At 62.5% G+C, this 111332-nt stretch carries 107 protein-coding genes, 2 tRNA genes and 2 pseudogenes (2 of these 111 only partly in view); 59 read left to right on the top strand and 52 right to left on the bottom strand.

What is annotated here, in order from left to right; genetic code table 11:
- From AC07UR_RS04375 to AC07UR_RS04390, 4 genes are all read left to right on the top strand, one after another.
- Positions 1–531: the final stretch of an acyl-CoA dehydrogenase family protein gene (locus AC07UR_RS04375; RefSeq protein ID WP_209787252.1), read on the top strand. It extends 1248 nt beyond the left edge of the window; only the last 531 of its 1779 coding nucleotides appear in the window; the start codon falls outside the window, past its left edge; its stop codon occupies positions 529–531.
- 11 nt (positions 532–542) lie between these two features.
- Positions 543–1295 carry a crotonase/enoyl-CoA hydratase family protein gene (locus AC07UR_RS04380; RefSeq protein ID WP_209787250.1) on the top strand — a complete coding sequence of 251 codons (753 nt, stop codon included), beginning with the start codon at positions 543–545 and terminating at the stop codon, positions 1293–1295.
- Between the two features lie 339 nt (positions 1296–1634).
- Positions 1635–3734 (top strand): methyl-accepting chemotaxis protein McpU, encoded by a 2100-nt coding sequence (gene mcpU, locus AC07UR_RS04385; protein WP_209787248.1) that lies wholly within the window; start codon positions 1635–1637, stop codon positions 3732–3734.
- A 340-nt stretch (positions 3735–4074) separates the two neighbouring features.
- Positions 4075–6291, top strand: coding sequence for a methyl-accepting chemotaxis protein (locus AC07UR_RS04390; protein WP_327795803.1), 2217 nt, complete (start codon positions 4075–4077; stop codon positions 6289–6291).
- 54 nt (positions 6292–6345) lie between these two features.
- Here AC07UR_RS04390 and AC07UR_RS04395 read toward each other — a convergent pair whose 3' ends face one another.
- Together AC07UR_RS04395 and AC07UR_RS04400 are read right to left on the bottom strand one after the other, a co-directional pair.
- A complete protein-coding gene (locus AC07UR_RS04395) occupies positions 6346–7596 on the bottom strand; it encodes a class I SAM-dependent RNA methyltransferase (RefSeq protein ID WP_209787246.1) in 1251 nt (416 codons plus the stop codon).
- Positions 7593–8363, bottom strand: coding sequence for a TlyA family RNA methyltransferase (locus AC07UR_RS04400; RefSeq protein WP_173419201.1), 771 nt, complete (start codon positions 8361–8363; stop codon positions 7593–7595). Before AC07UR_RS04400 ends, AC07UR_RS04395 begins: the two co-directional genes overlap by 4 nt.
- 250 nt (positions 8364–8613) lie before the next feature.
- Here AC07UR_RS04400 and AC07UR_RS04405 point away from each other — a divergent pair, with 250 nt between their 5' ends.
- The gene (locus AC07UR_RS04405; protein WP_209787245.1) at positions 8614–10827 is read left to right on the top strand and encodes a methyl-accepting chemotaxis protein; all 2214 of its coding nucleotides are present in this window, start codon (positions 8614–8616) and stop codon (positions 10825–10827) included.
- A 108-nt stretch (positions 10828–10935) separates the two neighbouring features.
- On the opposite strand, the gene dxs is transcribed toward AC07UR_RS04405, so the two are convergent.
- From dxs to AC07UR_RS04430, 5 genes are all read right to left on the bottom strand, one after another.
- Positions 10936–12873 (bottom strand): 1-deoxy-D-xylulose-5-phosphate synthase, encoded by a 1938-nt coding sequence (dxs, locus tag AC07UR_RS04410; protein ID WP_209787244.1) that lies wholly within the window; start codon positions 12871–12873, stop codon positions 10936–10938.
- A 213-nt stretch (positions 12874–13086) separates the two neighbouring features.
- Positions 13087–14010, bottom strand: coding sequence for a pirin family protein (locus tag AC07UR_RS04415; protein ID WP_209787243.1), 924 nt, complete (start codon positions 14008–14010; stop codon positions 13087–13089).
- A gap of 115 nt (positions 14011–14125) precedes the next feature.
- Positions 14126–14377 (bottom strand): exodeoxyribonuclease VII small subunit, encoded by a 252-nt coding sequence (locus tag AC07UR_RS04420; protein ID WP_025426149.1) that lies wholly within the window; start codon positions 14375–14377, stop codon positions 14126–14128.
- 2 nt (positions 14378–14379) lie between these two features.
- Positions 14380–15309, bottom strand: coding sequence for a histone deacetylase family protein (locus AC07UR_RS04425; RefSeq protein ID WP_173419204.1), 930 nt, complete (start codon positions 15307–15309; stop codon positions 14380–14382).
- 63 nt (positions 15310–15372) lie between these two features.
- Positions 15373–16347: a zinc-dependent alcohol dehydrogenase family protein gene (locus AC07UR_RS04430; RefSeq protein WP_209787242.1), complete on the bottom strand. Its 975-nt coding sequence runs from the start codon at positions 16345–16347 to the stop codon at positions 15373–15375.
- A gap of 16 nt (positions 16348–16363) precedes the next feature.
- Between AC07UR_RS04430 and AC07UR_RS04435 the strand changes: the two genes are divergently transcribed.
- The gene (locus AC07UR_RS04435) at positions 16364–16765 is read left to right on the top strand and encodes an acyl-CoA thioesterase (RefSeq protein ID WP_209787241.1); all 402 of its coding nucleotides are present in this window, start codon (positions 16364–16366) and stop codon (positions 16763–16765) included.
- A 5-nt stretch (positions 16766–16770) separates the two neighbouring features.
- Here the strand turns inward: AC07UR_RS04435 and AC07UR_RS04440 are convergent, their stop codons facing one another.
- Genes AC07UR_RS04440 through AC07UR_RS04460 form a run of 5 tightly spaced genes read right to left on the bottom strand, consistent with a single transcriptional unit; the run spans position 16771 to position 21321 of the window.
- Positions 16771–17958 carry a thiolase family protein gene (locus tag AC07UR_RS04440; RefSeq protein ID WP_209788474.1) on the bottom strand — a complete coding sequence of 396 codons (1188 nt, stop codon included), beginning with the start codon at positions 17956–17958 and terminating at the stop codon, positions 16771–16773.
- Complete coding sequence (locus tag AC07UR_RS04445; RefSeq protein WP_209787240.1) at positions 17942–19438, bottom strand: class I adenylate-forming enzyme family protein; 1497 nt, start codon at positions 19436–19438, stop codon at positions 17942–17944. The genes AC07UR_RS04440 and AC07UR_RS04445 overlap by 17 nt, the downstream gene beginning before the upstream one ends.
- 3 nt (positions 19439–19441) lie before the next feature.
- The gene (locus AC07UR_RS04450; protein WP_173419209.1) at positions 19442–20005 is read right to left on the bottom strand and encodes a biotin transporter BioY; all 564 of its coding nucleotides are present in this window, start codon (positions 20003–20005) and stop codon (positions 19442–19444) included.
- Positions 20006–20041: 36 nt separating this feature from the next.
- On the bottom strand, positions 20042–20647 hold the full coding sequence (locus tag AC07UR_RS04455; RefSeq protein ID WP_209787239.1) for an energy-coupling factor transporter transmembrane component T family protein: 606 nt from the start codon (positions 20645–20647) through the stop codon (positions 20042–20044).
- Positions 20641–21321, bottom strand: a complete 681-nt coding sequence (locus tag AC07UR_RS04460; RefSeq protein ID WP_209787238.1) for an energy-coupling factor ABC transporter ATP-binding protein — start codon at positions 21319–21321, stop codon at positions 20641–20643. Before AC07UR_RS04460 ends, AC07UR_RS04455 begins: the two co-directional genes overlap by 7 nt.
- Positions 21322–21436: 115 nt before the next feature.
- Here AC07UR_RS04460 and AC07UR_RS04465 point away from each other — a divergent pair, with 115 nt between their 5' ends.
- The 3 genes from AC07UR_RS04465 (at position 21437) to AC07UR_RS04475 (ending at position 24788) form a co-directional block, all read left to right on the top strand.
- A complete protein-coding gene (locus AC07UR_RS04465) occupies positions 21437–22636 on the top strand; it encodes a winged helix-turn-helix domain-containing protein (protein WP_173419212.1) in 1200 nt (399 codons plus the stop codon).
- Between the two features lie 78 nt (positions 22637–22714).
- A complete protein-coding gene (gene tldD / locus AC07UR_RS04470; protein ID WP_173419213.1) occupies positions 22715–24130 on the top strand; it encodes a metalloprotease TldD in 1416 nt (471 codons plus the stop codon).
- 148 nt (positions 24131–24278) lie between these two features.
- Positions 24279–24788 (top strand): GNAT family N-acetyltransferase, encoded by a 510-nt coding sequence (locus AC07UR_RS04475; protein ID WP_173419214.1) that lies wholly within the window; start codon positions 24279–24281, stop codon positions 24786–24788.
- 23 nt (positions 24789–24811) lie between these two features.
- Here AC07UR_RS04475 and AC07UR_RS04480 read toward each other — a convergent pair whose 3' ends face one another.
- A complete protein-coding gene (locus AC07UR_RS04480; RefSeq protein WP_209788470.1) occupies positions 24812–26077 on the bottom strand; it encodes a serine hydrolase in 1266 nt (421 codons plus the stop codon).
- Between the two features lie 326 nt (positions 26078–26403).
- Here AC07UR_RS04480 and AC07UR_RS04485 point away from each other — a divergent pair, with 326 nt between their 5' ends.
- The gene (locus AC07UR_RS04485) at positions 26404–27453 is read left to right on the top strand and encodes a polysaccharide deacetylase family protein (protein WP_209787236.1); all 1050 of its coding nucleotides are present in this window, start codon (positions 26404–26406) and stop codon (positions 27451–27453) included.
- Between the two features lie 17 nt (positions 27454–27470).
- On the opposite strand, the gene pdxH is transcribed toward AC07UR_RS04485, so the two are convergent.
- On the bottom strand, positions 27471–28091 hold the full coding sequence (gene pdxH / locus AC07UR_RS04490; protein ID WP_209787233.1) for a pyridoxamine 5'-phosphate oxidase: 621 nt from the start codon (positions 28089–28091) through the stop codon (positions 27471–27473).
- Positions 28092–28231: 140 nt separating this feature from the next.
- Here pdxH and AC07UR_RS04495 point away from each other — a divergent pair, with 140 nt between their 5' ends.
- The 4 genes from AC07UR_RS04495 (at position 28232) to AC07UR_RS04510 (ending at position 31616) form a co-directional block, all read left to right on the top strand.
- Positions 28232–28684, top strand: coding sequence for an RT0821/Lpp0805 family surface protein (locus tag AC07UR_RS04495; RefSeq protein ID WP_077498068.1), 453 nt, complete (start codon positions 28232–28234; stop codon positions 28682–28684).
- Positions 28685–28899: 215 nt separating this feature from the next.
- Positions 28900–29958, top strand: coding sequence for a DnaJ C-terminal domain-containing protein (locus tag AC07UR_RS04500; RefSeq protein ID WP_209787231.1), 1059 nt, complete (start codon positions 28900–28902; stop codon positions 29956–29958).
- A gap of 205 nt (positions 29959–30163) precedes the next feature.
- The gene (gene fabI / locus AC07UR_RS04505; protein WP_209787229.1) at positions 30164–30982 is read left to right on the top strand and encodes an enoyl-ACP reductase FabI; all 819 of its coding nucleotides are present in this window, start codon (positions 30164–30166) and stop codon (positions 30980–30982) included.
- A 49-nt stretch (positions 30983–31031) separates the two neighbouring features.
- Positions 31032–31616: a histidine phosphatase family protein gene (locus AC07UR_RS04510; protein WP_173419217.1), complete on the top strand. Its 585-nt coding sequence runs from the start codon at positions 31032–31034 to the stop codon at positions 31614–31616.
- A 136-nt stretch (positions 31617–31752) separates the two neighbouring features.
- Here the strand turns inward: AC07UR_RS04510 and AC07UR_RS04515 are convergent, their stop codons facing one another.
- Complete coding sequence (locus tag AC07UR_RS04515; protein ID WP_053250645.1) at positions 31753–32013, bottom strand: DUF1344 domain-containing protein; 261 nt, start codon at positions 32011–32013, stop codon at positions 31753–31755.
- A gap of 298 nt (positions 32014–32311) precedes the next feature.
- Between AC07UR_RS04515 and AC07UR_RS04520 the strand changes: the two genes are divergently transcribed.
- From AC07UR_RS04520 to ribB, 3 genes are all read left to right on the top strand, one after another.
- On the top strand, positions 32312–35491 hold the full coding sequence (locus AC07UR_RS04520) for a bifunctional diguanylate cyclase/phosphodiesterase (RefSeq protein ID WP_327795802.1): 3180 nt from the start codon (positions 32312–32314) through the stop codon (positions 35489–35491).
- Between the two features lie 121 nt (positions 35492–35612).
- A complete protein-coding gene (aroC, locus tag AC07UR_RS04525) occupies positions 35613–36710 on the top strand; it encodes a chorismate synthase (RefSeq protein WP_209787225.1) in 1098 nt (365 codons plus the stop codon).
- 15 nt (positions 36711–36725) lie between these two features.
- Positions 36726–37826 (top strand): 3,4-dihydroxy-2-butanone-4-phosphate synthase, encoded by a 1101-nt coding sequence (ribB, locus tag AC07UR_RS04530; protein WP_209787223.1) that lies wholly within the window; start codon positions 36726–36728, stop codon positions 37824–37826.
- Between the two features lie 138 nt (positions 37827–37964).
- On the opposite strand, the gene AC07UR_RS04535 is transcribed toward ribB, so the two are convergent.
- A complete protein-coding gene (locus tag AC07UR_RS04535) occupies positions 37965–38495 on the bottom strand; it encodes an invasion associated locus B family protein (protein WP_173420964.1) in 531 nt (176 codons plus the stop codon).
- Between the two features lie 355 nt (positions 38496–38850).
- Here AC07UR_RS04535 and coxB point away from each other — a divergent pair, with 355 nt between their 5' ends.
- From coxB to rnhA, 13 genes are all read left to right on the top strand, one after another.
- On the top strand, positions 38851–39735 hold the full coding sequence (gene coxB, locus AC07UR_RS04540) for a cytochrome c oxidase subunit II (protein ID WP_173419221.1): 885 nt from the start codon (positions 38851–38853) through the stop codon (positions 39733–39735).
- A 21-nt stretch (positions 39736–39756) separates the two neighbouring features.
- Entirely contained in the window at positions 39757–41445 is a 1689-nt protein-coding gene (ctaD, locus tag AC07UR_RS04545) for a cytochrome c oxidase subunit I (RefSeq protein WP_173419222.1), read from the top strand.
- A 98-nt stretch (positions 41446–41543) separates the two neighbouring features.
- The gene (locus AC07UR_RS04550) at positions 41544–42500 is read left to right on the top strand and encodes a heme o synthase (RefSeq protein ID WP_173419223.1); all 957 of its coding nucleotides are present in this window, start codon (positions 41544–41546) and stop codon (positions 42498–42500) included.
- On the top strand, positions 42500–42640 hold the full coding sequence (locus AC07UR_RS04555) for a cytochrome c oxidase system small membrane protein (RefSeq protein WP_053250651.1): 141 nt from the start codon (positions 42500–42502) through the stop codon (positions 42638–42640). The genes AC07UR_RS04550 and AC07UR_RS04555 overlap by 1 nt, the downstream gene beginning before the upstream one ends.
- A gap of 11 nt (positions 42641–42651) precedes the next feature.
- Positions 42652–43251 carry a cytochrome c oxidase assembly protein gene (locus AC07UR_RS04560; RefSeq protein WP_209787221.1) on the top strand — a complete coding sequence of 200 codons (600 nt, stop codon included), beginning with the start codon at positions 42652–42654 and terminating at the stop codon, positions 43249–43251.
- Positions 43252–43315: 64 nt separating this feature from the next.
- Entirely contained in the window at positions 43316–44194 is an 879-nt protein-coding gene (locus tag AC07UR_RS04565) for a cytochrome c oxidase subunit 3 (RefSeq protein WP_209787219.1), read from the top strand.
- Between the two features lie 98 nt (positions 44195–44292).
- A complete protein-coding gene (locus AC07UR_RS04570; RefSeq protein WP_412728312.1) occupies positions 44293–44793 on the top strand; it encodes a L,D-transpeptidase family protein in 501 nt (166 codons plus the stop codon).
- A complete protein-coding gene (locus tag AC07UR_RS04575; protein ID WP_209787217.1) occupies positions 44790–45173 on the top strand; it encodes a DUF983 domain-containing protein in 384 nt (127 codons plus the stop codon). The genes AC07UR_RS04570 and AC07UR_RS04575 overlap by 4 nt, the downstream gene beginning before the upstream one ends.
- Positions 45166–45909, top strand: coding sequence for an SURF1 family protein (locus AC07UR_RS04580; protein WP_209787215.1), 744 nt, complete (start codon positions 45166–45168; stop codon positions 45907–45909). The genes AC07UR_RS04575 and AC07UR_RS04580 overlap by 8 nt, the downstream gene beginning before the upstream one ends.
- A 54-nt stretch (positions 45910–45963) precedes the next feature.
- Positions 45964–46329, top strand: coding sequence for a DUF1304 domain-containing protein (locus AC07UR_RS04585; protein WP_209787212.1), 366 nt, complete (start codon positions 45964–45966; stop codon positions 46327–46329).
- 3 nt (positions 46330–46332) lie between these two features.
- On the top strand, positions 46333–47340 hold the full coding sequence (gene ispH / locus AC07UR_RS04590) for a 4-hydroxy-3-methylbut-2-enyl diphosphate reductase (RefSeq protein ID WP_173419229.1): 1008 nt from the start codon (positions 46333–46335) through the stop codon (positions 47338–47340).
- 53 nt (positions 47341–47393) lie between these two features.
- A complete protein-coding gene (locus AC07UR_RS04595) occupies positions 47394–48374 on the top strand; it encodes a homoserine kinase (protein WP_209787210.1) in 981 nt (326 codons plus the stop codon).
- On the top strand, positions 48371–48838 hold the full coding sequence (rnhA, locus tag AC07UR_RS04600) for a ribonuclease HI (protein ID WP_173419231.1): 468 nt from the start codon (positions 48371–48373) through the stop codon (positions 48836–48838). The genes AC07UR_RS04595 and rnhA overlap by 4 nt, the downstream gene beginning before the upstream one ends.
- A gap of 45 nt (positions 48839–48883) precedes the next feature.
- Here rnhA and AC07UR_RS04605 read toward each other — a convergent pair whose 3' ends face one another.
- On the bottom strand, positions 48884–49369 hold the full coding sequence (locus tag AC07UR_RS04605; protein WP_112808529.1) for a peroxiredoxin: 486 nt from the start codon (positions 49367–49369) through the stop codon (positions 48884–48886).
- Between the two features lie 142 nt (positions 49370–49511).
- Complete coding sequence (locus AC07UR_RS04610; protein WP_209787208.1) at positions 49512–50360, bottom strand: protein-disulfide reductase DsbD domain-containing protein; 849 nt, start codon at positions 50358–50360, stop codon at positions 49512–49514.
- A gap of 181 nt (positions 50361–50541) precedes the next feature.
- Here AC07UR_RS04610 and AC07UR_RS04615 point away from each other — a divergent pair, with 181 nt between their 5' ends.
- Positions 50542–51135 (top strand): YqgE/AlgH family protein, encoded by a 594-nt coding sequence (locus tag AC07UR_RS04615; RefSeq protein ID WP_412728311.1) that lies wholly within the window; start codon positions 50542–50544, stop codon positions 51133–51135.
- A 118-nt stretch (positions 51136–51253) separates the two neighbouring features.
- Here AC07UR_RS04615 and AC07UR_RS04620 read toward each other — a convergent pair whose 3' ends face one another.
- The 4 genes from AC07UR_RS04620 to thrC form a co-directional block, all read right to left on the bottom strand.
- Positions 51254–54163, bottom strand: coding sequence for an EAL domain-containing protein (locus AC07UR_RS04620; RefSeq protein ID WP_209787206.1), 2910 nt, complete (start codon positions 54161–54163; stop codon positions 51254–51256).
- Positions 54163–54774, bottom strand: coding sequence for a GNAT family N-acetyltransferase (locus tag AC07UR_RS04625; RefSeq protein ID WP_209788464.1), 612 nt, complete (start codon positions 54772–54774; stop codon positions 54163–54165). The genes AC07UR_RS04620 and AC07UR_RS04625 overlap by 1 nt, the downstream gene beginning before the upstream one ends.
- Positions 54775–54964: 190 nt before the next feature.
- Positions 54965–56266 (bottom strand): M16 family metallopeptidase, encoded by a 1302-nt coding sequence (locus tag AC07UR_RS04630; protein WP_173419234.1) that lies wholly within the window; start codon positions 56264–56266, stop codon positions 54965–54967.
- Between the two features lie 16 nt (positions 56267–56282).
- Complete coding sequence (thrC, locus tag AC07UR_RS04635) at positions 56283–57683, bottom strand: threonine synthase (RefSeq protein ID WP_173419235.1); 1401 nt, start codon at positions 57681–57683, stop codon at positions 56283–56285.
- Positions 57684–57963: 280 nt separating this feature from the next.
- Between thrC and AC07UR_RS04640 the strand changes: the two genes are divergently transcribed.
- Positions 57964–58512: a hypothetical protein gene (locus AC07UR_RS04640; RefSeq protein ID WP_492359728.1), complete on the top strand. Its 549-nt coding sequence runs from the start codon at positions 57964–57966 to the stop codon at positions 58510–58512.
- 74 nt (positions 58513–58586) lie between these two features.
- Here AC07UR_RS04640 and AC07UR_RS04645 read toward each other — a convergent pair whose 3' ends face one another.
- Both AC07UR_RS04645 and AC07UR_RS04650 read right to left on the bottom strand, forming a co-directional pair.
- A complete protein-coding gene (locus AC07UR_RS04645) occupies positions 58587–59693 on the bottom strand; it encodes an ABC transporter substrate-binding protein (protein ID WP_209787200.1) in 1107 nt (368 codons plus the stop codon).
- A 231-nt stretch (positions 59694–59924) separates the two neighbouring features.
- Positions 59925–60620 carry an HAD family hydrolase gene (locus AC07UR_RS04650; protein WP_173419238.1) on the bottom strand — a complete coding sequence of 232 codons (696 nt, stop codon included), beginning with the start codon at positions 60618–60620 and terminating at the stop codon, positions 59925–59927.
- 179 nt (positions 60621–60799) lie between these two features.
- Here AC07UR_RS04650 and AC07UR_RS04655 point away from each other — a divergent pair, with 179 nt between their 5' ends.
- The 3 genes from AC07UR_RS04655 (at position 60800) to AC07UR_RS04665 (ending at position 62740) form a co-directional block, all read left to right on the top strand.
- Complete coding sequence (locus AC07UR_RS04655) at positions 60800–61468, top strand: GntR family transcriptional regulator (protein WP_209787199.1); 669 nt, start codon at positions 60800–60802, stop codon at positions 61466–61468.
- 226 nt (positions 61469–61694) lie between these two features.
- A complete protein-coding gene (locus AC07UR_RS04660) occupies positions 61695–62288 on the top strand; it encodes a biotin transporter BioY (RefSeq protein WP_209787198.1) in 594 nt (197 codons plus the stop codon).
- Positions 62285–62740, top strand: a complete 456-nt coding sequence (locus tag AC07UR_RS04665) for a DUF1284 domain-containing protein (RefSeq protein WP_209787197.1) — start codon at positions 62285–62287, stop codon at positions 62738–62740. The genes AC07UR_RS04660 and AC07UR_RS04665 overlap by 4 nt, the downstream gene beginning before the upstream one ends.
- Here AC07UR_RS04665 and AC07UR_RS04670 read toward each other — a convergent pair.
- On the bottom strand, positions 62720–63400 hold the full coding sequence (locus AC07UR_RS04670) for an ArsR/SmtB family transcription factor (protein ID WP_209787195.1): 681 nt from the start codon (positions 63398–63400) through the stop codon (positions 62720–62722). The two genes, AC07UR_RS04665 and AC07UR_RS04670, sit on opposite strands and share 21 nt — an antisense overlap.
- 79 nt (positions 63401–63479) lie before the next feature.
- On the opposite strand from AC07UR_RS04670, the gene AC07UR_RS04675 reads away from it, so the two are divergent.
- From AC07UR_RS04675 to AC07UR_RS04685, 3 genes are all read left to right on the top strand, one after another.
- Complete coding sequence (locus AC07UR_RS04675; RefSeq protein WP_209787193.1) at positions 63480–63800, top strand: NIPSNAP family protein; 321 nt, start codon at positions 63480–63482, stop codon at positions 63798–63800.
- Between the two features lie 4 nt (positions 63801–63804).
- Positions 63805–64152 (top strand): antibiotic biosynthesis monooxygenase family protein, encoded by a 348-nt coding sequence (locus AC07UR_RS04680; protein WP_209787190.1) that lies wholly within the window; start codon positions 63805–63807, stop codon positions 64150–64152.
- 137 nt (positions 64153–64289) lie between these two features.
- Positions 64290–65420, top strand: coding sequence for a site-specific DNA-methyltransferase (locus AC07UR_RS04685; protein ID WP_112808508.1), 1131 nt, complete (start codon positions 64290–64292; stop codon positions 65418–65420).
- Between the two features lie 124 nt (positions 65421–65544).
- Here AC07UR_RS04685 and AC07UR_RS04690 read toward each other — a convergent pair whose 3' ends face one another.
- The 3 genes from AC07UR_RS04690 to mutY are packed head-to-tail and all read right to left on the bottom strand — an operon-like array spanning position 65545 to position 67648.
- On the bottom strand, positions 65545–65904 hold the full coding sequence (locus AC07UR_RS04690; RefSeq protein WP_209787188.1) for a nuclear transport factor 2 family protein: 360 nt from the start codon (positions 65902–65904) through the stop codon (positions 65545–65547).
- 15 nt (positions 65905–65919) lie between these two features.
- On the bottom strand, positions 65920–66537 hold the full coding sequence (locus tag AC07UR_RS04695) for an HAD family hydrolase (protein ID WP_209787186.1): 618 nt from the start codon (positions 66535–66537) through the stop codon (positions 65920–65922).
- A 22-nt stretch (positions 66538–66559) separates the two neighbouring features.
- Entirely contained in the window at positions 66560–67648 is a 1089-nt protein-coding gene (mutY, locus tag AC07UR_RS04700) for an A/G-specific adenine glycosylase (protein ID WP_209787184.1), read from the bottom strand.
- A 93-nt stretch (positions 67649–67741) separates the two neighbouring features.
- Here mutY and AC07UR_RS04705 point away from each other — a divergent pair, with 93 nt between their 5' ends.
- From AC07UR_RS04705 to smc, 3 genes are all read left to right on the top strand, one after another.
- Complete coding sequence (locus AC07UR_RS04705) at positions 67742–68248, top strand: DUF721 domain-containing protein (protein ID WP_112808504.1); 507 nt, start codon at positions 67742–67744, stop codon at positions 68246–68248.
- Positions 68249–68468: 220 nt separating this feature from the next.
- Positions 68469–69302, top strand: coding sequence for a DsbA family protein (locus AC07UR_RS04710; RefSeq protein WP_209787182.1), 834 nt, complete (start codon positions 68469–68471; stop codon positions 69300–69302).
- A 102-nt stretch (positions 69303–69404) separates the two neighbouring features.
- A complete protein-coding gene (gene smc / locus AC07UR_RS04715; RefSeq protein ID WP_209787180.1) occupies positions 69405–72866 on the top strand; it encodes a chromosome segregation protein SMC in 3462 nt (1153 codons plus the stop codon).
- Between the two features lie 146 nt (positions 72867–73012).
- Here the strand turns inward: smc and AC07UR_RS04720 are convergent, their stop codons facing one another.
- Positions 73013–74062: a helix-turn-helix domain-containing protein gene (locus AC07UR_RS04720; protein ID WP_209787178.1), complete on the bottom strand. Its 1050-nt coding sequence runs from the start codon at positions 74060–74062 to the stop codon at positions 73013–73015.
- 159 nt (positions 74063–74221) lie between these two features.
- Between AC07UR_RS04720 and AC07UR_RS04725 the strand changes: the two genes are divergently transcribed.
- The 4 genes from AC07UR_RS04725 to prfH all read left to right on the top strand — a co-directional run bounded on the left by AC07UR_RS04725 (position 74222) and on the right by prfH (position 79871).
- On the top strand, positions 74222–74932 hold the full coding sequence (locus tag AC07UR_RS04725; protein WP_209787175.1) for a hypothetical protein: 711 nt from the start codon (positions 74222–74224) through the stop codon (positions 74930–74932).
- Between the two features lie 137 nt (positions 74933–75069).
- The gene (gene ppdK, locus AC07UR_RS04730; RefSeq protein WP_209787174.1) at positions 75070–77736 is read left to right on the top strand and encodes a pyruvate, phosphate dikinase; all 2667 of its coding nucleotides are present in this window, start codon (positions 75070–75072) and stop codon (positions 77734–77736) included.
- 316 nt (positions 77737–78052) lie between these two features.
- Positions 78053–79261, top strand: coding sequence for an RNA ligase RtcB family protein (locus AC07UR_RS04735; RefSeq protein ID WP_209787173.1), 1209 nt, complete (start codon positions 78053–78055; stop codon positions 79259–79261).
- Positions 79254–79871: a peptide chain release factor H gene (gene prfH / locus AC07UR_RS04740; protein ID WP_209787172.1), complete on the top strand. Its 618-nt coding sequence runs from the start codon at positions 79254–79256 to the stop codon at positions 79869–79871. Before AC07UR_RS04735 ends, prfH begins: the two co-directional genes overlap by 8 nt.
- A gap of 75 nt (positions 79872–79946) precedes the next feature.
- Here the strand turns inward: prfH and AC07UR_RS04745 are convergent, their stop codons facing one another.
- Complete coding sequence (locus tag AC07UR_RS04745) at positions 79947–80228, bottom strand: hypothetical protein (protein ID WP_173419256.1); 282 nt, start codon at positions 80226–80228, stop codon at positions 79947–79949.
- 358 nt (positions 80229–80586) lie between these two features.
- Positions 80587–80976: a hypothetical protein gene (locus AC07UR_RS04750; protein WP_173419257.1), complete on the bottom strand. Its 390-nt coding sequence runs from the start codon at positions 80974–80976 to the stop codon at positions 80587–80589.
- Positions 80977–81236: 260 nt separating this feature from the next.
- On the opposite strand from AC07UR_RS04750, the gene AC07UR_RS04755 reads away from it, so the two are divergent.
- Positions 81237–82145 (top strand): DUF1499 domain-containing protein, encoded by a 909-nt coding sequence (locus AC07UR_RS04755; protein ID WP_209787171.1) that lies wholly within the window; start codon positions 81237–81239, stop codon positions 82143–82145.
- 25 nt (positions 82146–82170) lie between these two features.
- Here AC07UR_RS04755 and AC07UR_RS04760 read toward each other — a convergent pair whose 3' ends face one another.
- The 4 genes from AC07UR_RS04760 to AC07UR_RS04775 are packed head-to-tail and all read right to left on the bottom strand — an operon-like array spanning position 82171 to position 84504.
- A complete protein-coding gene (locus AC07UR_RS04760) occupies positions 82171–82815 on the bottom strand; it encodes a DUF4166 domain-containing protein (RefSeq protein WP_209787170.1) in 645 nt (214 codons plus the stop codon).
- Complete coding sequence (locus AC07UR_RS04765; RefSeq protein WP_209787168.1) at positions 82812–83264, bottom strand: thiol-disulfide oxidoreductase DCC family protein; 453 nt, start codon at positions 83262–83264, stop codon at positions 82812–82814. The genes AC07UR_RS04760 and AC07UR_RS04765 overlap by 4 nt, the downstream gene beginning before the upstream one ends.
- A 2-nt stretch (positions 83265–83266) precedes the next feature.
- Positions 83267–84190: an MBL fold metallo-hydrolase gene (locus tag AC07UR_RS04770; protein ID WP_209787166.1), complete on the bottom strand. Its 924-nt coding sequence runs from the start codon at positions 84188–84190 to the stop codon at positions 83267–83269.
- Positions 84191–84207: 17 nt separating this feature from the next.
- Positions 84208–84504 carry a cupin domain-containing protein gene (locus AC07UR_RS04775; protein WP_209787164.1) on the bottom strand — a complete coding sequence of 99 codons (297 nt, stop codon included), beginning with the start codon at positions 84502–84504 and terminating at the stop codon, positions 84208–84210.
- Positions 84505–84718: 214 nt separating this feature from the next.
- Between AC07UR_RS04775 and AC07UR_RS04780 the strand changes: the two genes are divergently transcribed.
- Positions 84719–84793 (top strand) — tRNA-Gln (locus AC07UR_RS04780).
- A gap of 257 nt (positions 84794–85050) precedes the next feature.
- Here the strand turns inward: AC07UR_RS04780 and AC07UR_RS04785 are convergent.
- Both AC07UR_RS04785 and AC07UR_RS04790 read right to left on the bottom strand, forming a co-directional pair.
- Positions 85051–85488, bottom strand: coding sequence for a hypothetical protein (locus tag AC07UR_RS04785; RefSeq protein WP_209787162.1), 438 nt, complete (start codon positions 85486–85488; stop codon positions 85051–85053).
- 388 nt (positions 85489–85876) lie between these two features.
- Positions 85877–86350, bottom strand: coding sequence for a hypothetical protein (locus AC07UR_RS04790; protein ID WP_173419264.1), 474 nt, complete (start codon positions 86348–86350; stop codon positions 85877–85879).
- Positions 86351–86624: 274 nt separating this feature from the next.
- Here AC07UR_RS04790 and AC07UR_RS04795 point away from each other — a divergent pair.
- Positions 86625–86701, top strand: a tRNA-Pro gene (locus tag AC07UR_RS04795).
- A gap of 659 nt (positions 86702–87360) precedes the next feature.
- On the opposite strand, the gene AC07UR_RS04800 is transcribed toward AC07UR_RS04795, so the two are convergent.
- Positions 87361–87540 carry a hypothetical protein gene (locus tag AC07UR_RS04800; protein WP_173419266.1) on the bottom strand — a complete coding sequence of 60 codons (180 nt, stop codon included), beginning with the start codon at positions 87538–87540 and terminating at the stop codon, positions 87361–87363.
- An 826-nt stretch (positions 87541–88366) separates the two neighbouring features.
- Between AC07UR_RS04800 and AC07UR_RS04805 the strand changes: the two genes are divergently transcribed.
- Positions 88367–88510 carry a hypothetical protein gene (locus AC07UR_RS04805; RefSeq protein WP_173419267.1) on the top strand — a complete coding sequence of 48 codons (144 nt, stop codon included), beginning with the start codon at positions 88367–88369 and terminating at the stop codon, positions 88508–88510.
- 81 nt (positions 88511–88591) lie between these two features.
- On the opposite strand, the gene AC07UR_RS04810 is transcribed toward AC07UR_RS04805, so the two are convergent.
- From AC07UR_RS04810 to AC07UR_RS04835, 6 genes and pseudogenes are all read right to left on the bottom strand, one after another.
- Positions 88592–88786 (bottom strand): hypothetical protein, encoded by a 195-nt coding sequence (locus AC07UR_RS04810; RefSeq protein ID WP_234941600.1) that lies wholly within the window; start codon positions 88784–88786, stop codon positions 88592–88594.
- A gap of 146 nt (positions 88787–88932) precedes the next feature.
- Entirely contained in the window at positions 88933–90438 is a 1506-nt protein-coding gene (gene cysN / locus AC07UR_RS04815) for a sulfate adenylyltransferase subunit CysN (protein ID WP_173419269.1), read from the bottom strand.
- The gene (cysD, locus tag AC07UR_RS04820; protein WP_209787159.1) at positions 90438–91391 is read right to left on the bottom strand and encodes a sulfate adenylyltransferase subunit CysD; all 954 of its coding nucleotides are present in this window, start codon (positions 91389–91391) and stop codon (positions 90438–90440) included. Before cysD ends, cysN begins: the two co-directional genes overlap by 1 nt.
- Before the next feature lie 45 nt (positions 91392–91436).
- Positions 91437–92192, bottom strand: a complete 756-nt coding sequence (locus tag AC07UR_RS04825; protein ID WP_209787157.1) for a phosphoadenylyl-sulfate reductase — start codon at positions 92190–92192, stop codon at positions 91437–91439.
- Positions 92193–92439: 247 nt separating this feature from the next.
- Positions 92440–93774, bottom strand: a pseudogene (locus AC07UR_RS04830) (methyl-accepting chemotaxis protein); the annotation flags it as partial.
- A gap of 78 nt (positions 93775–93852) precedes the next feature.
- Positions 93853–94506: pseudogene (locus AC07UR_RS04835) on the bottom strand (MCP four helix bundle domain-containing protein); the annotation flags it as partial.
- Positions 94507–94747: 241 nt separating this feature from the next.
- Here AC07UR_RS04835 and AC07UR_RS04840 point away from each other — a divergent pair.
- On the top strand, positions 94748–95137 hold the full coding sequence (locus AC07UR_RS04840; protein ID WP_173419273.1) for a DUF6152 family protein: 390 nt from the start codon (positions 94748–94750) through the stop codon (positions 95135–95137).
- Positions 95134–95613, top strand: coding sequence for a DUF2214 domain-containing protein (locus AC07UR_RS04845; RefSeq protein WP_209787153.1), 480 nt, complete (start codon positions 95134–95136; stop codon positions 95611–95613). The genes AC07UR_RS04840 and AC07UR_RS04845 overlap by 4 nt, the downstream gene beginning before the upstream one ends.
- A 115-nt stretch (positions 95614–95728) precedes the next feature.
- Here AC07UR_RS04845 and betA read toward each other — a convergent pair whose 3' ends face one another.
- From betA to betI (AC07UR_RS04865), 4 genes are all read right to left on the bottom strand, one after another.
- The gene (gene betA, locus AC07UR_RS04850; protein ID WP_209787150.1) at positions 95729–97378 is read right to left on the bottom strand and encodes a choline dehydrogenase; all 1650 of its coding nucleotides are present in this window, start codon (positions 97376–97378) and stop codon (positions 95729–95731) included.
- A gap of 206 nt (positions 97379–97584) precedes the next feature.
- Positions 97585–99048, bottom strand: coding sequence for a betaine-aldehyde dehydrogenase (gene betB / locus AC07UR_RS04855; protein ID WP_173419276.1), 1464 nt, complete (start codon positions 99046–99048; stop codon positions 97585–97587).
- Between the two features lies 1 nt (position 99049).
- Entirely contained in the window at positions 99050–100585 is a 1536-nt protein-coding gene (gene betC, locus AC07UR_RS04860) for a choline-sulfatase (protein WP_173419277.1), read from the bottom strand.
- Positions 100582–101184: a transcriptional regulator BetI gene (gene betI / locus AC07UR_RS04865; protein WP_173419278.1), complete on the bottom strand. Its 603-nt coding sequence runs from the start codon at positions 101182–101184 to the stop codon at positions 100582–100584. Before betI (AC07UR_RS04865) ends, betC begins: the two co-directional genes overlap by 4 nt.
- A 145-nt stretch (positions 101185–101329) precedes the next feature.
- On the opposite strand from betI (AC07UR_RS04865), the gene AC07UR_RS04870 reads away from it, so the two are divergent.
- Positions 101330–101878 carry an HdeD family acid-resistance protein gene (locus tag AC07UR_RS04870; protein WP_173419279.1) on the top strand — a complete coding sequence of 183 codons (549 nt, stop codon included), beginning with the start codon at positions 101330–101332 and terminating at the stop codon, positions 101876–101878.
- On the opposite strand, the gene AC07UR_RS04875 is transcribed toward AC07UR_RS04870, so the two are convergent.
- Complete coding sequence (locus AC07UR_RS04875) at positions 101875–102456, bottom strand: TetR/AcrR family transcriptional regulator (RefSeq protein ID WP_173419280.1); 582 nt, start codon at positions 102454–102456, stop codon at positions 101875–101877. The genes AC07UR_RS04870 and AC07UR_RS04875 overlap by 4 nt on opposite strands.
- Positions 102457–102541: 85 nt before the next feature.
- Here AC07UR_RS04875 and AC07UR_RS04880 point away from each other — a divergent pair, with 85 nt between their 5' ends.
- The 3 genes from AC07UR_RS04880 to AC07UR_RS04890 all read left to right on the top strand — a co-directional run bounded on the left by AC07UR_RS04880 (position 102542) and on the right by AC07UR_RS04890 (position 105412).
- On the top strand, positions 102542–102943 hold the full coding sequence (locus AC07UR_RS04880) for a hypothetical protein (protein WP_209787148.1): 402 nt from the start codon (positions 102542–102544) through the stop codon (positions 102941–102943).
- A 79-nt stretch (positions 102944–103022) separates the two neighbouring features.
- Positions 103023–103415 carry a DUF3995 domain-containing protein gene (locus tag AC07UR_RS04885; RefSeq protein ID WP_494724399.1) on the top strand — a complete coding sequence of 131 codons (393 nt, stop codon included), beginning with the start codon at positions 103023–103025 and terminating at the stop codon, positions 103413–103415.
- A 200-nt stretch (positions 103416–103615) separates the two neighbouring features.
- Positions 103616–105412, top strand: coding sequence for a GGDEF domain-containing protein (locus AC07UR_RS04890; protein ID WP_209787145.1), 1797 nt, complete (start codon positions 103616–103618; stop codon positions 105410–105412).
- A 52-nt stretch (positions 105413–105464) separates the two neighbouring features.
- On the opposite strand, the gene betI (AC07UR_RS04895) is transcribed toward AC07UR_RS04890, so the two are convergent.
- Positions 105465–106052, bottom strand: a complete 588-nt coding sequence (gene betI / locus AC07UR_RS04895; protein WP_209787144.1) for a choline-binding transcriptional repressor BetI — start codon at positions 106050–106052, stop codon at positions 105465–105467.
- Between the two features lie 103 nt (positions 106053–106155).
- Here betI (AC07UR_RS04895) and choX point away from each other — a divergent pair, with 103 nt between their 5' ends.
- Genes choX through AC07UR_RS04910 form a run of 3 tightly spaced genes read left to right on the top strand, consistent with a single transcriptional unit; the run spans position 106156 to position 108981 of the window.
- Positions 106156–107091 carry a choline ABC transporter substrate-binding protein gene (gene choX / locus AC07UR_RS04900; RefSeq protein WP_209787143.1) on the top strand — a complete coding sequence of 312 codons (936 nt, stop codon included), beginning with the start codon at positions 106156–106158 and terminating at the stop codon, positions 107089–107091.
- Between the two features lie 2 nt (positions 107092–107093).
- The gene (locus AC07UR_RS04905; protein WP_494699956.1) at positions 107094–107948 is read left to right on the top strand and encodes an alpha/beta fold hydrolase; all 855 of its coding nucleotides are present in this window, start codon (positions 107094–107096) and stop codon (positions 107946–107948) included.
- Positions 107949–107979: 31 nt separating this feature from the next.
- Positions 107980–108981 (top strand): NAD(P)H-quinone oxidoreductase, encoded by a 1002-nt coding sequence (locus tag AC07UR_RS04910; RefSeq protein WP_209787141.1) that lies wholly within the window; start codon positions 107980–107982, stop codon positions 108979–108981.
- Positions 108982–109328: 347 nt separating this feature from the next.
- Here the strand turns inward: AC07UR_RS04910 and AC07UR_RS04915 are convergent, their stop codons facing one another.
- Complete coding sequence (locus AC07UR_RS04915; protein WP_234941599.1) at positions 109329–109571, bottom strand: NUDIX domain-containing protein; 243 nt, start codon at positions 109569–109571, stop codon at positions 109329–109331.
- Positions 109572–109670: 99 nt separating this feature from the next.
- Positions 109671–110408: a DUF3750 domain-containing protein gene (locus AC07UR_RS04920; RefSeq protein WP_209787140.1), complete on the bottom strand. Its 738-nt coding sequence runs from the start codon at positions 110406–110408 to the stop codon at positions 109671–109673.
- Positions 110409–110480: 72 nt separating this feature from the next.
- On the opposite strand from AC07UR_RS04920, the gene AC07UR_RS04925 reads away from it, so the two are divergent.
- Positions 110481–111332: the 5' portion of an asparaginase gene (locus AC07UR_RS04925; RefSeq protein ID WP_209787139.1), read on the top strand. The gene runs 156 nt beyond the window's last position; only the first 852 of its 1008 coding nucleotides appear in the window; its start codon is at positions 110481–110483; its stop codon lies beyond the right edge, outside the window.

Below are 111332 nucleotides of genomic sequence, written 5' to 3' on the forward strand. Positions count from 1 at the left end.
GGTGGTATGGGCTTCATCGAAGAGACGGGGGCCGCCCGTTACCTGCGCGATGCACGTATCGCCCCGATCTACGAGGGCACCAACGGCATCCAGGCGATCGATCTCGTCACCCGCAAACTGCCGCTTTCGGGCGGCGAGCATGTCCGCGGCTTCGTCGCCGAGCTGCGCGAGATCGCTTCTGCGGTCAGCGCCTCCAATCGCGAAGGTTTCGGCGCGACGGCCGCGCGGCTCGATGCAGCGCTTGACGATCTCTCCGATGCGACGGAATGGCTGCTCGCGGCCGTGTCAGCCGGCAAGCTCTCCGAGGCATTGGCAGGCGCCACTGCCTATCAGCGCCTGTTCGGCCTCGCTTTGACCGGCGCCTACCTTGCCAAGGGTGGTCTTGCCGAAGCGTCTGACGGCAAGGACGAGCAGCGCATCGCGCTCAGCCGGTTCGCCGCCGAAAACATGCTGGCGGAAACCTCCGCCTTGAAGGATCGTGTCGTTACCGGTGCCGACAGCCTCGCTGCCGCACGTGCTGTCTTGGGTTGAGAGGAAATATCATGACCGACCACGTCCTCGTCGAGCGTCCGGACGCCTATCCCGGTGTTCAGGTCATCCGCCTCAACCGGCCGGAAAAGAAGAATGCCATCACGCGCGACATGTACGCGAAGATGACCAATGCCTTGACCGTCGCCGGTAGCGATCCGGCCGTTCGCGTCACCGCGTTTCTCGGCACGGACGGCTGCTTTTCCGCCGGCAACGACATGGCCGACTTCCTGGCATTTGCCATGGGCGGCTCGATGGGTACGGAGGTCATCGATTTTCTGAAGGCTCTCGCGAGCGCGGCCAAGCCGGTCGTCTCCGGTGTCGACGGGCTGGCGATCGGCATCGGCACGACGATCCACCTGCATTGCGATCTGACGATCTCTTCTGCCCGTTCGGTCTTCAAGACGCCCTTCGTCGATCTGGCCCTGGTGCCGGAAGCGGCTTCGAGCCTGATCGCACCGCGCATCATGGGCCACCAGCGGGCCTTCGCTCTGCTTGCCGCCGGCGAGCCGTTGGAGGCGCGCGATGCGCTCGAGGCCGGCCTGATCTGGAAGATCGTCGGCCAGGATGCGGTCGAAGACGAGACCCTGTCGCTCGCCGCCCGCCTTGCCAAGAAGCCGCCGGAGGCCCTGCGTATTGCCCGCGATCTCGTGCGCGGCGACCGCAGCGACGTGTTGGCGCGCATCGACGAAGAGGCGAAGCACTTCGCAGCACAGCTGAAAAGCGCCGAGGCGAGGGCGGCCTTTGAAGCCTTCATGCGCCGCTAAATCTCTGCCAGACGTGTTTTCGGCGCCTGAAATGCAAAGGTGGGGGCGGCCTTCTAGCCGTCCCATCGTGAAGATCGCGTTGCTGTCGGCATCCCGAACTCGCATATGTCAATTTTAATCGCTTCTTAAATAGCAAACGCTAGCGTGCGGCGCGATAGGCCTATCCTCACGAGGGTGGCCCCGGCCGCATGAAGCATGGCCGCTTCCGCCTTTTGGCATGTTCAACGTTTTCCCGAGGCTTGCCCCAACCGCCATTCCGGCGGCTGAGCGATGCTGCGCGTGAAAATCATCGAGAGCTCATGTCCGGCGAAGCACGCCGGCCCCTGTTAGGAGCCCATCTTGTCCAAGCGATCGAACCTCATGACGCGCATTCTGGTTGCCGCGTCCGGTGTCGTTGTCACCGCCTTCGCCGGCTTTTCCGTTTACATCGACAGCCTCCAGTACGACACCACGACGAAGGCCGTCGAAGAAAACATTTCGTCCTCCGGCGATCAGGCGGCACAGAGCGTTGCCAAGTGGCTGAACGGTCGCGTCACCTTGACGGCGATGGTGGCCGATGCCGCCGGCCGTGCGGCTGACGACGCCGGCGTCCAGCCGATCCTCAAGAACGACGTCCTGACCAGCGAGTTCATGTCGACCTATGTCGGCAACGAGGCGGGCAAGTTCATCACCTGGCCTGACAATCCGATGCCCGCCGGCTACGACCCGCGCCAGCGTCCGTGGTACCAGCAGGCGGTCAAGGCCGACGCGCGCGTCCTCACCGAGCCCTATGTCGACGCCTCGACCGGTGAACTCATCATCAGCGCGGCCATCCCGGTCAAGCGTGACGGCAAGCTATACGGCGTCGCCGGCAGCGACTTCTCGCTGGAAACACTGGTCTCGATGGTCAAGGGCATCGACGTCGGCGGTGAAGGTTTTGCCTTCCTCGCCAGCAAGGACGGTCAGATCCTCGTCCACCCGGATTCCAAGCTCGTCACCAAGACGCTTGCCGATGCCTTCCCGATCGACACACCGACGATCAGCTCCGGCATCATGAACACCGAACTCGACGGCAAGCCGATGATCGTCAGCTTCGTGCCCGTTCAGGGCCTGCCTTCCGTCGAATGGTATGTCGGCTTCGTGATCGATGCCGATGTCGCCTATTCCGCGATCGATCAGTTCCGCATTGCCGCCACCGTCGCGACCATTCTTGCGGTCGGCGTCATGCTCGTCTTCCTTGCAACCTTCCTCAACCGTTTGGTCATCCGCCCCGTCACCGACATGACCGGCGCGATGGAAAAGCTCGCTTCGGGCAACCACAACGTCGAAATTCCCGGTGAAGAGCGTACCGACCAGATCGGCTCGATGGCTGCTGCCGTCGCCGTCTTCAAGGCCAATGCGGTCGAACGTGCTCGTCTCGAAGACGAAGCGGATGCGAACCGTTCTGTGTCGGAGCGTGAGCGTCTGGAACGCCAGGCGCGGGATGCGCGTGAGGCAGCCGAAGTGCAGCAGGCCGTCGATGGTCTGGCAACCGGTCTCGGTCGTCTTGCCGACGGCGATCTCGCCTACCGCATCGACAATCCCTTCGCCGATCGTCTCGACCGCCTGCGCGCCGACTTCAACAACTCGGTCGCCAAGCTGCACGACACGCTCTGCGCCGTCGGGGCGAACGCCCGCGGCATCGATGCCGGCGCGACGGAAATCCGCTCGGCGGCCGACGATCTCGCCCGCCGCACCGAGCAACAGGCAGCCTCCGTCGAAGAGACGGCAGCGGCGCTCGAAGAGATCACCACCACGGTCAAGGACTCCGCCCGCCGCGCCGAGGAAGTCGGCGCGCTGGTCGCCCGCACCCGCGCCGGTGCGGAAAAGTCCGGCGAGGTCGTCGCCAACGCCGTCGTGGCGATGCATGCGATCGAGAAGTCCTCTGGCGAAATCTCCAACATCATCGGCGTCATCGACGACATCGCCTTCCAGACCAACCTCCTGGCGCTGAATGCCGGCGTCGAAGCGGCGCGCGCCGGGGAAGCGGGCAAGGGCTTTGCCGTCGTTGCCCAGGAAGTGCGTGAGCTGGCGCAGCGTTCGGCCAATGCCGCCAAGGAGATCAAGGCGTTGATCACCACCTCGGGCAACCAGGTGCGCAGCGGCGTGACGCTGGTCGGCGATACCGGCAAGGCACTGGAAACGATCGTTGCCGAAGTCCAGGAGATCAACAAGCATGTGAGCGCGATCGTCACTGCGACGCGCGAACAGTCGACGGGTCTTCAGGAGATCAACACGGCGGTCAACACCATGGACCAGGGCACGCAGCAGAACGCCGCGATGGTGGAAGAGCAGACGGCGGCAAGCCATGGTCTGGCGTCCGAAGCTGCCTCGCTCAACGCGCTTCTCGCCCAGTTCAACCTCGGCAACACCCAGAGCGCCTACGCGCCGACAGCAGCACCGCGCCGTCGCGCCGCATAATAAAACATCCTGGATGCGAAATGAGACCCGGGGCACAACCCCGGGTCTTTGCGTTTTGACGCCGCTTCTCGAAAATCCAGCGCGGAAACCGTAATTCGTTGTTCGAACTCTGCTTTTTTACGTTTTGATAAAGTGTCGGGGCCTACCGTCCGATTGCCGCGAAATGACTTCGCACCGCACATCCGCCGATCGGGTCCATCTCCTGAAAAGGTCGCCTCAGGACCGCCGCGCTGTGTTCCAGACACCTGCCTCACGCTGCGCGTGTTTTGGCTTTTCCATCACGCGTTCGAAGTTTGCTCGTGATCCGCTTTTCAAGCGATCGCGCGAAGGGAGACGAACGGTGATTCTTAAGACTGCGACCGCACGCAACATGTTTGCCATCGTAATGACTGGCCTTTTGACCTGTATGGTCACGGCTGCCATCGTGTTCTGGCTATCCTACCAGCAGCTAAAAGAGCGCAGCATCGCGGAGATGACCAACGCCGCCTATGCAAGTGCTGCCAATGTCGAAGCGAGGTTCGCAGAGACGAAGACGCTCGCCAGCAACATGCGCTCCGCCCTCTACGCCATGAAGGACAGTGGCACCGCATCTCGCGAAGGCACGGTCGCACTGCTGAAGACGCTGATCGGCGACAACCCTCTGGCCGTCGGCCTCAGCACCGCCTGGGAGCCAAACGCCTTCGACGGCAAGGATGCGGAATACGTCGGCAAGCCGGGCCATGACGCCAGCGGTCGCTTTATCCCCTACATCGCGCGCTCCGGCGACCAGATCGTCCACGAGGCGCTGATCGACTACGACAAGCCGGGCGCGGGTGACTACTATCAGGTTCCCAAGAAGACCGGCCTTGACATGATCACCGAGCCCTACTTCTACAAGATCAACGGCCAGGACGTGCTGATGACGTCGATCATGGTGCCGCTGAAGCTCGACAATGCCTTCATCGGCGTCGATGGCGTCGACATGGCGCTTGGCCAGCTCTCCAAGGAGCTTGGCAAGCTGGCGCCGTTCGGTACCGGTTTCGTTTCGCTGGTCAGCCAGGGCGGCAGTATCATCAGCCACCCTGACGAGAAATTCCTCGGTAAATCGCTGAAGGACACCGGGCTCGATGCCGGCGGCTGGGGCCAGCTTCTGGGCAAGACCGAGCATGCGCTCGAACTCACCCATACGGATGGCTCGGTGCATATCGCCGTTGCCGTGCCAGTCAAGCTTCTGCCGGATACGACCTGGTACGTCGTGGTATCGGTGCCGCAGGCGACCGTGTTTGCCGGTCTCTCGCAGCTTGCAATGATCTCCGTCGCGGTTATCGCCGTCGCAGCGCTGATCATGATCCTGGTCGGCTGGACGCTCGCTACCCGCTTCCGCAAACGCGTTGCAGCGGTCATCGGCGTCACCGGTGAAATCGCGGCCGGCAAGACCGATGTCGATCTGTCGGAAGCAGAACGCAAGGACGAGATCGGTGATCTCGCCCGTTCGCTGCAGGTCTTGCGTGATGCGACCATCGCCAAGCTCAAGCTCGAAGACGAAGCGGATGCGAACCGTTCGCTGTCGGAGCGTGAACGTCTGGAACGCCAGGCGCGGGATGCGCGTGAGGCAGCCGAAGTGCAGCAGGCCGTCGATGGTCTGGCAACCGGTCTCGGTCGTCTTGCCGACGGCGATCTCGCCTACCGCATCGACAATCCCTTCGCCGATCGTCTCGACCGCCTGCGCGCCGACTTCAACAACTCGGTCGCCAAGCTGCACGACACGCTCTGCGCCGTCGGCGCGAACGCCCGCGGCATCGATGCCGGCGCGACGGAAATCCGCTCGGCGGCCGACGATCTCGCCCGCCGTACCGAGCAGCAGGCAGCCTCCGTCGAAGAGACGGCAGCGGCGCTCGAAGAGATCACCACCACGGTCAAGGACTCCGCCCGTCGCGCCGAGGAAGTTGGCGCGCTGGTCGCCCGCACCCGGGCTGGTGCCGAAAAGTCCGGCGAGGTCGTTGCCAACGCCGTCGTGGCGATGCACGCCATCGAGAAGTCCTCTGGCGAAATCTCCAACATCATCGGCGTCATCGACGAGATCGCCTTCCAGACCAACCTTTTGGCACTGAATGCCGGCGTCGAGGCGGCGCGGGCAGGCGATGCGGGCCGCGGCTTTGCTGTCGTCGCGCAGGAAGTACGCGAACTTGCTCAGCGCTCGGCCAATGCCGCCAAGGAGATCAAGGCGCTGATCACCACCTCGGGCAACCAGGTGCGCAGCGGCGTGACGCTGGTCGGCGATACCGGCAAGGCGCTGCAGACGATCGTTGCCGAGGTCCAGGAGATCAACAAGCATGTGAGCGCGATCGTGACCGCGACGCGAGAGCAATCGACCGGTCTTCAAGAGATCAACACGGCGGTCAACACTATGGACCAGGGCACGCAGCAGAACGCGGCGATGGTGGAAGAGCAGACGGCGGCAAGCCATGGCCTTGCCTCCGAAGCAGCTTCGCTCAACGCGCTTCTCGCCCAGTTCAATCTGGGCAACACCCAGAGCGCCTACGCGCCGGCACCAACGTCCCGTCGCCGGGCGGCATAAAGCTACGATATCAACACGAATGATGAGAAAAGGCCCGGAAATCCGGGCCTTTTTCTATTTCTCCAGCGTGGCGACGGCCTCGACATGGGCCGACCAGAGGAACTGGTCGATCGGCGTTACCGAGGTGATGCGGTAGCCGGCGGCAACAAGGATCGCGAGATCGCGCGCAAGCGTGATCGGGTTGCAGGAGACGGCGACGACCTTCTTGACGCCGGAGCGGGCAATCTCCTGACACTGCACGTCGGCACCGGCGCGCGGGGGGTCGAAGACGATGGCGTCGTAGACCTTCAGCTCCTGCGCCATCAGCGGCCGGCGGAAGAGATCGCGCTTTTCGATCGTAACCGGCTTCAGCCCTTGCGTGTTGCGGGCGGCAAAGTCGAGCGCCTTCAGCGCCTTGTCTTCGCCTTCGACCGCATGCACGCGCGCCTTGCGGGCCATGCGCAGCGCAAACGTGCCGCTGCCGGCAAAGAGGTCGGCAACGCGTTTTGCCTTGCCGATATGATCGAGCACCAGCGCCGCCATTGCCTCTTCCGCAGCAAGTGTTGCCTGGGTGAAGCCGCCAGGAGGCGGTGAAACGGCGACACCTCCGAATTCGATGATGGGCTTGGTCGGCTCGACGATGATCTCGCCATTGAGGCTGACGCGAGCAATGCCGCGTTCGCCAAGAACCGTCTCGACCGTGCGCCGGCGTTCGCGGTCGCCAAATCCCTTGATGCCATCGACCGAGAGGTCGAGGCCCGAAAGCGTCTCGAGAACGGTGATGCGGAACGGCTCGGCGTTGACCGCCATGGCCGCACCGATCTTGCTGATGGTGGCGAGCCGCGAGACAATACCCGGGCTCGCGACGGGACATTCCGAAATCGCGACGATGTGGTGGCTTTCCGCCTGGTTGAAGCCGAGAAGCAGGTCCTTTTCGGTCTTGCGGGCGGTGAAGACGGCGCGGCGGCGTTCGCCCGGATGGGCTGTGATCAGCGGCGCGACGTCCGGCTTCAAGCCCTTAGACTTCAGGGCGTTGATCACCAGGTCGCGCTTGAACGTCTGATAGAGGGGATCGCCGGCATGCTGCAGCGTGCAGCCGCCGCAGGTGCCGTTCTCGCCATCCGGGCCGAAGTGCCGACAGTGCGGCTCGACCCTATCCGGCGATGCTTCGCGCAGCGAGATCAGCGTGCCGTGGGACTTGTTGACCGCAAGGGCAGCACTTTCGCCCGGCAGAGTAAAGGGTGCGTAGACCGGACCGTCTTCGGTCTCGGCGATGCCGTCGCCCTGCGCGCCGAGGCGGGCGATCGTCAGGGTCTGCGTGCTCATGGCTTTTTCCCGGCCAGCAGGAATTCGACGTTGCCGTCACCGCCTGCAATTGGGGAGGGGATGAGGCCAAGGCTTTGCCAGCCCATGTCTTCGACCAGCCAGCGCTCAAGTTCGGCGGCAACAGCGGGTGCGCTGTCGGGATCCTTCAAGAGGCCCGCCTTGCTGATCGCATCGCGGCCGGCCTCGAACTGCGGTTTGACAAGCAGGATGCAGTGCGCGCCGGACAGCGCCATTTCGAGTGCCGGCGGCAAGGCGAGCTTCAAGGAAATGAAGGACACATCGGAAACGATGAAGGTGACGTCGCGGTTGTCGATGTCGTCCTCGGTCATCGCCCGGGCGTTGAGGCCCTCGATGCTGGTCACGCGCGGATCGCTCTCGATGCGCGGATGGATCTGGCCATGGCCGACATCGATCGCAACCACATGCTCGGCGCCGCGCTTCAACAGCACCTCGGTGAAGCCGCCGGTCGAGGCGCCGATATCGACGCAGCTATCGCCTGAGGGATCAAGCCCGAAATGATCGAGCGCTGCGGCAAGCTTCAGCGCGGCGCGCGAAACATAATCCTGTGCCGGATCGTCGATGGTGATGGTCACGCTTTCGGCAAAAGCGAGGGATGGCTTGGTGACCGTGCGGCCGTCTACCTTGACGGTGCCGCGCTGGATCGCGTCGCGCGCACGGGCGCGGCTGGCGACCAGTCCCGTGTTGAGCAGCAACTGGTCCAGGCGGACCCTGTTCTTGTGTTCTTCATTCTGACGATCTTCTGACATGTGCCTCTCATGGCGGCTTGCTGGCCTTATGGCAAGCCCCTTCGCTGTCAAGCGAGCTTTGCGGCGGGAAAGACGCAGCAATAAAGACCCCCAAGAAAACCGGCTAATATTCACGCCTCCTTAAATGATGCGTGGCAATTTCGCCAAATGTCGCAACCTGCATGAAGCAGGATCTCCGTCCCTTAATCGGACCTCCCGACACATCTGATCATCCCTCGACCTGACGCCGTCTGGCGCAAGGAGTTTCCGCATGCCCCGCTTTCATCTCAGGCTTTCGCACCGTATCGGCCTGCTGGTGCCGATCGCCGTCGCCGGCATTCTCGCCATCGTCGGCATCTTCATCGTCGAGCGGGATATCGAGGAGGGGTATCGTGAGCAGGTCCAAGTGCATCGCGACGCGGACAGGGCGCTCCTGGTTCTGGAAAGCCAGTTCCTGCAGAATCGTCGCGCCGAAAAGGACTTTCTGCTGCGGCGGGAGGAGAAGTATGCCGCTTCGCATCAGGACGTCGCCGCCAAGGCGAACGAGACGATCACCGCGCTCGGCAACCTGCTCGACAGCCAGTCGACGCAGGCGCAACTCAAGCTGATTTCCGAAGGGTACAAACGCTACCTCGGTGAATTCGTGGCCGTTGCCGATGCCAATCGCACACTCGGTCTTGAACCGTCGGCCGGCAAGGAAGGCGCGATGCGGGCCGCGGTCCACGCGATCGAGGAGGCGCTGAAGTCCGTTTCGGACAAAGGGCTGCAGGCGAGCATGTTGACGATGCGGCGCCACGAGAAAGACTTCATCATGCGGCGCGATCACAAATACGTCGAGAAACATGCCGAGGAGGTGAAGACCTTCGCCGGTTTCCCGGCCGAATTGTTCGGTGGCAAGGAAAACCAAGCCAAGATCTTGGCAGCATTGAAAAATTATGGGGCTGCCTTTGTGGACTACGCCGCGCTGGCTGAGAACGAGACTGCGTTGCGCAGGCGGATGTCCGAGACTTTCTCCAACGTCGAGCCAATCTTCGAGCAGATGGCGACCGCGATTGAGGCTGAGAAGGCTGAAGCCGAGACGGAGAGCGCTTCAATGCAGGCTTTCGTGGAGAAGATCGCGCTGGGCGCCATTTTCGCCGCGATCGCGATCATCGCCGCCACCGTCTTCCTCGTCGGTCGGACAATTTCCAAACCGATCGTCGCCACCACCCGTTCGATGACGCGTCTCGCCGAGGGCGACACTGCATCCGCTATTCCCTATGCCGGCCGGAAGGACGAAATCGGCGAGATGGCCGGCGCTGTCGAAATCTTCCGGCAGGCGGCGATCGCCAATCAGAGGCTGGAGGCGGAAGCTGCGGAAAACCGCGCCCGTGCCGATGCGGAGCGCGTGCGCCTGCAGGAGGAGGCCGAAGCTGCCGCCCAGGCACGCCTTCGCCAGGCGACCTCAGGTCTTGCCGGGGGCCTTCAGCGGCTGGCGGCTGGCGATCTCGCCTTCCAATTGTCCGAGCCATTTGCGCCGGACTTCGAACAACTGCGTCATGATCTGAATTCGGCTGTTTCCCGGCTTGGCGATGCGCTGGCAGCGGTGGCCGATTCCAGCGGCTCGATCGACGGTGGCTCGCGCGAAATCAGCGAAAGTGCGGACGACCTGTCCCGGCGCACGGAGCAGCAGGCCGCCTCGCTGGAGCAGACGGCGGCGGCCCTCGACGAGATCACCGCCAATGTTACAAGCTCGACCCGGCGTGCCGAAGAAGCACGCGCCGTGGCCGGCGAGGCAAATTCAAGCGCTGCCAAATCCGGTGTCGTGGTCGCAAGCGCCGTGGAGGCGATGCGCCGGATCGAAAGCTCCTCAGGCCAGATCTCCAACATCATCGGCGTCATCGATGAAATCGCCTTCCAGACCAATCTCCTGGCGCTCAATGCCGGCGTCGAGGCGGCGCGGGCAGGCGATGCCGGAAAGGGGTTTGCCGTCGTTGCTCAGGAAGTGCGCGAACTTGCCCAGCGCTCGGCCAAGGCCGCCAAGGAGATCAAGGAGCTTATCCGCAATTCCAGCGTCGAGGTCGAAGGTGGGGTCAAGCTGGTGCGTGATACCGGCGAGGCGCTGAAGGCGATCGGTGGCCACGTCGCCACGATCAACCAGCACATGGACGCGATCGCCATTTCGGCACGCGAACAGTCGGTGGGCCTCAGCGAAGTCAACACCGCCGTCAACCAGATGGACCAGGTGACGCAGAAGAATGCGGCCATGGTCGAAGAGGCCAACGCCGCCAGCGCTCAGCTTGCCAGCGAAGCCGGACGCCTGCGCGAGCTTATTGCCCGCTTCACCCTGCCGGGTCGAACGAATGGTGCGACTGCGGCAAGCGACCTGCGCGCCATGGCGCGCACGATGGCGGCGCCCGCGGCACCAGTGCGCGCGGCGAGTGCCGCACGTCCGATATCACACGGCAATGCGGCCGTGGCGCAGGACGACTGGCAGGAATTCTGATCGTTGCCTTGAAAAGCAAAAGACCCCGGTTCAGCGCCGGAGTCTCTCTCTCTTTCGGACTGCCTGCTTTCGCGGCGGTCGTCTGTTTCTCTCTCGGGTCTCTAGCTTTTAGCCGGCCGCGCCAAGGCCGATATCCTGCTTCTGGCCGAGCGCCTTGAAGACGGTCGAAACGATGCCGGCACGGTCGAGGCCGGCGGCGGCATACATAGCTTCCGGCTTGGCCTGTTCCATCCAGATATCGGGCATCACCATCGGGCGAACCTTCAGGCCGCCGTCGAGCAGGCCGTCTTCAGCGAGGAACTGCAGCACGTGGCTGGCGAAGCCGCCGACAGCGCCTTCCTCGATGGTAACAAGCACTTCGTGATGGCGCGCAAGCTGACGGATGAGGTCATGGTCGAGCGGCTTGGCAAAGCGTGCGTCCGCAACGGTCGTCGAGAGGCCCGCCGCATCGAGATCTTCGGCGGCCATCAAACAGTCGGCAAGACGGGTGCCGAAGGAAAGCAGCGCCACCTTCGAGCCCTGCTTGACCACACGGCCCTTGCCGATTTCGAGGATATGGCCGCGCTCGGGCATCTCGACGCCGACGCCTTCGCCACGCGGATAGCGGAACGAGATCGGGCCGGCATCATAGGCTGCAGCCGTGCGCACCATATGCTTGAGCTCGGCCTCGTCTGCCGCCGCCATGACGACGAAGCCGGGCAGGGTGGCGAGATAGGTGGTGTCGAAGGAACCGGCATGGGTCGGTCCGTCGGCGCCGACAAAGCCGGCGCGGTCGATCGGGAAACGCACCGGCAGGCCCTGGATCGCCACGTCGTGGACCACCTGGTCGTAGCCGCGCTGCAGGAAGGTGGAGTAAAGCGCTGCAAACGGCTTGTAGCCTTCGGAGGCAAGACCGGCCGCAAAGGTCACGGCGTGCTGTTCGGCAATGCCGACGTCGAAGCAGCGCTTGGGGTGGGCAAGCGCAAACTTGTCGAGCCCGGTGCCGGACGGCATGGCTGCCGTGACTGCGACGATCTTGTCGTCGAACCCGGCTTCTTGCGTCAGAGCTTCGGCAAAGACCGACGTGTAGGCAGGGGCATTGGGCTTTGCCTTGGCCTGCGCACCCGTGATGACGTCGAATTTGTTGACGCCGTGATACTTGTCGGCAGCAGCTTCGGCGGGAGGATAGCCCTTGCCCTTCTGTGTCACCACATGGATCAGCACCGGGCCCTTGGCGTTGTCGCGCACGTTGCGCAGCACGGGCAGCAGGTGCTCGAAGGAGTGACCGTCGATCGGGCCGATATGATAGAAACCCATCTCCTCGAACAGCGTGCCGCCGGTAACGTAGCCGCGGGCGTGTTCGACGGCGCGGGTGATCGCCCGGTCGACCGTCTTGCCGAGATAGGCCGTCAGCTTCTTGCCGACTTCGCGAATGCCCATATAGGTGCGGCCGGAGGCGAGGCGCGCCAGGTAAGCACTCATCGCGCCGGTCGGCGGGGCGATCGACATGTCGTTGTCGTTGAGGATGACGATCAGGCGGGCGTCGAGCGCGCCGGCATTGTTCAGCGCCTCGTAGGCCATGCCCGCCGAAAGCGCACCGTCGCCGATGATGGCGATGACATTGCGGTTCTTGCCGTCGAGGTCGGCAGCAACGGCCATGCCGAGGCCGGCGGAAATCGACGTCGAAGAGTGGGCCGCGCCGAAGGGGTCGTATTCGCTTTCGGCGCGACGGGTAAAGCCTGAGAGACCGCCTTCCTGGCGCAGGGTCCGGATGCGGTCGCGACGGCCGGTCAGGATCTTGTGCGGGTAGCACTGATGGCCGACGTCGAAGATCAAGCGGTCATGCGGCGTGTTGAATATCTTGTGGATGGCGATCGTCAATTCGACCACACCCAGGCCGGCACCAAGGTGGCCGCCGGTGCGCGAGACCGCGTCGATCATCTCTGCACGAACTTCGCCGGCAAGCTGCGGCAGATCCTTGTCGTCGATCTTCTTCAGATCGTCGGGAAAGGTCACCTTGTCGAGCAAGGGCGTTGCCGGCATCGGGGTGGTTGGCAGTTGTGTCACGCTGCATGCCTCATGCGCACCGCACGGATCGGGTGCGCGAATAGTTGGTGGTATAGTTAAAGCGGCTCTTTAGACGCAATTGTTGCTGAATGCAAAAGTAGGCTTTCCTGCGTCGTCATCCAAGACACTACCGCATGATTCCCTGAATCGAAATCGATTTAAGGAAACATGCGGCAACTGGAAGCGGCAACTCACCGCTGTTGTCTCTTACGCTCAACCGGTCGGCAAAGGCACGAATTCCTCCTCGTCGCCGGGCACGATATCGAAGCGGCCGGTGCGCCACTCCTCCTTGGCCATTTCGATACGCTCCTTCGACGACGACACGAAATTCCACCAGATGTGGCGGGCCGAGCCGAGTGCGGCGCCACCGAACAGCATGACGTGACAGCCGAGCGGACCGGCGGTGACGGTGATGTTGTCGCCCGGACGGAAGACCAGCAACTGATTGTCGGCAAAGTGGTCGCCGGCAATGATCGCTTCGCCTGAGAGGATATAGAGCGCGCGCTCTTCCCAGTTCGCCGCAAATGGCGCGCTTTTGCCGGGTGCGATGTTCAAGTCGACATAGATCGTGTCGGTAAAGACCGAGACCGGCGATTTCTGGCCCTCGAAGCTGCCGATGACCACCCGGGCATCGATGCCGCCGTCTTTGAGCTGCGGCAGCATGTGCCGTTCCGTGTGGTCGAAGATCGGGTCGATCTCTTCCTTGTGGTCGGGCAGCGCCAGCCAGGTCTGCAAGCCAGAAATCGAACGTTCATGCCCGCGCTGGTTTTCCGGCGAGCGCTCTGAGTGAACGATGCCGCGGCCGGCCGTCATCAGGTTCACGTCGCCGGGGCGGATGACCATTTCGGTGCCGAGACTGTCGCGATGCTTGATCTCGCCGTCGAACAGATAGGTGACGGTCGAAAGGCCGATATGGGGATGCGGCCGCACGTCGATGGCTTCGCCGGCGCGCAGGAGCGCCGGGCCCATGCGATCGAAAAAGATAAACGGCCCGACGAGCCGACGCTTGGCGGTCGGCAAGGCCCGGCGAACCTGAAGTCCGCCGATGTCGCTGGTGCGCGGAATGATCAGATGTTCGATGGCGTCGCAGGCGGGCTTGTCGCCCGCGAGCGGGTCGGGGCCAGGAAAGAAGGACATGGTGCACGCTCCCGTTGTTCGTATCGTCTTGAGCGAGCCTAGCGCCTGACGCGGATTGCCGGTAGGCACAAGGCAAAGACGCAGCGTTTCCGGACGTTGACCAATCCCGGGCCGATTACTCCGCGTCGAGCGGTTCCACGCCCTGCGGCTTGCCGGCGCGGTCGAGCCTGATCTTCTCGATCCGGTCCTCTGCCGCCTTCAACAACGCCTCGCAGTGTTTCTTCAGCGCTTCGCCGCGCTCATAGATCTCGATCGACTTGTCGAGCGCGACGTCGCCGCGCTCCAGCGCCGAGACTATGCGCTCCAGTTCTTCGACGGCTTGCTCGAAGGAGAGGGCCGAAACGTCCGGTTGCGTGGTGGTGGTCATGGTTACCCTCTCATCAATCTCAAAATATGCATGCCGGCCGACTCGGCGAGCCCCTGCAGGTCATAGCCGCCCTCGAGCAGGCTGACCATTCGGTTGCCGGCGCTGCGGTCGGCGATCTCGTGCAGGCGACCGGTCGCCCAGTCGAAATCCTCGGCGACGAGGTTGATCTGCGCGAGCGGATCACGGTGGTGGGCGTCGAAACCGGCCGAGATCAGGATGAAGTCCGGCCGGAAATTGGTCAGCGCCGACAAGACGCGCGACCGGAAAGCCTCGCGAAAATGCTCGCTGCCGGTGTTGGCCGAGAGCGGCGCGTTGACGATGTTGCCCTTCACGCCGGTCTCGTCCTTCGCACCGGTTCCGGGATAAAGCGGCATCTGGTGGGTGGAGCAGAAAAGCACCGAGGGGTCATCCCAGAAGATATCCTGCGTGCCGTTGCCGTGGTGCACGTCCCAATCGACGATCGCGACGCGCTCGGCGCCATGGGCCACCTGCGCGTGGCGGGCGGCAATCGCAACCGTGTTGAAGAAACAGAAGCCCATCGCCTTGTTCTTCTCGGCGTGGTGGCCGGGTGGACGGGCGGCGACGAAGGCGTTGTCGGCCTTGCCTGTGAAAACCGCATCCACCGCTTCGACGGCGCCGCCGATGCCGGTCAGTGCCGCCTCGAGGCTCAAGGGGCTGGCATAGGTATCGGCTTCGAGATCGTTGATGCCTTCGTCGGGGATGGCGCGCTTGACGGTGCGCAGATGCTCCTCCGGATGCACCAGAAGCACCAGGTCTTCGCTCGCCTTCGCTGCTTTTATGCGCTTGAGGTCGGCGAAATTCGGGTGTTCGAGTGCAAGGTTCAGCGCCTTCAGCCGGTCCGGCCGTTCGGGATGACCTTCCGGAACCTCGTGTTCCAGGAAGACCGGATTTTCATAGAGCAGCGTGGTCATGCGCCGAAACTAGTGCTGCAACCGGCCAAGGTCCATGGCACGCTCAAGGGAAAGTCCTGATTTTCAACAGCGCGTATCGAGGAGCAGCTTGCCGTCGCGTTTGGGGTCCTCCTGATGCGTCAAGGCTTCATCAAGGCGGCTGAGCGGATAGGTTCGCGCAATCCGGGTTGAGAAGAGGCCGGTTCGAAGCCCGGCAAAGCTCTCAGCGAAAGCCTCCTCGATGGCTGGCCGCCCGGCCGCGTGCACCCAGGTTCTGAGCCACAGGAAGGAAAAGCGCACGTCCGGCCGCGCCTGGATCGCCTGGATCGGCACGGGCACGCCGCTGAGGGCGCCATACTGGATGAATGCAGCGCCGGGCTGCAGCGTCTGGCCTATAAGGTCTCCGGCAAAAGGGCCGCCGACCGCATCGAGGATGGCGTCGAAAGCGAGAGGCGAAGGGATAATGTCCTGATCGGCCACGACAACTTCGCCGGGTGCGCCGGAAGCCAGTCGTTCGGCGCTGCGCTGGCTGCGCACGATCCCAACCGGGCGTGCACCTTCGCCTGCGATGAGCTGCATCAGCATGCCGCCGATGGCCGAGCCTGCGGCGGTCACACCGATCCAGCGGCCGGCGATCGACCCGAAATGCGCCTTCAGCGCTTCGATCAGCCGAATTGCCGTCAGCGGGTTGACGTAGCTGGTGGCCGCCTGGCGGTCGTCGATATCGTCGGGCACGGAAAAGCACCATGCGGCGGGTCGCACCAGATATTCCTGCCAGAGGCCGCTTGCGCCGATCGGGATCACACGATCGCCGGGCTTCAACGTCGTAACGCCGGCGCCGACGCGGGCAATTCTCCCGATGCCCTCGAAGCCGGGCACGAAGGGCAAGGTGGTCCGGGCGCTGTAGGCACCTGTCACGGGAATAAGGTCGGAGGGATTGATGGCCGCCAGGGAGAGCAGGACCTCGACCTCGCCAGGCCCCGGCGCGACACGCTCGGCATCGACGAGTGCAATCACTTGTCGCGGATCGCCGAACTGGCTAACGAGGGTGGAGCGCATTTTAAGAGGGCCTCGCATGGACGGCAGGGAGAGGGACAACGTCACGGAAATCCGCATTCCGTTTCGCGATATAGACATGCATGGCCACATGCACAATGCCGCCTACTATGCCCACGCCGAAGCGGCCCTTTCTCATCTCTGGCGGCATCGGCCTTCGGTCGTTCACGAGCCGGCCTATCTCGTTCGCCGCTCGGCCTGCGTCTTCCATCGGGGACTGCGTTATGACGAGCCGGCGCGCTTCATCATCACCGTCGCCAAGATCGGCGGCAGCTCGGTGAGCTTTGCCGTGCGGGTCGAGGCGGCCGGCCAGCTTGCGGCCGAGCTCGAGGTCGTCTGGGTCGCCGTCGATCGCGAGCGGCACACGCCGCTGCCGGTGCCGGCCGCAACCCGCGAATGGCTCGGCAGCTACATTCTCTGACAATGCTAACCGATAGGCCGCAGGCTGCGGAACAGCGCAACGGTGCCCATGCCGCCGCCGATGCCCATCATCGCCAGTGCCCGCGTTTCCTGTAGGACCGCCCGCATCTGCGTGAAAAGCCGGACCACGAGGATCGCTCCGGACGCGCCGTAAGGGTGGCCAAGCGCAATAGCGCCGCCGTCGATGTTGACCTTATCCGGTGAAATGCCCAGCTGGTCGAGGCTGCCGAGCACCTGCGAAGCGAAGGCTTCGTTGAATTCGATGAAGTCGACCGCGTCGGCATCGAGCCCGGGATTTCGCGCTTTCAGCTTGTCCATCGCCGGCACCGGACCGAGCCCGAGCAGGTCAGGATGCACGCCGGCGGTTGCCGCGTCGACGAATTCGAGCGCAAAGGGAAGGCCGCGGCGCTGCGCTTCGGCAAGGCTGGTCACAAGAACCATCGCCGCACCGTCGTTGATCGGGCAGGCATTGCCCGCCGTCACCGTGCCGTCCTTGACGAAGACGGGTTTCAGCCGCTGCAGGGTTTCGAGCGACGCGTTGGCGCGCGGGCATTCGTCCGTGTCGACGGCCCCGGCTGTCGTTTCGATCGGTACGATTTCGCTCGAAAACCGGCCTGCGACCTGTGCGGCGACAGCACGTCGCTGGCTTTCGAGCGCGAAAGCATCCTGTCGTTCGCGGGAAATGCCGCAGGCGGTGGCGACGTTTTCCGCCGCAACGCCCATATCGGGGTCGCCGATCTCGTCCGGAGCCATGCGCGAGCGTTTGATCGGTTGAGGTTCTTCGCCCGGCGCTGTTGGCGGCCTCAGGCGAATATGGGCGCGGCTGGCGCTTTCGGTGCCGCCGGCGAGATAGAAGCGTCCGGCGCCCGCCTGAATGAGGCGTGCGGCGAGCATGATGGCTTCCAGACCGGCGCCGCATTGCCTGTCGATGGTCAGGCCCGACGTCGATACCGGAAGCCCGGCTTCGAGTGCTGCAAGCCGCCCGAGATTGCCGGCGCAATTGGCGGCATTGCCGAGGATAACGTCGTCAACCACATCGGTAGCCAGGCCGACGTCGCTCAGGATGCGGTTGATCAGGGGCGCGGCGAGGCGTGCCGGCTCGACCTCTGCGAGCACGCCGCGCACGCGTCCAACAGGCGTGCGCAGGGCCGCCACGATCACCGGGATGCGCTCTGGGTCAGACGAAGGGCTCAAGGGCGTCATGTCCATCCACAATCCATTGCTTGAGGGTGCCGGCCGCCACCTTACCAGATTGTGTCATGGGCAAGGCACGGCAAAGCCAGATTCGCCGCGGATGTTTATAGCGCGGCAGATGGATATCGAGATGACGGGCGAGGGCTGCCCGGTCGATTGCACCAGCGTTGGGCTCGATGACCGCGACCAGCTCGCTGCCGAGGTCGGGATGGTCGAGGCCGAGAACGAAGGCCGCATGCACATCGACATGCCCGGCAAGCGTCGCCTCGACTTCCTGCGGATAGATGTTGTTGCCGCCGGAAAGCACCATGCCGCCGGAGCGACCGACGAGATGCAGCGTGCCGTCGGCATTCAGGAAGCCGAGATCGCCAACGGTTGCGAGTTTGCCGACGCGCCGGAGGCCCGCGCCGTCGCCGGCGCCGATATAGCCGCTCGCAATCAGGTCGCTGTCGACGAAGATCGTGCCGGTCTCGCCTGCTGGCAACGGCCTCTCACTCTCGTCGAGTACGATGAGGCCGACACCGGGAAAGGCACGTCCGACGGCGGTTGCCGATGCGGTATCGCCGGGGCCGGCAACGCTGATGAACCCGAGCTCGGAGGCGCCATAATACTCGACGATGTCGGCCAGCGGAAAAGTTGCCGCCGCGGCGGCGCGGTCTGCCGGTGTCAGCTTGGCGCCGGCAACGGTGATCTTCTGGACGGAGGTCAAAACTGAGGACGATGCACAGAGCCGCCGGAGCATCGTCGGCACCAGCACGAGCCGTCTGACTTCCAGCGACGTGATGATTTCGGAGGCGCGCGTCGCATCGAAATGCGCCATGCCGATGAATTCGGCGCCGGCGACAAGGGTTTCGGCGAGGGCATAAAGCGTCAGCCCATGGGCCAGCGGGCCGGGCGCGAAGGTGCGGGTATCGCTGCCGATGCCGAAAAAATCCTGCCCCGTCTTCAGGCTGCGCCGCCAGGAACCGCGATCGCGCACGATCGCTTTCGGCATGCCTGTTGTGCCGGAGGTGAAGACGACGAGAAACGGTTCTTCGTCGGCGCCGATGACAAGCGGCGACGTGTTGTCGCCGGAACCGGCGATGAAGGCCTTGTCGTTGCCGGCAAGGGGTGCGTCCAGCAGCAGCCCGTCGCCGTCGGCGCGAACGACGATGTCGGGGCGCAATTGCTCCCGCATCGCGGCGCGCGTCGCCTCCGGCAGATGCGGATCGATCAATGCAACGCAATAGCCGCCTGATGTTGCGGCGAGGAAGGCTGCCGTGAAAAGGGGATGGTTGCCGATCTCGAGGGCGATCAGCCTCGTGGTGCCGGGCAGTGCGTTTTCACTCCGTGCGTCTACCGTCAGTTTCCCGAACGCTGAAACGAGCTGGCCGGCGCAAAGCGCAAGCTCCCGGAATGTGAAAACCCGGCCTTCCATATGGAAGGCCGGGGCATGCGGATTTTGGTCCGTGTGGCGCGCAAGCGCGGCGGCAAAAGGCATTGCTCAGGCGCGAACGTGCAGCAGCGGATAGCCGGCAAAAACTGCCCGTGCCGCAAGCGTCGCGATGGCGGCCTTCAAGATGTCGCCGGGCAGGAAGGCGAGCGAACCGGTCGCAACCGTGATGAACGGCGTGCCAGTGACGGCCGATACCCAGGGCATGCCGATGGCATAGAGCACGACGATACCGCCGATAATCGAGGCGAGGAAAAAGCCGACGAACTGGCGGACTTCCGGCTGGCCCTCACGGACGAAGCGCTGCGCGATCAGGCCGGTGACGAACGTGGCAACGACCCAGCCGAGGATGAAGCCGCCGGACGGGCCGGCAAAAACGGCAAGACCGCCGCGACCGCCTGAGAGGACCGGCAGGCCGATCGCGACGAGCAGCAGGAAGAGCAGGAAAGCCAGCGCGCCGCGCTTGGCGCCGAGGATGCAGCCGGCGAGCATCACGCCCATGGACTGCGCGGTGATCGGCACGGGAATGAAGCCGAGCGTGATCGGCGGAATGAGGCCGAGCACGACGACGATCGCGGCAAAGAGGGCGATAAGGACGAGGTCTCTGGTGTTCATGCTGTTCCTGTTCCTTGTTTATTAGGGTGCGCGAATTTATTGGCGACGAAAACCGCGGGCGTCAATCGCCGCAGCGATCGTATCCGCATCTTTGAGTGTCAGGATGATCAGTGGACCGATGATCGTCAACGGCCGCACCGGCAGCCCACGCGCCCGGTGTGCTTCGCGGATGGCCTGGTAGCGCGCGAAAATATCGGGCACGAAACGCAGGACGAGCCCGAGCGCCAGGCTGACATCGGCGGCACGAACCCAGCCCAGTCGTTCGAGCGGTGTCAGCAGCACCGTGATCTCGTCCATGAAGGCGCCGATCGTCGTTGTTGCGGTGACGGCCGCGGCAAACAGCACGAGCGCCATCAGCCGCAGGGTCAGCACGGAGACTTCGCTCAAGGGCAGAAGAAAGAGGTTCACGGCCGCGAGAAAGAAGATGGTGAAGAAGACGAAGCCGACGCGCTTCAGCGCTTCGCGCCAGGAAAGGCCAACCGAGAGATAGAGCCCACCCGAGATCACGAACGCAGTCAGTTGCACAGGCAGCGAGCCGCTGAGGAAAAGCAGAATGCTCAGCGCCACCAAAGTCAAAAGCTTAGCGCGCACCGGAAGGCGATGCAGCCAGCTGTTGCCCTCGATGTGCAGGCTCGTCAGCATCCGGCGATCTCGTGGTAGCGGCGGATCGTTTCGTGTGGGCTGCCGTCGGCCGCCAGCCGGCCCTCGTGGAAAAGCAGCAGGCGCTCGACATTTTCGACCAGCGGCAGGTCGTGGGTGATGACCAGCGTATCTTCGTCCAGTGTCGCGATCGTGTCGGCAACCCGCCGGCGGTTGCGCAGGTCGAGCTGGTTGGTCGGTTCGTCGAGGATCAGGATCTTGGGGTCGGTAACGACAACGCTCGCCATGGCGATCAACTGGGTCTCGCCGCCTGAGAGTTCGTGGACGCGGCGGCGCGCCAGGTGTTCGACGCCGAAGCGCGACAGGACGGCCTGCGTTCGCCGATCGATTTCCTCACTCTTGAGGCCGCGGTTCTTCAGCCCGAAACCTATATCGTCGGCAACGACGGGCATGATCAGCTGGTGCTGCGGGTTCTGGAAGATGAAGCCGGCTTCGGAGAGCACCGCGCGCTCGTCCTTGACCGTATCGAGGCCATTGACGGTGACCTGGCCGGCGGAAGGCTTCACCAAGCCGTTGATCAGCCGCGCGAAGGTGGTCTTGCCGGAGCCGTTGAGGCCGATAATGCCGACACGCCTTTCGGTGATTTCCAGCGTCAGCGGCTGCAACGCCACCCGTTCGCCGAAGCGGACCGAGCAATCGGTAAAGCGGATGTCCATCCCGTCCCTCGCGGTTTGCGGTCTGCTCTATAGGCCAAGACGGCGCAGAAGGGCAATGCGCTTCGGGTCAAGCTTCCCATTTGAAATATGGGAATAAAAGCCTATTCTTTCTCTCATGACGATTCGGCTCTCCAATAGCGATGCCCGGCGCATCTTCCTCGCAAAGCAGGGTCTTTCCGGCGCGCCGCACCGCGCGCTCGGCAAGGACGGGCTCTTGAAGCTGATCCATGACATCGGCTTCGTGCAGGTCGACAGCATCGCGACCGTGGAGCGCGCCCATCATCAGATCCTGTTTTCGCGCAACCAGACCTACCGCCGCGAGCACCTGACATCGCTGCTCGAAGACGACGGCGAATTGTTCGAGCACTGGACCCATGATGCATCGATCATCCCCAGCAGCTTCTACCGCTACTGGAAGCACCGCTTCAAATGGGAAGGCGAAACGATCGTCGAGCGCTGGAGCAAGTGGCGCGGCGAGGGTTTTGAGAAAAGTTGTGACGACACCTATGAGCGCATCGCCCAGGGCGGCCCGGTGCTTGCCCGCGAGCTCAAGGAGGCCGAACACACGTCGGGCGGCTGGTGGAATTGGCACCCCTCGAAGACCGCGCTCGAAATCCTGTGGCGCACCGGCAAGCTGGCGATTGCGCGACGCGAGAATTTCCAGAAGGTCTACGACCTGACCGAGCGGGTGATCCCGCCCCACCATCACGATGCCGAGGTGGAGCATCACGAGTTCATCGACTGGGCCTGCCGCAGCGCGCTCGAACGCCTGGGCTTTGCCACCCATGGTGAGATCGCCGCCTTCTGGGATCTGGTTTCGCCGGATGAGGCGAAGAGCTGGGTCGCGGAACATCGCGACGAACTGATCGACGTGGCGATCGAACCGCTTGACGGTGGCAAGCCGCGATCGTCCTATGCGCTTTCCGGCTTTCCCGACACGCTTGGCGACATTCCCGAGCCGCCCGGCCGTGTTCGTGTCCTGAGCCCCTTCGATCCCTTGCTGCGCGACCGCAATCGCACCGAGCGGCTGTTCGGCTTCTTCTATCGCATCGAGATCTTCGTGCCCGAGCCGAAGCGGGAATATGGCTACTATGTCTTCCCGCTGATCGAGGGCGACCGGCTGATCGGCCGCATCGACATGAAGGCCGACCGCAAGCGCGGTAGCCTTGACGTGCGGCGGCTCTGGCTTGAGCGCGGCGTCAAGGCGTCTTCCGGCCGCATGGAGCGTATCGATGCGGAACTGGAACGCGTTGCCCGCTTCACCGGCGTCGAGCGCATCGAACGCCTCGACGGCTGGAACGCGTCGCTCTCCTGATCGATATTTTCCTTGGCTTGAACCGCTGGCCTTCCTAAATGAAGGCCATCGAATTTTATGACGCGGGAGCGCACGACCATGAACACCGATCTGATGAGCCTCTTCGATGCCGATGAGGCAGCGATACGCAAGGTTCTGTCGGAGACGCTTGCCGGCGCCGACGATGGCGAGCTGTTTCTCGAACATGCTCAGGCCGAAGTGCTCTCCTTCGACAACGGCCGGCTGAAGGGCGGCAGCTTCAACACCGACCAGGGCTTTGGCCTGCGGGCGGTGGCCGGCGAATCGGTCGGTTATGCCCATGCCGGCGAGCTGTCGCTGGCAGCGCTTGGCCGCGCCGCCGATGCGGTCGGCCAGGTAACGCGCGGTTATGCCGGCTCCTATGCGGCGGCTCCGCAGCGCACCAACAAGAAGCTCTATGGCGATGAAAACCCGATCGGTGAACCGAGCTTTGAAGCGAAGGTCGCACTGCTGCAGGAAATCGATGCCTATCTGCGCTCAAAGGACCCCAAGGTCCGACAGGTAACAGCCTCGATCGCCGCGAGCTGGCAGCTCGTCGACATCCTGCGCGCCGACGGCCACCGCGTTCAGGACATCCGGCCGATGACGCGTATCAACATCTCGGTGGTTGCCGGTGATGGCGATCGTCAGGAAAGCGGCTCCTATGGTATCGGCGGGCGGCGCGGTTTCGGCGATTTCATCACTGCGGAAAACTGGAAGAAGGGTGCGGACGAGGCGCTGCGCCAGGCGCTCGTCAATCTCGACGCGATCGATGCGCCTGCCGGCACGATGGACGTGGTGCTGGCCTCTGGCTGGCCGGGCGTCATGCTGCACGAAGCCGTCGGCCACGGCCTTGAGGGTGACTTCAACCGCAAGAAGACCTCCGCCTTTGCCGGCCTGCTCGGCGAGCAGGTGGCAGCCAGGGGCGTCACCGTCGTCGACGATGGCACGATCGAGGCGCGTCGCGGCTCGATCTCGATCGACGACGAAGGAACGCCATCGGGCTACAATGTGCTGATCGAGGACGGCAAGCTCGTTGGTTACATGCAGGACCGCCAGAACGCCCGCCTCATGGGCATGCAGCCGACCGGCAACGGCCGGCGCCAGGGCTATGCCCATGTGCCGATGCCGCGCATGACCAACACCTACATGCTGTCAGGCGACAGGACGCCCGACGAGATCATCGCCTCCGTGAAGAGGGGCATCTATGCCGTTTCCTTCGGCGGCGGCCAGGTGGACATCACCTCCGGCAAGTTCGTCTTCGGCTGCACGGAGGCCTACATGATCGAGAACGGCAAGATCGGGGCACCCGTAAAGGGCGCGATGCTGATCGGCAATGGCCCCGACGCGATGAAGCGCGTGACCATGGTCGGCAACGACACCAAGCTCGACACTGGTATCGGCAACTGCGGCAAGGCCGGGCAATGGGTGCCGGTCGGCGTCGGCCAGCCGCATCTGCGCATGGACCAGATCACCGTCGGCGGCACGCAGGCCTAAGGCCTCTTCGTCAAGTCCAGACGAAGTCTCCACCGAACGTCGACGCCTTGCCACTTTGGACTTGCTGCACAGTCTTATCCCGAGATCGATGTCGATCTCGGGGTGGGTGAAACACGGATGGTTGGCGCAGAGGACGTGGGTGAGTTGCATGAGTGAATGGCCGGCAATGGGGTTGAGTGTGAGGCCGTTTGCTGCAGTGGACGAGCAGGCCGTCATAAACGTCATAGTGCCGATCCAGAGTGTCGAATTCGGTATCGCGATTACGGCAGATGACCAGCCGGATCTGCGGGAAATCCCGGACTTCTATCAGTCGGGCAAGGGCGGCTTCTGGGTGGCGACCGCCGGCGACGATATCGTCGGCACATTGGGCCTGAAGGATATCGGCAATGGTAATGCGGCGCTTCGCAAGATGTTTGTTGCTGCCGACTATCGCGGGCGCGAACATGGCGCCGCCTTGCGCCTGCTCGAGGCGCTGTTTGCCCATGCGAGCGCAGCCGGGATCCGTGCGGTCTATCTCGGGACCACCGACAAATTCGTGGCTGCCCATCGCTTCTATGAGAAGAATGGCTTCGTCGAGATCGGCCGGTACGATTTGCCTGCAGCCTTTCCCCTCATGGCGATCGATTCAAAATTCTACGTTCGCCGCGTTTCCGCCTGAGCGTTTCGAGGGACAAGCACTGATCAGCCTCTCGATGGCAGCAGCACGCAGTCGTAGGAGCGCTTCTTTAATGCGTTGCAGGCGGATGCTGCCGCATCGCGGCTCGTGAAGCCGACGAAGCGGGCGCGGTAAACGGTGCCTGCACCCTTGCCGACCGCTTCCGTATAGGGAGACGCATGCGCCAGCATGTCGCCGCCGGCCGCCTGCGCCTGTGCCAAGAGGGCACGGGCCGCGTCAGCAGAAGGGGCTGCCGAGATCTGGATCTGCCAGCCTCCGGCAGCAGGAGTGGCGGCGGTATTTTCGGCTTCGAACATTGCTGTCGGCCGTTCTGCCGGAACGACTGAAGTCGACGATTGAGCGATCAGTGCCGCAACGCTATCGCCCTTGGCGCGATGCGGTGCCGTGTAGGGCATGGGCACGTCCGACATCGTTGCGGCTGACGCGACCTCGACCTCCGCGGGGGCGGCGTTGCGCGTCTTGGCGGGGGCCACCAACTGGCGGCCAGTGGATGCCTTACCGAGATGGCGGTTCAGCAATGCCGCCATCTTATCGTCGCGGCTGCGGGCGGTGCGTCCGCCCATGACAACGCCGATGATCCGCCGGTTGCCATCCCTGACGGCGCTGACGAGGTTGAAGCCGGAGGCATTGGTGTAGCCGGTCTTGATGCCGTCCATGCCGTCATAGCGGTACATCAGATTGTTGTGACCGCGGATCTTGCGGCCACGAAACGTGAAGCTTGGGGTGGCGAACAGCCGGTATTCCCGGGGATAATCGCGCATCAGCGCCACGGCGAGCGTCGACATGTCACGTGCCGTCGTCACCTGCTGGCTTGCTGGCAGGCCGGAGGCGTTGATGAAGACGGTGCGGCTCATGCCCAGCTGGCGCGCCTTCGCCGTCATCCTCTTCGCAAAATTCTGCTCCGAGCCGCCGAGCCTTTCGCTCATCGCGGCGGCTGCGTCATTGGCCGAGCGAACGATCATGCCGTAGACCGCCTCGCGCACCGTGATCGTGCTGCCCGGCTTCAGGCCGAGCTTCATCGGCGGCTTGGCGGCGGCGGCCTTCGACACTTTGATCTTGCTGTCCCAGCTGATATCGCCGCGCCGGAGCGCTTCGAAGGTGAGGTAGAGCGTCATCATCTTGGTAAGAGACGCCGGATGGTTCAGCGTATCGGCATTTTCCGCCGACAGAACCTTGCCCGTGCGCGCATCGAGCACCAGGGAAGCGCTGCCGGCAAAAGCCGTTGCAGACCCCAAGGCGAGAGCGCACATCGCCAGCAGCAGGCGGCGGATAGTTTTCATGTCGGTCCCCATCGAAAAGCGCCGTCGGGCAGGCGCGCAGCTGTGTCGTTTTGCGACAAGGCCGTGTCTTTGCTGCAACTTTGAGGCAGAATGCGATTTTTTCCTGCGACTTTCGTCGGGGTGGTAAACCAGAAATGAACGCCACCGTCCTTCAGCAAGGTTTAACGCTCGCGCCGTTAACCTCCATGGTGGTGCGTCTGGCAGGACGCGTGAAGCACACACCAGCGCTTGAAGCCTCCACACGATCTCCTCGATAAATCGATCGAGGTCCAAGGCGTTCTTCAGTGATTGTCGAAGGCTGATTTGGACGGACTGATATGGCGGGCGGCATCACGGCAGGGATAAAGACGAAAGTGCGACGCGCCGCGATTTCCGGCGGGCTTGAACTGGCAAGCGGTCTAGGCCGAGCCGGCCTGATGCCGGATGCGCGCGGACGCGGCGCCATCTTCACCCTGCATCACGTCCGCCCGAGGGCCGTCAGGGACTTCGATCCGAACGCCCATCTGGAAATCACCCCGGAGTTTCTGGATACAGCCATCGTGCAGTTGAAGCGGGACGGCTATCGCTTCATCGCGCTGGACGATTTGCCAAAGGCGCTTGCCGACAGGGACCGCGGGCCCTTCGCCTGCTTCACCCTCGACGACGGTTACCGCAACAATCTTGATCACGCCCTGCCGGTTTTTGCGCGGCATGAGGTGCCGTTCACCGTTTTTGTTGCCGGCGGCTTCGTCGATTGCACCCATACGCTGTGGTGGGAAACGCTCGCCGATCTGCTATCGGCAACTAGCCGTTTCCGGTTCGATTTCGGCGGCGGAATGGAAACGCTGGACACTGAAAGTGCCGCGGAAAAGCAGGCGATATTTGGCAGAATGGCCGACTACATCCATCGTCGCGATGAAAGTGCCGCGGTTGCCGCGTTAAATGCAGCGGCGCTGGAGCACGGGATCGATGCGTTGGCCATCACAGAAGCGCTGACGCTTGACGAAGCCGGCCTACGCCGCCTTATCGGAAGTCCACTCGCCAGCCTCGGAGCGCACACGATCAGCCATCGTGCGGTCGCGCGGCTCGGCGACGAACAGGCAGCCCGGGAGATCGAGGCATCCGCCGCCCGCGTCGAAGCGATCACGGGCAAAAGACCGCGCAGCTTCGCCTATCCCTATGGGGACCGCCCGGCTGTCTCGCCACGCGATCACCGTCTTGTCGCCGATCTGGGATTTACGGTCGCCGTCACCACCATGCCGGGCACGCTAGCGGCGGCAGCGCCGCCACAGGCCTTGCCGCGCATTTCGCTCAACGGTCATTTCCAGCGCGCCCGCTACGTTTCGGCCCTTGCCTCAGGCATTCCGTTCCGGCTTGCCCGCAGTTAGCCGCCGGAACGCGTCCGTCAGGGGTACATTCGCACTTTCTCCCAGCCGCCTTCCGGTGTCTCGCGACGAAACTCCAGGCGGTCGTGCAGGCGGAACGGCCGGTCGTGCCAGAACTCGATGGAGGTCGGGCGGATGCGAAAGCCGGACCAGTATTCCGGACGGGGAATTTCGCCGAGCGCATGGCGGGCCGTGTATTCGGCAACTGCCTTTTCCAGCGCGAACCGGCTTTCGAGCGGGCGGGACTGCTTCGACGCCCAGGCGCCGATGCGGCTGCCGCGCGGCCGCGACTTGAAATATTCGTCCGCCTCGGCATCCGAGACGATCTCGACAGGCCCGCGCACCCGCACCTGGCGCCGGAGCGACTTCCAGTGAAAACACATGGCGGCCTTGCGCGCGCTCAGAACCTCGCGGCCCTTCTGGCTCTCGAAATTGGTATAGAAGACGAAGCCACGCTCATCGAAATCCTTGAGCAGAACCATGCGCACATTCGGCAGTCCGTCGGGGTCGACAGTTGCCAGCGCGACGGCGTTGGGGTCGTTGATCTCGCTGCCTTCCGCGTCCTTCAGCCATGTGCCGAAAAGGGAAAAGGGCTCATTTGCTTGTGTGAAGTCACCGCTTGTTAACTCATTCACCGCCATATTGCCTTCTAACGCCGTGATGTCTGGCGCGGAAACGCTTCGGGATGAGCCCGAGCGGTGTTTCCGCATCGAAAATGTCAGAGCCTGCTTGTTGACTTCCTCGGGAAACGTGCGGCTCTTGCGAGTCTGACAGGATTGCCGTGCAAGACATAGCAAAGTGGATCGATGGCAAGAAGGGGTATTCCTTCGCGGTGATGCGCGGCGCGGCAATTTGCCTGCCGGTGCTCATCCTGTCTGGTTGCATGGGAGCCGGTCTCGACCTGTTCGGCAGCAGTGTCGATCGCACCGTCTCAACCGGTACCGTTCCCGTTGCCAAAACCTCCGATGGTCTTTCCGATGCGGTCCTGGTGCGCAATGCCGTCACCTCAGCCGAACTCGGGCAGGGGTCGCTCAACCCCATTCCCTGGGCGAATTCGTCGTCGGGCAGCGCCGGCGTCATCAGCAGCATTCAGGAAGACAATGCCAGCGGCATGCTGTGCCGCCGCTTCACCACGACCCGCCATTCCTATGAAGGCATCGCCAAGTTCGACGGCAGCACCTGCAAGCTTGGCGATGGCGAGTGGTACCTCACCAGCTTTGGCCCGCGTGCCTGAAATCCTGTGTTAACCACATTTCGGCAAACCGCTGACGGAACGTCTCGATCGCGGTCCTGGCCTGCTTCATCGTCGCCGCGGCTAACCGATCTTTAGCAAGTTCTGCCCATCCTCGGCGTCGAACGGGACATGCCACCACTGCGCGTGATCCCCGGTTTGAGGCATAAGGCGGGCATCCGGGAGAAGCCGCCGATCAGAGAAGATGGTAGCAAACCATGCGTGATCCCTATGCAGTCCTCGGCGTCCGGCGCACTGCCGGTCAGGATGAAATCAAGGCGGCGTGGCGTTCGGTCGCCAAGGCTATCCATCCCGATCACAATCAGGACGATCCGACCGCTGCCGAGCGCTTTGCCGAGGCCGGCAAGGCCTATGAGCTGCTTCGCGACCCGAAGCTGAGAAGCCGCTACGACTATGCCCGTCGCGAAGCCGAACTGCGTCGCATGGAGGCGATGAAGGCAAAGATGCGCGGCCCCGAACCGGAAGAGCAGCCGGTCGACGCCGAAACCGCCGAGGAGGCGGTCTCGCAGATTTTTGGTGCGGACACGCGGGCAAGAACCACAAGGCCTGCCGCCAAGCCGGCAGCGGCACGGGCCCCGGAGAGACCCGCCGCGCCCCCCGAACCGAAGCCAGAGCCGGTCAGCGAGCCGAAGCAGGAGGCGGTTGCCAAGACGGAGCCGCCGCTGATGCAGCGCGCCGCCGCACCCGCCGCCGAGCTTGTGGCCGCTATTGTCCGGCGCATTCGCGGCCGGGCGGCCAAGACCGCCGACAAGGTCCCCGATCTTGCTGTCGATCTGACGGTCACCATCCAGGATCTGATCGATCGTCAACGCCTGTCGCTTGAGCTGCCCGATGGCGAAACCATCAAGGTTCAGATACCGCCGGGCGCCGTTGACGGGCAGACGGTCCGGTTGGCAGAGCAGGGGTATCGCGTCACCGGCATGACACGCGGCGATGTCGTCGTGACCTTGCGCGTCGACCAGAGCGGTGCATTCAGAACCAATGGACTGGACCTGCTGACGACATTGCCTGTCGACCTTCAGAGCGCGGTGCTTGGCTGCGAGCATGTCATTTCCACCCCGATCGGCGAGGTGACCCTCGTCGTTCCTGCCTGGTCCGGGTCGGACAAGGTCATCCTCGTCGAAGGTTTCGGGCTGCCAGGTGCCTATGGCGCGCGGGGGAATCTGCTGGTCGAACTGCGGCTCGTCTTGCGTGATACGCCTGATGACAAGGTTACAGACCTGATGAAATCGCTGCGCGATGGCCTCTATTTGTGACGGTTTGCTGACACATTGACCCAATATTACGGGGACTAACAGTTCCTGATCTCGGCCGCGCTTGAACCACCGGAGCGGCTATGCCATAGGCAATTCTCGACAATTTGCCGCACGTGCGCCGATAGCGCCGGCTTGGCGTATTTGAATTTTGTTAAGTCTGGCGTCGGCCGTCATCGATGCCGGCAGATAGTATTGGGGACAATGCATGGCTCAGGCATCGGGTTTGATGAAGGGCAAGCGTGGCGTCATCATGGGCGTCGCGAACAACCGTTCGATCGCGTGGGGGATCGCCAAGGCGATCCATGCCCAGGGTGGCGAAGTTGCGCTGACCTATCAGGGCGATGCACTGAAGAAGCGCGTCGAGCCGCTTTTGGCTGAAATCGACGGTTTCATGGCCGGCCACTGTGACGTCAGCGACGAGGCGTCCATCGACGAGGTTTTCTCCTCGCTTGAAAAGCACTGGGGCAAGATCGACTTCGTCGTGCATGCGATTGGCTTCTCCGACAAGGACGAGTTGACCGGCCGTTATGTCGACACGTCGCCGGAAAACTTCGCCAAGACGATGCAGATCTCGGTCTATTCGTTCACGTCGGTGGCCCGTCGCGCTGAAAAGCTGATGACGGATGGCGGCTCGATGCTGACGCTGACCTATTACGGCGCCGAAAAGGTTATGCCGAACTACAACGTTATGGGTGTCGCCAAGGCTGCCCTCGAAGCGAGCGTCAAGTATCTGGCCGTCGACCTCGGTCCGAAGAACATCCGCGTCAACGCGATCTCCGCCGGCCCGATCAAGACACTGGCCGCTTCCGGCATCGGCGATTTCCGCTACATCCTCAAGTGGAACGAGTACAACGCACCGCTGCGTCGCACCGTCACCATCGAGGAAGTAGGCGATGTCGGCCTCTACATGCTGTCCGACCTGTCGCGCTCGGTTACGGGTGAAGTCCACCATGCCGACAGCGGCTATCATGTCGTCGGCATGAAGGCCGTCGACGCCCCGGATATCTCCGTCATCAAGGATTGATCGGCGCCGCCGACCGGCCCGAACAGCCTCCTGCCCGGAGCGAAATGTTGTGCTGATCTATGTGATCCGTCACGGACAAACCGACTGGAACGCGGAAAGCCGCCTCCAGGGGCAGAAGGACATCCCTCTCAACGATACCGGCCGCCAGCAGGCGACCGGAAACGGGATGGCGCTCGCAGCCATCCTCGGTGGCGACGCAGCGCAGTTCGACTTCGTCGCAAGCCCGCTCGGCCGCACCCGTGAAACCATGGAGCGCCTGCGCCGTGCCATGGGGCTTGACCCCACCCTCTACCGCACCGACGACCGGTTGAAGGAAGTCTCCTTCGGCGATTGGGAAGGCTTCACGCTTCCGGAGCTGAAGCGCTCCGTGCCAGAGCGTATCGCCGAGCGACGCAAGGTGAAATGGGATTTCATCCCGCCCGGTGATGATGCCGAAAGCTACGAGATCCTGTCCTGGCGGATTGCGGCTTGGCTCAAGGACGTCAACAGGCCGACGGTCTGTGTCAGCCATGGCGGCGTCATCCGCGCGCTGTTCAAGCTTTTTGGCGAGATGGACGAAGATGAGGCGGCTTCCGCCGCCATCCCTCAGGATCGTTTGTTGCGGATTGCCGGCAATACCATCGGCTGGATCTGAGGTTTTGGCGCATCGCGCCTGAGCGAAGCCGTGGAAACGGCTCTCTCATTGTCTTCACGCATTTCCTGGAAATGCTTCGGCAACGCCGGATCAGGGCACCCGCCCCCCATGGGGCGGGACGTGGCTCTCAAAAGTCTTACTGGACGATTTCCAGGTCGTTGATCACACGCTTGCCATCGACCTCTGTATAGAACACGAGAACTTTCACGCCGGCGGTGAGGCCTTCGAAGTTGAACTCTTCAGGTGCCTGATAGCTCTTGCCGTCGTCGAGTTGGAGGCTGAGGCGATCGGTATCGACGCCGGTGATGACAGCCTCTACGTCGGCACTTTCGGCAAGGGCCGACAGAGGCGAAAGCAAGCCTGCGGTGGCCATGAGCGCGGCAATGACAAAACGCATCTTTCTTGCCCTCTTCAGTGTATCTGCGATTCTTCTTGTCATCACCATTTGATCCCCGATTGTGGCAAAAATTGCCTTGTACCGTCGCTTTTGACAGGCATTTTCCCTCGTTTGGGGATTGCCCGGCCGGTTGGAGGAGACTGAACGCCAAACGTGCAGTTTTCAAGCGTTCGGCCGGTGGGATCGGCGACGCTTCCGCATTGTATCCCCATGAATTATGGGGTTTTCCAAAGAAATGTCACGAAAGCCAATCTTAAGACTCGCTCGCTACCTTCGGTTGGGGATCGAGGGGAATAGAGTGAAGATTGTTGACGTTCTGCGCCAGCGCATTCGGGCCGCAGCCAGATTTGCGAAACCGTCGCTGATACCGGCTGCGATCGCCGGCATCGTTGTGTTCAGCGGCGGCCACATCTATGAGCGCCAGAACCTTGAAAACTTCCGAAGCGATCTGAGGATCGACGTCGAGAATGAGCTGAACCTCATCGCCAATCGCCTCCAGTCGGAGGTCAATACCAATATTGCCGCCCTCAACGGGTTCGCCAACAGCATCGGCGTTCATCCCGAGATGACCGCGGACGATTTCACGGTCATGTCGACCAAGTTGCTGCTGCAGAACCCGCAGATGGTGCGGGCGTCGGCCGCTCCCGGCGGCGTGGTGCGCATCTCTTTTCCCCGCGAAAGCCAGCAATGGTTCGTCGGCACCGATTTCAACAAGTTCGGTGCGACGCGGCGTGCCGTGGAGCGGGCTTCGTCCACCGTCAAGCCCGTGATGATCGGCCCCATTCGCCTGCCGAGCGGGCGCAACGGTTTTGAGCTTTTCCTGCCTGTCTTCGCCAAGATCCAGGGGCGTATGGAGCGCTGGGGTTATGTCGAGGCGATCCTTGACGAAAAGGCTCTCTATCGCTCCGCCCGCCTGCTTGAGGACGGTGTTGAAACACCGGAATCGACGGGTGATCATCGCCACGTCGACGTGCATCTCGCGATCCGAGACGTGTCGGAACCGGAACGCATCCAGGATGCCTTCTTCGGTAGCGACGGCGTTTTTCGGGCGGCTCCGGCCATGCGCCAACTCGTCCTGCCCGGCGGCGTGTGGGAGCTCGCGGCGACACCGATCGGTGGCTGGGACCAACTGCCGGAAAACAGCACCGACCTGCGTCTGGCCATTGCCGCGGCGGTCGCGGTTGTCGTCATTCCCATTCTTTTGACCGGCGGTCTGGTCAATGAGCGCCAGCGCAACATCGCCAAGCTCAGGGCGCGCGAAGGTGAGGTGATGACGCTTTCGCATCGTCTCAATCTGGCGCTCGAGGCCTCCAAGATCGGCATATGGGAAATCGATCAGGCAACGCAGGAGCGGTCCTGGGACGACCGCATGTTCCACCTGCATGGGTTGACGGTCCATGACGACGAGCCGACCTACGAGGAATGGCGATCGACCGTCCACCCTGATGATGCCGGCATTGCCGCCAACACTCTGTTTCGCAGCCTCGACGAGGGGCTGGAGTACCGTTCTCAATATCGCGTCGTCCTCTCCGACGGCAGCATACGGCACATCCGCAATGTCGGTTCCGGCCATCAGGGTGTCGACGGTCGCTCGAAGATCACCGGCATCAGCTGGGATGTGACCGATGACGTGTTGAAGAACGAACGTCTTGGCGCCGCCAAGGCTCAGGTCGATCAGCAGAACCTGGAACTCGAGCGGGCCTTGAAGGGGCTTTACGAGCGCGAGCAGGAACTCGAGAAGCTGTCGCGCCGGCTCGACCTCGCGCTCGACAGTTATCGTTGCGGCATGTGGGAGGCGGATCTCGACAACAACGTCGCCTATTGGGACGAGCGCATGCACCAGCTCTACGGGCTGCGCTATACCGACGGCGCTACCAACGAGGAAATCTGGCTCGGTGCCCTTCATCCTGAAGATCGTGGCTCTGCACTTCTGGCCGTCAACACGGCGATCGGCGCGCGCGAAACCTATGTCCACCAGGCACGCGTGGTTCTGGCCGAGGGCGCCGTCCGACACATTCGCTCAGTCGGCAAGCTGCATGTGTCGCCAGAGGGGCGCAGGAAGCTGGTCGGCATCGCGCTCGACGTGACCGACGACGTCGTGATGACCGAACAATTGCGCGCGGCCAAGGCAATGACCGATGCCAAGAACGCCGAGTTGGAGCAGGCGCGGATCCGCATCGAGCACAATTCGCTGCACGATCCGCTGACGGGGCTCGGCAATCGCCGGATGCTCGACAAGGCGCTGGAGCGCCTGACCGGTGCGGGGGCTGACAAGCCGCAAAACATTGCCATCCTTCATATCGACCTCGATCGTTTCAAGCAGATCAACGATACGCTCGGCCATGCGGCCGGCGACGCGATGCTGGTCCATGCGTCGGAGATCCTGCGCTCCAACATTGGGCCGGATGACCTCGTGGCGCGCATCGGCGGCGACGAGTTTGTCGTCGTCGTAACCGGAGCGCCGGGCGATGTCGCGCTTGCGGCGCTGTGCGACCGTATCATCGCGGAGATGCGCCAGCCCGTCGATTACAACGGATTTCCCTGCCGCTTCGGCGTCAGCATCGGGGTCGCCGTGGCGCGCCAGGCGCATGGTGACGCGCGCAAGCTGCTCGTCAATGCCGACATGGCTCTCTACCGGGCGAAGGAGAATGGCCGAAACCGCTATCAGTTCTTCACGCAGATCCTCCAGGCCGAAGTCGTCACCGCCAAACGCGTCGCCGACGAGATCCTCGAGGGCATCGAGCGCGACGAGTTCGTTCCCTGGTACCAGCCGCAATTTGACGCCTCGACATTGGCGCTTTCCGGTGTGGAGGCGCTCATACGCTGGCGCCATCCGCGCCACGGCATTCTGACGCCGGACAGGTTCCTGGCGATCGCCGATGACCTGAACGTCACCGCGGCGCTCGACCGGCTCGTGCTTGAAAAATCGCTGGCCGACCAGATGCGCTGGGCAGCGGCCGGCCTGAGAGTCCCGAAGATCTCCGTCAACGTGTCGGCCAAGCGCCTGCAGGACGAACGGCTGCTCGCCTCGCTCGAGGGCCTGAGCATCGCGCCGGGGCAGCTTTCCTTCGAACTGGTGGAATCGATCTTCCTCGACGAAAGCGACGATATCGTCACGGCCAATATCGAGGGCATTAAAAGGCTCGGTATCGACATCGAAATCGACGATTTCGGCACGGGTCATACCTCGATCGTCAGCCTGTTGAAGATCAAGCCGAAGCGGCTGAAGATCGACCGGCAGCTCGTGATTCCGGTTCTCAGCGCCCGCACGGAGCAGGCGCTGATCCGGTCGATCATCGATATCGCCCGCTCGCTCGGCATCGAGACGGTGGCAGAAGGCGTGGAGACCATGGCACACGCCGAAATGCTCGGCATTCTCGGCTGCGATCTGCTGCAGGGTTACGCCTTCTCGAAGCCGCTGAGCGCGGAGAACTTCCTGGCATTCGCGACGGAGCGCGGATTGAGGCTCGCCTCCTGAGGCGATTGCAAATCCCGCCTGCCCATCGGAAACACTTTCCCCTTTCCCGGCTTTCCACTAAGAGAGTGGCGCCCGTACATGAAACATGTACGTCCGTTGCTTCTCAGAGTTCGGTTGCCTCATGTCGCACAATACCTTCGGTCATCTTTTCCGCGTCACCACCTGGGGCGAAAGCCATGGGCCAGCACTTGGCTGCGTGGTGGATGGGTGCCCACCCGGCATTCGTTTCACGCTCGCCGAATTGCAAGCCTGGCTCGACAAGCGCAAGCCCGGTCAGTCGCGTTTCGTCACGCAGCGCCGTGAGGACGATCTCGTCAAGGTTCTCTCCGGCGTGATGCTGGATGAGGACGGCGAGACGATGATCTCGACCGGCACGCCGATTTCGATGCTGATCGAAAACACCGACCAGCGCTCGAAGGATTATTCGGAAATCTCCAAGCGTTATCGCCCGGGGCACGCCGACTACACCTATGACGTCAAATACGGCATTCGCGACTACCGCGGTGGTGGCCGTTCGTCGGCGCGCGAAACGGCAGCACGCGTTGCCGCCGGTGGTATCGCCCGCAAGGTTGTCCCGGGGCTGGTCGTGCGCGCAGCGCTCGTGCAGATCGGCAAGCACAAGATCGACCGGGCCAACTGGGATTGGGCCGAGGTCAACAACAACCCGTTCTTCGCGCCAGATCCGGCGATCGTGCCCGTCTGGGAGGAATACCTGGACGGCATCCGCAAATCGGGTTCGTCCATCGGCGCCGTGGTCGAAGTGGTGGCGGAAGGCGTGCCGGCCGGCATCGGTGCGCCTGTTTATGCCAAACTCGACCAGGATATCGCTTCGAACCTGATGTCGATCAACGCCGTCAAGGGCGTGGAGATCGGCAACGGCTTTGGTGCAGCCGAAATCACCGGCGAGGAAAATGCCGACGAGATGCGTATCGGCGCTGACGGTCAGCCCGTCTTCCTCTCCAACAACGCCGGCGGCATTCTTGGCGGCATTTCGACCGGCCAGCCGGTCATCGCCCGCTTTGCGATCAAGCCGACCTCTTCTATCCTGACCGAGCGTCGTTCGATCGACAGCGACGGCAACGAAGTGGATGTGCGCACCAAGGGGCGTCATGATCCTTGTGTCGGCATCCGCGCCGTGCCGATCGGCGAAGCGATGGTTGCCTGCACCATTGCAGATCACTACCTGCGTGACCGCGGCCAGACCGGCCGGCTCAAATAGTTCGGGAAGAACAAGATGTCCTATGACCAGAAGCGTGTCGTTGATGCCATCCGTGCCTTCGAAGCGGGCGAGATCGTCGTCGTCACCGACGACGACGGCCGCGAGAACGAAGGCGACCTGATCGTCGCCGCCGTGCATTGCACGCCGGAGAAGATGGCCTTCATCGTGCGCCATACTTCGGGCATCGTCTGTACGCCGATGCCGCGCGAAGAGGCAAAGCGCCTCAATCTCAATGCCATGGTGGCGGAAAACGATTCGGCGCACACCACGGCCTTTACCGTCTCGGTCGATTTCAAGCACGGAACCACCACTGGCATCTCGGCTGACGATCGCACACTGACGGTGCGCAACCTCGCCAACCCCAATGTCGGGCCGACCGATTTCGTGCGGCCCGGCCATATCTTCCCCCTAGTCGCCCGCGAAGGCGGCGTCCTGATGCGTTCCGGCCATACGGAAGCTGCCGTCGATCTCTGCAAGCTCGCAAGCCTGCCTTCGATCGGCGTCATCTGCGAGCTGGTCAACGATGACGGCACCGTCACACGCGGCCCGCAGGTCAGCGCCTTTGCTGAAAAGCACGGTTTGAAGCAGGTCTCCGTCGCCGACCTGATCGCCTATCGTCAGCGCAAGGAAACGTTGATCGAGCAGGGCGGCTCCTTCGACATCGAGACGCCCTACGGCAAGGCCAAGGGGCATTCCTATTCCTTGCCCTGGGATCCGATGCAGCATCTTGCCGTCGTCTTCGGCGACATCCGTGACGGCGTTGACATCCCGGTTCGCCTGCACCTCGAAAATGTCGGAGCCGACGTCTTCGGCAAGGACTGCCAAATCGACCGGATCATGAAGCGTATCGCCGAAGAGGGCAGGGGCGTCATCGTCTATCTGCGTGAAGGCTCGGTCGGCGTTGGCGTGTCGCACACGGCGCGCAAGGGCAAGCATGATCGCGAAGCGCATGACGAGGCGCAGGCCCGCGAAAGCGAATGGCTGGAGATCGGCCTCGGCGCGCAGATCCTCAAGGATCTCGGCATCAGTTCGATCCGGCTGCTCGCCTCGCGCGAACGCCACTATGTCGGTCTCGAAGGCTTCGGCATCAAGATCGCCGCGACTGACATTATCTGACGCTGAACCGCGAGAACGCCTTCGAAGCTTGGAAGCCCGGACGAACATCCGGGCTTTTTGCTGCCTGCCGCTTGATGGTTGAAACGAAAAAGCCGCGCACGAGGCGCGGCTTTGGGAAAAACGCGGTGGCAAGTGCCATCAGGGCAGGGCGTCGTAGCCTTCGCCGAAACCCTTGAGATCAACAGGAATGCCGATGCCTTCTTCCGGCGACTGGAAGACGATGAAGGTCGCCGTCGCGCCAGAGCGGAAGGTCTTCAACAGCTCGTCCTCGAGCACGACCTCGGCATAGCAGCCGTCCGAGAAGCAGCGCACGAAATAGGCGCGGCCGATATCCTTGCCGTCGACATTGAGACCGAGGCCGTTCGGCAAAAGCACGCCGAGCGGCGCCAGAACGCGCAGAATCTTCGCCTTGCGGTCGGCGGTCTTCAGCACGACCACGGAGAGGCCGACTTCCGGTCGGTCTTCGGCGATGACGTTCTGCATCAGGGCGCACTGGTCGGTCGATGCACCTGCCGGCTGATCGCAGACGATCGACCAGGCGCCGTGGTTGGACTTGACCGTTCCGGGCGCGCCAGCAGGTTGTTGGGCAGCGCTCGCCACAGGAAGGGCGAGAACGGCAAGTCCGAGAGCGGCAAGAGCCGACAGTCGGGAGAAGAGGGGCAGGCCCATGTAAACCTCAAAACGTCGAATCATCAGGGCTATTCTTGAAGCGCGCGGGGAGAAATGAAAAGCCCTGCGGGGTACATTCCAGCGCCATATGGCGGAAATTGGGCTTGCGGAACACCATTGTCGCGCTGACGTGGCGTGAGAGCGCCAACAGTGGCGCAGATCGAGGCATATAAGTCGATTCGTTGAGGCTTCCGAGGGGTGCCTGTGAGAAAAGTCGCATTTGTGCAAAAATGCCGCATGGGGTTGATTGCACAGATGTTGCGGCGTTGGGCAAACTGTGGTTTGAAGCGCAGCAGTATCGCAGGGATTCTGCGTTTCGGTTTGATCCTGATCAAGCGCATTGGGGAGACATATTGTGAAAAACAAGGCCTATGCAGTTATGGCAGCGCTTGCCTGTCTGCTTTTTGCTTCGAGCGCCTACGCTGACAAGCCTGTCGATTGGCAGACGAACTTTCAGGCAGCGGCGACGGGCATTATGGAAGAAATCACGTGGTTTGAACACTACACCCTGTGGTTCATCATTCCGATCACTCTCTTTGTCCTCCTGCTGCTGATTGTCGTGGTGGTCAAATTCCGTGAGAGCGTCAATCCGGTGCCCTCCAAGACCAGCCACAACACCGCTATCGAGGTTGTCTGGACCGTCGGTCCGGTCATCATCCTGCTGTTCCTGGCCATTCCGTCTTTCCAGCTTTTGACCGCGCAGCTGACGCCGCCGGCCAATCCGGATTTGACGGTCAAGGCGACGGGCAACCAGTGGTACTGGTCCTATGAATATGAAGTCGGTGAAAGCCCGCTCTCCTTCGACAGCCTGCTGATGAAGGAAGAAGATCGTGCGAGCCTCGGCAAGGAAGACAAGGTCGAATATCCGCGCCTTCTCGCTGTCGACAACGAAGTCGTCGTTCCGGTCGGCAAGACCGTTCGTCTGCTCGTTACGGCTGCCGACGTCATTCACGCTTTCGCGATGCCCGCCTTCGGCGTTAAGATCGATGCCGTTCCCGGCCGCCTGAACGAAACCTGGTTCAAGGCTGACCGTGAAGGCCTCTACTATGGCCAGTGTTCCGAGCTCTGCGGCAAGGACCACGCCTATATGCCGATCGCCGTCCGCGTTGTTTCGCAGGAAAAATACGACGCCTGGCTCGCTGCCGCCGCAACCAATATCGGCGATGCGAACAAGGCGCTCATGGCGTCCATCGACGGCGCGGCGAAGGCCGTTGACGTCGCTGCCAACGCCGCACAGTAATCGGTAAGGGGAGCTCGACCCATGGCTGGAACAGCCGCTCATCACGACCAACGCCATGATCATTCCGATCATGGTCACGCAGATCACGCGCACAAGCCTTTGAGCTTTTTTCAGCGCTGGTTTCTGTCGACCAACCACAAGGACATCGGCACGCTCTACCTGATCTTCGCGATCTTCGCGGGCATCATCGGCGGCACGCTGTCGATCTTCATGCGCGCCGAGCTGCAGGAACCGGGCATTCAGATCTTCCACGGTCTGGCGCAGATGGTTTACGGCTTCGAGGGCGACGCTGCCATCGACGGCGGCAAGCACATGTTCAACGTATTCACGACCGCGCACGCGCTCATCATGATCTTCTTCATGGTCATGCCGGCGCTGATCGGCGGCTTCGCCAACTGGATGGTTCCGATCATGATCGGCGCGCCGGACATGGCGTTCCCGCGCATGAACAACATCTCGTTCTGGTTGATCATTCCGGCCTTCCTGCTGGTGCTGCTTTCGATGTTCGTCGAAGGTCCGGCTGGCGCCTATGGTGCAGGGGGCGGGTGGACGATCTATCCACCATTCTCGACGTCGGGCATGCCCGGGCCGGCGATGGATCTCGTGATCCTCGGCCTGCACATTGCCGGTGCTTCGTCGATCCTCGGTGCGATCAACTTCATCACCACGATCCTGAACATGCGCGCTCCAGGCATGACGCTGCACAAGATGCCGCTGTTTGCCTGGTCGGTTCTGATCACCGCCTTCCTGCTGCTGCTCTCGCTGCCGGTTCTGGCAGGTGGCATCACCATGCTGCTGACGGACCGCAACTTCGGCACGGCCTTCTTCGCGCCTGAAGGCGGCGGCGACCCGATCCTGTTCCAGCACCTGTTCTGGTTCTTCGGTCACCCGGAAGTGTACATCCTGATCCTGCCGGGCTTCGGCATCGTCAGCCACATTGTTTCCACCTTCTCGCGCAAGCCGATCTTCGGCTACCTCGGCATGGCCTACGCCATGGTCGCGATCGGCGCCGTCGGCTTCATCGTGTGGGCACACCACATGTACACCGTCGGCATGTCGCTCGACACGCAGCGCTACTTCGTCTTCGCGACGATGGTTATTGCGGTTCCGACCGGCGTGAAGATTTTCTCGTGGATCGCGACGATGTGGGGTGGTTCGATCCGCTTCACGACCCCGATGGTCTGGGCGATCGGCTTCATCTTCTTGTTCACCGTCGGTGGCGTCACGGGCGTTCAGCTCGCCAACGCCGGCCTCGACCGTTCGCTGCACGACACCTACTACGTGGTTGCTCACTTCCACTACGTTCTGTCGCTCGGCGCCGTGTTCGCGATCTTCGCTGCCTGGTACTACTGGTTCCCGAAGATGACCGGCTACATGTACTCCGAGTTCCTCGGCAAGCTGCACTTCTGGGTCATGTTCATTGGTGTGAACCTGATCTTCTTCCCGCAGCACTTCCTGGGTCTCGCTGGCATGCCGCGCCGCTACATCGACTATCCGGATGCCTATGCCGGCTGGAACATGGTGTCGTCCTACGGCTCGTACATCGCAGCCGTCGGCGTACTGATCTTCCTCTTCTGTGTCGCCGAAGCCTTCGCCAAGAAGCGCGTCGCTGGCGACAATCCGTGGGGCGAGGGTGCAAACACGCTCGAATGGCAGCTGTCTTCGCCGCCGCCGTTCCACCAGTGGGAACAGCTCCCGCGCATCAAGTGATGGGAAAGAAACAGAAGCCGCCGGTTCCGGCGGCTTCACCCCGCCGGAGAACCGGCAAAAGACGGCCCCTATGGGCAAAAGACGATCAAGGACGAGACATGACGGTCATCGACAATCACGAAGCAATGGGCATGGATGGCGCGCCGCGCCTGTCCGAGGCCTCTGCGCGCGATTATTTCGAGCTTCTGAAGCCCCGCGTCATGTCGCTCGTCGTGTTCACCGCGCTTGCGGGCCTCGTGCTTGCGCCCGGACACATCAATCCCTTCATCGGTTTCATCGCCATCCTGTGCATCGCCGTCGGTGCTGGCGCCTCCGGCGCGCTCAACATGTGGTATGACGCCGACATCGACGCGGTCATGACCCGCACGGCCAAGCGCCCGATCCCGGCAGGCAAGATCCTGCCCGAGGAAGCGCTCGCCTTCGGCCTGACACTGTCAGCCTTTTCCGTGATCATCCTTGGGCTCGCCGTCAATTGGCTCGCAGCCGGGTTGCTCGCCTTCACCATCTTCTTCTACGCCGTCATCTATACGATGTGGCTCAAGCGCTCGACGCCGCAGAACATCGTCATCGGCGGTGCTGCCGGTGCCTTCCCGCCGATGATCGGCTGGGCCTGTGTGACCGGCGGCGTGTCGGTGGAGAGCATCGTGCTTTTCCTCATCACCTTCCTGTGGACGCCTGCGCATTTCTGGGCGCTCGCACTGTTCAAGATGGGTGACTATGGCGCCGTCGGCGTGCCGATGCTGCCCAACGTCTGCGGCCAGGCGACCACCAAGAAACAGATCGTCATCTATGCGGTTCTGACGGCGCTGATCGGCATCTGTCCCACCTTGCTCGGTTTTGCGAGCATCGGTTACGGCGCGGTCGCAGCGGCACTTGGTCTTGGCTTCGTCTGGTATTCGATCGGCGTGCTGCGCATGCCCGAAACCGACGAGCGCATGCTGCCCGCCAAGAAGCTTTTCGCCTTCTCGATCATGTATCTGTTCGTGATCTTCTCCGCCCTGATGGCGGATCACCTGATCGTCAATATCTGGCTGAATGCCGGGAGTGTTGCCTGATGGAAACCGTCAAGCTCAACGAAGCCCAGAAGAAGTCCCGCCGCGGCCGCAACATCGCGCTCGGTGTCGTCCTGGCTGGTCTGGTCGTCCTCTTCTACGTCGTCACGCTGATCAAGTTCGGCAACGGCATGGTCAACTGAGGAGCCGCGGCATGACGACTTCTCAGAACTCAGAGCAGAAGCAGCGCTCCAACGGCGTGATCGTTGGCACCTGCGTCGCCTTCGTCGTCGGCATGACCGGCATGGCCTATGCGGCCGTGCCGCTCTACGACATGTTCTGCCGCGTCACCGGCTATAACGGCACGACACAGCGCGTCGAGCAGGCATCGGACGTCATCCTCGACGAAAAGGTCAAGGTTACCTTCGACGCCAACACCTCGGGCGGCCTGCCCTGGGAATTCAAGCCGGTGCAGCGCGACATCGACGTCCGTATCGGCGAGACCGTGCAGGTCATGTACCGCGCCAAGAACCTTTCGTCGAAGCCGACGACGGGCCAGGCGACGTTCAACGTCACGCCGATGCAGGCCGGTGCCTACTTCAACAAGGTCCAATGCTTCTGCTTTACCGAGACGACCCTGCAGCCGGGAGAGGAGATGGAGATGCCGGTGGTATTCTTCGTCGATCCGGACATGGTCAACGCGGTCGAGACCAAGGACATCAAGACACTGACGCTTTCCTACACCTTCTACCCGCGCGAGCCGTCAAAGCCGGTCGCACGGGTGAAGACGGGCGAAACTGAGAACAAACTTTGACTGGAGGCCCGTTTCGGCTAAGCCGGAAGGGCGACAAGAGAAAGACCTATCGGGGATTACTGACATGGCCGATGCGCATCAGAAGAATCACGACTACCACATCATCGACCCGAGCCCCTGGCCGTTGCTTGCCTCGATCGGCGCATTCGTCATGGCGTTCGGCGGTGTCGGCTACATGCGCTATCTCTCGGGCGGCTCCTTCAAGCTGTTCGGCGCAGAGCTCGCCAATCCGTGGGTCTTCTTCATCGGCCTCGCCGTCGTTCTCTACACCATGTACGGCTGGTGGTCGGACACGGTGAAGGAAGCCCACGAGGGTCACCACACCCGCGTCGTCTCGCTGCACCTGCGCTACGGCATGATCATGTTCATCGCTTCGGAAGTGATGTTCTTCGTTGCTTGGTTCTGGGCCTATTTCGACGCCAGCCTGTTCCCGGGCGAAGCCATCCAGGCAACCCGCACCGCCTTTACCGGTGGTGTCTGGCCGCCGAAGGGTATCGAGGTTCTCGACCCCTGGCACCTGCCGCTCTACAACACCGTCATCCTGCTGCTTTCCGGCACGACGGTCACCTGGGCGCACCACGCACTGCTCCACAATGACCGCAAGGGCCTGGTCTACGGCCTGTCGCTGACGGTCGTCCTCGGCGTGCTGTTCTCCTACGTTCAGGCTTACGAATACGCTCACGCTCCGTTCGCCTTCAAGGACTCGATCTACGGCGCGACCTTCTTCATGGCGACCGGTTTCCACGGCTTCCACGTTCTCGTCGGCACGATCTTCCTGCTCGTCTGCCTGCTGCGCGCGCTGCGTGGCGACTTTACGCCGAAGCAGCACTTCGGCTTCGAAGCGGCCGCCTGGTACTGGCACTTCGTTGACGTCGTCTGGCTCTTCCTCTTCTTCTCCATCTATATCTGGGGTGGCTGGGGTGCGCCGATCGCGCACATGTAAGAAGAACAGAGCGCACGCTCTTTTCAATAGGGCGGCTGCAGCCATGCAGCCGCCTTATTTTTTATGTGTCTTGTGGTTGTAGCGGGAGGGCGGTGGATATGAAAATGCGCATGGTTGCCGTGGCAATGGCAATGGCATGGCTCCTGGCGGGGTGTTTTTCTGCGCTGGCCGGCGACGTTGCCAATCGCGTCGTGGTGCACAAGGAAAAACGCATCCTGCAGCTCTACCGTGGGGATGAGATGCTGCGTGAGTATTCGATCGCGCTTGGCGGCAATCCCATCGGCCATAAGGAGCGCGAAGGCGACCGGCGAACGCCCGAGGGCCTCTATGTTCTCGACTGGCGCAACGACAAGAGCGGCTATCACCTGTCGATACATGTCTCCTATCCCAGACCCGAAGACATCGCGGCAGCGGCAGCCAAGAACGTCGATCCCGGCGGCATGATCATGATCCACGGCCAGCGCAATTATTTCGGCTGGCTGGCGTTTATGACGCAGATGTTCGATTGGACGGATGGCTGCATTGCGGTTACCAATGCCGAAATGGACGAAATCTGGGACATGGTTCCCAACAACACCCCGATCGAGATCAATCCGTGAGTGACGACAAAGCCCTCTATCCGCCGGTCGAGCCGATCATGGCAGGCATCAAGGGCCTGTGTCCACGCTGCGGCCAGGGAAAGCTGTTCGATGGCTTTCTGACGGTCAAGCCGGCCTGCACGAGCTGCGAACTTGATTATCGTTTCGCCGATTCCGGTGATGGTCCTGTTGTCTTCGTCATTCTGATTGTCGGCTTCATCGTCGTCGGCGCCGCGCTCTGGACGGAGGTCAATCTCAGTCCTCCGCTGTGGCTGCATTTCCTGCTCTGGATACCGCTGGCAATCGCCTTCAGCCTCGGCCTGACGCGCATGCTGAAGGGTATCCTCATCAACCTGCAATATCGCAACAACGCGCGGCCTGGCGAGATCGATCGTGGCTGAAGTCTTGACCAAAAAGAAGGGCAGCCTTGTCGGGCGAGTCGGCGCATTCGTCCTGCTTGCGACAACCTTCGCGATCCTCATCTCGCTCGGCACCTGGCAGATGCAGCGGCTGCATTGGAAAGAGGGCCTGCTCGCCGCGATCGCCGAGCGCCGGTCGGCGCCGCCGGTGACAATTGCCGACATCGAAAAGATTTTGGCTGAAGGCGGGGATATCGATTACCGCACGGTTTCGGTCCCCGGCGGATTCGACCACAGCCGCGAGCGGCATTTCTTCGCGACCTATAACGGCCGCACTGGCTATTACATCTTCACGCCATTGAGGCTCGATGACGGTCGTTTTCTGTTCGTCAATCGCGGGTTCGTCCCGTTCGAGCAGAAGGAGTCTTCGACCCGGCTCGCCGGGGAGCTCCCGGCCTCCGTTGCCATCAACGGCCTCGCCCGGCCGAAGCTCAGCGAAAAGCCGTCATCGATCGTTCCGGACAATGATCTCGCCAAGAACATCTTCTACTGGAAGGACCTCGACGCGATGGCGTCGTCGGTCGGGCTTCCCGCGGACAAGGTCCTGCCGTTCTTCGTGGACGCCGATGCGTCGCCCAATCCGGGCGGTCTGCCGATCGGCGGCGTCACGCAGTTCGATCTGCCCAACAGCCATCTGCAATATGCTCTGACCTGGTATGGCCTTGCCGCAGCGCTGGTGGTTGTCAGCGGTGTCTTCGTCTTCAGGCGCAAGCCATAGGCGGTCCGTCGACGCCATGTTATCCCTGACCGACGCAGTTGGGGGATATGGGGAATGGCTTTGATTTCAACGATCCTGATCGTGCTGACAGCGCTGTTGCATCTCGGCTTTCTCCTGCTGGAAATGTTTCTCTGGACAAAGCCGCAGGGGCGTTCCGTCTTCCGCATGACCGCGGAGCAGGCGGAGGCGACCCGGGTGCTCGCCGCGAACCAGGGGCTTTACAACGGCTTCCTCGCAGCTGGACTTTTGTGGTCTCTCATACAGCCGGATGCGGCATTTGCCTTCGAGTTGAAGGTGTTCTTCCTTGTGTGCGTGATCGTTGCCGCTATATATGGCGCTTGGTCGGTCAAGCCGCGCATCCTGCTGATCCAGGGCGGTCCGGCCATTGCAGCCCTTGTTTTCGTTCTACTGGCATCCTGACCCATGGCATCATCCGCGGCAAAATCTCCGATCACCATTCGCCTCTGCGGGCCGCGCGGTTTCTGCGCCGGTGTCGACCGGGCGATCCAGATCGTCGTCCTGGCGTTGAAGGAATTCGGCGCGCCGGTCTATGTTCGCCACGAGATCGTGCACAACCGTTATGTTGTCGAGGGGCTTGAGGCCAAGGGCGCGATCTTCGTCGAGGAACTTGACGAAATCCCGCCGGAACATCGCAAGCAGCCGGTGGTGTTTTCCGCCCATGGCGTGCCGAAATCGGTGCCCGCGGATGCCGACACACGCAATCTCTTCTATCTCGACGCCACATGTCCGCTGGTCTCGAAAGTCCACAAGCAGGCCATGCGTCATAATCGGCTCGGCCGCCACGTGGTGCTGATCGGCCATGCCGGCCATCCCGAAGTGATCGGCACGATGGGCCAGCTGCCGGAAGGTGCCGTCTCCCTGGTCGAGACCATCGAGGATGCCGACGTCTACATGCCGCCCGACCCCGACAATCTCGGTTTCGTCACCCAGACGACGCTTTCCGTCGACGACACGGCAGGCGTCATCAAGCGGCTACACGAACGCTTCCCCAACCTGACAGCGCCCGCTGCGGATTCGATCTGCTACGCTACCACCAACCGCCAGGAGGCGGTCAAGCAGGCGGCACCCGGCTGCGATCTGTTTCTGGTGGTCGGCGCGCCGAACTCGTCGAACTCCAAGCGCCTGGTCGAAGTGGCGCTGAAGGCCGGCGCGAAGAAGTCGGTCCTCGTTCAGCGGGCGGCCGAAATCGATTGGGAGACGATCGGCGACATCTCGACCGTCGGCCTTTCCGCCGGAGCATCGGCACCTGAGGTGATCGTCAACGAGATCATCGAAGCGTTCCGCGAGCGCTACGATGCCGTCGTCGAGCTTGCCGACACGGTCGAGGAAAACGAGAACTTCCTCGTCAACCGCGAAATCCGCCATGTGCCGCTGACCGCGGCGGATATGGCCTTCGTCAACGGCGAATAATCCACCTATCTTGCCAGCCTATCTTGCCCGCCCATCTTTGAAAGTGAACAACCGTGGCAGTGTATACCGATATCACGGAAGACGACCTGAGCGCCTTTCTGGAGGCCTATGACGTCGGTCAGCTGACGTCCTACAAGGGCATTGCCGAGGGCGTCGAAAACTCCAACTTCCTGCTGCACACGACTAAGGGCGCCTACATCCTGACGCTCTACGAAAAGCGCGTGAATGCCGGTGATCTGCCGTTCTTCCTCGGGCTGATGCATCACCTGGCCGATCGTGGACTTTCCTGCCCGCTGCCCTTGCCGCGCGCCGATGGCGAGCTTCTGGGCGAATTGTCCGGTCGTCCGGCCGCCGTGATCTCGTTCCTTGAAGGCATGTGGCTGCGCAAGCCCGAGGCCAAGCATTGCCGCGAGGTCGGCAAGGCACTGGCCGAGATGCATCTGGCAGGCCAAGGTTTTGACCTGAAGCGCCCCAACGCGCTCTCGGTCAGTGGCTGGCGGCCGCTCTGGCTCAATTCAGAGGCGCGCGCCGATGAGGTGCAGGTTGGTCTGAAGGACGAGATTTCCGCCGAACTCGCGCATCTCGAAAACCACTGGCCGAAGAGCTTGCCGGACGGTGTCATTCACGCCGATCTGTTTCCCGACAATGTCTTCTTCCTCGGCGACCAGTTGTCCGGCCTGATCGACTTCTATTTCGCCTGCAACGACCACCTCGCTTACGACGTTGCTGTCTGCCTTAACTCGTGGTGCTTCGAGAAGAACGGTTCCTACAATATCACCAAGGGCATGGCGCTGCTTTCGGGCTACGAGAGCGTGCGCAAGCTGACGGCCGAGGAGGTTGAAGCCCTGCCGCTGCTTTGCCGCGGTTCGGCGCTGCGCTTCTTCCTGACGCGCCTGTACGACTGGCTGATGACGCCGGCCGGCGCGCTGGTCGTCAAGAAGGATCCGCTCGAATACCTGACGAAGATCCGTTTTCACCGCGCGATCGTTTCCAGCGCCGAATATGGTCTGCGGATCGAAGAGGCCTCCACATGAAACACGTGGATATCTTCACCGACGGTGCCTGCTCGGGCAATCCGGGGCCGGGCGGCTGGGGCGCGGTGCTGCGCTATGGCGATGTGGAAAAGGATCTGTGCGGCGGCGAGGCGGAAACCACCAACAACCGCATGGAGCTTCTGGCAGCTATCTCGGCGCTCGACGCGCTGAAGAGCGAGTGCGAGGTCGATCTGCACACCGACAGCAAATATGTGATGGATGGCATCTCCAAGTGGATCCACGGCTGGAAGAAGAACGGCTGGAAGACGGCAGACAAGAAGCCGGTGAAGAACGGCGAACTCTGGCAGGCGCTGGACGCCGCCAACCGTCGTCACAAGGTGACCTGGCACTGGGTCAAGGGCCATGCCGGCCATCCTGAAAACGAACGTGCCGACGAACTCGCGCGCAAGGGCATGGAGCCCTTCAAGAAGGGGCGTCGTTCGGATTCTCTTCTCGTAAAATAAAAAAACGGGCCGTCAGGGCCCGTTTCCATTTGCTGGTATCTGCTCTCAGAGCTGTTCCAGGATCGCCGCAGCCCCCGATACGGTCGCCTGGCCCGGGCTTTCTTCGAGGTTGAGCTTCGTGACCACGCCATCTTCGACCAGCATGGAGTAACGCTTCGAGCGGATGCCGAGCGTGCCGGCCGAGAGGTCGATGTCCATGCCCAGCGCCTTGGTGAAGGCAGCATTCCAGTCCGAGAGGAAGTGGATCTTGCCCATGCCGCCCGACGTCGTCGCCCAGGCGCCCATGACATGAAGATCGTTGACGGCGACCACGGCGATATCGTCGATACCGCGTGCGAGGATCGCGTCGCGGTTTTCCAGATAGCCGGGGAGATGGTTGAGTGAGCAGGTGGGCGTGAACGCGCCCGGAACGGCAAAGAGCACGACGCGTTTGCCCTTGAAGAGCTGTTCGGTCGTCACTTCCACCGGACCATCGGCGGTCTTTTCCTTGAAGGTTGCGGTGGGCAGCTTGTCTCCGACGGCAATGGTCACGGCATTCTCCTTGCGTTGCGCGTACGGCCAGACCTTCATTGCGGAAAGGCGTTGTCGCGGCTTCGAGTTGTCTTGCATCCGGCTGTCTCCGGCGGTCGTCGTTAGACGCAACCACCTGAAACGCCTGGACTATAGAGCTGCATCAATCAAAGGCAAGGGTCGTTTCCATGCTGCGCTCACCGGCGCGAACCGTGAGGATGACCGGCTTTCCCTTGAGTGTCTTGTCCTTGGCCGAGAGCCGCACGGGGATCTCGGCGCGAAGCTCGGCGCCACTCGTCTGGGTGACGACGGGCTTGCCGAAGGCGACGCCGGAAGGGCCAGCCAGAAACAGCTCGCGATGATCGCTGCCCCTATCCGGTGGCAGTTGCAACGTCAGCTCCACCGCTGCCTTCTGCTCGTCATAGACGGCTGTTGTCACCTTGAATTCCTCGGACGGGGCCTCGGGCAGGGCAGCGACCGCGCCATCGATGCGGGCGGCATCGAGCGGATTGTCGAAGTCGCCCTGCTTGAGTGTCAGCTCCAGTTTGCCTTGCACCGGAATGCAGATGTCCTCGCAAATCCCAAGAAACACCGAGGCGCGGATGTTCACGTCCCCGTCACCGTGCACGCGCTTCAGCGTCAGCGGAAAGGCAACGGATTTGTCATAGCCGACATAGTGCACGACACCATCGTCGAATGTCTTGGGAACGGGAAAGCCGATCTTGTCGAGGACGACGCCCTCGGTTGGATCAAGGGTGATCTGCGGAGGAATACCGCTGGCGCCGGGCTCGCGCCAATAGGTCTTCCAGCCGGGGTTCAGCTTGACCTCGAGCGTTGCCGGGATCGTGCCATCCTGTTGCGGCGGGGCGGCGACGAGACGGACCATGCCGCCTGTCGATGTCATCCATTCGCTTGTCGCAGCCTGGGCGCCGACGGGCAGAAAAAATGCAACAAGAAGGCTTGCCCTGCCGATGCGCTGGACCATGTTCTCATATGTGGGGCGTTTGATCATGGCCAAAGCAATATCGCTTTTACCGGCAGCGCTCCAGACGCCCCTTTGGGCGCGGAGATCATAAATGTTTGATCAGGCAGGGCACGGTAAACGCGCTACGTGCATTATTTGGCGGTCGCGACGTTGAAGCGCTTTTCATTTCGCGGCGAATTGGTAGGCTATCTGCATTATGGCAATAACCATGGCACAGAAGAAACGGGAACGCGGTTTCCTTGACGGTCAGTTCCTGATCGCCATGCCTGGGATGTTTGACACGAATTTTGCCCGCACCGTCATTTTCATCTGCGCCCATTCGGACGACGGCGCCATGGGCTTCATCCTCAATCGGCCGCAGCAACTGACCTTCCCGGATGTGCTGATGCACCTCGACATCCTTGACGAGGATGAGGCTATCCGCCTGCCGGCGATGACGCGTGACTTCCAGATCCAGGCCGGTGGGCCGGTCGAGACCGGACGTGGTTTCGTCCTGCACTCCGACGACTATTTGAGCGATTCAAGCATCCCTGTCAGCGACGATATCTGCCTGACCGCCACACTCGACATCGTCCGCGCAATCTCGCGCGGAGAGGGGCCGCATCGCGCCACGATGATGCTGGGCTATGCGGGCTGGGGGCCGGGCCAGCTCGAAGCGGAAATCACCCAGAACGGTTGGCTGACTTGCCCCGCGCGCGACGAGTTGATCTTCGACAAGGCGCTTGGCGATAAATACGATCGCGCTCTCGCTTTGATGGGCGTCAGCCCGGCGATGCTGTCGATCGAAGCCGGCCACGCCTGAAGCCAGGCGCTGAGAATACCGACAATCAATGTAGGTGTTGCACGTCAACCAGATTGGCCCGTGTGGCCATCGGGCTGCGTCCTATCCGCAGCCCGCGGTTGCTTCGCCCTTTGCGGGCCTAAGCCCGCTTCATCAGAGGAAACCGCTCTTTCAACAATCGTTGGATCGACTCCGAGCCGATCGGCGGGCCAAACAGGAAGCTCTGGCCATAGTCGCAACCCATCTGCGCGAGCTGGATCGCGTCCTCCTCTGACTCGATGCCTTCGGCCACTACCTGCATTTCAAGTTCGCGCGCCATTGTGATCACCGAGCGCAACAAAATGCCGCGTTTGTCGCTCGGGTCTCGCACCAGCGCCTTGTCGATCTTGATCGTGTCGAAGGGGAATCGGGTGAGATAGGAGAGCGACGAGTGGCCCGTGCCGAAGTCGTCGAGCGCCAGCTTCAGCCCGGCCTCCTTCAACTTCTCGAGCACCAGCCGCGCCTGTTCCGGGTTCTCCATCACGAGAGATTCCGTCAGTTCCATCTTCACCTTGGTCGGGTCGCAACGGTTCTTGTTGAGAACGGCTCGAATGTCGTCATAGAGCTCGTTGTTGAGCAGCTGCGCGCTGGAAAGGTTGATCGACACGAAGATCGGCAGGTCGCCGGTTTGGATCTGCCATTCCGTGAGGTCGCTGGTTGCTTTGTCGAAGGCGAACATTCCGAGCTGGTTGATCAGGTCGGAATTCTCGGCGATCGGGATGAACTCGGTCGGCGAGACGTTGCCGCGCTTGGGGTGGTCCCAGCGCATCAGCGCCTCGAAGCCGGCGATCTCGGCGTCGCTGAGCCGCACGATCGGCTGATAGACCAGCGACAGTTCCTTACGTTCGATCGCGCGCTTGAGATCAGCCTCAAGCTGCATGCGATCCGAGCCGGAAGTCCTGAAGGCCGGGCGGAAGGGCTCGACGCGGTTGCCGCCTTCCTTCTTGGCGCGGAACATCGCCAGCTCCGCATCGTCGATCAGGCCGGCAGCGCTCTGTTCCTGGTCGAGCCACGAGACGAGGCCGATCGAGGCGGTGAGATTGATTTCCCGGTTGCCGTAGTTGAGCGGCACCATGATCGCCTTGCTGACTGCGTCGGCGAAATCGGCAACCTTGGCAGGATCCCGTTCCGACATCAGGATCAGCCCGAACTGGTCGCCGCCGAGGCGCGCGAGCGTATCCTGCGGACGCAGCAACCGGCGCAACCGGCGCGTCAGTGCGATCAGGATGTTGTCGCCGGCGGCAATGCCGAGCAGGTCGTTGACCTGCTTGTAGCGGTCGATGTCGATGGCAAGCACGGTCGGACGTGCCGTCGTCGTGCTGTCGGCCATCAAGAGGATCGATTGCAGGCGGTCGAGGAAGACCTGCCGATTGGGAAGGCCGGTCAGATTGTCATGCAATGCGTTGTGCAGCAGGCGTTCGACCGAATTGCGCTGCTCGGTGATGTCGATGATCGTGCCGACGCAGCGGATGATCTCGCCATTGGCGCCCAGCACCGGGCGGGCGCGGATCGACAGCCAGTGGTAATGGCCGTCCTCCGCACGCACGCGGAATTCGTGGTTGAGCTTGCCGCGGCGATGTTCAAGCAGGACATCGAGGGTGGCGCGGAAGCGATCGCGATCGTCAGGGTGCAGCCGCGGCAGCCAGTTGCGAAGCGGCCCGTGCATCGAACCCATTGAGAGGCCGAGCTGCAGCGAGATGTCGGGAATGGTGACCACCCGGTCGCGTGCCACGTCCCAGTCCCAGACCGTGTCGCCGGAGCCTGTAAGCGCCAGCGACTGGCGCTCGAGATCGGAAAACAGGCCCTGTTGATAGGCGCCGCCGGCAAAGGCGTGCTGCATGACGGTAAAGCCGATCAGGAGCACGATGAGAACCAGGCCGCCGCCAAGCGCCGGCTGAACGATGTCGTTCGCCAGCTGGCCGGTGACAGTCAGCCAGGCGCCGAACAGCCAGACAAGAATGAGCAGCCAGGCGGGTACCAGCAGGATGGCGCGGTCGTAGCGGTTGAAGCCGAGATAGGCGATCAGCACGATGCCGACGGTTGCCGTCAATGCAAAGGAGAGGCGGGCGATGCCCGATGCAATGGCCGGATCATAGACGGCAACGCCGAAGAGCAGGCCGAGGCCGAGGATCCACGCGAGCGTCGCGTAGCCCAGATGCTGGTGCCAGCGATTGAGGTTGAGATAGGTAAACAGGAAGATCACGAGGCCCGCCGCCAGGAAGACTTCGGTGCCCGCGCGCCATATTCGCTCGTCGCCGGCCGTCACGCTGATGAGCTTGGAGAGGAACCCGAAGTCGACGCAGATATAGGCAAGCACTGCCCAGGCAAGTGCTGCCGTTGCCGGCAGCATTGACGTTCCCTTAACCACAAACAGGATTGTCAGGAACACGGCGAGGAGGCCGGCGATGCCAAGCACGATGCCGCGATAAAGCGTAAACGCGTTGACCGTGTCCTTGTAGGCGTCCGGCTGCCAGAGATAGATCTGCGGCAGTTCCGGCGTCGCCAGTTCCGCGACGAAGGTGATGACGGCGCCCGGGTTGAGGGTGATCTGGAACACGTCCGAATCGTCGCTCGGCAGCCGTTCGAGTGCGAAGCCCTCGCTCGGCGTGATCGACAGGATGCGCTGCGACCCGAGGTCAGGCCAGAAGAGTTTGGAATTCACCAGCCGGAAATGCGGCGCGACGATCACCCGGTCGAGCTGCTCGCCGGAAACATTGGCGAGCGCGAACACGGCCCAGTCGCCCTGGTGGTTCTCGGTGCTGGAGCGCACCTCGATGCGACGGACAATGCCGTCGGCACCCGGCGCCGTCGAAACCTGGAAGGCTTCGCTGCGACCGCTATAGATCTCGGTCGTCGCGGTCAGGTCGAGTGCGGTGTCTTCGCGCGAAATCTTGACGGGCTCAAGTGCATGGGCAACGCCGCCCAAGGCGCCGAAAAGTGTCGTGAGAGCGATCAGAAACGCTGCCAGCTTCGAGGCTGACCATGCGAAGGGCGAGCGGGTTAGAGGCATCAAAGGGGCAATTTCCTGTTCGGTACGGCATCATCGGACAGGAGGGAGAAAAGCACATGGTCACGCCATTGCCCGTTTATCCTCAAGTACTGTCTTAAGTAGCCTTCACGCTCAAAACCGGCCTTTTCAAGGAGCCGGATGCTTCTTGAGTTCTCCGGAATACAGGCTGCTTCAATACGGTGCAACTCAAGGCTCGAAAAGATGTAGGGAATTGCAAGCTTGAGGGCGGCAAACATATGACCGTGGCCGGCGTGGCGCTCGCCCATCCAGTAGCCGATCATGCAGTTTTGCCCGGCGCCGCGGCGGATGTGGCCGATGGTGAGCCCGCCGAGCAGGGTTTCGGCAGGCTTGTGGAAAAGAAAGAGCGGCACGGCCTGACCGGAGGCGAATTCCTGCTCGTTGCGGATGACGCGGCTGCGAAAGGCGCTTTCCGTCATCTCATCGGCGCGCCAGCTCGGTTCCCACGGCTCGAGAAAGCTGCGGCTCTCGCTTCTCAGCTGGTACCATTGGCGATAGTCGGCGTAACGGGGGAGGCGGAGCAGATAATCCTGATTGGCGATCTCGACCGTCTCGGGCTGCCGCGACAGGAACCGAAAAACCGATCGTGTCATATGTGCCTCCGAGGCCTTCCAGTTGAACGCGCGGAGTTTCCTGACCGCCCGGCGCACAGTGCCCCTCGCGCTGTCGCAAATCCAAGCGTTGCACAACTTTGCGCACAAATCGAATCCGATTTTACGAAAAGTCGCAAACACTTCGCCGACCGGGCGCTATCGTTCGCCCGGTCGAAACCCGGTGGCCGGTTCAGCTTGCGACGGCGTGTGCGACCGCGGGCTTTCCTGTCAGTGACGACAGGATATCGTTGATCGGCGCCAGCTGTTCGAGCGGCCCGATCGCCGACAGCGTCGGGGTGGTGTCGAAGAACAATCGACCTGCCAGATCGGTCAGGCGTTCGATGGTGATGCCGGAGAGGCGTTCCATCAGCTCGTCGTTCGGGATCGGACGGCCGTAGAGCATCATCTGGCGGGCGATCTGGCCTGCGCGTGCGGCCGGGCTTTCCTGGCCCATCAGCAGCTGAGCGCGGATCTGGGCGCGGGCGCGCTCGATTTCCTGCTGCTCGATGTTCATCGACGACTTGCGCAGCTCGTCGACGATGACAGGCATCAGTTCCGGCAGGTTTTCGCCGCCGGTCGCCGCATGCACACCGAAGATGCCGGTATCGGAGAAGCCCCAGTGGAAGGCATAGACCGAATAGCAGAGGCCGCGGTGCTCGCGCACTTCCTGGAACAGGCGCGAAGACATGCCGCCGCCCAGAATGTTGGCGAGAATCTGCGAACAGTAGAAGTCACGGGCGTGGTAGGCCTTGCCTTCGAAGCCGAGCAGGATCTGCGCGTCCATCAGGTCGCGGGTTTCGCGGCTTTCGCCGCCGGTATAGATCGCCGTCTCGAGAACCGGCGTTGCCAGCGGTGTGCGCGGCAGGGTCGAAAAGCGTTCCTCGACCTGGCGCACGAAAGCCTCGTGCTCGACGGCCCCGGCGGCAACGACGAACATCCGGTCGGTGGTGTAGTTGCGGCCGAGATACTGGCGGATCTGGTCTGCCGAGAACGACATCACCGTGTCGGGCGTGCCGAGGATCGGGCGTCCGACCGTCTGGTTGCGATAGGCGGTTTCGGCGAAACGGTCGAAGACGACGTCATCGGGCGTGTCGTCGGCAGCACCGATCTCCTGCAGGATCACCTGCTTTTCGCGGCGCAGCTCTTCCTCGTCGAAGCTCGATTCGGTGAGGATGTCGGCAAGAATATCGACCGCCAGCGGCACATGGTCCTTGAGAACACGCGCATAATAGGAGGTCGTTTCGGTCGAGGTCGCGGCGTTGACTTCGCCGCCGACATTCTCGATTTCCTCGGCGATCTGGCGCGCGGTGCGCCGGCCGGTGCCTTTGAAAGCCATGTGCTCAAGCAGATGGGCGATGCCATGTTCGCCCACGGTTTCGTTGCGTGAACCCGATTTAATCCACACGCCGAGCGCCACGCTTTCGAGATGCGGCATATGCTCGGTTACCACCGTCAACCCGGAAGGGAGCCGGGTGCACTCAACTTTCATCATACGTTTCTTCTCGTTCTTACCCCTGGAGGCGGGTGCGCTCGCCGATAAAGGTCTCGACGCTCTTCAGATCCGCTTCCAGGATATCGAAACGCTCCTCCCTGTTCATCAGGTCAGCAAGCCACGTCGGAAGCGCCGGGTCAATACCACTTGCCGATTTTACGGCGTCGGGGAATTTGGCGGGATGGGCGGTCGCGAGCGTCACCATCGGGGCCGAAGCCTTCTCGTGCTTGGCCGCCACGAAGACGCCGATGGCGCTGTGCGGATCGAGCAGGTAGCCGGTCTCTTCCAAGGTCTTGGCGATGGTCTTGGCGACCTCTTTCTCGGAGGCGCGGCCGGCGCGGAACTCTTTGCGGATCGCCTTCAGCGCCTTTTCGCGGATGGCAAAGGAGCCGGACTGCTTGAGGCTGTCCATGGCAGAGCGGACTTCGGCCGGGTCGCGATCGTTGGCTTCGAACAGTAGCCGCTCGAAGTTCGACGAGATCTGGATGTCCATCGACGGCGACGTGGTCGCCCTGACGCCACGCATTTCGTAGCGGCCGGTCTTCAGCGTGCGGGCGAGGATGTCGTTTTCGTTGGTGGCGACGACAAGCTTGTCGATCGGCAGGCCCATGCGCTTGGCGACGTAGCCGGCGAAGATATCGCCGAAGTTGCCGGTCGGCACGGTGAAGGAGATCTTGCGGTCCGGCCCTCCGAGCGCAATGGCGGTGGTGAAATAATAGACGATCTGGGCCATGATCCGCGCCCAGTTGATCGAGTTGACGCCTGAAAGCTTGACGCGGTCGCGGAAGGCGACATCGTTGAACATGCCTTTGACGAGGTCCTGGCAGTCGTCGAAATTGCCTTTGACGGCGATGGCGTGGACGTTGCCGGCCTTCGAGGTCGTCATCTGCCGCTGCTGGACCGGCGAAACCTTGCCATGCGGGAAGAGGATGAAGATATCGGTGCGCTCGCGCCCGGCAAAGGCGTCGATGGCCGCACCACCGGTATCGCCCGAGGTTGCGCCGACGATCGTTGCCCGTTCGCCGCGCTCGGCAAGCACATAGTCCATCAGGCGGGCGAGCAGTTGCATCGCCACGTCCTTGAAGGCGAGCGTCGAGCCGTGAAACAGTTCCATGACGAAGGCATTGGGACCGGTCTGGACGAGGGGGGCGATCGCCGGATGACGGAACGTGGCATAGGCCTCGTCGATCATCTCGCGAAATTTGGCCGAGGGGATTTCACCGTGGATGAAAGGCTCGAGGACGGCGAAGGCGATGTCCTGATAGGATTTGCCGCGCAGCGCCCGGATCTCTTTCTTGGACAGGGTCGGCCATTCCTTGGGAAGGTAGAGACCGCCATCGCGCGCAAGGCCCGCAAGCAGTGCATCGCAAAAGCCGAGGGGGGCGGCCTCGCCGCGCGTCGAGATATACTTCACCATCCTAGTCCTTCGTCTTGCCTTCGGATCGCGGCGACCCTATGCGAACCGGCCGCGGTGCGTCTGTCTTATTGCGTCAGTCCTTGACAAAGTCCCCACGCATTCTTGTCACCCGTGCAATTTCCGGTCTCAAGCGTCGTTTCGGAAAATTCCGATCGAGGCGTTTGACCCAATCGATTTTTCAATTCGCCGCTGCTATAGACGATGCCCGAAGGCCATGAAAGGCCTTCCGGCCGAGATTTCGGTCAAGGAGTTTCAACCGGTTCAGTAGAGGTTGTTCAACGTGTTTGGCAAAGTATCCCGGCCTGTCCTCGCAATATCATTTCTCGCGATCCTCGCCGGCTGTAACAAGACGCAATCCGGTGGAGCAATCGATGCGGGCGGCAGCGCCGCCGCCCCGACACCGGCCGTTGTCCAGGCCGCATGCCCGCAGGTAATCCTGAGAGACGGCACCTCGTCGTTCCGGACCTACGCAAAGGGCGGTAAGGACGACCCAACCAAGGTCATCTATCAGGTGTCACTTGCCGATACGACGCGGCAATGCGTGCTGAGTGAGACTGCCATGACGGTCACCGTTGTGGTTCAAGGCCGTGTCGTCAGCGGTCCGGCCGGCGGCCCCGGCAAGGTCACCATGCCGATCCGCGTAGCGGCAACGGATGAAGAAAAGACGCTCTATTCCGAGTTGGTCCAGCACGTGGTCGAGGTCCCCGCAAGCGGTTCGACCCAGTTCGTCTTCACCAAGACGGACGTCGCACTGCCGGCTGGTTCCGGTTCCAATGCCAAGGTCTACGTCGGCTTCGATGAAGGTCCGCCGGCCAAGCGCAAGAAGTAAGCGGCTGTATCCACTGCCTGAAACGAAAAACGCCGGGGCATGCCCCGGCGTTTTCATGTCTTGATGCTAAGCGATCACTCGGCCGCGACGCTCTTGCCGCCTTCCCACTTGTAGAGGGAGAAGGCCTGCGAGGTCAGGTCACCGGCTTCGCCGTAGGTGAGCTTGCCCAGCACCGTGTCAATCGCCTCGCCGGACTTGATCGCGGTCGCAACCGCAGTCGCATCCTCGGCGGAACCAGCCTTCTCGATGCCGGCCTTCAGCACCTGCACGGCGGCATAGGCGTTGAGGGTAAACGCTTCGGCCGGAATGTTCTTGGCCTTCAGCGCCTCGACGGCCGGAGCCGACGCCGGGTTGCGGGTGGCGTCGCTGGCATTGGTGTAGATCGTGCCTGTAGCCGCTTCGCCGCCGATTGCCCAGAACTCGGTGTTCGACAGGCCGTCGCCGCCGAAGATCTGTGCGGTCACGCCCTGGTCGCGCATCTGGCGTGCGAGCAAGCCACCTTCCGGATGGTAGCCGCCGAAATAGACGACATCGACCTTTTCGGCCTTCAGGCGGGTGACGATGGCGCTGAAGTCCTTGTCACCAGGGTTGAGGCCTTCATAGACGACTTCGGTGATGCCGCCGGCGTTGATGCCCTTCTTGAAGCCGTCAGCAAGGCCCTTGCCATAGGGCGCCTTGTCGTGCAGCACGGCGACCTTCTTGTCCTTGAGGTTCTTGACCACATACGCGGCGGCAACTTCGGCCTGCTGGTCGTCGCGACCGCAGGTCCGCAGCACGTTCCAGAGGCCGCGCGTCGTCAGGTCAGGTGTGGTGGCCGTCGGCGTCACCATCAGGATGCCGTTTTCGGCGAGAACGTCGGAAGCTGCCATCGACGTGCCCGAAAGCACCGGGCCGACAACGAAGCGGATGCCTTCACCCGCTGCCTGGTTTGCCACCGACACGGCCTGCTTGGGGTCGCCGGCGTCGTCCATCATCTTCAGGACGATCTTTTCGCCGTTGATGCCGCCGGCCTTGTTGATCTCTTCTGCGGCTGCTTCCGCGCCGTTCTTGACCTGCTCGCCATAGGCCGCGACCGGGCCGGTCAGCGGCGTGATGACGCCAACGGTGATATCGGCAAAGGCGAGCGGCCCGAAGGCAACGCTGGCTGCCAGGGTCAGGCCCGTCAACAGTGAAAGACGCATGGTGTTTCCTCCTAGAAATACCCCTTGTGGGGCTTGGCTGATATGGCCCTCGTGCGCGGTGCGAAAACCGGGGAGATCTTCGGAGAGACAGTGATCACACATCAATGTGACATCGTGTCCCTCGGCGCCCAATCCGACGCCCGCCGTGATGGCCGAGAGCTTTTTCCCGCCCCGGTGAAATAGTCCGGGGCGAAAGGGATCTGCAGGCGGCTTGCGCCCGCGTGTGCCGGTTCAGGCCGTCATCGATTCCGACCATTCGGAAAGAGCGGCGATCACGCCCGGCAGGGCCGACATGCGCGAAATCACCGTTTCGGCGCCTGCTTCAGTCAGCTGGTCGGCATGCGATGGGTGGGTGTGCGAGCCGCCGGTAAAGCCGACGACGCGCATGCCGGCCGCGCGCGCACCATGAATGCCGTGCACCGAATCCTCGATGACCAGGACCCGGGAAGGGGCGACGCCCATCTGCTTGGCGCCGTGCAGGAAGATATCCGGCTTCGGCTTGACCCGGTCGGCTCCCAGGTCGCGGGCGGAGTAGATGTGACGGCCGAAGTGGTCCTTGATGCCGACCTTGCCGAGCATCATGGCAAGGCGGGCCGAGGTCGAGTTGGAGCAGATGCAGTGCGGCAGCTTGAGCTGCGCCAGCATCGGCTTGACGCCGTCGATGATGTTGAGGTCGCGCGCAAGACGCTCGTCGAGGATGGCGTCAACCTTGCTGATGAGCTGGGCCGAAAGCGGGACGCTTGCTTCCTTTTCGATCTGCAGCAGCGTGTTCTGCCAGGTCATGCCGGCGAAGCGCTCTGCCATTTCCTCGACGCTGATCGGATAACCGGCTTCGGTCAAGAGGGCCGCTTCGACTTCCGAGGCGATGATTTCCGAATCGACGAGAACGCCGTCGCAATCGAAGATGATGAGATCGATACCGTTCATTTAAGTCAGTTCCCTGGGAGAAGGAGGCGCCGCAGGCAGGGGGAGGGTCTCTTTCGCGGCGCGTGCTTTTGTACGCCGAAGGTTTATACGATGGCGGCCGAAATCTCAACCTTTGGAAATCGTCGAAAGGCCGCTGTCGCTTGCTCGACAGGCCCTGCCGGCCCCTCTAGATGTAGCCGATGGACAAGCAACGGGACGATACGATCGCAAGCCGCATCAGCCGGGCACTGGCCGAGAGGATCATCTCGGGTGCGCTGACGCCGGGCGAGCGTTTGCGCCAGGACCACATCGCTGAGGAATTCGGCGCAAGCCACGTGCCGGTACGCGAAGCGTTCAGGCTGCTGGAGGCGCAAGGGCTTGCCGTCAGCGAACCGCGTCGCGGTTTTCGAGTGGCAGCGTTCGATCTGAAGGAGGTCCGCGAGGTCGCCGAAATGCGGGCGGTTCTCGAAGTGCTGGCGCTGCGCCATGCGATCCCGCATCTGACGGCCGCCATCCTCGAACGGGCGGAGGCGGCCACGGTCGCGGCCGATACGTCGCGCGACGTCCGCTCCTGGGAGGCTGCCAACCGCGCCTTTCACCGGTTGCTCCTTACGCCCTGCGGCATGCCGCGGCTGCTGGCCTCGATCGACGATCTGCATGCGGCGAGCGCCCGCTTTCTGTTTTCGGCCTGGCGGAGCAGCTGGGAAGCGCGCACCGATCACGATCATCGCGCGATCCTTGCCGCCTTGCGCGAAGGGCGAGGCGACGAGGCGGCGAAAATCCTCGAGCGCCATGTCGGCTGGATCGGCAAAACGCCGGTCAAGACCGCTACGGGCGCGACGCGAGAGGCGTTTTCCATCGTCGGATAGGCTTCCAGCGCAGCCGTTACGTTCCGGCTGCGGTCTCCTTCGGAAAATTATCTATAATTTTGTTTTTCTCTATTCTGCAGTCTGTTGCGAGCTTGCTGGTGTGAGTTCGTGCGCCGTTTTCGCGCGGCCTGCGGATTGACCGCCCCGCCTTCTGACGCTAGTGGGAGTCGTATTATAGATAGAATCAAAAATTATCTATAATTTAAAAACAACCACGGAGACCCAGATGTCCAATCTCGCTTCCGCCCACGCGCCCCTCTTTGATCCGCTCCGCCTCGATGGCAAAACCTGGCCTGTAAAGGCCCTCTTTGTGCTGCTTGGAACCGGTTTTCTTGCTCTGTCCTCGCAGGTCAGCGTGCCGATGGTCCCGGTGCCGGTGACCATGCAGACTTTTGCCGTGACGATGATCGGCGTCGTCTATGGTTGGCGGCTCGGCATAGCCACGATCCTTGCCTGGCTCGCCGAAGGCGTGATGGGCCTGCCGGTTCTTGCCAACGGCGCTGGCGGTCTTGCGCATTTCGCCGGACCGACGGCCGGCTATCTTGCGGCCTTCCCTCTGGTTGGTGGACTTGCGGGATGGCTGGCACAGCGTGGCTGGACCGGTGATCGTGTCATTCTGAGCTTCTCCGCCCATTTCGCCGCCAACATGCTGTGCCTTGTTCTTGGCGCTGCCTGGCTTGCGACGTTGATCGGTTTCGAGCAGGCAATCGCCCTCGGTGCCGCACCCTTCGTGCTCGGCGCTGCGCTGAAGTCGGCGCTTGCTGCAGCTGTGCTGAAGGCCGTCCAGCGCTATGCGCAGAAGCCGAAGGACCTCATTTGACCGTCCGGCTGCGCGGGCACCATCTGCTGTGTCTGCTGACGTTCGTGGGCGAGGGCTATACGCCCTCGTTCACCCGCAACTATGTCGGGATTGCCAAGCGCCTGTCCGCCGGTGAAAGCATAACCGTCGTCGATGGCCCGGACGATATTTGTGCGCCAATGCTGTGCGAAGCCGGCGCCCATTGCCGGGAAGACAGCATCACGCGACGGGACAGTCTTGCGCTCGCGGCGGTCGCGGACGTCCTCGACAGGTCCATCGGGTCTGGCTCGGTGCTGGTGCTCGATGCCGACAGACTGCGGCGGTTGCGATCGGCCTTCGCCGAGGGGAGAGCTGCGGCGGCCTGTGCCGAATGCGAATGGGCCGGCCTCTGCCGCAGCGTTGCCGATGGTGGTTTCGGGAATGCCCTCGTGCATGCAGCCGAGGACCCGTCTTTACTGCGGGAAGAGCTCTGAAAAGGCTTTCTCGCCGCTATCGGTGAAGCGGATGGCACGACTGTTGTTTTCGCGCTTTGCCCAGCCCTTGTCGATGAGCAGCGTCAACAGTGCCTCGCCGAGGGAGCCCGCGAGATGCGAACGGCGCTCGCTCCAGTCGAGGCAGGTCCGGCAAATCGGCCGGCGGGATTTCTTCAAGGACGCGTAGTTGATGCCGAGCGCCTCGATGCGGATCTGGCCCGCATCGGTCAAGGCGAGGTCGTCGCCTGCAATCTCGATCTGCTTGGCGGAGATCAGGCTGTCGAGCATGCGCACGCCGTAGTCACCGGCGAGGTGATTGTAGCAGACACGGGCCTTGCGCAGAGCCGGGTCCTTGGGCCCGGGGCGATGCCGGTTCATGCCGAGGCTGGCGGCAAATCCCATGAGGTTTTCGAGCATCAGCCCGACCTCGTCTTCGGCGAGCTGGTAGTAACGGTGACGGCCCTGCTTGCGCTGGGTCAAAAGCCCGCCGCTCTCGAGCTTGGAAAGATGGGAGCTCGCCGTCTGCAGCGTGATGCCCGCATGTCCGGCAAGCTCGGTCGGCGTCAATGCCCGCCCGCCCATCAGGGCGGTCAGCATGTTGGCGCGCGCGGGATCGCCGATCAGCGAACCGATGAGAGCGATGTCTGGACCTTCTTTCATACTTCGATGGTAGTCGAAGCATTGAGGGTCGGCAAGCGGGCATAGTGGCTCATCGAAACGCGTCAACGAGGAGCCGCAAATGATCACCTGTTTCATCCGTTACGAAATCGACCCCTTCAAAAAAGAGGAGTTCGCTGCCTATTCCCGCACTTGGGGCGAGGTCATCCCACGCTGTGGCGCCGATCTCATCGGCTACTTCGGCCCGCACGAAGGATCGGCGACAACGGCCTACGGCGTCTACAATGTCGAAAGCCTTGCGGCCTACGAGGCCTATCGCGCCCGGCTCCTTGCCGACCCCTTGGGCCGCGAAAACTATGCCTTCGCGCGCAAGGAACGGTTTATCCTCAATGAGAACCGCATTTTTCTGAAGAACGTTTCGTCGCCCGTTGGAGGGGAATGAGCTTATGATCGCCGTTATTTTCGAAGTGCTGCCGGCTGAAGGCTGTCGCGATACCTATCTCGGCATCGCCGCCGACCTGCGCCCGCTGCTCGATGGCATCGACGGATTCATCTCGATCGAGCGCTTTCAAAGCCTCGCCAATCCCGACAAGGTGCTGTCACTGTCGTTTTGGCGCGACGAGGACGCCGTTAAGGAATGGCGCAACGGCGCCGAGCATCGCGCCGCCCAGGAGGCGGGTCGCAATGGCGTCTTTGCCGACTACCGTTTGCGCATCGCATCGGTCGTGCGCGACTACGGCCTGAACGAGCGGCATCAGGCGCCGAGCGACAGTCGCGCCTTCCACGCCGCTTGACGGCCCTCGACAGGCGAAGCGATTGGCACCGCATCGTTAATTCGGATTTTTTCTGGCGGCCTTCAGGCTTTGGTAACCATCTTCGGTAACCATAAGCTCCATAGTCCGTCCCGAGTAAGCGTATTTGCGAGTTGTCCATGTCATCAGTTGTTTCGCTTGCCGAAGTCTCCCGCGCCGCCCGCCCGTTGGGCTGGCTCGATTCCATCATCAAGGGTGACTGCGTGGCCGCGCTCAATGCGCTTCCCGACAATTCGGTCGATGTCGTTTTCGCCGACCCGCCCTACAACCTCCAGCTCGGCGGCATGCTGACCCGCCCCGACCAGTCGGTCGTCGACGCCGTCGATGACGAATGGGACCAGTTCGCTTCCTTCGAAGCCTATGACGCATTCACCCGCGCCTGGCTCTTGGCCTGCCGCCGCGTGCTGAAGCCGACCGGAACGCTCTGGGTCATCGGCTCCTACCACAACATCTTCCGCGTTGGCGCCATCCTGCAGGACCTGCATTTCTGGATCCTCAACGACATCATCTGGCGCAAGACCAACCCGATGCCGAACTTCAAGGGTCGCCGGTTCCAGAACGCCCATGAAACGTTGATCTGGGCGACGCCGAACGCCAACGCCAAGGGCTACACCTTCAACTACGATGCGATGAAGGCGGCTAATGACGATGTGCAGATGCGCTCCGACTGGCTGTTTCCGATCTGCTCGGGTCACGAGCGCCTGAAAGGCGACGACGGCAAGAAGGTGCATCCGACCCAGAAGCCGGAAGCCTTGCTTGCCCGCATCATGATGGCCTCGACGAAGCCCGGCGATGTGATCCTTGATCCCTTCTTCGGCTCCGGCACGACAGGCGCCGTTGCCAAGCGTCTCGGCCGTCACTTCGTCGGTATCGAGCGCGAACAGGATTACATCGACGCGGCATCGGCGCGCATCGACGCCGTCGAGCCGCTCGGCAAGGCCATGCTGTCGGTCCTGACCGGCAAGAAGGCCGAACCGCGTGTGGCCTTCAATACGCTGATCGAAAGCGGATTGATCAAGCCCGGCACCGTGCTCACCGACGCCAAGCGGCGTCACAGCGCCATCGTGCGCGCCGACGGCACGCTTGCCTCCGGCGGCGAGGCCGGCTCCATTCATCGCCTGGGCGCCAAGGTCCAGGGTCTCGATGCCTGCAACGGATGGACATTCTGGCATTTCGAAGAAGGGAACACCCTGAAGCCCATCGACGAACTCAGAACCGTCATTCGAAATGACCTGGCAAAACTGAACTGATCAACCAGTTCCGCCAGGTCCTTCGAAAGCGCTCTGACCGGTTTTTGTACCTTCAGTCCCGGAAGGAACGCTTTAAAACGCCCGGAAGCCGAAAGGTTTCCGGGCGTTTGTATTTTTGGATTTGTCAATCGTCGTCGAACACCTCGATCGCGACGATCCGTCCTTCACCGTCGAAATGAAGAAGCTCGACACCTGAACGCTCTACCGTCTCGCCGGTCTTGGCGTCCGTTGCCGTCAGATGCCACTTGGCTCGCGCCGACGAGGGCGAAAGCGTTTCGATCACGCTGTCTTCAGCCACTTGATCCGGATAAACCAGAAAGTAGTCGCGAAAGGCGGAGACGATTGCGGCTCGTCCGCAAAGGGCGCCGACGCCGTTTGAGGCATAACGTGCATTCTCGGCGAAAGCGTCGCCTATCGACTGAAAGTCGAGCGCGTTGATCGCCGCATGGTAGCGTGCGGTCAACGCGGAGGGATCGAGGGACATTGCGACGACCAGGGATCAGCGCTGAATGCCATAGGCGGCGAGATCGGCCTTCAGTTTTTCCGGGTCGGTGAAATGCACTGCATGCCAGCCGGCCAGACGCGCGCCCTCGACATTGGGCATACTGTCGTCGATGAACAACGTCGCCGGCGGATCGAGATCGAAGGAGCGGGCGTGGGTCTCGTAGATCGCCACATCCGGCTTGATCAGGCCGACGTCGCCCGACACGGTGACGCCGCGCGGCATCGTCAGGAACGGATAGAGCTGCTGCGCCTCGCGGAACGTGTCGGATGCGAAGTTGGTCAGCATCGTCACGTCGCGCCCTTCGGCGATCAGGTTTTCCATCAGGGAAACCGTTTCGACATAGGCGTGCGGCACCATCTCCTGCCAATGCTTGCGGAAGGCGCGGATATGCTCTTCACGCTCCGGATGGTCCTTGATCAGCAGCGCTTCCGCTTCCTCCCAGGAACGGCCGCGGTCCTGCTCGATGTTCCAGTCGTGGGTGCAGACATTGGCGAAGAACCACTGCCGCTCTGCCTCGTCGGGAATGATGCGGCTGAAGGGCAGGTTCGGGTCGTAGTGGATCAGCACCTTGCCGATGTCGAAGACGATGTGGCGGATTTCGATGCTGCTCATGACCTGTTCCTCTTTAAACGTCTCAGCGCTCGGCTTTGAAGGCATCCGGGATCGCCTGGGCGATCGCCTTTTTCATAACCGTCGGCAATGCCTGGGCTTTCAGCGACGAGACCGGCTCCCACCAGCCGTCGGTTCCGGTTTCGGCGCGCGCGACATTGGCCCGGTAAACCGACAGGCGCAACTCGAAATGCGTGAAGACATGGGTGATCGTGCCGCAGTCTTCCCAGGTAGCCGCAAAGGGCTGCGCTGCGACCGACGTGTCGCCATCCTGCCGCGCGGTCCAGGCGGTGCCGGGCACTTCGGTCATGCCGCCGAGAAGGCCGGTTTCGCCGCGTTTGCGCAGATAGACCGTGTCGCGGGCATCGATCGCCACGAAGGCGGCGCCGAGCCGGAGCGGCTTGTCCTTCTTCTTCGCCTTGCGTGGAAAGGTCTCGGGATCGGCAACAGAAAGCGCCAGACAGTGTGGCCGGAACGGACAGAGCGAACAGGCCGGGCGCTTCGGCGTGCAGATCGTTGCGCCGAGATCCATCATCGCCTGGGCAAAGTCGCCGGGCCGGTCGGCAGGCGTCAGGGCGGCGACGAGACCGCGCATTTCCGGCTTTGCCGCTGGCAGCGGCGTCTCGATCGCATAGAGCCGCGAGATCACCCGTTCAACATTGCCGTCGAGCACAGCGCTCTGGCGGTTGAAGGCGATGGCGGCAACGGCTGCGGCGGTATAGTCGCCGATGCCGGGCAGGGCCTTCAGCCCTTCCTCTGTTTCGGGGAAGCGACCGCCATGATCGCGCGCCACGGCCTCGGCGCATTTCTTGAGGTTGCGGGCGCGGGCGTAATAGCCAAGCCCGGCCCAGGCCTTCATCACGTCCTCATTGTCGGCGGCGGCGAGATGTTCGACCGTCGGCCACAGGGTCAGGAACTTCTCGAAATAGGCCTTCACCGCCTGCACGGTCGTCTGCTGCAGCATGACTTCCGACATCCAGATATGGTAGGGATTGGCGACCACGCCGTGTCGCGCCATCGACGGCGAAACCCGCCACGGAAGCTCGCGGTGGTGTCGGTCGTACCATTCAAGAAGGAGCGGGGCGGCCTTCGCCGCCGTGATCGTATTGTCCATGATTTGCCGGAGGTTCCTTTTCCGGCATATACTTGGCGAAGGCGAGCCGGCGCATCAAGGCTCAATCGACATTGCATACAGAAAGTCGCGTTCGTGAGTGAACAGAAGTCCCGCCGGGGTGTGATCCAGATCGCAGAGGTGGCAAATGGGCTGATCGATCCGGTGCTCGCCAAGCGCGCCGGCATCAACACCATGTTGCTCGGCTCCTGGGACGAGATCGCCGGCGCTGATTTCGCTGACTGCACCCGGCCGGAAAAGATCGCTTGGCCGCGCCGCGCCTCGGAAATTGCCGGTGAGGGCGGGCACCAGCCCGGCGTCCTCACGGTCGCTTGCGAGGGCGCGCGCGCCCTGTTCCTGACCCATGCCCAGGGCGAGCTGATCCAGCGCATCAACGGCTTCTTCGGCTTTTATGCGATTGGCCAGCTGCGGATCGTGCAAAAGCCGGTCTCACCGCCGCCCAAACGCAATCGCACCCCGCGTCCACTGACCGGCGAACCGGCCCGCAAGCTCGAAACCATGGTCGAGGGCATCGAGAGCGAAGAGCTGAAGGCGGCGCTGCGGCGGCTGGGGACCGCCGTCATGTCGCCGCGCCGGCGCTGATCCCCGCGATCTCAACGCTTCGTGTCCTCCTGGCATGTTCGTGCCCGTGCGGCTGTGATTATCCCGGACCGTCTCACGCCTTCGCGCGACATGGCTTCAAGGGTGCACCATCAGCCGGTCACAATTCTTTGAATTCTGTTGAGAAGCTGCCCCTTGCCGCCCTGCGCGCGGCAAGATATCGAATCCGCACTGCAATTCCCTCCGAACACGGGTAAAATTCATGTCCGCTTCCGCAATGAACCTTTCCAAACGCCTGCTTAGCGGTGTTGCCATCGCGACCGTTGCTCTCGTGCTTGGCGCCTGCAGCGACGACAAGAAGGAGCAGGCTTCGGCGACCCCGACCGAAACCACGGAAACGGCCGCCAAGACCGACGCCAAGCCAGCCGACGCCATGACCACCGCTTCGACGACAGCTGCTGCGACCACGGAAGCCAAGCCGGCCGCAACCGAAGTCGCCCAGTCGACGGCCGCGCCGGCAGCCAAGGTCGAGCTTCCCTCGTCGGAAGGTTCCGTCGACACGGCCAAGCTGATGGAGCCAGGCGCCTTGCCGGAAATGGCGATCGGCGAAGCCAACGCGCCGGTCACGATCGTCGAATACATGTCGATGACCTGCCCGCATTGTGCCGCTTTCCACAACAACACCTTCGAAGAGATCAAGACGAAGTATGTCGACAGCGGCAAGGTTCGCTTCGTCCTGCGCGAATTCCCGTTCGATCCGCGCGCGGCTGCCGCCTTCATGCTGGCGCGTTGCGCGCCCGAGGGCCAGTACTTCCCGATGATCTCGATGCTGTTCAAGCAGCAGCAGCAGTGGGCTGCCGCCCAGAATGGTCGCGATGCATTGCTGCAGATGTCCAAGCTTGCCGGTTTTACACAGGAGAGCTTCGAGTCCTGCTTGACGAACCAGAAACTTCTGGATGATGTGAACGCAGTTATGCAGAAGGGCGCAAAGGACTTTGGCGTACAATCGACGCCGACCTTCTTCGTCAATGGAGAGCACTATTCTGGGGATATGTCGGTTGACGTCATGTCGGCCCTCATCGACAGCAAGCTCTGATCCTTCGCTTTTCCTGAAAACGGGCGACGGCGGTAGCCGCTCGCCCGTTTTTTATGCCCGCAGGTTGGATGACAAGGGGCGTTCTGCGCCAGCGTCTACCGCATGAAGTTCAACAAGCTTCGCCTGCTCGGCTTCAAATCCTTCGTCGAACCCAGCGAATTCATCATCGAGCGCGGTCTGACCGGCATCGTCGGCCCGAACGGCTGCGGCAAGTCGAACCTCGTCGAGGCGTTGCGCTGGGTGATGGGGGAAAACTCCTACAAGAACATGCGTGCGTCCGGCATGGACGATGTGATCTTTTCAGGCTCCGGCAATCGCCCGGCGCGCAACACGGCCGAGGTCGGTCTCTTCCTCGACAACAGCGATCGCACCGCGCCTGCCGCCTTCAACGACAGTGACGAGATCCAGGTAACGCGCCGCATCGAGCGCGAACAGGGCTCGGTCTACAGGATCAACGGCAAGGAAGCGCGCGCCAAGGATGTGCAGCTGCTGTTTGCCGATGCTTCCACCGGCGCCCGCTCGCCGTCGATGGTCGGCCAAGGCCGTATCGGCGAATTGATTTCCGCAAAGCCGCAGGCACGCCGCCAGCTTCTCGAAGAAGCGGCCGGTATTTCCGGTCTGCATTCGCGTCGGCACGAGGCCGAGTTGCGGCTGAAAGCGGCCGAGACCAATCTTGAGCGCCTCGATGACGTCACCTCGCAGCTCGAAAGCCAGATCGAAAGCCTGAAACGCCAAGCCCGCCAGGCCAATCGCTTCAAGATGCTGTCGGCCGATATCCGCAAGCACGAGGCGATCCTGTTCCATATCCGCTGGGTCCAGGCCAAGGAGGCCGAAGCGGAGGCGACCAGCCAGCTCAACCAGGTGACGGCGCTTGTCGCCGAAAAGGCGCAGGCGCAGATGCAGGCAGCCAAGGATCAGGCGATTTCCAGCCTGAAGCTGCCGGAACTGCGTGAGAACGAGGCGAAGCTTGCCGCCGCTTTGCAGCGTCTGCAGATCGCCCGGTCGCAGCTGGAGGAGGATGCCGGCCGCATCCTGCGCCGCCGCGACGAGCTGCAGCGCCGCCTGGCGCAGCTCGCCGAGGATATTGCTCGCGAGGAGCGCCTGGTTGCCGACAATGCCGGCATCATCGCCCGCCTCGATGAAGAGGACGAGGAACTGCGCGAGCTTCTTGCCGAGGCCGACGACCGGGCAAGCGAAGCCCGGGAACGGCTCGAAGAGGCTAACGAGAAGCTCTCAGAGAGCGAAGCCGATCTCGGCCGGTTGACGGCCGAGCGCGCCGAGGCGCAGGCGGGTCGCAACCAGCTCGAGCGCGCGCTGCGCGATCTCTCCGAACGGCAGACGCGGCTGGCGCGCCAGCTCTCGGATCAGGCCCGCGATCTCGACGAACTCGACCGGCAGATGTCGACGCTGCCCGACCCGCACGAAAAGCAGGGTCAGGTGGAAGTGGCCGAGGCTGCGCTTGAAGAGGCCGAGGCGAATGTCGCCGATATCGAAGAGGCGCTTGCCGAAACCCGTCGCGCCGAGGCGGAAGCCCGCCCGCCGGTCGATCGGGCAAGGGCCGTTCTCAACGGTATCGAGACCGAGGCGCGCACCATCCGCCGCATGCTCGAAGCGGCCGGCGGTGGCGACTACCCTGGTGTCGTCGAGGAGATGAAGGTCGATCGCGGTTTCGAGACGGCGCTGGGAGCAGCCCTTGGCGACGATCTCGATTCGCCGCTCGATAGCGCCGCTCCCGCCCATTGGCGCACCCCGGGCGACCAATCCGATGACGCCGCATTGCCGCCGGGCGTACGCTTGCTGATCGAGCACGTTCGCGCGCCGCAGGCACTGACACGCGCCCTGAGCCAGATCGGCCTCGTCGACAGCGAGGCCGAGGCCGAGCGGCTGATGCCGCTGTTGAAGCCCGGCCAGAGCCTGGTGACGAAGCAGGGTTCGGTCTGGCGGTGGGACGGCCATGTGACCGGATCCGAGGCGCCGAGCGCTGCGGCGCTCAGACTCGCTCAGAAGAACCGTCTCGCCGAACTCGATGCCGAAGCGGACGACGCCGGCGAGGCGCTGCGCCGTGCCGAGGCTGATCTTGCCGCAGCCGGCTCGCGCATCCGCGCCGAGGACGAACGGTTGCGGCTTGCCCGCGACGCCCAGCGCATGATCACCCGCCAGCTGGGCGAAGCTCGCGATGCGCTGGCCGCCGCCGAGCGCGCATCCGGCGATCTCTCGCGCCGCCGCGCCGTTGTTGCTGAAACCAAGAGCCAGCTCGAAAACCAGCTCGAAGAAGTTGCCGAACAGATTGAGACGGCCAACGACGCGCTTGCCGATGCGCCCGATCTCTCCGAACTCGAACTGAAGCTGCGCACGCAGACTGCAGATGTCGCAAGCGACCGCGCAGCGGTTGCCGAAAGGCGCGCCGCTCACGATGGTCTTGCGCGCGAGAACGAGGCGCGCCAGCGCCGCATCTCGGCGATCTCGGGTGAACGCCAGACCTGGAAGGCGCGGGCGGCGAGCGCCGACGAACATATCGCCACCCTCAGGGACCGTGAGGCCGAAGCCCGCGAAGAGGTCGAAGACCTGATGGACGCGCCCGACGAGTTCGACGACAAGCGGCGCGCGCTGATGAACGAACTGCAGAAGGCCGAGGCTTCACGTCGCGAGGCGGCCGACATCCTGGCCGAGGCAGAAGGCCGCCAGCGCGAGGCCGACCGCATGGCCGCAACCGCACTTTCGGAGCTGGCGGAATCGCGCGAAAAGCGCGGCCGCGCCGAGGAGCGACTGGTGTCGGCACGCGAGCGTCGCGTCGAGATCGAGGCCCGCATCCAGGAGGCGCTGTCCTGCGCCCCGCACGAGGTGATGCGTCTGACCGGGCTTGCCGTCGACGAAGCGTTGCCGGACATGCGCAACGTCGAGCGTGAACTGGAACGGCTGAAGATCGAGCGCGAGCGTCTTGGCGCCGTCAACTTGCGCGCCGAAGAGGAGCAGAAGGAGCTTTCCGAGCGGCTCGCATTGCTCTTGAAGGAGCGCGACGATGTCATCGAGGCGATCCGCAAGCTGCGCAGCGCCATCCAGAACCTCAACCGCGAGGGGCGCGAGCGGCTGATCGTTGCCTTCGACGTGGTCAACGCCCAGTTCCAGAGGCTTTTCACCCATCTCTTCGGCGGCGGCACGGCCGAACTGCAATTGATCGAGAGCGACGACCCGCTCGAAGCGGGTCTCGAAATCCTCGCCCGCCCGCCAGGCAAGAAGCCGCAGACCATGACGCTGCTGTCGGGTGGCGAGCAGGCGCTGACGGCGATGGCGCTGATCTTCGCCGTCTTCCTCACCAATCCGGCGCCAATCTGCGTGCTCGACGAAGTCGATGCGCCGCTCGACGACCACAATGTCGAGCGCTATTGCAACCTGATGGACGAGATGGCGGCTTCGACCGAAACCCGCTTCGTCATCATCACCCACAACCCGATCACCATGGCCCGCATGAACCGCCTGTTCGGCGTCACCATGGCGGAGCAGGGCGTATCCCAACTCGTGTCCGTCGACCTGCAGACGGCAGAGCGGCTGAGGGAAGTGGTTTAGGCGGTCGCTCGAATTCGAGAATGAGGCCGCCCGTTCCGTCGGTTGCCCCCGTGTCATTCCAAGTGTCGACGTAAACGGACTTGGTGTCGACTTTCCCTCGGCGATGCGCGATGGGCTCAGCTTTCAACGCAAGTATACATTCCACTTCATGCCGCTTTTCTAAGCTCGATGCCGCGGTGTTCTTCGCGCCAGGAGGAGGGGCTCTTGCCGGTGACGCGCAGGAACTCGCGGTTGAAATTGGATTTCGTCAGGAAGCCCGCCTCGAAGGCGATCTGCGTGATCGCCTCATTTGTCTTCTGAAGCAGCCGGCAGGCTTCCTCGACCCGATAGTTGTTGACGTATTGCGAGACGCTGATGCCGTGGATGCGGTTGATGGCGTTGGAAATACGCCGCGCCGGTACGCCGAGCTTGCGCGCGATCCGCGAGAGGTTGAGTTCGAGATCCTTGTAGAGCGCCTTCTTGTGCATCAACGCGTCGATGCTCTGCACGATTTGTGCGTCCTCTTCGCTTGCACCGCGCTCTTCGGGCAACGGCTCTTCATCCTGCCGTTCGCTGTCTGTGGATGTGTCGAAGCTGGCGATCGAGGCGGCGGATCCAAGAATGAGCAGGGCGAGCACGTTGCCGGCCGCAACGATCGCGCCGGAATAGGCGCCGCCGTTGCGTGTCTGGTCAAAACCGATAGCGACGTCGCTGAGGGCAGACGCGACGAGCGCCCATCCGGTGATCTGCAGCGAGCGGTATGATCGAAGCACACCGTCGAGGCGGGACGTGACCAATGCGTTCGGCCCAAGCCGCGCAAGCCACAGCAAAGCAGTGCCGTAACCGAGAAAGAACAGGATAATCGCGGTGCCGACTGCATCTCGCCAGGCAAACATCATTACCCCGACGATGAGCGCCGGCAGGAGATGCCAGCCGATTTGCTTCAGGCGTGGCTGGCTGTCGCTTGCAAGGCTGCTGAAACAGACCCAGGCGAGCGCCGCGTTGAACGTCGCAAGCATCGCCTGAGCCGGCAGGATGGCGCGGATGTCGTAGCCCCACCGGATGCCGATCAGCACGGATTGCAGCGCATAGGCGCAGACGAGCAGGAGGAACAGGCGTTGCTCGAACGTCATGGTCTCGTCCCGTTGCGACAGCATGCGGACGATCACGATCGTCAACAGGAGGGAGACGACGAAGGGTAGCGGTACAAACAGCATGGGCGGATGAATTCTTCGGAGGAGGTGTTGACGCTGCGATGATGCCCTCGATTGCGTTCGTGGTCGACCCGAAACGCGATCAAGGTCGCGGCTGTGGTCGATTTCAGGCGAGCTGTTTCTGTCCGGCGATGGTGCCGGATCCAACGAACGGAGCGTCACATGTCGATCGCACTGCCTGCAATGGTCCTTGCCCCCATCCTTCTCGTCGCCATGGCGAGCACCGCCGAGACATCGGCGACCGACATCGATATCACCGGTGTCACGGCAATTGTCGCGCGTGGCGAGGCAAGCGCAATCGAACTCACCAGCGACGAGAGCTTGCCCTACAGCGCGTCGGTCGAGAGCCGCCGTTCCGGCTGGTTTGCGCCTTTCTATTCCAGCTGGTTTTACAGCGACTGCGTATCGCAAACCCGGATGCGTGTCGAAGGCACCACCCTCTACGTCGACGTGGCTGCCCCGTCCTGGCCGGAACTGGAGGAGTGCAAGACCCAGCTTCGCGCCAACCTCAAACAGGGAGCATCGGTCTCTATCGAGCAACCGGCGTTTCAAGCCAAGCTTGAGGGGGAGTTTTCGCGTGTCGCGCTCAAGGGCAAGGCGGCGGATGTTTCGATCGACGGGCACGTCGGACAGGTCAGGCTCGACGTGGAGGCCCTGCGGGCGCGGCTCATTTACGAGACGACCCGGCAATCAGAGACAGTCGAGATCTCCGGAAAGGCGCTCGATATTCATCTTGGCTTCGATGCGGCAAGTTTGATCGATTATCAGGTGACGGCGACGGCGTCCTGGGTCGACAGTTCGCGAACGGCTATCCCCGGCGCCAAGCCACAGGTTCGCATCAAGGGGGAGATGGTACGAGCGACGATCCGCTGAGCCGCGGCTCGCGACGCCTTGCACTCGATTGTCGCAAAAATGATGCGCTGCAGCATAAATCTTCGGCGGGTGCATTTCCAGGCCGAAGCATATACTGTAAATCGTCACAAAAGACTGTTTCTGGGTGGAGAGCAGGCATGACGAAATGGGTTTACACCTTCGGTGGAGGCAAGGCCGAAGGGCGGGCGGGCGATCGTGATCGGCTGGGTGGCAAGGGTGCGAACCTTGCCGAGATGTGCAGCCTCGGCCTGCCGGTGCCGCCGGGGCTGACCATTATCACCGATGCCTGCAACAGCTATTTCGACAATGGCCGCGAAATACCCGCGGGCTTGCACGATCAGGTCCGCGAAGGCATTCGCCGGATGGAGGAAGTGACCGGGCGGATCTTCGGCGATACCAACCGTCCGCTGCTGCTTTCGGTGCGTTCCGGCGCTCGCGCCTCGATGCCGGGCATGATGGATACTGTTCTCAATCTTGGCCTCAACGACCAGTCCGTGCACGCGCTCGGTCACGACGCCGGCGACGCGCGTTTTGCCTGGGACAGCTACCGTCGCTTCATCCAGATGTATGGCGACGTCGTCATGGGCGTCGACCACGATGTTTTCGAAGAGATCCTCGAAGACGAGAAGGCGCGCCTCGGCCACGAGCAGGATACCGAGCTATCGGCGGTCGAATGGCAGCATGTCATTGCCCGCTACAAGGAAGCGATCGAGGAAGCCCTCGGTGAGCCGTTTCCGCAGGACCCGGAAATTCAGCTCTGGGGCGCCATCGGTGCCGTCTTCTCCAGCTGGATGAACCCACGCGCCATCACCTACCGCCATCTGCACAGCATTCCGGCGGCATGGGGCACGGCGGTCAACGTCCAGGCGATGGTTTTCGGCAATCTCGGCAATTCGTCGGCGACCGGTGTCGCTTTTACCCGCAACCCGTCGACCGGCGAGAACGAGCTCTACGGCGAGTTCCTCGTCAATGCCCAGGGCGAGGATGTCGTTGCCGGTATCCGCACGCCGCAAAACATCACCGAGGCTGCCCGCATTGCCTCCGGCTCCGACAAACCGTCGCTGGAAAAACTGATGCCGGAGGCCTTCGTCGAGTTCCGGGCCATCTGCGACAAGCTCGAGCGCCACTATCGCGACATGCAGGACCTCGAATTCACCATCGAGCGCGGTACGCTCTGGATGCTGCAGACGCGCTCCGGCAAGCGCACGGCCAAGGCTGCGCTCAAGATTGCCGTCGATATGGCCGAGGAGGGGATGATCTCGAAGAACGAAGCGGTTGCGCGCATCGACCCCGCCTCGCTCGACCAATTGCTGCACCCGACGATCGACCCGCACGCGCGCCGCGATATCATCGGCTCCGGCCTGCCGGCGTCGCCGGGCGCTGCGACAGGCGAAATGGTCTTCACCTCGGAAGAGGCCGTTCAGGCCGACAAGGAAGGTCGCAAGGTCATCCTCGTGCGCATCGAGACCAGCCCGGAAGACATTCACGGCATGCACGCCGCCGAAGGCATCTTGACCACCCGTGGCGGCATGACCAGCCATGCCGCGGTGGTGGCACGCGGCATGGGCACGCCTTGCGTTTCCGGTGCCGGCGGCATCCGCGTCGATCTGCGCAACGAATTGCTGATCACGCCGAGTGTGACCCTTAAGAAGGGCGACATCATTACCATCGACGGCTCTTCCGGCCAGGTGCTCAAAGGCGCGATCGCCATGCTCCAGCCGGAGCTTTCGGGTGACTTTGGAAAGATCATGGCCTGGGCCGACGCCAGCCGCCGCATGACGGTGCGCACCAATGCCGAAACGCCGGCCGATGCGCGCGCGGCCCGCTCCTTCGGCGCCGAGGGCATCGGCCTTTGCCGCACCGAGCACATGTTCTTCGAGGACGGCCGCATCAATGTCATGCGCGAGATGATCCTGGCGGAAGACGAGGCCGGCCGACGCCTCGCGCTTGCCAAGCTCTTACCGATGCAGCGATCGGACTTCGTCGAGCTGTTTTCCATCATGCACGGCCTGCCGGTGACGATCCGCCTGCTCGACCCGCCGCTGCACGAATTCCTGCCGAAGACGGATGAAGAGATCGCCGACGTCGCCGGCGTCCTGTCGCTCGATCCGTCAGCCCTGCGCGAGCGTGTCGACCAGCTGCATGAGTTCAATCCGATGCTCGGCCATCGTGGCTGCCGCCTCGCCATCTCTTATCCGGAGATTGCCGAAATGCAGGCCCGCGCCATCTTCGAGGCGGCGGTCGAAGCCGCACGCGAAACCGGTGCTCCGGTCGTGCCTGAAATCATGGTGCCGCTCGTCGGCCTGCGCGCCGAACTCGACTACGTCAAGGAGCGCATCGATGCTGTGGCAAAAGCGGTGATCGGCGAAGCCGGCATCGAGATCGACTATCTCGTCGGCACGATGATCGAACTGCCGCGCGCGGCCCTTCGCGCCCATGTGATTGCGGAAGCGGCAGACTTCTTCTCGTTCGGCACCAACGACCTGACCCAGACGACGTTCGGCATTTCGCGCGACGACGCCTCGCAATTCCTGGCGACCTATCAGCAGAAAGGCATCATCGAGCAGGACCCCTTCGTCTCGCTCGATTTCGATGGTGTCGGTGAACTGATCCAGATCGCGGCCGAGCGCGGACGCCGGACCAAGAATGGCCTGAAACTCGGGATCTGCGGCGAGCACGGCGGCGACCCGGCCTCGATCCGCTTCTGCGAGGATGCCGGCCTCGATTACGTCTCCTGTTCGCCCTTCCGCGTGCCGATCGCCCGGCTGGCGGCGGCGCAGGCAGCGATCAACGGCAAGGCGTGAGGCGCAAAAAGCGGCAACGGCTCACGCTGTTGCCGTCGCGCAACGGAAAGGCGTCTTCGGTATCGCCTCGACATTTCCTGGTTGCAAAGTGCGGGCCAACGGTTCATGACGCACACCGTTCGCACGGCATATTGTCGGGCGGGCAGGTGTCGGCCATGCATGACATGGCCATTTGTTCAGAACGGGAGCGGAAAATGACGCAGAGCATTTCCTTACGCCCCTTGGGGCTTCGTGGCTGATCAGCGTTGATGCGCTGGTGAGACCCGTCCTGCCGGCCATCGCGCCGGTTGCTTGACCCTGTTCTGGAATTATTTTCATGGGCACTCATCTTGGGGACTCCGTCCCCGAAGGCGGCGCGCGCAATGCGACCGTCACACACTATTTCACCGCCGGCAGCTTGATAGAAGGCGCGGCAATTCATCAACTGCGAGAAGTCTCGGCGCTCGCAGGTATGATTTCCGTCGCCGGCTTTCCGGACCTTCATCCTGGCAAATACGGGCCGGTCGGCATGGTCGCTCTTTGTGAGCGGCTTTACCCGCAATTGATCGGCAACGATATCGGTTGCGGCATGTCGTTCTTTGAGCTTTCCCTGCCGCTGCGCAAGTTCAAGGTCGAGAGGGCGGCCGAACAGTTGCGCGGAATGGAGCAGATCGATCCGGGCGACCTGGCCGGACGGCTTGCGGAACATGATCTCTCGTCAGATATGTGCCCGCATTCGCTCGGCACGATCGGCGGAGGCAACCATTTCTGCGAGATACAGGCTGTCGACGAAATGCTGAATGACGATATCGGAGGCCTCATCGATCGCCAGAAGCTCTATCTCCTGGTTCATTCCGGCTCGCGTTCGGCGGGAGCGGATCTCTTCGGCCAAACGCTCGATGCAGCTACAACGCTGCGCGACGGCCTGGCTGCAGATTCGCTTGCTGCCAGGCAGTGGCTGGCACGAAGCGCCGACTGCGTGCGATGGGCGTCGCTCAACAGGCAGATGGTCGCCGAGCGTGCGGCCCAGGCGTTGCGTGCCGACGTGACGCTTGTTGCCGACGTGCCGCACAATCTGGTGCGAAGCACATCGGCCGGCTTTCTGCACTACAAGGGTGCGGCGGCCATCGGCGAAGGCACCGTTGCTCCGATCGCCGGCTCGCGCGCCACGAGAAGTTATCTCGTGCGGGCGCTGGCCGGCGCAGTGGCCTCCCATTGGGGAATTTCGCACGGCGCCGGGCGCAAGTATGACCGGAAGGCCATGCATGGCCGCGCCGGCGCGAACCGATCCGAGCGTGATGCCCTTCGTCTCAACGGCTGGGGCGGCGTTGCCATCTGTGACGATCGCGACCTGCTGATCGAGGAAGCCGCGAGTGCCTACAAGGATGCGGCGAAAGTCGTCGGCGATCTCCAGGCATTCGGGCTCGTAGAACCGCTCGCCGCCATGAAGCCGCTGGTGACCTACAAGAACGTCCAGCGGCAGGCGGTCGACTGGGACAAGGCAAAACGGGAGCGGATGACGATGAGGAGGATGCGCCGTGGGTGAGGTGATGCTCTTTCTGACTGCGGGCAACGGTCCAGTCGAGTGCCGCATCGCCCTTGCCGCGCTCATCGATATCCTTTCCAGGGAAGCAAAGACGAGCGGCTGCAGCTTCGAGGAGACCCGTGGCGGTCAACCCGATGCGTTCGGTCCGAAGTCGGCCGTGGTGACGGTGTCCGGCAAAATGGCGGAGCAAATGGCCGAGGCCTATTGCGGTACGGTCCGGTTTGTCTTCAAGAGCCCGGTGCGCAAGGGCCACCAACGTCAGAACTGGTTTGTCGGCGTTCGGCGCCTCGATCCTTGCGTCGATGCGGCCGTGGTGCCGACGATCGAGCACAAGGACTTGCGCTTCGAGACATTGCGGGCCGGTGGACCTGGTGGCCAGCATCAAAACACCACCGACAGCGCGGTGCGGGCGACGCATGTGCCAAGCGGTATCACCGTTGTCTGCCGGGAGGAGCGATCGCAGCATCGCAACAAGGCAACCGCAATCCGCAGGCTTCAGAGCATTCTGGAGCTCATAGCCGCCGATCATGAAGAGCAGGAAAAAGCAGCCTTGTTCGTAGCCAGCAAGCAGTTGGAGCGTGGCAATGCGGTGAAGACGTTCCGGCTCTAGCTATGCGACTGTGCGGCCCGGGCGCCGAGCGTCCGGGTCGCGCGTCTGCAGCTATCGACATGCGGCCGCCGCGGTTCAATTCGCCTGCACGACAACCGGGCGCGCGATGACAACTGGGCGGTTCCAGCCCCACATCATCGCATCGTTGTTGTAGCGGAAGGCGCGCGACTCGGCGCGGCGGTCAAGCTCGATGCGCTGCAGGCAGGTGGCAAATGCGTCGGTTCCTCGACGGAAGCCGTATGAGGCGCAGGTATTGCCGTCGGCGGCACGCCGCTCTTCCGGGGTCATCGTCTGGCAGGCCGCAAGCAAAAGCCCGACGGCGCAAAGGGTCAGCAGTTTGGTCTTCATTATATTCATGCCTCCTGAGCGGATGCAGATCGGCTCGGCGAAAAACCGTCTTTGCTTGTGCCCCAACCGCATCCTTGTCAGGAGGTCGGACACACCAAGTCGCTCAGCTCTTTACCGCCGCCTGCAGAACAGAGCTCTGCCGCATGGCGGGCTGTCGTGTCCACCCTGATTTTTTCGGGTATTGCTATGACGACCGGCAGGGCGGTTCGTGCGATCGCCGGCCGAGGCGCCGGCGCAACGCTAGGCCAAACGCCGGAGTTCAGGCGTGCGCGCCCCACAAGGATCTTGCATTCACGATTCAATCGCATGGAAACATGATGAGCCTGCCGGCGGCCAGCCGTCAATCCGTTTCCGTACACCTCGATGTTTACATTCGCTCGAGCACGCCGACAAAGGATTCGGCAAAGCTTTTCAGGTCCTGGGTGCTTTCGCCGGGATGCTCAAGCCGGATCGTCGAGCCTTCTTCCTCAAGGCAGACGAACAGGATCGGCGAGGTATCGCCCTCGGTCTCGCCGAGGCGCAGGACGGCGATGCTCAGGCAGTCCTCGATCAGGCCGGAAGCCGGCAAGGCAAAGAGAAACTCGCCGCCGACATTGTCGGCGACCGTCCGAATGAAAGCGGTGAAATCATCCTTGCTGCCGGAGAAACCGTCGAGGGAAAGCTCAAGCTCCAGCAACGCCATCGGTATGCCGGCGTCAGCCGGTGAGGGCGGTGCGGCGTGGGTGGCAGTTGCCACGGCTGCTTGCGATGCGACCATGATGTCTCTCCGTCCTGCCGTGCTGGATCACTTCCCAGACGTCGGCCATTGCCTCCGGTTGACTGTTCCCTGCGGCCTTTGCCGCCGTGCGGGCATATTCGTAATGTCTGATAGGTGGTTAACGAGAATGGCGATTTTGCGGCAATGCTCCTGACGCGCCCACCCCATGCCTCCTTCTCGATTCTATTGCCTGTTTTCACGGCCCCGGCCATGGTCTAAGAATGCGGATCTGTTTCGATGCAGGGGATTGATTCCGTTACATGATGGTCCGGTACGAGCGCCCCTATTCCCATGCCGCCCATTGGGCGCGCCGCTTTGCCCGCATCGCCTTTGCGATCTTCGCCCTGTCCCTGGCTGCGCATCGGTTCGGCCCGTTGACGACACCGCACTTCCTCGGCCTGGTCGGCCTTTCCGGTGCTTTCGCCCTGCTTGGCGTCCTGCTTGCCGTCGTCGGGCTCGCGCGGCTTTGGCAGGTCGCCGCCATCGGCGGGCTCGCTTCGGCTTCGGCGCTTGTCTATGCCGCGCCGCCCCTCGGTTTTATCGGCTTCGGTGTCGCGCAATACCTGACCCGTCCAGCGATCTATGATGTCAGCACCGATACGGTGACGCCGCCACCCTGGCTGAAAGTACCGCAGACGGAGGAAAGCTGGTTGAAGCGTAAGCCGACCGTCACTCTCGAAGATCGTGAAGCGCAGATCGTCGCCTATCCCGGCCTGACCGGACGACGTTACGACGGCGCACTCGACCGTGTTTTCCAGGGCGTGCGCAACGTCGTCGAGAAAACGCGCGTCGGGATTACGCAGGAACTCGGCGTCGAAAATACCCGCGCCGATCTCGAGGATCTGGCGGTCCGGCCGAATGCCGGGGCGGACGCCACTGCCGAACCGGAGAATGTACCCGTGCCGGAATCGCGGCCGGAAATGGCGCTCGAAGGCGCCATTCCGGGACGGCGTTCCAGCGATGTCGTGCTTCAGGGTGAATGGCGTACTCTGATCGCCGGTTTTCGTTTCGACGTGCTGATCCGCCTGCGCGAAGAAGCGGAAACGACCTTCGTCGATCTGCGCGTCGCGTCCCGCTACGGCCAGCACGACCTCGGCATCGGCGCTGCCTTCGCCGACCAGTTCCTGCGCGCTCTCGATGCGGAGCTGCTCGGCATTGCCGGCGACTGATCAGGACAGGACCGGCCCGAACGCCTCAGCCATGCATGAGGGCGCCGAGATCGTCGGATTTGCGAAGCATTTCCCTCGTGATCGGCGCTGTCGGCTGGTCCGCTGGCTTGAGCCAGCCGCGATAACGTTCGATCAACCCGGTCATTGGACTTTCGACCTCCACATGGAAGTGAAACAGGCCGTCGCGATCCTCCTCGAAGGTCCGCCCGCCCGGTGCAAGAAGTGCGGGAAGCGGGAGACCGAGGAAGGACCAGCCACGAACCCTCAGGTGCAGGCGGTTTTCTTCGGGCTCCAGGGCGCAGAGGATGCGAAATGGCCCGAAATGCTCGGCGAGCAATCGTTCCTCGCGGCCTTCCACTGGCCGCTGTGAGCTGCGCAGAACCTTGTCGCCGAAGCGCCGGGTCCACACCTCGCGACCATCGGCGCATGCGAAGCGGATCTCCACTGGGACATCCTCCCCGGCCGCGGGAAAACCGGCGATAGAGGCTGCGAGACGGGCAAATGGCCCCCGGCCGCGTTCGACGACCGCACGTCCCCTGAATGTGGCGTTTCCCTCCGACATCTCGTGCAAGCCGCGGATCGCTGAGGGCAGGCGATCCCAATCCTTGCCGAGAATCTGTCGGTAGAGGCTTTGCCGATGAACCAGACGTTCCGCCGCTTTGCTCTTCATGCGATGAAGCGCCCGCGCTCTTCCGCTGATGGTACCATGCAGGTCTGGCGGCGCCCGGCGATCCGGTAACGGTTTCTCGCAACGAGATCGTAAAGCGGATCGCGAAGGGCGGCAGGCAGGATACGGCAGATGTTTACCAGCGACCACGGCAGGCCAAGACCTGCAAGCGTGCGGATCGATCCGTCGGACTTGAAGCGCGCGATGCCGTTCTCGATCAGGATGTTGCTCTCATAGTTGCGGTCATCAAGGCCGTAATGCCGATAGAGCGCCCGGCCGAGCGGCGACTGCGCCGTCAGGTAGCGATAGCGCCCCTGCCGGTCGTGGCGTAGCATGAAGCGCACCCAGCCCGAGCAGAAGATGCATTCGCCGTCAAAGACGATCACCGGACGATCGTCGGGAAAGTCCGGCACCGACGCATCGTTGCGGTAGCCATGGGGTTGCTGTCGCATGGTCAGCCGGCACCTCCGGGCGCCAGCCGGTAGTCGCCAAACAGGGAAGGCGGCCCGTCGGTCTCGACACGCCCCTGTTCGACCAGGTCTTCGAGGTGCGCCAGCACGGAAAGGGCGGCCGCGCCATGCAGTCGGACGTCGGTCGTGGCGTAGATCACCTTGACCATGTCGGGGATCTTGCCGTCGCCTGCACGCACGCGCTCAAGCACCGCACGTTCGCGCATCCGGCGGTGGGCGCGCAGCCCCCTGAGGAATGAGGCCGGTTCGACGACGGGGCCACCGTGCCCGGGCAGATAGAGCCGGTCGTCGCGCCCAAGCAGCTTTTCCAGCGAGGCCATGTAGTCCGCCATGGCGCCATCCGGCGGCGCGACGATCGTCGTCGCCCAGGCCATGACGTGATCGGCGGAAAAGACAGTGCCGGTGCCCTCGAGCGCAAAGGCCATGTGGTTGGCGGTGTGGCCGGGGGTGGCGAGCCCTGTCAGTACCCAGCCGTCGCCTTCGATCCGCCCGCCATCGGCAAGGACGATGTCGGGCGAAAAGTCCATGTCGGAACTTTCGGCGAAGGGGTTGATCTCGCCTTCATGCAAGGGGCGGGCGGCCCGGTGCGGCCCTTCGCCGACGATCGTCGCGCCCGTCGCGGCCTTGAGCCGCTGTGCCAGCGGCGAGTGATCGCGATGGGTATGGCTGACAGCGATGTGGGTCACTTCCCGGCCCGCAAGCGCCGTCATCAGCGCCTGGAAATGCGCTTCGTCGTCCGGGCCGGGGTCGATCACCGCCACCGAGCGTCCGCCGACGATATAGCTGTTGGTGCCGTGGAAGGTGAAGGGGCCGGGATTGTTGACGGTGATGCGCTGCACCCCGTCGGCAACGGTCACGGCCTCGCCATGGGCAGGCTTGAAGTCGAGATCGAAGTCGGGGCCTTGCATGCGTCTTTTCCTGGCCTTCACTTGTATTCGATCTCGATGAAGGACATCGGCTCGCTACCGGCATTGACGACATTGTGCGCCATGCCGGCCTCGCGCCGGTAGGCAGCACCCTTGGCGATATCCACCCGGCGGCTACCGCCTTCTTCTTCCAGCAGGAACTGGCAATCGGTCATCGGCACGACGACATAGCCGAGGCCATGGACATGGTGGCCGGTATCGGCGCCGGGCTCGAAGTCCCACCTTGTAATGCGCACCACCGCGTCGTCGACAAGAATGCTGGGCACGGCAGGGGGGCGGGCGCGAAACTGGCTCATAGAGGTCTCCATTCGCGCCGGAGAATAGGAGGGGACGATGGCGAAGGGAAGGGCGCTTCGGCACCAGATGCCGGCCTTTCGCCGAAGGCGTGAAGGATGCGCGTGAACAAAGCCGAACAAAACCGCGCAAACCGCAAACTTAATCATTGTGACGCGGCACGACCTTTGATAATCAGGCGCTCGATTTGGCGAGTTTATATTTCGTCAACTCCGTTGGGGCGTCGCCAAGCGGTAAGGCACCGGTTTTTGGTACCGGCATTCCCAGGTTCGAATCCTGGCGCCCCAGCCATATTTTTCCTTCAGGCAGTGCTCAGCGTTCTTTCGTGTCCCGATTGCCATGTCCGGCATGGGGCCGGTCGCTGTGGGCGCACTGGCCCATGCCAGCATGATCGTTTCAGCGTCGTCAGGCCGCGCTGCGCGGATCGTTCGCCTTCATCGGCGCACGGCGACAGTCACTCGCTCCGTCCGCTCTGCGCCGCCGAAACAGAAAACCCGCCAATGGATGTTGGCGGGTTTCGAATGTCTGTCGTCTGACGCGCTCGGCAATCAGCTCGCCGGCGTTGCCGGCTTTTCCTGCTTGGCGCCGCCGAGGAATTCCTCGCACCAGCTTGGGCCGTCGGCGCGCTTGTGGTCGCCGAGGAGGCGGATCGAGCGGATGATGTAGTCGGAAGAGACTGTCAGCTGCACCGAGCAGCTCAGATACTCCGTGCGGGCTGAGGCAATCCGTTTGCCGCGCTTGCCGTCCTTGCCGGTTTCATACTGGGCCGGGACCTTGCGGGTCTTGTAGCCGCCCTTCCAGTTGTAGACGGTGGAGCTGCCACTTTCGACGTCGGAGAGCGGAGGGCCATACTGGGCAAAGAAGGCGCCGGCCGGCTGACCGAGCCAGCGGGATTCGACCGCGTTTCTCGAAATCCCCGTCGTCGTCGTGGTGCAGCCTGCGAGCGCAAGCGCGAGGCCTGCCACCGTCATCATGCGGAAGTTCATGTTTTCGTCCCTTTGGCTCTCGTTCGGAAATAGGCATGGCGCGCAGGCCTCAATCCCCTGAGTTTGCGCGCTTTCCGCTGAGCCTCTAGCGCCAAAAGCCTGCAAAGAAAATCCGCTGTCTGCATTCTATTTCAGGAAAATGCGAAGCGTTGCAGAAAGGCCCTACCTGGCCCCACAGCCTCACGGCAACGTGAACGGTTGGAGCCGGTTCACGCCTCTTCGCCCGCCGCCATGAACATGGGAAGGGTTGCGACACAGCGATTCGAACAACTCTTCTTGAAAGCGCTGGCGCGCAATGTCTTTGGTGCGGCGTTCGCGCTATTTTTTGTGCTGATGCGCGGGCGCGATTTGCTCCGATGCGTCCGGCGAGGGGGCTCTGCTGCTCGGCCTATTCACCGATCAGCTTGCAGCCGATCTTGGTAGCGCTCCCGGCGATCGCCTTCAGCGGGCCGTCGTAGACATCGCAGTCGAGCAGGTTGTCCGGGCCGCTGCGACGGGCGGAGTAGACGTTGATGTTGACGAGGGGCTCGCCGTCCTTGACCCAGTGCAGCCGTGTTTCGATATCGCCCTTGCCGGGAATAGCCACCATGGCCGGTTCGCCGTCACGTTCGGTCCTGTCTTCACCGAGATCGATCATGCCAATCTGATCGGCGTGCTCTTCGGCGCCCGGCGCCGGCTCGCCGGAGTAATAGGCCGCAATCACGATCCCTTCCTTCAGCGCCTGGAGCTTGCTCGCGGCGGCTTGTGAAAAGGACAGATCCACTTCGAAGCCCCAAGGGGCCGCAATATCGGCACCTGCCGTGCCGGGCACCAGGCCGGCAACGACGATCGCGGCAAGCGAAACAGAACGGATCGGCGGCATTGACGTACTCCTTGGCGATGGCGGGCAAGCACCTGAAGCCGGCGTATTAGACAAGCAACACAGACAGTCCCCGTCAAGGGGCGTCTCGATCGGCAGCGATCATCGTCCGTTCTGGCCGATATTTGGTTTGCCGGCGGTGTCGAACAGGAGGCGGATTGCTGTTCGCGTCTCGGTTTTCCACCGGTACTGCTCTTTATTGTCGTGACCGTGAATGTTTTTCGCAATAGGCGCTTGTGCAATCCAAATGCCTGTTCTATAGAGGCGCCGCTGGTCACGGAGTGTAGCGCAGTCTGGTAGCGCACCACGTTCGGGACGTGGGGGTCGCAAGTTCGAATCTTGCCACTCCGACCAGCTAAATCAATACCTTAATTCCCCATTTGCCCGGATCGCATTTCGATGCTGGGCGATTGCGTGCCTTTTCAAGGCACGTAAGCCGCTGCCTCGCAAAAGGCTGGTCTGGCACGCGGAGAGGCTGCTCAAAATGCCGCTCAGGTCGCCGATCCGCTTTTTCACCCGACATTCGCTCCAGGGCGTGATGGAGTAGGGCGCGCACTTGTCGATATCGATGCCTGGAACGAACGCGGCTATACCGCCCGGATCACCGACCTCTTGCAGAGCCGCTCATTCGAATTCTTGGATCAGGATGTCTTGAATGTGGCTGCCGATGGCGACTTCGTGCAGCTTGCCGACCAATGGAATGCGCGAAAGGGATGGGACGACTATTCCAATGCCTCCATCGTGCATTTCACGCACGCCAAGCCAAACACGCAAGAATGCCTGCACCCGGAAAAGGCGACCTTCTTGGAGTACAGAAGACATACGCCCTGGCGGAAGACCAGGCTTCAGACAAGGCGCGACAGGCGCATTCGGACACTGATGCTTTCAGTCAGGAAAAAGTGGCAGCGATTCCGGGCCGCTTCCGGGTTCGGCGCGCCCAGCCGCGTCGATTAGGCGAGCCAGTCTGACAAGTGCCGGCAGGACTGCTGCCAGCAATATCTCGGCCAGATCGCTCAGCCCTGCTTTTCCAGAGCCCTGAGGACGGACTGGCCGATTGCCTGCGCCTGCAGCATCGAGGAAAAGTTGCCCTGCGCCGGGTGGGTGACGCCGCGATACTTTACGACAAAGCACCATTTGCCATTCGGGCGCTTTTCGATAGTCACGGCCGTTTCCGGTTTTTTGTCCGCGGTCATCTTCGTCTCCTTGCGATCCTGCGCGTCGTCGCGCCAGACCTGCCTGATATCCGCATGTCGCGGCTGATGTCCAGTTGCGTCTCGTTTGTGTCGGCTGTCTGGTCGTTATCGACACAATTTTGCGACCTTCGGCGGATCTTTTTGGAAACGTGTCGAAGCACCCCGGCCTGACGACAAGCGCGTCATGCGTTCACAGGAATGCACGAGGGACGCTCGAACACTTTGATTCCGGAAGGTCTTATCCGACTTCAGTGATTCCATGTGCAAGCGGATGCTCTGGACAGCCGTCATCGCGCCAAGGAGCAGAGTTTTGAAGGCAGTCGCATCGGCCGGCGTTCAGCATCCGCTGATCAGGAATCCTGTCGCGAATGACAGGAGAGGGCTCGCAAGGGCCCTGTTTGTCGTGCGATCAAAGTCTGGAAGGAGCTGTGGTCAGGCGGACTGTCCCACGACGTTTGGAAACGGTGAAACAGCCCTATCGGTCATCATGATCGACGCGCCAACTTACAAATGCATCGGCATATTTAAACCCTCAAATTTTATGGCCGCAGCTCAAGGTGAAGCAATTGCAAGCGGTGTGCTGTTTCGGCACAGGGTGGCGCGGCAGGCCGTTGCGGGCGGTTATCCGAATGATGCCATCTCGCGGATCGGCAGGAGCCCGTGATGAAGCATGCTTCAGGCGCGGAGGCCCAGAACCGCATGCGCACCTTGTGATCGGGCCAATTGCTGTTCAATTGGAAACGGCTTGTTCACCCGGCGCTGTCTTATCGGAGTGAACAACAAAGGCGATATTGCCTTCAGCAATCGTTCTCTCCGTGAGGCTCAGATGTTGAAGGAACCGATATTCACATTCCGCGAGATCGCCATATGGTCCGCCATTCTCGGTAGCGTGGTCGGGTACCAGCTTTGGCAGCACGCCGATCCCGCACCGCTGACGATGGTGCTTCCGAGCATCGAGCAGCGGTCGTGATTGCCGCATCATTCCTAAATCGAAATCGATTGAGGGAAGAAAACATGCGGCAATTTTAAAGGGTTACAGCGCTTGTCGGTATTACTCCTCCGGCATGCCGTTGCGCCGAGCGGCCTGAAGCAACTCGATCTCGCCGGCCGTCGAGCCGAACTGGCCCTGAAGCCTTCGTGTTTCCTCCGCGTCGAGCCGGTACTTCCGCGCGAAGGCCTCGATCGTCACGGCCCGCCCAAGAAAGCCACGGTGCGGCGCGTCTTCCCGTTCATGGTCCAGCATCATGGTTGCCCTCCTTCCCTGTCCATGGAAAGTAGTGCAGCAGTCAATTTCGGAAAGATGCGTTGGCGCCATTCAGCGAGGCGTCGTGCAGATCCGTCGCAAAGAAAAGGGCCCAGGTGGGCCCTTTTCCAAATTGTCGGGGCTGCCGGTCAGCCGTCGATCGTGTCGATGATCTCGCTCGCCTTGCCTGCGCTGACGCGGCGAACTTCTGCATCCTCGCGCCGAGCCGCAAACAGCTCTGTTGCCATCAACTGGTCAGCAAGATCGGCCGGCAGCGACAGGATCACGCGTGCGTCTTCCGTATGGATGCCGCCAAGCGCTGAGCGTTTGGCCGTGATCATGCCGCCGGCCACCGTGTTGTTGGTGTCCGGGTCGATCAGGATGAAGGCGCCAGTCGTCCGGTTCTGCTCGTAAGGGTCGAAGATCGCCTGTTCGTCGAAGGCCAGGTGAACCTTGCCGATGGCGTTCATCGGCAGCTGCTCGGCCGGTTCCCACTTGCCGGTCTTCAGATCCAGCTGGCTTGCTGGCTGCACCTGGACACGTTGGCGGCGGCTGCCGCTTTTCAGCCAGTAGCGCTTGCCCGGCTGGATGCCGTCCGCCTGCAGCGCAACGATCTGGGCGTCGAAGGCAAGGCCCGTCAGCGGCTGGCTGTCGATGGCGACGATCATATCGCCACGCGAGACATCGACCTGGCGGTCGAGCACCAGCGTGATGGCGTCGCCCGCCACCGCCGCATTGCGCACGAGATCGAAGGTGACGATCTTGGTGACGTTGGCGACCATGCCGGAGGGCAGGATGACGACGCTGTCGCCCGGCTTCACCGAGCCGCCGGCAACCGTTCCCTGATAGCCGCGGAAGCTCTCGCCTGGACGGGATACACGCTGCACCGGCAGGCGGAAGCCGACCGTCTGGGACGAGCGTGTCGTCGCCAGTTCAAGCACTTCGACCAGTGTGGGGCCGTCGTACCAGGGCATGGAGGCGCGACCGTCGTAAACGACGTTCTCGCCCTTCAGCGCCGAAAGCGGAATTGCCGTGACCTGACGCACGCCAAGCGACAGCGCCAGCTCACGAAACTCGTGGCTGATTTGGTCGAACCGGGCACGATCGTAGTCCGTCAGGTCGATCTTGTTGACGGCCAGGACGAACTGCTTGATGCCCATCAGCGTCGCGATGGTCGCGTGGCGCCGGGTCTGCTCGAGCAGGCCGACACGGGCATCGACCAACAGCACTGCGAGGTCGGCCGTCGAGGCGCCGGTTGCCATGTTGCGGGTGTACTGCTCGTGGCCGGGCGTGTCGGCGACGATGAACGAGCGCCGGTCGGTTGAGAAGTAACGATAGGCGACATCGATGGTGATGCCCTGTTCGCGCTCGGCCTGAAGACCGTCGAGCAGCAGCGCGAAGTCCGGCAGGCCAAGGTCGTTCTGCTTTCCGCTGGAATCACGCCGCAGTGTTGCCGCCTGGTCTTCCTTGACTGCTTTGGTATCCCAGAGCAGCCGGCCGATCAGCGTCGACTTTCCGTCGTCGACCGATCCGCAGGTGATGAGGCGAAGGGGGCGGCTGTCGCGCGTGGCGCGCGCCGTTTCGGAGGCCGGAAACGCCAGAACCTGGCCGGCTGCGTCTTCCTGAACGGCATTCGCGGTTGCTGGTGCGGTCATCAGAAATATCCTTCGCGTTTTTTCTTTTCCATCGAGCCGGATTGGTCACGGTCGATGGCGCGGCCCTGGCGTTCGGATACGGTCGCGGTTTCAAGTTCGGAGATGATGTCGTCGAGTGATGTCGCTTCGGAGCGGATGGCGCCGGTCAGCGGGAAGCAGCCGAGCGTGCGGAAGCGGATCACTTCTTCGCGCCTGGTTTCATCAGGCAAAAGCTCGAGACGCGAGTCTTCGGCAAGGATCATCATGCCGTCGCGTTCGACGACCGGGCGTTTCTTGGCGAAATAAAGCGGCACGATCGGAATGTCTTCGGCCTGGATGTAGCGCCAGATGTCGACCTCGGTCCAGTTCGACAGCGGGAAGGCGCGCACGCTCTCGCCCTTGCGCACCATGCCGTTGTAGACGTTCCAGAGCTCGGGGCGCTGGTTGCGCGGATCCCAGCGGTGGTCGGGGGTGCGGAACGAGTAGATGCGTTCCTTGGCGCGTGAGGCTTCTTCGTCGCGCCGGGCGCCGCCGAATGCCGCATCGTACTGGCCGGCGTCGAGCGCCTGGCGCAGGGCCTCGGTCTTCATGATGTCGGTATAGAGCGCCGAACCGTGGCTGAACGGCGTGACGTTTTCCGCAGCACCGCGCGGATTGACGTGCTCGATCAGGTCGAGGTCGTAGCGCTTCACGATCTCGTTGCGAAACGCGATCATCTCGGCAAACTTCCAGCCGGTGTTGACGTGCAGCAGCGGGAAGGGAACACGGCCGGGATAGAAGGCCTTGCGCGCCAGATGCAGCAGCACCGAGGAATCCTTGCCGATCGAGTAGAGCATGACAGGGCGATCGAACTCGGCGGCCACTTCACGGAAGATGTGGATCGCTTCGTTTTCCAGCGCCTTCAGATGCGGATCAAGCGGCGGCTTGGTGCTCTGCGGGTTATGCAGTTCCGTTTCCGGATGGGTAAGGGGCATTTCAGTCTCCGGGAGGATCTTGTCTTTTGAGGAGCGCGCCTGCCCTCAGGCGGCGCTGCTCGTGTTCGGGATAGTTGAGGTGGTTGCCTCGGGGACGTGGAGACCGCATTCGCGCTTCTCGTCGTTTTCCCACCACCAGCGGCCGGCCCGTTCGGGCTCGCCCGGCTTGATGGCGCGGGTACAGGGCTCGCAGCCGATCGACGGATAGCCTCGGGCATGCAGCGGGTTCACGGGAACGCCATTCGCGGTAACGTAGGTACGGATGGTTTCGATGTCCCAATCGGCGAGCGGATTGATCTTGATGAGGCCGCGCTCGTTATCTGCTTCGGCAAAGGGCGTCGTTGCCCGGTTGCCGGACTGGCCGCGGCGAAGTCCTGTCACCCAGTAGCCGGCGCCCTCGAGTGCGCGCGCAAGGGGTTTAAGCTTGCGCACGTCGCAACAGGCATGCCTGGCTTCGACGCTGTCGTAAAAGCCGTTGGCGCCGTACTGCGCGGCATAGGCGTCGACATCGGCGCTCTCCGGGTGAAAACGCTTGATCAGGATACCGTAGGTCTCTTCCGTCTTGTCGATCAGCGCCACGGTTTCGTTGAAAAGGCGGCCCGTCTGCAGCGTTGCGACGTCGATCGAGAGATCGTTCTTGCCGATGACGGCGGTAATCACCTGATCCTCGATGCCGAGCGACGTGGTAAAGACGGCGCGACCTTCAAGCTCGGCGACGAACGCGAGACGTTCCGCGAGGTCCAGGCCTTCAAGCGCTTCGTTCAAAGCTTTTGCGGTGGCATCGAGGGGTGACGTGGTCATGGCTGCGTCCTGTTCCAACTATTCAGGAATATCGCAGCCGCACGTGAGAAGGGACAGAAATAGCGGTTTCTAATGCCGGGCGTTTGGAGCAAATCTGCCTCTCAGATCGAAAACCAGCGAAAAACGCAAGGTAAACTAGTAATTTACTAGACTTTATACTTGCCTTGGCGCCGTTGGCCCGGCCATTACATGAAAAGCGCGGGCCTTTCGGTCCGCGTTCCAATCGGTGGTTGGGTATTCGCGCCGGCTAGAATTCTGCCCAGCCCTTCTCCTGTTGGGCCGCAGGGCTGCGATAGGCGGCGGCAAGCCTGCGGTTGAGCGTGCGTGCTGGCGAAGAGGCTGCCTGCTCGACGGAGGGGGATCCGACGAGATGCACCGGATGCGTCTGGCCGTTGCCGGTCTTGAAACGCATCAGGAGATCGTTGAGCGCACCGGCCTCCCGAGCGAGGCTATGGCTTGCAGCCGTTGACTGCTCCACCATCGCCGCATTCTGCTGGGTGCCCTGGTCGATCGAGTTGACCGCCGTGTTGATCTGCTGGATTCCGGCCGACTGTTCGCGGGCGCTTTCGACGATGGCCGTCACGTGGGCGCTGATTTCCTGCACCTCTGCAATGATGCCCTCCAGTGCCGCTCCGGTCTCGCGCACCAGGCTGACGCCGGATTTGACCTGGGCGCCGGAGGTGGCGATCAGCACCTTGATCTCCTTGGCGGCGTGGGCCGAGCGCTGGGCGAGTTCGCGTACTTCCTGGGCGACCACGGCAAAACCCTTGCCAGCCTCGCCGGCGCGAGCAGCCTCGACGCCGGCATTCAGCGCCAGGAGGTTCGTCTGGAAGGCGATGTCGTCGATAACGCCGATGATGCTGGAGATCTCTCGCGAAGAGGCCTCGATGCCGCTCATGGCGGTGACGGCGTTGCCGACGATTTCGCCGGATTTTTCCGCCGCTCCGCGGGTTCTGGTGACCAGACTTCCGGCTTCCTCGGCGCGCCGGCTTGCGTCGGCGACTGTCGTTGCGATCTGGTCGAGGGCAGCGGCCGTCTCCTCGACGGAGGCTGCCTGCTGTTCGGTCCGCTTCGATAGGTCACCGGCCGCCGAGCGAATTTCGCTGGCGCCGGCATTGATGCTGCGGGCATTGTCGCCGACGGAGCGCAGGGCATCTTCCAGATTGCCGACCGAACTGTTGAAGTTGGTGCGAAGCGCGTCGAGCCGCTCGGCAAGCGGCGTGCGGATACGATAGGTCAGGTCGCCTTCGGCAAGGCGGTCGAGCCCGAAGGCCAGCGCTTCGACGGCCGCTTGCACTTCCCCAGTTTCCCTGGCCTTTTGTGCCTCGCGCTGTTCGCGCTCGCGCTCCGAAAGCGAGCGGTTTGCCTCCGCGTCCTTTTCCAGTCTTTGGCGTTCAAGCGCATTGTCGCGGAACACGGCGACGGCGCCTGCCATCTGGCCGATTTCATCCCGCCGCCCTTCACCGTAGATCAATGTCGTGAGGTTGCCGGCGGCAAGCTGCCGCATCGCTTCGCGCAGCTTCGAAAGCGGGCGGAAAAGTCCGGAGATGACGAACCACACCGTTGCTGCGAGTGTGGCGAGTGCGAGGCCGGCTATCACCGTTTGCCAAAGCGTCAGGGTGTTCTTTTCGGTGATCGCTGCCCTGAGTTCGGTGTTTGCCACGGACAGCTGCAACTTGATCAGTTCGCTGATCGGCACGGCGAGGGGATCGACCGCGGGATAGAGCCGGGCATCGACGAAGCGCTCGAGTTCCGCCTTGTCCTGGCGATCGAGGATCTGCATGAGCGCGCGGATCGAAGCGTCGCTTTCCACCCGTGCCCTATCGAAGCTCTCCGCGAGCGTCTTTTCCTCCGGCGTCAACCTGGTCGCCTCGTAGGCGCGCCATTGCGTGTCGATCGTGGAAAGGGCTGCCGTGATCGCTTCTTTGCCGGCGCCCCAGCCGAGGGCGCTGCTGCGCACCTTGTGGGTGGTGTCGACGATCTCGACCGCATACATGTCCGACACTGTCTTCAACTGATCGACTGGCACCAGTCGATCGGCAACGATGGATTCTGTGCGCTTGGAAATCGATGTCATCGCATTGAATGCCGTGACGATCATGACCAGCATGGCCACGGCGAGCAGCGAAAAACAAATAAGCAGGCGTGCTTTGATTGTCATGGAAACGCTCTTCGGTTGCCCGCAAGGCAAATTCGTCCTCGTCCGATGACTGCGGACGTACCGCTTGGACATCAGTTGGCGTGCTTGCCTTGGCAAGGGAGATGACGATGGCCCGATGGAGCACGCAAAATCTTTGCAGCCGATTGCCGTCATGGCACATCCGCCAAGCGTTCACTCCGTCTGATATAGACATAACAGGTGGAGATTAAAAATGGCTAAATTTTAAGCTGTTGAATGGCGCTTGTGCAACCATCGGTTCGTGACTTGCGGCGAGGCCGACTGTCGGGTTGCCGAACGCTGCCCTTCGCTCAAGATTTGTTGAACGACAGATGCTTTCGCCTCCGGAGCTTCGGGTTCAATCTCCAGGTCTCCAAGGCAAATGAAGGAGTGGCCGATGTTCGTGTTCTTTCCTCGCCGCGTTCTTATCGCAAGCATGGGGGTGATGCTTCTGGTTTCCGGCGCCTACGCCCATCATGGCTGGTCCTGGGCCGAAGCCGACCAGATCGAGCTGTCAGGCACGATCCGCGAAATCTCGATGGCACCGCCGCACCCGACGCTCCAAGTCGAAACCGAAAAGGATGGACTGTGGCGTATCGAATTGGGCAATCCCAGGCAGACGGAGCGCTCTGGCTTTGTCGAAGGTGTTGCCAATGTGGGCGATCAGATCGTCGTTCTCGGCAATCGCTCGCTCGATCCGGCCGAAAAGCGCCTAAAGGCGGTCCGCGTCAGCATCGGCGGCAAGACCTTTGACATCTATCCGGAACGCATCCGGACCGGTGGATGAGCGCGGCCGAGTTGCTTGAAGCGATCGCGGCCTGGCCACTTGCATCGGCGATGCGTCGATCCGCGATCCTCTATCTCGTCGTCAATGCGGCACACATCCTGGCGATCGCGCTTCTGGTCGGTGCGATTGTGCCGCTGGATCTGCGGCTGCTCGGTTTTTTCGGCAACACTTCGCTGGAAGTGCTTGGCCCCTTCCTCTCGCGCGCAGCTGCAGTTGGTCTGGCCCTCGTGGTCGTAACCGGCTTCTGCCTCTTCAGCGTGCGACCGGCGGCCTATGCGGGCAATCCGGCATTCCTCATAAAGCTGGTATTGCTGGCGGTTGGAGCGGTTAATGCCATTCTCCTGCAATCGAGCGACGCTTGGCGGACGGTTGCAGCTGGCGGCCCGATCGCAGGTACTGTGCGGCTGGCCGCCGGAATTTCCCTGCTCGTCTGGCCCGGCGCTTTGCTGGCCGGCCGCTGGATCGGCTTTCTTTGAAACAGGCGATCACTGATTTTTTTGCGTGCAAAGCCGCACCGGCAGCGGGCCGGTGGCGGTCGCATGGTCGAGATCGTAGCGGCGATGGCGCGCAGATGACGCCATCGAACAATCCCTATCTGTCGCTGACGGCCCAGCGCGGATTGACCCACGGCTCCTGGTTGGACCGGGCAAGCGGCTGCTTGCCGAGGATGTGGTCGGCGGCCTTTTCGCCGGTCATGATCGACGGGCTGTTGAGGTTGCCGTAGGTCACGTGCGGGAAGATCGAGCTGTCGGCGACGCGCAAGCCATCGACGCCGATGACACGCGTCTCCGGGTCGACCACGGCCATCGGGTCGTCCTTGGCGCCCATCCGGCAGGTGCCGCTGGGATGATAGGCGCTTTCCAGATGCTCACGCAGGAAGGCGTCGATTTCGTCGTCCGTCTGCACCTTCTCGCCCGGCTGGATTTCCGGCCCGCGATACTGGTCGAAAGCCTGCTGGCCGAAGATCTCGCGGGTGAGGCGCACACAGTGGCGGAATTTCTCCCAGTCTTCCGGGTGGCTCATATAGTTGAAGCGGATGACCGGGTCGGCCATCGGATCGGACGATCGCAGGGTGACGTTGCCGCGCGATTTCGACAGGTTGTAGCCGACATGCACCTGGAAGCCGTGGCTCTTCGCCGCCGCCTTGCCGTCGTAGCTGATGGCGACCGGCAGGAAGTGATACTGGATGTCGGGCTGTTTGACGCCCGGCGCCGAGCGCAGGAAGGCGCAGGCCTCGAACTGGTTGGAGGCGCCGAGGCCGCCTTTCGACAGCAGCCACTGCGCACCGGCAACACCCTGCCAGAACCATGGCAGCCAGGAATAGAGCGAGACCGGCTTGGTCGAGACCTGCTGGAAATAGAACTCCATATGGTCTTGCAGATTGGCGCCGACGCCGGGTCTATCGACCTTGACCTCAATGCCCATGTCCTTCAGGTGCTGCGCCGGCCCGATGCCCGAAAGCATCAGGAGTTTCGGCGAGTTGAAGGAGGAGGCCGAGACGATTACCTCGCGGTTCGCCTTGACGATCTCGATCTTGCCGCCGCGCTCGATCTCGACGCCGGTCGCCCGGCCGTTTTCGATCACCACCTTGCGGGCGAAGCAGCGCAGCAGCGAAACGTTCGGCCGCTTCATCGCCGGCCGGAGATAGGCGTTTGCCGCCGACCAGCGGCGACCCTGCCAGACGGTCTGCTCCATCAGGCCGAAGCCTTCCTGCTTGGAGCCGTTATAATCGTCGGTCAGTTCGAAGCCGGCCTGCTTGCCGGCCTCGATGAAGGCGTGGAACAGAGGGTTTTTTACCGGCCCGCGCTTGACGTGCAACGGCCCGTCGGTGCCGCGCCAGCCGGCCTCGCCGCCGTGAGAATGCTCCATGCGCTTGAAGTAGGGCAGCACATCCGCATAGGCCCAGCCGCGTGCGCCAAGATCCTCCCAGCGATTAAAGTCCTCGGCGTGGCCGCGAACGTAGACAAGGCCGTTGATCGAGGAGGAGCCGCCGATGACCTTTCCGCGCGGCGCGGTGATGCGCCGGTTATTAAGGTTCGGCTCGGGCTCGGAATGATAGCCCCAGTTGTAGCGATCCATGCTCATCGGCCAGGCAAGCGCTGCCGGCATCTGGATGAACGGCCCGATATCAGAGCCGCCATATTCGAGCACGAGCACCGAATGCTTGCCATCCTCCGAGAGACGGTAGGCGAGCGCCGAACCGGCCGAGCCGGAGCCGATGATGATGTAATCTGCCTGCATAGTCGTGCTCTTTCTTCTACCTGGCTGCCAGCGGCATGCCCCTCATCCGCACGGTGAGGGATGCGCCCCTCATCCGGCTGCCGCCACCTTCTCCCCGCTTGCGGGGAGAAGGGACGTTGACGCACCGTTTCACGGACTCTCGAACTCTCGTGTGGCAAGTCCCCTCTCCCCGCCTGCGGGGAGAGGGTGAGGGGCAAGCCCCAATCTCAATACGGCGCCTGCACCGGGCTCATCCCGACATAGACGGTCTTCAACTCGCTGTAGTGGTTGAGCGCCGCCACGGAATTCTCGCGTCCGAAGCCGGATTGCTTGGAACCGCCGAAGGGGATCTCGACCGGGCAGAGATTGTAGGTGTTGATCCACAGCGTACCGGCCTCCAGCTGGTCGACCACCCGATGGGCGCGGGTGATGTCGGCGGTAAAGACGCCGGCCGACAGGCCAAATTCGGTGGCATTGGCGCGCGCGACGACCTCGGCCTCGTCGTCGAAGTCGAGCACGCACATCACTGGGCCGAAGATTTCCTCGCGCGCGATTGTCATGTCGTCCGTGACGTCGGCAAAGACGGTCGGCTGGATATAGGTGCCCTCGGCGCTCACCGCGTTCGGGATGCCGCCGCCGGTGACGAGACGCGCGCCTTCTGACTTGCCCTTTTCGATATAGGAGAAGACCTTGTCGCGTTGTGCGCCCGACACCATCGGCCCGAGCTGGGTCGCCTCATCCATCGGGTCACCGATGATGATCGCTTCGGTGCGAGCCTTGAGGCGATCGAGGAACGCGTCCTTGATGCCCTTCTGCACGAAGACGCGGGTGCCGTTCGAGCAGACCTGGCCGGTGGAATAGAAGTTGCCGAGCATGGCGCCGCCGATGGCGCTTTCGAGGTCGGCGTCTTCGAACACGATCAGCGGCGACTTGCCGCCAAGCTCCATCGTCACATGTTTGAGTTCGGCGGCGGCAGCACCCGCCACCTTCTTGCCGGTCGGCACCGAACCGGTCAGCGAAACCTTGGCGACGTCAGGATGGTTGACGAGCAGCGGCCCGGTGGTGCGGTCGCCCTGGATGACGTTGTATAGGCCCTTCGGCAGGCCGGCCTCGATCAGGATTTCCGCGATCTTCAGCGCCCCGAGCGGGGTGTTTTCCGACGGCTTGAACACCATGGCGTTGCCGGCGGCAAGCGCCGGCGCGCCCTTCCAGCAGGCGATCTGCTGCGGGTAGTTCCAGGCGCCGATGCCGACGCAGACGCCTAAGGGCACACGCTTGGTGTAGGCGAAGTCGCCGCCGAGGGGGATGTAGTCGCCGTTGAGCGCGGTGGCGATGACGCCGCCGAAGAACTCGAAACTATCGGCGCCCGATGTCGGGTCGGCGACGATCGTTTCCTGGATCGGCTTGCCGGTGTCGAGCGTCTCGAGTTCGGAAAGCTCGCGGTTGCGCTCGCGCATGATCTCGGCGGCGCGCTTGAGGATGCGGCCGCGCGCCGTCGGGCTCATGGCGGCCCATTCCGGCTGGGCGCGCTTGGCAGCGGCAATCGCCTTTTCGACGATCGCGGGCGTTGCCGCGTGCAGCCGGGCGATCACTTCGCCGGTTGCCGGATAGATGCTCTCGATGACGGTGCCGGCGGTGTCCTCGACATATTCGCCGTCGATGAAGTGCGAGGCTTGCGGTTGGGCTTTCATGTCATTCTCCCCGCGGATAGCGTTTGGATTCCTCGAGATTGTCGAGGTTCATATGGTTGCGCATGTAGCGCTCGGATGCCTTTTGCAGCGGCTGGTGGTCCCAGGGGTAATAGGCGCCGTTTCTCAGTGCCTCATAGACCACCCAGCGCCGGGCCTGGCTTTCGCGCACGGCGGCATCGAAGGCCTCCATGTCCCAGTGGGCGGCGCACATGTCCTGGAATGCCTGCAGCGTTGCCGAGTGCACTGGCGTTTCGGGATTGGCGGCGATGTTGTTCAACTCCAGCGGGTCGGCCTCGAGATCGTAGAGCTGATCCGGGTCGAGTGCGCAGTGGATGTATTTCCATTTGCCTTCGCGAATGGCGACCAGCGGTGCGTAGGAGCCTTCCGCCGCATACTCCATCAGCACCGGCTCGGTGCGCTCCTCGCCGTTGATGGCAGGCACCAGGCTGATACCGTCGGTCCAGGGCTTCACCTCGTCCATCGAGATGCCGGCAAGGTCGCAAAGCGTCGGCGTTACGTCGAGGTTTGACGTCGGAGCAAGGTGCAGGCCGGGCGTCACGCCGGGGCCCGCCACCATCAGCGGCACGCGGGCCGAGCCCTCGAAGAAGTTCATCTTGAACCAGAGGCCGCGCTCGCCGAGCATGTCGCCATGATCCGAGCAGAACAGGATCAGCGTGTTGTCGCGCATCCGGGTGCGAGTCAGCGTGTCCAAGAGTTCGCCGACCTTCTCGTCGAGATAGGAAATATTGGCGAAATAGGCGCGCCGCGAGCGGCGGATATTGTCTTCGGTGAGGTCGAAGTTGCCGTAGTCGCAGGAATGCATGATGCGCTTCGAATGCGGGTCCTGCTTTTCCTCCGCCAGCATGCCGACCTCTGGCAGAAGATGCTCGCAACCCTCGTAGAGATCCCAGAATTTCTTGCGTGCGACATAAGGGTCGTGCGGATGGGTGAAGGAGACGGTGAGGCACCACGGGCGGCGGCCTGCATCGTCGTTTTCGCGCGACAGCTGGTAGAGCTTCTGATTGGCGAGGAAGGCGACCTCGTCGTCATATTCCATCTGGTTGGTGATCTCGGCGGTACCGGCGCCGGTGACCGAGCCGAGATTGTGATACCACCAGTCGATGCGCTCACCGGGCTTGCGATAATCCGGCGTCCAGCCGAAATCGGCGGGATAGATGTCGGTCGTCAGCCGCTCCTCGAAACCATGCAACTGATCCGGCCCGACGAAATGCATCTTGCCTGATAGCGCCGTGTAATAGCCGGCGCGGCGCAGGTGATGGGCATAGGTCGGGATCGACGACTGGTATTCTGCGGCGTTGTCATAGACGCGGGTGCGGCTCGGCAGCTGCCCCGCCATGAACGAGGCGCGGGCTGGCGCGCAAAGCGGCGAAGAGGTGTAATTGTTGCGAAAGCGGGCAGAGCGCGCGGCAAGGGTCTTCAGGTTCGGCGCATGCAGGAAATCCGCCGGGCCGTCGGGAAAGAACTTTCCATTCAGCTGGTCGACCATGATGATCAGGATGTTCGGTCTGGCGGTCATGCGGGCCGTCCTTGGCGGTAGAGCTGGTCGAGATGCGAGGTGACATAGTCTTCGGTCAACGCGATCGAGGCTTCGATGCCGATCGGCGCGGAGCGCAGACTCTGGCGGATGTAAAGCCCGTCGATCATCGCAGCTGCGCCTTCCGCAATGCGTTCCGCGTCATCGACGGGGCAAAGGACTTTCAGGTTCGCCACCAGGTTGGAGCGCAGCCGCCGGGCATAGACGACGAGGAAGCGGCGCACGTCCTCCGAACGCTGGGCTTCGGAATAGAAGGCGAGCCATGCAGCAATGGTGTCGGGCGCAAACTGGCTTGCCTGGAACGAGACGCGGATCAGAGCGCTCAGTTTTTCGCGCGGCGCTGTCGCCGCATTCAGCGCCGTCACCGTATCGTCGCGCAGCTGCCTTAGAAGGCTACGCACGGTCTCGATCAGCAATTGCTCCTTGCTGCCGAAATAGTGATGCGCAAGGGCGGGGGAGACGCCAGCACGGCGGGCGATGTCGGACATGGTGACGGCAAGCGTGCCCTGATCGCCGATCACGCGCAGCGCCGCGTCCACCAGCGCCTTTCGGCGCACCGGTTCCATTCCGACCTTGGGCATCTGTCTCTCCCTTGACGATCGTTAGTTTATTTTTGATTGACTCATCAATCAATAAAAAACTTGGACGTTTTTGCTTTCTTTTTGCAGAGAAATCCGGCTCAATCCGATGGTGGCGTTCTGGATAGTCGAAGGACTGGAGGTTGAAATGACCTATGCATTCGATCCGGCTGGCAAGGCGGCGGTTGCCGGCAAATGGGGATGGTTCGTCGCGCTCGGCGTGCTCTTGATCATGTGCGGCGGTCTTGCCTTCGGCAACCTGCTGATGGCGACGGTGGCTTCGGTCTATTACGTCGGACTGATCATGCTGATCGGTGGCCTGTTCAATCTCGCCCACGCCTTCCAGGTCAAGGGCTGGGACAGTGTGCTCTATTGGGTCCTGAGCGGCGCCTGCTACGCCATTGCCGGGCTCTTCGCCTTCATCAATCCGGTGCTGGCCTCGTCGGTCCTCACTGTCCTGATGGCCATAGCGTTGATCGTCGCCGGTTGCTTCCGCATCTGGGTCAGCTTCAAGCTGCGGCCGATCCAGGGTTGGGGATGGGTCGCGCTTGGCGGTCTGGTGACGCTTGTCGCCGGTCTCATCATTGCCGCCGGTTGGCCGGTCAACAGCTTGTGGATCCTCGGCCTGTTCCTGGCGGTGGATCTGGTGATGCAGGGTCTGTCGCTGATTGCCTTCGGGGTCCTGGCGAAGGCCTAGGCTCCCTGCCTGCCGCCGCTCTCAAGAAGCGCTGAAAGCAACGCGAACATGTCGGCGCGCAGATCGGCAAGCTCGCCCGTCGCGAGCGCTTCCAGCCCGATCAGGGCGCCGTAGAGAATTTTCGCGCCGCTTCGGCTTGAGGTGGCGGAAAAGCCGCATCGCGCAAACAGTTCAGCGACATAGGCGAGCCGCCGCTGGTCGACGGCCTTGAGTACAGCCGCAGCGGCGCTGTCGTAACGCGCCCATTCGCGGATCGCACCTTCCGTCCGCACGCCACCATAAGCGAGGTTGCGATCATCGGTGGCAGCCTCCACCAGCAGCCTCAGTTGTTCGAGCCCCAACCCGTCGTTCGCTTCGACATCGGCGATGATGGCATCCGTGGCTTGGCCGGCCCAGTGTTCCAGCATCTGCGCCTTGAGATCGGGCACATCCTTGAAATGCCAGTAGAACGAACCTTTGCTGACCTTCAGATCGCGCGCGATCGCCTCTGCCCTGATCGCCTGCACGCCGCCCGAAGACAGCGCACGGAAACCCGCCTTGATCCAGTCTTCGCCTGAAAGAGGTGTTTTCGTCGTCATGTCGCACCCATACGCCACCGTATTGACTCGTGCAATGGTCGCACCTACATACGCTGCCGTATGGTGAGTTTTTGGAGACGAGATCATGAATCGTTGGCTTCTTTCGGCAGCAGCAATTTCCCTTCTGACCACGGGCATTCATGTGCTGGCGGGCGGACCCGATGTGCACGATCCGTTGCTTGCCATCGATATGCCGCCGGTGCTCAAGGTCTATGTGTCGCTGCTTTGGCATGCGACGTCGGCGGTTCTTGCTATCAACAGCGTCGCATTGCTTTGGGCATCGATCAGCCGCCGATATCGCGAGGCGCTCACCGGTGCCGTCGTCGCGCAATATCTCGCCTATGCCGGCCTCTTCATCGGCTACGGGCTCGCCTATGTCGGGACGCTCTGGCAGACGCCACAGTGGGCCGTGTTCCTGCTGATTTCCGCTCTCGCTCTGGTGGGCTTGCGTTCCGCGCCGTCGGACTTGAGCCGGCTGGCCGCCTGAGTGCGGTGGCCCCAACCTTGCGAGGGAGGATAAGTTGGTCGCACTTGTGTCTGCTTCGGCAATTTGCCTTGTTCTTTCGGTGATATCAGCCCTTCACGCCTATTGGGCATATGGTGGACTCTGGCCGGGCCGCGATGAAGCGTCGCTCGTGAAGTCCGTAATTGGCGCGCCCGGCCTGGAGACCATGCCGCCCACGGGATTGACGATGGCGGTCGCACTCCTGATCTTCATTGCCGGCCTTTTGCCGCCGATGTTCGTTTCGGGTGTGCCATCGGGCCTGCCGGCGAACCTGGTGTGGACGGGGATGGTGGTTCTCGCGACAATCTTTCTTGTCCGTGGCAGTCTTGCGTTCCTGCCCATCTTCCGCAGGCGTCATCCGCAGGAGCCGTTCGCGACGCTCGATCGGCATATCTACGGGCCTTTGTGCCTGCTCATCGGTGCCGCCTATGTCATCGTTCTCGCTTCCGTCTGAATCTGTTGCGAGGCATTTTCGGCAATTTCGGAAAACTTGATGAAACCACTGATTTTATTAGGAAGTTCGACAATGACCGGTGCTGGTGAAGCTGTCACATAGCTTTCATCAAAGCTTCATATTGAGGAAAGACTTCGTTGACCGTTGGCCGCCATCCTGCGGCCGTCCGATCGTCCGTTCTCAATCTTCTGGAGCCCGGCATGTCCGCCGCCCCCGCCGAAATTCTCTCGCTTCGCCGGTTCGGCGACGACCAGATCGTAACGCTTGCTAAGCTTGTGATCGAAAGCGCCTTCCAGCCGATCGTCGAGGCGGCAACCGGGGCCGTCTTCGGCTACGAGTCGCTGATGCGCGGCTTTCAGAAGCTGGGCTTTGCCTCGCCGCTCGAATTGCTCGACAAGGCGGAGGAGGCCGGCCAGCTGCTGGCGCTGGAGCATATGGTCAACAGCCGTGCCGTGGCCGCCTTTGCAACGTTGCCGGAGTTTTCGACCCGTACGCTGTTCCTGAACTTCGATTCGCGCCTGGTCGGCGGCGAAAACGCCATCGTCGAGCGCCTCGTCAATCATCTGAAGCGCGCCAACATCGCGCCGTCGTCCCTGTGTTTCGAGCTGTCGGAACGTTTCGACAGCGGCAAGATGCCGGATTTTTCGGCGCTGGTGCGCGAACTCCGGCTCGCCGGCTTCAAGCTGGCCATCGATGATTTCGGCGCCGGTTTCAACGGCTTGAAGCTGCTCTGCGATCAACCCGTCGATTACGTGAAGATCGATCGGCATTTCATTTCCGGTATCGACGCCGATGCGCGCAAGCGTCACCTCGTGCGCCACACCGTCAACACCGCGCATGTGCTCGGAACCAGAGTGATCGCCGAGGGCGTCGAGACCGAAGCCGAGTTCCAGACCTGCCGCGATCTCGGCTGCGACCTGGTACAGGGCTATTTCATCGCCCGGCCGACGACGCACTTAAGTGAATTGCAGCCGACCTATCCGCACCTGGCCCTGAACGGCGGCGGCCACCGGTCGTCGGCCACGCTCGACAGCATCCTCATCCGCAAGCAGATCGAACAGTTGCCGGCGGTGCGCGAAAGCGATGAGCTCGAATCCGTCTTCGATCTTTTCCGGTTGAATCCACGGCAGGCCTTCTTTCCGGTGCTCAACGCCAATGGCGAGCCACGCGGCATCCTGCACGAGTACCACGTCAAGGAGATGATCTATCACCCCTTCGGCCGCGACCTTCTGAAGAACCGGCTCTACCAGCGCCGCATCTCGCATTTCGCAAGCCCCGCGCCGATCGCCGATCTCGATACGCCGGCCGACGAGATGCTGAAGATCTTTGCCGGCATGGACGGCAGCGACTGCGTAATCCTGACTGAAAACATGCGCTACGCCGGCATCCTGTCGGCATCGTCACTGTTGAAAATCATCAATGAGAAGCAGCTGAAGACGGCGCAGGAGCAAAACCCGCTGACCGGGTTGCCCGGAAACCGCGCCATCCGCGATTACGTTCAGGATGCGATCCTCGATGGTGATCAGCCCCGCTATTTCTGTTACTGCGACTTCGACAATTTCAAGCCTTTCAACGATACCTACGGTTTCCAGAAGGGTGATCGGGCGATCACGCTTTTCGCAGCCCTGCTGCTGCGGCACTTCATCGGCGAGGAAAAATTCCTCGGCCATGTCGGCGGCGACGATTTCTTCGTCGGCATCAGCGGCTGCACCGTCGACGAGTTGCAGGCCGTTCTTCACCGTCTGCTGGACGATTTCGCTTCCGACGTGCGCCAGCTTTACCTGCCGGAGCATCAGGCCGAGGGGCGCATCAGCGGTCATGGCCGCGATGGCACGGCCAAGGATTTTCCGCTGATGCGCTGTTCGATTGCCGTTCTCGGGCTGCCGGAGGGCTTCGTCTTCTCGGATGGCCAGGCCGTCAGCGCCCGCATCGCCGAAATCAAGTCCCGCGCCAAGGCCAGCCCCGGCGGGCTTGTGCTGGAGGCGCTCGGCGTCTGACGCGTGGATTGGCAAACACGTTGTCGTCGGCAGTCAGTGCCGCCGCGCCAATCTAGTCCTGGGTTTTCGGCAGGCGGTGGACGAGGTAGTCGCGCATCTGGGCCAGTGCCATGTCGCGTGTCAGTCCTTCCGATTGCAGCCCGAGCCGCAGCCACAACCCGTCGATCAACGACGTAATGGCAAGCGCCACAGCTTCGCACTCGCCCGCCGGCAGTATGTGCGTCAGTGCCGACAGCAGGTTCGATCGCATCCTCGCATGAATGATCGTCTGAATCCGCGCCAGTTGCGGTTCGCGCGGCACCTCGGCGCAAAGCGACAGCCAGGCATGGCAGACGGAGGGCTGGAAGAAGCGCTCCTCGAAATTGGCCTCGATGATTGCGTCCAGCCGCTCAAGCGGCGTGCGCGCGCGGTTCAGCCGTTCGACCACCGCTTCCTTTAAGGCAGCATTCGCCTCGCGCATGGCATGCTCGAAAAGCTCCTGCTTGTTGGCAAAATAATGCAGCACGATGCCCTTGGAGGCGCCGGCATGTGTCGCCACCTTTTCCAGGGTCGCCCCGGCCATTCCCTCTTTCTGCAAGACCTCGAAGGCCGCCCGCCGCAGCTCGCGGCGCCTGATCTCGCTGATCTTCGTCAATCGCATGCGTCTTCTCCCCAGCGATTCTCACATTGACAAACTTTCCAGGAAGATCAATTGTTGACCCATGGGTCAATTTAAAGTCCGAATGGACAATTGGGGGATCGTGATGCTGCATTGGAAGAGCCTGATTTCTGCCGCTGCTCTGTTGACCGCCACGAGCTCCGCCTTTGCGGGCGATCCGCAGGCATGCAAAAGCGTGCGGTTGGCGGAGCCGGGCTGGAACGATCTGGCCTTTACGACCGGCGTCGGGTTGAGCGTGCTGAAGGCGCTCGGATATGAGCCGGAAAGCAAGCTTCTCGGCATCGACGTCATCTACACGAGCCTGCGCAGCAAGGATCTCGACGTCTTTCTCGGCTACTGGGATCCGGCGATGGTGGCCTATTACAAACCTTACCGGGAGGATGGTTCGGTCGAGACGGTGCGAACCAATCTTGAGGGGGCAAAATACACCTTTGCCGTTCCCGATTACGTCTGGGATGCGGGCGTCAAGGATTTTTCGGATCTGAAAACCTTTGCCGACAGGTTCGAAAAGAAGATGTATGGCATCGAGCCGGGCTCCAATCAGCTGATGCTCGATGCGATCATGGATCCGGATCTTGGTCTGGCAGGCTGGGAAGTGGTTGAGTCGAGCGAGCAGGGCATGCTGTCCGAGGTGACGCGCAAGGTTCGCGACAAGGCCTTCATCGTGTTCCAAGGCTGGGCGCCGCATCCGATGAACACCGTGTTCTCGGTGAAATACCTGACGGGTGGCGACACGTTCTATGGCCCGAATTTCGGCGCCGCGACGGTGGCTACCCAGGTCCGCAAGGGGTACCTGCAGGAATGCCCGAACGTCGCCCGACTGCTGAACAACCTCGTTTTCGATGTCGATTTCGAGAACCGCGGCATGGGCTACCTGATGAATGACGGCCTGTCGCCCGACGAGGCAGGGGTCAAGTCGATTAGGCAAGAACCGCAGCGTCTCGAAACATGGCTCGCGGGCGTGACGACCTATGACGGGCAGCCGGGGCTGGCCGCGGTCAAAGCCGCGCTCGGTCTTTGAGCGTGATTGACCAGCAGTCGTGGGTGGCCGCCAAGCGGCGGATGGAACTGCCCGGAGGCAGGCAGTTCGCCTATGTCGATCACGGGCGGGGGCCGGCACTCCTCCTGTTGCATGGTTACTCCGATACCAGCCGCAGTTTTTCGCTGATCGCTCCATCCTTGGACGGATATCGCCTGATCATTCCGGACCTTGGCGGGCACGGTGGCTCGATGCCCAAGGAAGGGCTGTCGGTTGCCGAACTCGCCCGCGATGTCGATCGTCTGGTCGATCGGCTGGCCATTTCAGAGTTTGCGCTCGTCGGCCATTCCATGGGCGCGATGGTTGCTGTCGAAATTGCCGCCCGTCGACGGCAGGCGGTCCGCGCAGTCGTCCTACTCTCGGGGAGCCTCAAACCGGACTTCGGCCCAAGGACGGATGTCGCCCGAGCGATACGTGCCCTCAAGGACCCGCTTGGCGCCGACGACGCCTTCTTCGATCGCTGGCATGCCTGCAGCCAGCCGGTCGACACGGCGTTCCTGATGTATCTGCGCCGCGAAGCAGCAGCCATCCCGACAAGCACTTGGCGTACGCTCCTGGATGCGCTCGCAGAGACGGACCTTACGTCGCGTGCGGCGCAGGTCAGGGCGCCGGTGCTGTGCATCGCGGGAGCACAGGATCCGCTTTTTGACGTCGGCCATCGGCAAGTTCTTGCAGAAACCTTCGCCTCTGTCCGCTCGATCACGCTCGAAGGCCACGGCCACAACCCGCATTGGGAAAACCCGGCCGAGGTCGCGGCGCTGGTCCTTTCGTTTCTCGGCGACGAAGGCGGCTGGCCCGGATCGACATCGGACCTTTCCGCGACGCATGCGCGGCGCTAGGTATGGCGCGTGAAACTTGAAAGGTTGCGCCATGCCGATTCCGTCTGAAATGACCTTCGTCGATCTTCCGTCCCCCGGTGGTCCGGAGAATATGCAGCTGAAGACGGGACCGTTGCCGACGCTCAAGCCGGGCGACATTCTTCTGCGGGTCGAGGCCGCGGGCATCAACCGGCCCGATGTGTTGCAGCGCAAAGGCGATTACCCGCCGCCGCCCGGCGCAAGCCCCATTCTCGGGCTGGAGGTCGCCGGTGAAGTGGTGGCGCTCGGCGAAGGCGCACAAGGTTTTTCCATCGGCGACAAGGTTTGCGCGCTCGCCAATGGCGGTGGTTATGCCGAATACGCCGCGGTGCCGGCAACCCAGGCGCTTGCCTGGCCGAAAGGGTATGACGCGGTGAAGGCGGCGGCATTGCCGGAAACCTTCTTCACCGTCTGGGCCAATGTCTTCGATATGGCCGGCCTGAAAGCCGGGGAAACCATCCTCATCCACGGCGGCTCGAGCGGCATCGGCACCACAGCGATCCAGCTGGCAAAAGCCCTTGGCGCAGAGGTCTTCGTCACTGCCGGCAGCACCGAGAAGTGCCGCGCCTGCGAGGCGCTCGGCGCGAAACGGGCGATCAATTATCGCGACGAGGACTTCAAGGCGATGGTGCTTGAGGAAACCGGCGGCCGGGGCGTCGACGTTATCCTCGATATGGTCGGCGGCCGCTACTTCGATCGCAACATCGCTTCGCTTGCCAAGGACGGCCGCCTCTCGATCATCGCTTTTCTCGGCGGTGCCAAGGTCGAGGCGGCCAACATCGCCCCGATCCTGACCAAGCGCCTGCACGTCATGGGTTCGGCACTGCGCCCACGCACGGCGTTGGAGAAACAGGCGATCCGCGACGGGCTGCTGGCATCTGCCTGGCCGTTGCTGGAAGCGGGAAAGGTGGCGCCCGTCATCCACGCGGTGCTGCCGTTCGAAAAGGTGGTAGATGGGCACCGCATGATGGAAGAGGGCGATCATATCGGCAAGATCGTCATGACGATGCGCTGACGTACGACCTTCGTCGACCTTGCAATCCCACGAAAATCACCTACCTTGGAACTATCGGTAACGAACAGAAAGGAAGGTGATCCAATGTCTAATGAGATTTCGGTCGTCGTGACAGGCATGGGAGAGGTGAACACGTCGAGGCAATCTTCGACCTGATCCCGCCTTCCTTCGGGTCCCAAACCCGGGCCAGCCACTTGGCCAAAACTCATGGAAAGGGTCGCCTCGCGCGGCCCTTTTCCATTTTTGGCCACCGCGTCCGGGAACGCCCTCAGCCGTTGGCGGCTACCGCGTCACGGATCTGCAGCCAGGCACTCGGTTCGCGGTCGACGAATTCCTCTTGAATGTGCCTAAGCACCTTCCGTTGCCCGGAAAAGGGCACCATTCGAACAGCTTCGTCGCAACCCGGTCTCCACCTCGACCTCGCGCAGTGCTGCCTGCCACGCGGTTTCGCCAGCCTCGATCGCGCCGGCGATCTGGCACCCTTTGCCCGCCAGGGATCCGTTGCGGCGCAAAAGGAGAACCTGGTGGACGTCACCCGCTTCGCGCACGATGACGGCGCAGACGGCAAAAGGTTCTGATCGGAATTTCATGCATGGGGCGGTCCTTGTCGCAATGGCGGCGGGACCATGCAGTTGCCCATCGTGATCTTCGACTGCGTTCCGGTCTGATATCCCAGGGAATGGGTGCCATCAGATGCCGAAACGCCCGAGTGCCGGGATCTTGATCCCGGGTCTGGCAATGTCGAGACCGGCGACGAGGCCGAAGAAATGCAGCTCCAGGCCGCTGCGCATGCCCGCCGAAATACCCGCAAGGCCATAGAGCGTTGCATGCAGGTCGCGCCCATCGGCGTCGATCTGGAACAGTTTTCCCTCCGGCAGGTAATCTCGACCGACAGCATCCGGCGGCAGCACCGCATCGAGCTCCGGTACCGAACGCAGCACATGGGCAACGAAGGTGTTGGAATTCGGCCCCGGCCAGATCCGGTAGCCGCCGGCCAACGAATAGGGGTAGGCAGCGATCGCCACTTCGATCTTCGGGATCAGCCTGTCCGCCTCAGCGCCGGTCGCGGTCGCGACCAGGCGTGGCTCGTTCGAGTACCAGCGGGCATCCGCCGGATAGGCGTTCCTGCGGATCGGCTTGCCCCATCCGACCTTGTCGTAGCGGTTATAGGCCGCAGCACCCCGTTCCTTCGTGACGATCCAGGCGTGGCTGGCGACGGCTCCTTTGAGACCGCCCGTGGTGGCGGAGAAGATATAGACTGCCGCATCCGGGCTTTGTGCGGGCGTCGGCAGGATGCCTGCCGACGACCAGTCGGCGTCCCGCCAGCTCTGCGGGCGCTCCTTCATGTACCACCATCCGGCCGAGGCGAGCGCCGGCAAGAGATAGATCACCAGAAAGGCGGCAACGAGCCTGCGGACGAATTTCATGAAAGCCCCGGTTTCCTGTTGTTCGATTCCTGCTAAATGCATGCACCAATCTAGGAAATTTGAGGGCAAGGCATGTCGAATCCCGTTCTCGTCGAAGTCACCCGCGGCAATCTGGTCGAAAGCCGCCACCGCGGTCTGGTCATTGCTGTCGACGGTGATGGCCGGACGATCTTTTCGCTGGGGGATACCGACGCCGGCGTGTTCCCGCGGTCAGCCTGCAAGGCGATGCAGGCGCTGCCACTGATGGAAAGCGGCGCGGCCGATGCCTACGGCTTCGGCAACAAGGAACTGGCGCTTGCCTGCTCCTCCCATTCGGGCGAGCCGGAGCATGTGGCGTTGGCCGCAAAAATGCTGGCTGCCGCCGGCCGCGACGTCTCGGCGCTCGAATGCGGCGCTCACTGGTCGTCCGACCAGAAGACGCTGATCGGCCAGGCGCGCTCGATGGAGGCGCCGAGTGCGCTTCACAACAATTGCTCCGGCAAACATTCCGGCTTCGTCTGCGCCTGCTGCCATTCCGGCACCGAGGTGAAGGGCTATGTCGGCTATGATCACCCGCTGCAGCAGGAAATCCGCGGCGCCATGGAAAGCCTTACAGGCGCCATCCTCGGCCGCGACAATTGCGGCGTCGACGGCTGCTCGATCCCGACCTATGCGGTGCCGCTGAAGGGCCTTGCACATGGTTTTGCCAAGATGGCGACCGGCGTCGGCCTTGCGCCCGAGCGCGCCCGCGCATCGAAGCGGCTGATCGAGGCCTGCATGGCCGAGCCCTTCTACGTCGCCGGCACCAAGCGTGGCTGTACGCGCCTGATGGAAACGGCGCCTGGCCGGATCTTTGCCAAGACCGGTGCCGAAGGCGTGTTCTGCGCCGCAATTCCGGAGAAGGGCATTGCCATCGCCGTCAAATGCGAGGACGGCGCCACCCGC

It is taken from the genome of Ensifer sp. GW821-FHT05G01, assembly GCF_059419585.1.

Excerpts from the sequence above, each read along its gene's own strand:
- AC07UR_RS04380 (WP_209787250.1), top strand. The coding sequence starts at position 543 with ATGACCGACCACGTCCTCGTCGAGCGTCCGGACGCCTATCCCGGTGTT.
- AC07UR_RS04395 (WP_209787246.1), bottom strand. The coding sequence starts at position 7,596 with ATGAGCACGCAGACCCTGACGATCGCCCGCCTCGGCGCGCAGGGCGAC.
- AC07UR_RS04400 (WP_173419201.1), bottom strand. The coding sequence starts at position 8,363 with ATGTCAGAAGATCGTCAGAATGAAGAACACAAGAACAGGGTCCGCCTG.
- AC07UR_RS04405 (WP_209787245.1), top strand. The coding sequence starts at position 8,614 with ATGCCCCGCTTTCATCTCAGGCTTTCGCACCGTATCGGCCTGCTGGTG.
- AC07UR_RS04415 (WP_209787243.1), bottom strand. The coding sequence starts at position 14,010 with ATGTCCTTCTTTCCTGGCCCCGACCCGCTCGCGGGCGACAAGCCCGCC.
- AC07UR_RS04420 (WP_025426149.1), bottom strand. The coding sequence starts at position 14,377 with ATGACCACCACCACGCAACCGGACGTTTCGGCCCTCTCCTTCGAGCAA.
- AC07UR_RS04425 (WP_173419204.1), bottom strand. The coding sequence starts at position 15,309 with ATGACCACGCTGCTCTATGAAAATCCGGTCTTCCTGGAACACGAGGTT.
- AC07UR_RS04430 (WP_209787242.1), bottom strand. The coding sequence starts at position 16,347 with ATGCGCTCCACCCTCGTTAGCCAGTTCGGCGATCCGCGACAAGTGATT.
- AC07UR_RS04435 (WP_209787241.1), top strand. The coding sequence starts at position 16,364 with ATGGACGGCAGGGAGAGGGACAACGTCACGGAAATCCGCATTCCGTTT.
- AC07UR_RS04445 (WP_209787240.1), bottom strand. The coding sequence starts at position 19,438 with ATGCCTTTTGCCGCCGCGCTTGCGCGCCACACGGACCAAAATCCGCAT.
- AC07UR_RS04450 (WP_173419209.1), bottom strand. The coding sequence starts at position 20,005 with ATGAACACCAGAGACCTCGTCCTTATCGCCCTCTTTGCCGCGATCGTC.
- AC07UR_RS04455 (WP_209787239.1), bottom strand. The coding sequence starts at position 20,647 with ATGCTGACGAGCCTGCACATCGAGGGCAACAGCTGGCTGCATCGCCTT.
- AC07UR_RS04460 (WP_209787238.1), bottom strand. The coding sequence starts at position 21,321 with ATGGACATCCGCTTTACCGATTGCTCGGTCCGCTTCGGCGAACGGGTG.
- AC07UR_RS04465 (WP_173419212.1), top strand. The coding sequence starts at position 21,437 with ATGACGATTCGGCTCTCCAATAGCGATGCCCGGCGCATCTTCCTCGCA.
- tldD (WP_173419213.1), top strand. The coding sequence starts at position 22,715 with ATGAACACCGATCTGATGAGCCTCTTCGATGCCGATGAGGCAGCGATA.
- AC07UR_RS04475 (WP_173419214.1), top strand. The coding sequence starts at position 24,279 with ATGAGTGAATGGCCGGCAATGGGGTTGAGTGTGAGGCCGTTTGCTGCA.
- AC07UR_RS04485 (WP_209787236.1), top strand. The coding sequence starts at position 26,404 with ATGGCGGGCGGCATCACGGCAGGGATAAAGACGAAAGTGCGACGCGCC.
- pdxH (WP_209787233.1), bottom strand. The coding sequence starts at position 28,091 with ATGGCGGTGAATGAGTTAACAAGCGGTGACTTCACACAAGCAAATGAG.
- AC07UR_RS04500 (WP_209787231.1), top strand. The coding sequence starts at position 28,900 with ATGCGTGATCCCTATGCAGTCCTCGGCGTCCGGCGCACTGCCGGTCAG.
- fabI (WP_209787229.1), top strand. The coding sequence starts at position 30,164 with ATGGCTCAGGCATCGGGTTTGATGAAGGGCAAGCGTGGCGTCATCATG.
- AC07UR_RS04515 (WP_053250645.1), bottom strand. The coding sequence starts at position 32,013 with ATGCGTTTTGTCATTGCCGCGCTCATGGCCACCGCAGGCTTGCTTTCG.
- aroC (WP_209787225.1), top strand. The coding sequence starts at position 35,613 with ATGTCGCACAATACCTTCGGTCATCTTTTCCGCGTCACCACCTGGGGC.
- ribB (WP_209787223.1), top strand. The coding sequence starts at position 36,726 with ATGTCCTATGACCAGAAGCGTGTCGTTGATGCCATCCGTGCCTTCGAA.
- AC07UR_RS04535 (WP_173420964.1), bottom strand. The coding sequence starts at position 38,495 with ATGGGCCTGCCCCTCTTCTCCCGACTGTCGGCTCTTGCCGCTCTCGGA.
- ctaD (WP_173419222.1), top strand. The coding sequence starts at position 39,757 with ATGGCTGGAACAGCCGCTCATCACGACCAACGCCATGATCATTCCGAT.
- AC07UR_RS04550 (WP_173419223.1), top strand. The coding sequence starts at position 41,544 with ATGACGGTCATCGACAATCACGAAGCAATGGGCATGGATGGCGCGCCG.
- AC07UR_RS04555 (WP_053250651.1), top strand. The coding sequence starts at position 42,500 with ATGGAAACCGTCAAGCTCAACGAAGCCCAGAAGAAGTCCCGCCGCGGC.
- AC07UR_RS04560 (WP_209787221.1), top strand. The coding sequence starts at position 42,652 with ATGACGACTTCTCAGAACTCAGAGCAGAAGCAGCGCTCCAACGGCGTG.
- AC07UR_RS04565 (WP_209787219.1), top strand. The coding sequence starts at position 43,316 with ATGGCCGATGCGCATCAGAAGAATCACGACTACCACATCATCGACCCG.
- AC07UR_RS04570 (WP_412728312.1), top strand. The coding sequence starts at position 44,293 with ATGAAAATGCGCATGGTTGCCGTGGCAATGGCAATGGCATGGCTCCTG.
- AC07UR_RS04585 (WP_209787212.1), top strand. The coding sequence starts at position 45,964 with ATGGCTTTGATTTCAACGATCCTGATCGTGCTGACAGCGCTGTTGCAT.
- ispH (WP_173419229.1), top strand. The coding sequence starts at position 46,333 with ATGGCATCATCCGCGGCAAAATCTCCGATCACCATTCGCCTCTGCGGG.
- rnhA (WP_173419231.1), top strand. The coding sequence starts at position 48,371 with ATGAAACACGTGGATATCTTCACCGACGGTGCCTGCTCGGGCAATCCG.
- AC07UR_RS04610 (WP_209787208.1), bottom strand. The coding sequence starts at position 50,360 with ATGATCAAACGCCCCACATATGAGAACATGGTCCAGCGCATCGGCAGG.
- AC07UR_RS04615 (WP_412728311.1), top strand. The coding sequence starts at position 50,542 with ATGGCACAGAAGAAACGGGAACGCGGTTTCCTTGACGGTCAGTTCCTG.
- AC07UR_RS04620 (WP_209787206.1), bottom strand. The coding sequence starts at position 54,163 with ATGCCTCTAACCCGCTCGCCCTTCGCATGGTCAGCCTCGAAGCTGGCA.
- AC07UR_RS04625 (WP_209788464.1), bottom strand. The coding sequence starts at position 54,774 with ATGACACGATCGGTTTTTCGGTTCCTGTCGCGGCAGCCCGAGACGGTC.
- AC07UR_RS04630 (WP_173419234.1), bottom strand. The coding sequence starts at position 56,266 with ATGATGAAAGTTGAGTGCACCCGGCTCCCTTCCGGGTTGACGGTGGTA.
- thrC (WP_173419235.1), bottom strand. The coding sequence starts at position 57,683 with ATGGTGAAGTATATCTCGACGCGCGGCGAGGCCGCCCCCCTCGGCTTT.
- AC07UR_RS04645 (WP_209787200.1), bottom strand. The coding sequence starts at position 59,693 with ATGCGTCTTTCACTGTTGACGGGCCTGACCCTGGCAGCCAGCGTTGCC.
- AC07UR_RS04650 (WP_173419238.1), bottom strand. The coding sequence starts at position 60,620 with ATGAACGGTATCGATCTCATCATCTTCGATTGCGACGGCGTTCTCGTC.
- AC07UR_RS04655 (WP_209787199.1), top strand. The coding sequence starts at position 60,800 with ATGGACAAGCAACGGGACGATACGATCGCAAGCCGCATCAGCCGGGCA.
- AC07UR_RS04660 (WP_209787198.1), top strand. The coding sequence starts at position 61,695 with ATGTCCAATCTCGCTTCCGCCCACGCGCCCCTCTTTGATCCGCTCCGC.
- AC07UR_RS04670 (WP_209787195.1), bottom strand. The coding sequence starts at position 63,400 with ATGAAAGAAGGTCCAGACATCGCTCTCATCGGTTCGCTGATCGGCGAT.
- AC07UR_RS04675 (WP_209787193.1), top strand. The coding sequence starts at position 63,480 with ATGATCACCTGTTTCATCCGTTACGAAATCGACCCCTTCAAAAAAGAG.
- AC07UR_RS04680 (WP_209787190.1), top strand. The coding sequence starts at position 63,805 with ATGATCGCCGTTATTTTCGAAGTGCTGCCGGCTGAAGGCTGTCGCGAT.
- AC07UR_RS04685 (WP_112808508.1), top strand. The coding sequence starts at position 64,290 with ATGTCATCAGTTGTTTCGCTTGCCGAAGTCTCCCGCGCCGCCCGCCCG.
- AC07UR_RS04690 (WP_209787188.1), bottom strand. The coding sequence starts at position 65,904 with ATGTCCCTCGATCCCTCCGCGTTGACCGCACGCTACCATGCGGCGATC.
- AC07UR_RS04695 (WP_209787186.1), bottom strand. The coding sequence starts at position 66,537 with ATGAGCAGCATCGAAATCCGCCACATCGTCTTCGACATCGGCAAGGTG.
- mutY (WP_209787184.1), bottom strand. The coding sequence starts at position 67,648 with ATGGACAATACGATCACGGCGGCGAAGGCCGCCCCGCTCCTTCTTGAA.
- AC07UR_RS04710 (WP_209787182.1), top strand. The coding sequence starts at position 68,469 with ATGTCCGCTTCCGCAATGAACCTTTCCAAACGCCTGCTTAGCGGTGTT.
- smc (WP_209787180.1), top strand. The coding sequence starts at position 69,405 with ATGAAGTTCAACAAGCTTCGCCTGCTCGGCTTCAAATCCTTCGTCGAA.
- AC07UR_RS04720 (WP_209787178.1), bottom strand. The coding sequence starts at position 74,062 with ATGCTGTTTGTACCGCTACCCTTCGTCGTCTCCCTCCTGTTGACGATC.
- AC07UR_RS04725 (WP_209787175.1), top strand. The coding sequence starts at position 74,222 with ATGTCGATCGCACTGCCTGCAATGGTCCTTGCCCCCATCCTTCTCGTC.
- ppdK (WP_209787174.1), top strand. The coding sequence starts at position 75,070 with ATGACGAAATGGGTTTACACCTTCGGTGGAGGCAAGGCCGAAGGGCGG.
- AC07UR_RS04735 (WP_209787173.1), top strand. The coding sequence starts at position 78,053 with ATGGGCACTCATCTTGGGGACTCCGTCCCCGAAGGCGGCGCGCGCAAT.
- AC07UR_RS04745 (WP_173419256.1), bottom strand. The coding sequence starts at position 80,228 with ATGAATATAATGAAGACCAAACTGCTGACCCTTTGCGCCGTCGGGCTT.
- AC07UR_RS04750 (WP_173419257.1), bottom strand. The coding sequence starts at position 80,976 with ATGGTCGCATCGCAAGCAGCCGTGGCAACTGCCACCCACGCCGCACCG.
- AC07UR_RS04755 (WP_209787171.1), top strand. The coding sequence starts at position 81,237 with ATGATGGTCCGGTACGAGCGCCCCTATTCCCATGCCGCCCATTGGGCG.
- AC07UR_RS04760 (WP_209787170.1), bottom strand. The coding sequence starts at position 82,815 with ATGAAGAGCAAAGCGGCGGAACGTCTGGTTCATCGGCAAAGCCTCTAC.
- AC07UR_RS04765 (WP_209787168.1), bottom strand. The coding sequence starts at position 83,264 with ATGCGACAGCAACCCCATGGCTACCGCAACGATGCGTCGGTGCCGGAC.
- AC07UR_RS04770 (WP_209787166.1), bottom strand. The coding sequence starts at position 84,190 with ATGCAAGGCCCCGACTTCGATCTCGACTTCAAGCCTGCCCATGGCGAG.
- AC07UR_RS04775 (WP_209787164.1), bottom strand. The coding sequence starts at position 84,504 with ATGAGCCAGTTTCGCGCCCGCCCCCCTGCCGTGCCCAGCATTCTTGTC.
- AC07UR_RS04785 (WP_209787162.1), bottom strand. The coding sequence starts at position 85,488 with ATGAACTTCCGCATGATGACGGTGGCAGGCCTCGCGCTTGCGCTCGCA.
- AC07UR_RS04790 (WP_173419264.1), bottom strand. The coding sequence starts at position 86,350 with ATGCCGCCGATCCGTTCTGTTTCGCTTGCCGCGATCGTCGTTGCCGGC.
- AC07UR_RS04800 (WP_173419266.1), bottom strand. The coding sequence starts at position 87,540 with ATGACCGCGGACAAAAAACCGGAAACGGCCGTGACTATCGAAAAGCGC.
- AC07UR_RS04805 (WP_173419267.1), top strand. The coding sequence starts at position 88,367 with ATGTTGAAGGAACCGATATTCACATTCCGCGAGATCGCCATATGGTCC.
- AC07UR_RS04810 (WP_234941600.1), bottom strand. The coding sequence starts at position 88,786 with ATGATGCTGGACCATGAACGGGAAGACGCGCCGCACCGTGGCTTTCTT.
- cysN (WP_173419269.1), bottom strand. The coding sequence starts at position 90,438 with ATGACCGCACCAGCAACCGCGAATGCCGTTCAGGAAGACGCAGCCGGC.
- cysD (WP_209787159.1), bottom strand. The coding sequence starts at position 91,391 with ATGCCCCTTACCCATCCGGAAACGGAACTGCATAACCCGCAGAGCACC.
- AC07UR_RS04825 (WP_209787157.1), bottom strand. The coding sequence starts at position 92,192 with ATGACCACGTCACCCCTCGATGCCACCGCAAAAGCTTTGAACGAAGCG.
- AC07UR_RS04840 (WP_173419273.1), top strand. The coding sequence starts at position 94,748 with ATGTTCGTGTTCTTTCCTCGCCGCGTTCTTATCGCAAGCATGGGGGTG.
- AC07UR_RS04845 (WP_209787153.1), top strand. The coding sequence starts at position 95,134 with ATGAGCGCGGCCGAGTTGCTTGAAGCGATCGCGGCCTGGCCACTTGCA.
- betA (WP_209787150.1), bottom strand. The coding sequence starts at position 97,378 with ATGCAGGCAGATTACATCATCATCGGCTCCGGCTCGGCCGGTTCGGCG.
- betB (WP_173419276.1), bottom strand. The coding sequence starts at position 99,048 with ATGAAAGCCCAACCGCAAGCCTCGCACTTCATCGACGGCGAATATGTC.
- betC (WP_173419277.1), bottom strand. The coding sequence starts at position 100,585 with ATGACCGCCAGACCGAACATCCTGATCATCATGGTCGACCAGCTGAAT.
- betI (WP_173419278.1), bottom strand. The coding sequence starts at position 101,184 with ATGCCCAAGGTCGGAATGGAACCGGTGCGCCGAAAGGCGCTGGTGGAC.
- AC07UR_RS04870 (WP_173419279.1), top strand. The coding sequence starts at position 101,330 with ATGACCTATGCATTCGATCCGGCTGGCAAGGCGGCGGTTGCCGGCAAA.
- AC07UR_RS04875 (WP_173419280.1), bottom strand. The coding sequence starts at position 102,456 with ATGACGACGAAAACACCTCTTTCAGGCGAAGACTGGATCAAGGCGGGT.
- AC07UR_RS04880 (WP_209787148.1), top strand. The coding sequence starts at position 102,542 with ATGAATCGTTGGCTTCTTTCGGCAGCAGCAATTTCCCTTCTGACCACG.
- AC07UR_RS04890 (WP_209787145.1), top strand. The coding sequence starts at position 103,616 with ATGTCCGCCGCCCCCGCCGAAATTCTCTCGCTTCGCCGGTTCGGCGAC.
- betI (WP_209787144.1), bottom strand. The coding sequence starts at position 106,052 with ATGCGATTGACGAAGATCAGCGAGATCAGGCGCCGCGAGCTGCGGCGG.
- choX (WP_209787143.1), top strand. The coding sequence starts at position 106,156 with ATGCTGCATTGGAAGAGCCTGATTTCTGCCGCTGCTCTGTTGACCGCC.
- AC07UR_RS04910 (WP_209787141.1), top strand. The coding sequence starts at position 107,980 with ATGCCGATTCCGTCTGAAATGACCTTCGTCGATCTTCCGTCCCCCGGT.
- AC07UR_RS04915 (WP_234941599.1), bottom strand. The coding sequence starts at position 109,571 with ATGAAATTCCGATCAGAACCTTTTGCCGTCTGCGCCGTCATCGTGCGC.
- AC07UR_RS04920 (WP_209787140.1), bottom strand. The coding sequence starts at position 110,408 with ATGAAATTCGTCCGCAGGCTCGTTGCCGCCTTTCTGGTGATCTATCTC.